The organism is Hymenobacter puniceus, assembly GCF_014333525.1.
Lineage (GTDB): Bacteria > Bacteroidota > Bacteroidia > Cytophagales > Hymenobacteraceae > Hymenobacter.
Genome location: NZ_JACSCX010000003.1, coordinates 230,687 through 346,029, shown reverse-complemented (window position 1 = coordinate 346,029; position 115,343 = coordinate 230,687). Strand labels below are relative to the sequence as shown.

The 115,343-nt window shown below is 60.8% G+C and carries 90 protein-coding genes, 2 tRNA genes and 1 riboswitch (1 of these 93 cut by a window edge); of the genes, 48 read left to right on the top strand and 44 right to left on the bottom strand.

The features are described from left to right. The first annotated feature begins 113 nt into the window (after positions 1–113). The 3 genes from H8B14_RS10175 to H8B14_RS10165 all read left to right on the top strand — a co-directional run bounded on the left by H8B14_RS10175 (position 114) and on the right by H8B14_RS10165 (position 2,435). Complete coding sequence (locus tag H8B14_RS10175; RefSeq protein WP_187315528.1) at positions 114–575, top strand: hypothetical protein; 462 nt, start codon at positions 114–116, stop codon at positions 573–575. Between the two features lie 33 nt (positions 576–608). Further along, positions 609–1,088, top strand: coding sequence for a hypothetical protein (locus tag H8B14_RS10170; RefSeq protein WP_187315527.1), 480 nt, complete (start codon positions 609–611; stop codon positions 1,086–1,088). Between the two features lie 159 nt (positions 1,089–1,247). Beyond that, positions 1,248–2,435 carry an aspartate aminotransferase family protein gene (locus H8B14_RS10165; protein ID WP_187315526.1) on the top strand — a complete coding sequence of 396 codons (1,188 nt, stop codon included), beginning with the start codon at positions 1,248–1,250 and terminating at the stop codon, positions 2,433–2,435. A gap of 196 nt (positions 2,436–2,631) precedes the next feature. Here H8B14_RS10165 and H8B14_RS10160 read toward each other — a convergent pair whose 3' ends face one another. Beyond that, entirely contained in the window at positions 2,632–3,057 is a 426-nt protein-coding gene (locus H8B14_RS10160) for a tellurite resistance TerB family protein (RefSeq protein ID WP_187315525.1), read from the bottom strand. Between the two features lie 257 nt (positions 3,058–3,314). Between H8B14_RS10160 and pfkA the strand changes: the two genes are divergently transcribed. Continuing rightward, positions 3,315–4,286, top strand: coding sequence for a 6-phosphofructokinase (gene pfkA, locus H8B14_RS10155; RefSeq protein ID WP_187315524.1), 972 nt, complete (start codon positions 3,315–3,317; stop codon positions 4,284–4,286). A gap of 172 nt (positions 4,287–4,458) precedes the next feature. On the opposite strand, the gene miaA is transcribed toward pfkA, so the two are convergent. Then, positions 4,459–5,379: a tRNA (adenosine(37)-N6)-dimethylallyltransferase MiaA gene (gene miaA, locus H8B14_RS10150; protein ID WP_187315523.1), complete on the bottom strand. Its 921-nt coding sequence runs from the start codon at positions 5,377–5,379 to the stop codon at positions 4,459–4,461. Then, positions 5,376–6,518 (bottom strand): glycosyltransferase, encoded by a 1,143-nt coding sequence (locus H8B14_RS10145; RefSeq protein WP_187315522.1) that lies wholly within the window; start codon positions 6,516–6,518, stop codon positions 5,376–5,378. The genes miaA and H8B14_RS10145 overlap by 4 nt, the downstream gene beginning before the upstream one ends. A 137-nt stretch (positions 6,519–6,655) precedes the next feature. Between H8B14_RS10145 and H8B14_RS10140 the strand changes: the two genes are divergently transcribed. The 4 genes from H8B14_RS10140 to H8B14_RS10125 all read left to right on the top strand — a co-directional run bounded on the left by H8B14_RS10140 (position 6,656) and on the right by H8B14_RS10125 (position 12,054). Beyond that, positions 6,656–10,528, top strand: coding sequence for a PAS domain S-box protein (locus tag H8B14_RS10140; RefSeq protein WP_187315521.1), 3,873 nt, complete (start codon positions 6,656–6,658; stop codon positions 10,526–10,528). After that, complete coding sequence (locus tag H8B14_RS10135) at positions 10,441–10,743, top strand: Hpt domain-containing protein (RefSeq protein WP_315984818.1); 303 nt, start codon at positions 10,441–10,443, stop codon at positions 10,741–10,743. Before H8B14_RS10140 ends, H8B14_RS10135 begins: the two co-directional genes overlap by 88 nt. A gap of 68 nt (positions 10,744–10,811) precedes the next feature. Then, positions 10,812–11,189, top strand: a complete 378-nt coding sequence (locus H8B14_RS10130) for a response regulator (RefSeq protein ID WP_187315519.1) — start codon at positions 10,812–10,814, stop codon at positions 11,187–11,189. A 94-nt stretch (positions 11,190–11,283) separates the two neighbouring features. Then, positions 11,284–12,054 carry an MBL fold metallo-hydrolase gene (locus tag H8B14_RS10125; protein ID WP_187315518.1) on the top strand — a complete coding sequence of 257 codons (771 nt, stop codon included), beginning with the start codon at positions 11,284–11,286 and terminating at the stop codon, positions 12,052–12,054. Positions 12,055–12,060: 6 nt separating this feature from the next. Here the strand turns inward: H8B14_RS10125 and H8B14_RS10120 are convergent, their stop codons facing one another. Next, a complete protein-coding gene (locus H8B14_RS10120) occupies positions 12,061–12,537 on the bottom strand; it encodes a hypothetical protein (protein ID WP_187315517.1) in 477 nt (158 codons plus the stop codon). Positions 12,538–12,697: 160 nt separating this feature from the next. On the opposite strand from H8B14_RS10120, the gene H8B14_RS10115 reads away from it, so the two are divergent. Next, positions 12,698–14,275 carry an NFACT RNA binding domain-containing protein gene (locus H8B14_RS10115; RefSeq protein WP_187315516.1) on the top strand — a complete coding sequence of 526 codons (1,578 nt, stop codon included), beginning with the start codon at positions 12,698–12,700 and terminating at the stop codon, positions 14,273–14,275. Between the two features lie 77 nt (positions 14,276–14,352). On the opposite strand, the gene H8B14_RS10110 is transcribed toward H8B14_RS10115, so the two are convergent. Next, positions 14,353–14,434, bottom strand: a tRNA-Leu gene (locus H8B14_RS10110). Between the two features lie 419 nt (positions 14,435–14,853). Beyond that, positions 14,854–15,531, bottom strand: a complete 678-nt coding sequence (locus H8B14_RS10105) for a Dps family protein (protein ID WP_187315515.1) — start codon at positions 15,529–15,531, stop codon at positions 14,854–14,856. A gap of 114 nt (positions 15,532–15,645) precedes the next feature. Here H8B14_RS10105 and H8B14_RS10100 point away from each other — a divergent pair, with 114 nt between their 5' ends. Then, positions 15,646–16,353, top strand: a complete 708-nt coding sequence (locus tag H8B14_RS10100) for a VIT1/CCC1 transporter family protein (RefSeq protein WP_187315514.1) — start codon at positions 15,646–15,648, stop codon at positions 16,351–16,353. Positions 16,354–16,496: 143 nt separating this feature from the next. Then, positions 16,497–17,033, top strand: a complete 537-nt coding sequence (locus H8B14_RS10095) for an MOSC domain-containing protein (protein ID WP_187315513.1) — start codon at positions 16,497–16,499, stop codon at positions 17,031–17,033. A gap of 10 nt (positions 17,034–17,043) precedes the next feature. On the opposite strand, the gene H8B14_RS10090 is transcribed toward H8B14_RS10095, so the two are convergent. Next, complete coding sequence (locus H8B14_RS10090; RefSeq protein WP_187315512.1) at positions 17,044–17,466, bottom strand: OsmC family peroxiredoxin; 423 nt, start codon at positions 17,464–17,466, stop codon at positions 17,044–17,046. A 597-nt stretch (positions 17,467–18,063) separates the two neighbouring features. Between H8B14_RS10090 and H8B14_RS10085 the strand changes: the two genes are divergently transcribed. Together H8B14_RS10085 and H8B14_RS10080 are read left to right on the top strand one after the other, a co-directional pair. Next, positions 18,064–22,428 carry a DUF4394 domain-containing protein gene (locus H8B14_RS10085; RefSeq protein WP_187315511.1) on the top strand — a complete coding sequence of 1,455 codons (4,365 nt, stop codon included), beginning with the start codon at positions 18,064–18,066 and terminating at the stop codon, positions 22,426–22,428. An 88-nt stretch (positions 22,429–22,516) separates the two neighbouring features. Next, a complete protein-coding gene (locus H8B14_RS10080; RefSeq protein ID WP_187315963.1) occupies positions 22,517–22,738 on the top strand; it encodes a PID-CTERM protein-sorting domain-containing protein in 222 nt (73 codons plus the stop codon). A gap of 588 nt (positions 22,739–23,326) precedes the next feature. Here H8B14_RS10080 and H8B14_RS10075 read toward each other — a convergent pair. Beyond that, on the bottom strand, positions 23,327–24,727 hold the full coding sequence (locus H8B14_RS10075) for an RtcB family protein (protein WP_187315510.1): 1,401 nt from the start codon (positions 24,725–24,727) through the stop codon (positions 23,327–23,329). Between the two features lie 1,058 nt (positions 24,728–25,785). Further along, complete coding sequence (locus H8B14_RS10070; protein WP_187315509.1) at positions 25,786–27,312, bottom strand: TROVE domain-containing protein; 1,527 nt, start codon at positions 27,310–27,312, stop codon at positions 25,786–25,788. A gap of 300 nt (positions 27,313–27,612) precedes the next feature. Here H8B14_RS10070 and H8B14_RS10065 point away from each other — a divergent pair, with 300 nt between their 5' ends. From H8B14_RS10065 to H8B14_RS10055, 3 genes are all read left to right on the top strand, one after another. After that, positions 27,613–27,855: a hypothetical protein gene (locus H8B14_RS10065; protein WP_187315508.1), complete on the top strand. Its 243-nt coding sequence runs from the start codon at positions 27,613–27,615 to the stop codon at positions 27,853–27,855. A 262-nt stretch (positions 27,856–28,117) separates the two neighbouring features. Further along, entirely contained in the window at positions 28,118–29,020 is a 903-nt protein-coding gene (locus H8B14_RS10060; protein ID WP_187315507.1) for a histone deacetylase family protein, read from the top strand. A 194-nt stretch (positions 29,021–29,214) separates the two neighbouring features. Then, positions 29,215–30,237 (top strand): J domain-containing protein, encoded by a 1,023-nt coding sequence (locus H8B14_RS10055; RefSeq protein WP_187315506.1) that lies wholly within the window; start codon positions 29,215–29,217, stop codon positions 30,235–30,237. Positions 30,238–30,397: 160 nt separating this feature from the next. Here H8B14_RS10055 and H8B14_RS10050 read toward each other — a convergent pair whose 3' ends face one another. Continuing rightward, entirely contained in the window at positions 30,398–31,279 is an 882-nt protein-coding gene (locus H8B14_RS10050; protein WP_187315505.1) for an alpha/beta hydrolase, read from the bottom strand. 269 nt (positions 31,280–31,548) lie between these two features. On the opposite strand from H8B14_RS10050, the gene purU reads away from it, so the two are divergent. Next, the gene (purU, locus tag H8B14_RS10045) at positions 31,549–32,382 is read left to right on the top strand and encodes a formyltetrahydrofolate deformylase (RefSeq protein ID WP_187315504.1); all 834 of its coding nucleotides are present in this window, start codon (positions 31,549–31,551) and stop codon (positions 32,380–32,382) included. 90 nt (positions 32,383–32,472) lie between these two features. Here purU and H8B14_RS10040 read toward each other — a convergent pair whose 3' ends face one another. Both H8B14_RS10040 and H8B14_RS10035 read right to left on the bottom strand, forming a co-directional pair. Beyond that, positions 32,473–32,814: a hypothetical protein gene (locus H8B14_RS10040; protein WP_187315503.1), complete on the bottom strand. Its 342-nt coding sequence runs from the start codon at positions 32,812–32,814 to the stop codon at positions 32,473–32,475. A gap of 41 nt (positions 32,815–32,855) precedes the next feature. Then, positions 32,856–33,113 carry a hypothetical protein gene (locus H8B14_RS10035; protein WP_187315502.1) on the bottom strand — a complete coding sequence of 86 codons (258 nt, stop codon included), beginning with the start codon at positions 33,111–33,113 and terminating at the stop codon, positions 32,856–32,858. Positions 33,114–33,422: 309 nt separating this feature from the next. Between H8B14_RS10035 and H8B14_RS10030 the strand changes: the two genes are divergently transcribed. After that, a complete protein-coding gene (locus H8B14_RS10030) occupies positions 33,423–35,507 on the top strand; it encodes an ExeM/NucH family extracellular endonuclease (RefSeq protein ID WP_187315501.1) in 2,085 nt (694 codons plus the stop codon). A 100-nt stretch (positions 35,508–35,607) separates the two neighbouring features. Here H8B14_RS10030 and H8B14_RS10025 read toward each other — a convergent pair whose 3' ends face one another. The 8 genes from H8B14_RS10025 to H8B14_RS09990 all read right to left on the bottom strand — a co-directional run bounded on the left by H8B14_RS10025 (position 35,608) and on the right by H8B14_RS09990 (position 43,309). After that, a complete protein-coding gene (locus H8B14_RS10025) occupies positions 35,608–35,994 on the bottom strand; it encodes a DUF3037 domain-containing protein (protein WP_187315941.1) in 387 nt (128 codons plus the stop codon). Beyond that, complete coding sequence (locus H8B14_RS10020) at positions 35,972–36,766, bottom strand: HipA family kinase (RefSeq protein ID WP_187315500.1); 795 nt, start codon at positions 36,764–36,766, stop codon at positions 35,972–35,974. The genes H8B14_RS10025 and H8B14_RS10020 overlap by 23 nt, the downstream gene beginning before the upstream one ends. 78 nt (positions 36,767–36,844) lie before the next feature. After that, on the bottom strand, positions 36,845–37,318 hold the full coding sequence (msrB, locus tag H8B14_RS10015) for a peptide-methionine (R)-S-oxide reductase MsrB (protein WP_187315499.1): 474 nt from the start codon (positions 37,316–37,318) through the stop codon (positions 36,845–36,847). A 162-nt stretch (positions 37,319–37,480) separates the two neighbouring features. Further along, the gene (locus tag H8B14_RS10010) at positions 37,481–38,803 is read right to left on the bottom strand and encodes a leucine-rich repeat-containing protein kinase family protein (RefSeq protein ID WP_187315498.1); all 1,323 of its coding nucleotides are present in this window, start codon (positions 38,801–38,803) and stop codon (positions 37,481–37,483) included. Between the two features lie 186 nt (positions 38,804–38,989). Beyond that, complete coding sequence (locus tag H8B14_RS10005) at positions 38,990–40,513, bottom strand: NCS1 family nucleobase:cation symporter-1 (RefSeq protein ID WP_187315497.1); 1,524 nt, start codon at positions 40,511–40,513, stop codon at positions 38,990–38,992. A 201-nt stretch (positions 40,514–40,714) separates the two neighbouring features. Next, complete coding sequence (locus H8B14_RS10000; RefSeq protein ID WP_187315496.1) at positions 40,715–42,310, bottom strand: protein adenylyltransferase SelO; 1,596 nt, start codon at positions 42,308–42,310, stop codon at positions 40,715–40,717. Positions 42,311–42,498: 188 nt separating this feature from the next. Beyond that, positions 42,499–42,840, bottom strand: a complete 342-nt coding sequence (locus H8B14_RS09995) for a DUF3140 domain-containing protein (protein WP_187315495.1) — start codon at positions 42,838–42,840, stop codon at positions 42,499–42,501. Between the two features lie 112 nt (positions 42,841–42,952). After that, positions 42,953–43,309, bottom strand: coding sequence for a cupin domain-containing protein (locus H8B14_RS09990; protein WP_222840580.1), 357 nt, complete (start codon positions 43,307–43,309; stop codon positions 42,953–42,955). 19 nt (positions 43,310–43,328) lie between these two features. On the opposite strand from H8B14_RS09990, the gene H8B14_RS09985 reads away from it, so the two are divergent. Further along, positions 43,329–43,547 carry a hypothetical protein gene (locus tag H8B14_RS09985; RefSeq protein ID WP_187315494.1) on the top strand — a complete coding sequence of 73 codons (219 nt, stop codon included), beginning with the start codon at positions 43,329–43,331 and terminating at the stop codon, positions 43,545–43,547. A gap of 141 nt (positions 43,548–43,688) precedes the next feature. On the opposite strand, the gene H8B14_RS09980 is transcribed toward H8B14_RS09985, so the two are convergent. The 6 genes from H8B14_RS09980 to H8B14_RS09955 all read right to left on the bottom strand — a co-directional run bounded on the left by H8B14_RS09980 (position 43,689) and on the right by H8B14_RS09955 (position 51,137). Next, positions 43,689–44,039, bottom strand: coding sequence for a hypothetical protein (locus H8B14_RS09980; protein ID WP_187315493.1), 351 nt, complete (start codon positions 44,037–44,039; stop codon positions 43,689–43,691). Between the two features lie 389 nt (positions 44,040–44,428). Then, positions 44,429–45,436: an aspartate--ammonia ligase gene (gene asnA, locus H8B14_RS09975; RefSeq protein WP_187315492.1), complete on the bottom strand. Its 1,008-nt coding sequence runs from the start codon at positions 45,434–45,436 to the stop codon at positions 44,429–44,431. Between the two features lie 446 nt (positions 45,437–45,882). Next, positions 45,883–46,593, bottom strand: coding sequence for a PD-(D/E)XK nuclease-like domain-containing protein (locus H8B14_RS21325; RefSeq protein ID WP_187315491.1), 711 nt, complete (start codon positions 46,591–46,593; stop codon positions 45,883–45,885). Positions 46,594–46,786: 193 nt separating this feature from the next. Beyond that, positions 46,787–47,404, bottom strand: a complete 618-nt coding sequence (locus H8B14_RS09965) for a cyclase family protein (protein ID WP_187315490.1) — start codon at positions 47,402–47,404, stop codon at positions 46,787–46,789. Positions 47,405–47,552: 148 nt separating this feature from the next. Then, the gene (locus H8B14_RS09960) at positions 47,553–50,195 is read right to left on the bottom strand and encodes an MGH1-like glycoside hydrolase domain-containing protein (protein WP_187315489.1); all 2,643 of its coding nucleotides are present in this window, start codon (positions 50,193–50,195) and stop codon (positions 47,553–47,555) included. A gap of 123 nt (positions 50,196–50,318) precedes the next feature. Continuing rightward, entirely contained in the window at positions 50,319–51,137 is an 819-nt protein-coding gene (locus tag H8B14_RS09955; RefSeq protein ID WP_187315488.1) for an SDR family oxidoreductase, read from the bottom strand. A gap of 482 nt (positions 51,138–51,619) precedes the next feature. Beyond that, positions 51,620–51,711, top strand: a riboswitch (SAM riboswitch). A 316-nt stretch (positions 51,712–52,027) separates the two neighbouring features. On the opposite strand from H8B14_RS09955, the gene H8B14_RS09950 reads away from it, so the two are divergent. The 9 genes from H8B14_RS09950 to H8B14_RS21320 all read left to right on the top strand — a co-directional run bounded on the left by H8B14_RS09950 (position 52,028) and on the right by H8B14_RS21320 (position 65,877). Then, positions 52,028–52,804, top strand: a complete 777-nt coding sequence (locus tag H8B14_RS09950; protein WP_187315487.1) for a phosphoadenylyl-sulfate reductase — start codon at positions 52,028–52,030, stop codon at positions 52,802–52,804. Positions 52,805–53,005: 201 nt separating this feature from the next. Continuing rightward, positions 53,006–53,914 (top strand): sulfate adenylyltransferase subunit CysD, encoded by a 909-nt coding sequence (gene cysD, locus H8B14_RS09945; protein WP_410054456.1) that lies wholly within the window; start codon positions 53,006–53,008, stop codon positions 53,912–53,914. 118 nt (positions 53,915–54,032) lie between these two features. After that, positions 54,033–55,322: a sulfate adenylyltransferase subunit 1 gene (locus tag H8B14_RS09940; RefSeq protein ID WP_187315485.1), complete on the top strand. Its 1,290-nt coding sequence runs from the start codon at positions 54,033–54,035 to the stop codon at positions 55,320–55,322. A gap of 214 nt (positions 55,323–55,536) precedes the next feature. Next, on the top strand, positions 55,537–56,304 hold the full coding sequence (cobA, locus tag H8B14_RS09935; protein ID WP_187315484.1) for a uroporphyrinogen-III C-methyltransferase: 768 nt from the start codon (positions 55,537–55,539) through the stop codon (positions 56,302–56,304). 247 nt (positions 56,305–56,551) lie between these two features. Continuing rightward, positions 56,552–58,405: an assimilatory sulfite reductase (NADPH) flavoprotein subunit gene (locus tag H8B14_RS09930; RefSeq protein WP_187315483.1), complete on the top strand. Its 1,854-nt coding sequence runs from the start codon at positions 56,552–56,554 to the stop codon at positions 58,403–58,405. A gap of 407 nt (positions 58,406–58,812) precedes the next feature. Further along, positions 58,813–61,716: a TonB-dependent receptor gene (locus tag H8B14_RS09925; RefSeq protein WP_187315482.1), complete on the top strand. Its 2,904-nt coding sequence runs from the start codon at positions 58,813–58,815 to the stop codon at positions 61,714–61,716. A gap of 32 nt (positions 61,717–61,748) precedes the next feature. Further along, complete coding sequence (locus tag H8B14_RS09920) at positions 61,749–62,489, top strand: DUF2490 domain-containing protein (RefSeq protein WP_187315481.1); 741 nt, start codon at positions 61,749–61,751, stop codon at positions 62,487–62,489. A gap of 5 nt (positions 62,490–62,494) precedes the next feature. Further along, positions 62,495–64,210 (top strand): NADPH-dependent assimilatory sulfite reductase hemoprotein subunit, encoded by a 1,716-nt coding sequence (locus H8B14_RS09915; protein WP_187315480.1) that lies wholly within the window; start codon positions 62,495–62,497, stop codon positions 64,208–64,210. Positions 64,211–64,353: 143 nt separating this feature from the next. Then, complete coding sequence (locus H8B14_RS21320; RefSeq protein ID WP_187315479.1) at positions 64,354–65,877, top strand: TSUP family transporter; 1,524 nt, start codon at positions 64,354–64,356, stop codon at positions 65,875–65,877. A gap of 97 nt (positions 65,878–65,974) precedes the next feature. Here the strand turns inward: H8B14_RS21320 and H8B14_RS09905 are convergent, their stop codons facing one another. Further along, entirely contained in the window at positions 65,975–66,613 is a 639-nt protein-coding gene (locus H8B14_RS09905; protein WP_187315478.1) for a DUF6134 family protein, read from the bottom strand. A gap of 33 nt (positions 66,614–66,646) precedes the next feature. Continuing rightward, the gene (locus tag H8B14_RS09900; protein ID WP_187315477.1) at positions 66,647–67,441 is read right to left on the bottom strand and encodes a DUF547 domain-containing protein; all 795 of its coding nucleotides are present in this window, start codon (positions 67,439–67,441) and stop codon (positions 66,647–66,649) included. A 114-nt stretch (positions 67,442–67,555) separates the two neighbouring features. Here H8B14_RS09900 and H8B14_RS09895 point away from each other — a divergent pair, with 114 nt between their 5' ends. The 4 genes from H8B14_RS09895 to H8B14_RS09880 all read left to right on the top strand — a co-directional run bounded on the left by H8B14_RS09895 (position 67,556) and on the right by H8B14_RS09880 (position 71,313). After that, positions 67,556–68,647: a BamA/TamA family outer membrane protein gene (locus tag H8B14_RS09895; RefSeq protein WP_187315476.1), complete on the top strand. Its 1,092-nt coding sequence runs from the start codon at positions 67,556–67,558 to the stop codon at positions 68,645–68,647. A gap of 86 nt (positions 68,648–68,733) precedes the next feature. Next, complete coding sequence (locus H8B14_RS09890) at positions 68,734–69,426, top strand: TIGR04283 family arsenosugar biosynthesis glycosyltransferase (protein ID WP_187315475.1); 693 nt, start codon at positions 68,734–68,736, stop codon at positions 69,424–69,426. After that, the gene (locus tag H8B14_RS09885; protein WP_187315474.1) at positions 69,426–70,415 is read left to right on the top strand and encodes an NAD-dependent epimerase/dehydratase family protein; all 990 of its coding nucleotides are present in this window, start codon (positions 69,426–69,428) and stop codon (positions 70,413–70,415) included. Before H8B14_RS09890 ends, H8B14_RS09885 begins: the two co-directional genes overlap by 1 nt. Further along, positions 70,408–71,313 carry an SDR family oxidoreductase gene (locus H8B14_RS09880; RefSeq protein WP_187315473.1) on the top strand — a complete coding sequence of 302 codons (906 nt, stop codon included), beginning with the start codon at positions 70,408–70,410 and terminating at the stop codon, positions 71,311–71,313. The genes H8B14_RS09885 and H8B14_RS09880 overlap by 8 nt, the downstream gene beginning before the upstream one ends. 60 nt (positions 71,314–71,373) lie before the next feature. Here H8B14_RS09880 and H8B14_RS09875 read toward each other — a convergent pair whose 3' ends face one another. The 4 genes from H8B14_RS09875 to H8B14_RS09860 all read right to left on the bottom strand — a co-directional run bounded on the left by H8B14_RS09875 (position 71,374) and on the right by H8B14_RS09860 (position 75,492). Next, positions 71,374–71,586: a hypothetical protein gene (locus tag H8B14_RS09875; protein ID WP_187315472.1), complete on the bottom strand. Its 213-nt coding sequence runs from the start codon at positions 71,584–71,586 to the stop codon at positions 71,374–71,376. Positions 71,587–71,822: 236 nt separating this feature from the next. After that, positions 71,823–72,251, bottom strand: a complete 429-nt coding sequence (locus H8B14_RS09870; protein ID WP_187315471.1) for a response regulator — start codon at positions 72,249–72,251, stop codon at positions 71,823–71,825. A 34-nt stretch (positions 72,252–72,285) separates the two neighbouring features. Beyond that, the gene (locus H8B14_RS09865) at positions 72,286–75,168 is read right to left on the bottom strand and encodes a PAS domain-containing sensor histidine kinase (RefSeq protein ID WP_187315470.1); all 2,883 of its coding nucleotides are present in this window, start codon (positions 75,166–75,168) and stop codon (positions 72,286–72,288) included. Positions 75,169–75,336: 168 nt separating this feature from the next. Beyond that, a complete protein-coding gene (locus tag H8B14_RS09860; RefSeq protein WP_187315469.1) occupies positions 75,337–75,492 on the bottom strand; it encodes a response regulator in 156 nt (51 codons plus the stop codon). A gap of 617 nt (positions 75,493–76,109) precedes the next feature. On the opposite strand from H8B14_RS09860, the gene H8B14_RS09855 reads away from it, so the two are divergent. From H8B14_RS09855 to H8B14_RS09845, 3 genes are all read left to right on the top strand, one after another. Then, complete coding sequence (locus tag H8B14_RS09855; protein ID WP_187315468.1) at positions 76,110–76,364, top strand: hypothetical protein; 255 nt, start codon at positions 76,110–76,112, stop codon at positions 76,362–76,364. Positions 76,365–76,416: 52 nt separating this feature from the next. Continuing rightward, positions 76,417–80,016, top strand: coding sequence for a PAS domain-containing protein (locus H8B14_RS09850; protein WP_187315467.1), 3,600 nt, complete (start codon positions 76,417–76,419; stop codon positions 80,014–80,016). Positions 80,017–80,565: 549 nt separating this feature from the next. Then, positions 80,566–83,793 carry a TonB-dependent receptor gene (locus tag H8B14_RS09845; RefSeq protein ID WP_187315466.1) on the top strand — a complete coding sequence of 1,076 codons (3,228 nt, stop codon included), beginning with the start codon at positions 80,566–80,568 and terminating at the stop codon, positions 83,791–83,793. Positions 83,794–83,896: 103 nt separating this feature from the next. Here H8B14_RS09845 and H8B14_RS09840 read toward each other — a convergent pair whose 3' ends face one another. The 6 genes from H8B14_RS09840 to H8B14_RS09815 all read right to left on the bottom strand — a co-directional run bounded on the left by H8B14_RS09840 (position 83,897) and on the right by H8B14_RS09815 (position 90,175). After that, positions 83,897–86,116 (bottom strand): choice-of-anchor I family protein, encoded by a 2,220-nt coding sequence (locus H8B14_RS09840; RefSeq protein ID WP_187315465.1) that lies wholly within the window; start codon positions 86,114–86,116, stop codon positions 83,897–83,899. Positions 86,117–86,203: 87 nt separating this feature from the next. Continuing rightward, positions 86,204–87,634: a GH1 family beta-glucosidase gene (locus H8B14_RS09835; RefSeq protein ID WP_187315464.1), complete on the bottom strand. Its 1,431-nt coding sequence runs from the start codon at positions 87,632–87,634 to the stop codon at positions 86,204–86,206. Between the two features lie 63 nt (positions 87,635–87,697). Next, positions 87,698–88,717, bottom strand: coding sequence for a glycosyltransferase family protein (locus H8B14_RS09830; protein ID WP_187315463.1), 1,020 nt, complete (start codon positions 88,715–88,717; stop codon positions 87,698–87,700). Between the two features lie 51 nt (positions 88,718–88,768). Further along, positions 88,769–89,635 carry a UDP-2,3-diacylglucosamine diphosphatase gene (locus tag H8B14_RS09825; protein ID WP_187315462.1) on the bottom strand — a complete coding sequence of 289 codons (867 nt, stop codon included), beginning with the start codon at positions 89,633–89,635 and terminating at the stop codon, positions 88,769–88,771. Further along, entirely contained in the window at positions 89,632–89,823 is a 192-nt protein-coding gene (locus H8B14_RS09820; RefSeq protein ID WP_187315461.1) for a hypothetical protein, read from the bottom strand. Before H8B14_RS09820 ends, H8B14_RS09825 begins: the two co-directional genes overlap by 4 nt. A 276-nt stretch (positions 89,824–90,099) precedes the next feature. After that, a tRNA-Lys gene (locus H8B14_RS09815) sits at positions 90,100–90,175 on the bottom strand. A gap of 246 nt (positions 90,176–90,421) precedes the next feature. On the opposite strand from H8B14_RS09815, the gene H8B14_RS09810 reads away from it, so the two are divergent. Beyond that, positions 90,422–90,973, top strand: a complete 552-nt coding sequence (locus tag H8B14_RS09810) for an SH3 domain-containing protein (protein ID WP_187315460.1) — start codon at positions 90,422–90,424, stop codon at positions 90,971–90,973. A 77-nt stretch (positions 90,974–91,050) separates the two neighbouring features. Here H8B14_RS09810 and H8B14_RS09805 read toward each other — a convergent pair whose 3' ends face one another. After that, entirely contained in the window at positions 91,051–91,857 is an 807-nt protein-coding gene (locus tag H8B14_RS09805) for an SDR family oxidoreductase (RefSeq protein ID WP_187315459.1), read from the bottom strand. A 215-nt stretch (positions 91,858–92,072) separates the two neighbouring features. Between H8B14_RS09805 and H8B14_RS09800 the strand changes: the two genes are divergently transcribed. From H8B14_RS09800 to H8B14_RS09775, 6 genes are all read left to right on the top strand, one after another. Next, a complete protein-coding gene (locus tag H8B14_RS09800; protein WP_187315458.1) occupies positions 92,073–94,304 on the top strand; it encodes a GEVED domain-containing protein in 2,232 nt (743 codons plus the stop codon). 204 nt (positions 94,305–94,508) lie between these two features. Further along, the gene (locus H8B14_RS09795) at positions 94,509–99,743 is read left to right on the top strand and encodes a T9SS type B sorting domain-containing protein (protein WP_187315457.1); all 5,235 of its coding nucleotides are present in this window, start codon (positions 94,509–94,511) and stop codon (positions 99,741–99,743) included. A 240-nt stretch (positions 99,744–99,983) separates the two neighbouring features. Next, entirely contained in the window at positions 99,984–101,393 is a 1,410-nt protein-coding gene (gene rlmD / locus H8B14_RS09790) for a 23S rRNA (uracil(1939)-C(5))-methyltransferase RlmD (protein WP_187315456.1), read from the top strand. 1 nt (position 101,394) lies between these two features. Then, positions 101,395–101,958: an Imm21 family immunity protein gene (locus H8B14_RS09785; protein WP_187315455.1), complete on the top strand. Its 564-nt coding sequence runs from the start codon at positions 101,395–101,397 to the stop codon at positions 101,956–101,958. 79 nt (positions 101,959–102,037) lie between these two features. Continuing rightward, positions 102,038–103,141, top strand: coding sequence for an acyltransferase family protein (locus H8B14_RS09780; protein WP_187315454.1), 1,104 nt, complete (start codon positions 102,038–102,040; stop codon positions 103,139–103,141). Positions 103,142–103,152: 11 nt separating this feature from the next. Then, the gene (locus tag H8B14_RS09775; protein WP_187315453.1) at positions 103,153–103,527 is read left to right on the top strand and encodes a hypothetical protein; all 375 of its coding nucleotides are present in this window, start codon (positions 103,153–103,155) and stop codon (positions 103,525–103,527) included. A 190-nt stretch (positions 103,528–103,717) separates the two neighbouring features. Here H8B14_RS09775 and thiL read toward each other — a convergent pair whose 3' ends face one another. Together thiL and H8B14_RS09765 are read right to left on the bottom strand one after the other, a co-directional pair. Then, on the bottom strand, positions 103,718–104,746 hold the full coding sequence (thiL, locus tag H8B14_RS09770; RefSeq protein WP_187315452.1) for a thiamine-phosphate kinase: 1,029 nt from the start codon (positions 104,744–104,746) through the stop codon (positions 103,718–103,720). A 271-nt stretch (positions 104,747–105,017) separates the two neighbouring features. Then, positions 105,018–106,118 carry a T9SS type A sorting domain-containing protein gene (locus H8B14_RS09765; RefSeq protein WP_187315451.1) on the bottom strand — a complete coding sequence of 367 codons (1,101 nt, stop codon included), beginning with the start codon at positions 106,116–106,118 and terminating at the stop codon, positions 105,018–105,020. A gap of 310 nt (positions 106,119–106,428) precedes the next feature. Here H8B14_RS09765 and H8B14_RS09760 point away from each other — a divergent pair, with 310 nt between their 5' ends. Together H8B14_RS09760 and H8B14_RS09755 are read left to right on the top strand one after the other, a co-directional pair. Beyond that, positions 106,429–106,989, top strand: coding sequence for a hypothetical protein (locus H8B14_RS09760; protein ID WP_187315450.1), 561 nt, complete (start codon positions 106,429–106,431; stop codon positions 106,987–106,989). Positions 106,990–107,339: 350 nt separating this feature from the next. Further along, positions 107,340–107,681 (top strand): hypothetical protein, encoded by a 342-nt coding sequence (locus H8B14_RS09755; RefSeq protein ID WP_187315449.1) that lies wholly within the window; start codon positions 107,340–107,342, stop codon positions 107,679–107,681. A 101-nt stretch (positions 107,682–107,782) separates the two neighbouring features. Here the strand turns inward: H8B14_RS09755 and H8B14_RS09750 are convergent, their stop codons facing one another. Together H8B14_RS09750 and H8B14_RS09745 are read right to left on the bottom strand one after the other, a co-directional pair. Continuing rightward, a complete protein-coding gene (locus tag H8B14_RS09750; protein WP_187315448.1) occupies positions 107,783–109,525 on the bottom strand; it encodes a M3 family oligoendopeptidase in 1,743 nt (580 codons plus the stop codon). A gap of 164 nt (positions 109,526–109,689) precedes the next feature. Continuing rightward, complete coding sequence (locus tag H8B14_RS09745; RefSeq protein WP_187315447.1) at positions 109,690–110,799, bottom strand: ferredoxin--NADP reductase; 1,110 nt, start codon at positions 110,797–110,799, stop codon at positions 109,690–109,692. A 261-nt stretch (positions 110,800–111,060) separates the two neighbouring features. On the opposite strand from H8B14_RS09745, the gene H8B14_RS09740 reads away from it, so the two are divergent. Then, a complete protein-coding gene (locus H8B14_RS09740) occupies positions 111,061–111,753 on the top strand; it encodes a peptidoglycan DD-metalloendopeptidase family protein (RefSeq protein ID WP_187315446.1) in 693 nt (230 codons plus the stop codon). 96 nt (positions 111,754–111,849) lie between these two features. Next, positions 111,850–112,236: a GxxExxY protein gene (locus tag H8B14_RS09735; protein WP_187315445.1), complete on the top strand. Its 387-nt coding sequence runs from the start codon at positions 111,850–111,852 to the stop codon at positions 112,234–112,236. Between the two features lie 80 nt (positions 112,237–112,316). Here the strand turns inward: H8B14_RS09735 and H8B14_RS21315 are convergent, their stop codons facing one another. Continuing rightward, complete coding sequence (locus tag H8B14_RS21315) at positions 112,317–113,465, bottom strand: ABC transporter permease (RefSeq protein WP_315984817.1); 1,149 nt, start codon at positions 113,463–113,465, stop codon at positions 112,317–112,319. Positions 113,466–113,579: 114 nt separating this feature from the next. Between H8B14_RS21315 and H8B14_RS09725 the strand changes: the two genes are divergently transcribed. Beyond that, positions 113,580–114,830, top strand: a complete 1,251-nt coding sequence (locus H8B14_RS09725; RefSeq protein WP_187315443.1) for an exo-beta-N-acetylmuramidase NamZ family protein — start codon at positions 113,580–113,582, stop codon at positions 114,828–114,830. Positions 114,831–114,947: 117 nt separating this feature from the next. After that, positions 114,948–115,343 carry the beginning of a methionyl-tRNA formyltransferase gene (gene fmt / locus H8B14_RS09720; protein WP_187315442.1) on the top strand. The gene runs 552 nt beyond the window's last position, so only the first 396 of its 948 coding nucleotides appear in the window; it begins with the start codon at positions 114,948–114,950; the stop codon falls past the right edge of the window.

Genomic DNA, 115,343 nt, shown 5'->3' with positions numbered 1-115,343 from the left:
TGGTTGCAGGAAAAACAAGTACAACATATCACCCAGCCCTCAACCAACAGCAATCAACAATCAGCATTCAACCAACAGATTAAACCTTACCGCCTGAGCTGCTTCTAAGTGCTATGAAAACTCCTTTTCGTCTGGACAACTACCCGCGCCGGCCGCAGCCGCTGGCTCCGCCGCCGGACGGCTATTTCAATAAGCTGCCGATGCGCGTGATGCAGCGCGTGGAGTTGCGCACTTCAACCACTGGAACAGCGGCAGTACCAGGCTGGCTGGCCGCCCTTTCCGCACCATTGCGCACGGCTTTGGCTTCGGCGGTGGTGCTAGGGGGCTTTGCGGCATCGTTTCTGCTAAGTAGCCCTGGCGCGGTGCCGGCCACTTCGGCCGCCGTGGCGCTGGCCCGCGTGCCACACACCGAGTTGGTAGCATACCTGCTGGCCAACGAGCAGCGCGTGACCCTCACCGACCTGGCCGAGTTGCCCGCCACGACGCAGGCCCTGCCCGAAACCTACCTGCGGGCTTCTTCTGCCGAATTGCAGGATGTGCTGGATGCCCAGCCCACCGACGAAACCTATCTGTAACTAGCCTTGCTTTCTCTCCCGACTCTCACTTCCATGAATTATTTCTTCCGCACGCTGCTGCTGTGCCTGCTGGCCACTGGGCCAGCCATAGCCCAGCAGGGCGCCCGCCCGGGTGGCCGCCTAAGCCAGCTCGAAAACGCCAAAATTGCTTACCTCACCGAAAAAATAGTGCTTACCCAGGACCAGGCCCAGCGCTTCTGGCCCGTCTACAACGAATTCACGCAGAAGCGCCGCGACCTGAACCGCCGCATGCGCCAGCTCCGCACCGATGAGCCTGATGGCCTGTCTGATGCACAGATCAAGGACAACCTGACTCAGGTTCTGGCACTGCGTCAGCAGGAAGTAAACCTGGAGAAGGAATACCTCGACAAGTTTCAGAAGGTGCTCACCATTCGGCAGGTAGGCAAGCTTTTCGTGGCCGAGCGGCAGTTCACCCGAGACGTACTTAAGCGCGTAGCCGACCGGCGCGGCGGCCTCCCACCCGGCCCCGGCGGCCCCGGCCTCGACGACTAATAAAAAGGCTGCTTCGGCAGCCTTTTTTGTTGTAGAACGGCGTGGCACTCCGTTCTGCCGCGCAGCGGCAATGACTGTGCGCGGTACCCTCCTAAATACCTTGGCGCAGTGCGGTGTGCCGAAACGGAGTGCCACGCCGTTCTACTTTACCTTTGCCGTATGCTTACCACCCGCCAGCTTTTTCTGCGCCACCAGGCCCAAACTTCCGATTTTCCGCTGCTGCTGGAAATTGAGCGGGCCGAGGGCGTGTATATGTACGGCCCCGACGGCCGCCGCTACCTCGACCTGATTTCCGGCATCGGCGTGAGCAACGTCGGCCACCGCCACCCACGCGTCATCGAGGCCATCAAAAACCAGCTCGACAAGTACTTGCACCTGATGGTGTACGGCGAACTGGTGCAGGCACCACCCGCCCTGCTCGCTGAGGCCCTGCACGCCACCCTGCCCGCTCACCTCGACGCGGTATATTTCACCAACTCCGGCACCGAGGCCATTGAGGGCGCCCTGAAGCTGGCCAAGCGCCACACCGGCCGCACCGGCTTCATTAGCTGCCTGAACGCCTACCATGGCTCCACGCACGGCGCGCTCAGCATCACCGGCTCCGAGGGCTTCAAGAACTCCTACCGCCCGCTGCTGCCTGATGTGCAGCACTTCCGCTACAACCACTTAGAAGACCTGGCCCTGATAACCGAGCACACGGCCGCCGTCATTGTGGAAACGGTACAGGGCGAGGCCGGCGTGCGCGTGCCGGAGCCCGGCTACCTGTCTGCTTTGCGCCAGCGCTGCACCGAGGTGGGCGCCCTGCTGATTCTCGACGAAATTCAGTGTGGCTTTGGGCGCACCGGTACGCTCTGGGCCTTCGAGCAGTTCGGCATCACGCCCGATATTCTGGTATGCGCCAAAGGCATGGGCGGCGGCATGCCTATTGGGGCGTTCATTTCGTCGCAGGAAATCATGGCGGGCTTCAAGACCAACCCAATTCTGGGCCATTGCACCACGTTCGGTGGGCATCCGGTGTCGTGCGCGGCCTCGTTGGCGACGCTGCAGGCCATTCAGGAAGAGAATATGCTGGCCGGCGTGGCGAAAAAAGCGGCTCGTTTCCGGCGGCAGCTGGTGCACCCGGCCATTCGGGCAGTGCGCGGCTGCGGCCTGCTGATGGCCGTAGAATTCGATTCGTTTGAAGTTCTCAAGCCCATCATCGACCACGCCCTGGAGCACGAAAGCATCCTCACCGACTGGTTTCTGTTCTGCGACAATTCCCTGCGCCTGGCCCCACCACTCATCATCACCGACGCGCAAATCGACGAAGCCTGCGCCGCCCTGCTCCGGGCTATTGATCAGGCCTGACTGCTATTGCGAGGCCGGAGGCCGTGGCACCCAAAGGACAGCGCAGCTAATCCTTCTTCTAAAAGATGTGGGCCTTAATTATGCGACAAGCCCTCCGGCAGTAGGTTAGTAATCTACTGCCGGAGGGCTTTCCACTTAGGGTCGTTGGTTTCAGGGAGAGGACAGATTGCTTCGTCGTGCCTCCTCGCAATGACAGTTAATTCAACAACGCCTGGGTACCAGATTTAATACTATCCCGGTCCATGCCGTCTTTCACGCCCTGCGAAATCTGCTTGATCAGCAGCCCCACCGTTTCTTTGCGAAAGCCGAGTTTTTCGGCCATGATGGTGCAGAAGTCCATTTCGTTGTCGTCCACGATGCCATCGGCCAGCATCATGTCCACCATATCAAAAATCTGGTCGAAGCGCTCCGAATCGTTGTCGGGCACTACCATGCGGCTGTTGGCACTGTTAGCTACCAGCGTCCGGATTTCATCGGCCCGGATGCCATTTTTCTTGCCTACGGCCACAATAAAGCTCATCTCCCGCTCATCGATGTGGCCATCCGCCTTTGCCAGTGCCGCCAGGTTCTGGATATGGCTTTTGACTTTCCGGGTTTGCTCGTTTTCAAAAAAACCAAACATAGGTGGGGCGGCTTAGGGAGGGCAGACGGATACAAAAAGGCAAAGCCGCCCGGCCGGGGCGGCGTGTGGAAGTTACTAGGCTCAACACAGGTTTCCAACTTGTGGGCATACGCAGAGCGAAAAAAAACAGCCAGCCCGGCTGCACTAAATTTGCCTGCCCTTGCTAAATCAGAGTGGCATTTCGCTATTGATTTGCCACCTTTGCCCGTTCCGCCCTCCCGGGCAAGGCAGAACGGACATTTTTGATCAGTAGGACGATGAAGCGTATTGCAGTTTTCACCAGCGGCGGCGACGCACCGGGCATGAATGCCTGCATTCGGGCCGTGGTGCGCACGGCCGTTTACCACGGCATTGAGGTATATGGTATTATGCGTGGCTACAGCGGCATGATCAAGGGCGAATTTGTACGCCTCGACTCGGCCTCAGTAGCCAATACCATCCAGAAAGGCGGCACCATCCTTAAGTCGGCCCGCAGCCAGAAGTTCATGACTAAAGAAGGCCGCCAACAGGCTTTTGATCAGTTGGTCAACCATGGCATTGAAGGCCTGGTGGCCATTGGCGGCAACGGTACCTTCACGGGCGCCACGCTGTTCGAGCAGGAGTTCGGCATCCCGACTGTGGGCGCCCCCGGCACCATCGACAACGACCTGTTCGGCACCGACTACACCATCGGCTACGATACTGCCGTGAACACGGCCCTGGAAGCCATCGACAAGATTCGGGACACCGCCGACTCGCACGACCGTTGTTTTTTTGTGGAAGTGATGGGCCGCGACTCCGGCTACATTGCTATTCCGTGCGCCATCGGCGGCGGCGCCGAAATTGTGATGATTCCGGAAACCCAGATGAGCACCGAAGCCGTCATTGACTCGTTGCAAAGCAGCTGGCGGCGTTCCAAAACCTCGTTCATTGTGGTGGTGGCCGAAGGCGAAGAAGAAGGCAGCGCCCACACGGTGGCGCAGCGCGTGAAAGAAGCCATTCCGGAGCTCGACACCCGCGTAACCATTATTGGGCACATCCAGCGGGGCGGCGCCCCCTCCGCCGCCGACCGTATGCTGGCTTCCCAGATTGGTATTGCAGCTGTTGAGGGCCTGCTCAACGGCATGCGCAACGTCATGGCCGGCATCGTGGACCGCAAGCTGGTGTACACGCCCTTCACCGACACCATCAATAAAAAGAAGCTCATCAACCAGAGCTTCATGCGGATGGTGGAGATTCTGAGCGTGTAGCTGTCATTGCGAGCAGAGAGAAGCAATCCTTCCTCTCAGTACGCTAAGCGACCCTAAGCAAAAAGCCCTCTGACAATAGGTTAATAACCTACTGCCGGAGGGCTTACTGCTTAATTGACGCTCACCTTTGCAAAGGAACTGCGTCGTCGTGCCTCTTCATAATGAAGGCCGTTTACTCTCCCAGTTCCACCCACTGATATTCCGCGTCGCGGCGGAGCCAGGTGAGCTGGCGCTTGGCATAGTGGCGGGTGTTGCGCTTGAGCAGGCGTATGGCCTCTTCCCAGTCGTAGAGACCATCGAGGTAGCCGAATATTTCCTGATAGCCCACGGTTTGCAGCGCGTTGTGGTGGCGGAAGGGCAGCAAGCTCTCTACCTCCGTTAGCAGGCCGGCCGCCAGCATGTCATCTACGCGCTGGTTGATACGCGCATACAGCATTTCCCGCTCGCGGGTAAGGGCCGTTTTGAGAATGTGAAACGGCCGACTGGCAGCCGTGCGGCCGGTTTGGAAGCTGCTGAATGGCTGGCCGGTAGCGCGGCACACTTCCACGGCCCGCAGCACCCGCTGGTGGTTTTGCTTATCGATGCGGGCGTAAGCCACAGGGTCGAGACGGGCCAGCTCTTCTACCAACGGAGCGAGGCCAGTGGTAGCCAGTTCCTGCTGCAGTTGAGCGCGCAAGTCCGGATTGGAAGTTGGCAGCTCGTCGAGCCCATCAGTAAGAGCCTGCAGGTAGAGCCCCGAGCCACCGGTAAGCACCACTACCTGATGCCGCCGGAATAGCTCCGCCAGCACCTGCAACCCCTCCACTTCGAAACGGCCGGCACTGTACTCCTCCGTGATGCTGTGCGAATCAATGAAATGGTGCGGTACGCCCTGCATTTCGGCAGGTGTGGGCTTGGCCGTACCGATGCTCATCTCCCGGAAAAACTGCCGCGAGTCGGCCGATACGATTTCGGTCTGGAAATGCTGGGCCAGCTGCACGCTGAGGGCCGTTTTGCCGACGGCGGTGGGGCCGGCTACCACTACCAGCGTGGGCCCGGGTGTGGCCGCCAGCTGCTCCTCCACGGTGGCTATCAGAGTAAGAAGTACGCTCATGCGGAAACAGGGTGTGGGGGGCCAACCAGCGCGGCATACAGCGCCAGCAGCCGGGTTTCTTCGCGCTGCCAGCTAAGCTGCGGGCGGGCCAGCCGGCAATTTTCGGCCAACTGCTGGTAGCGGATGGCCTCACCGCCCGGCAGCAAACGGTTGAGGGCCGCGGCCAAGGTGGCAGGCTGCAGATCAGGTACCAGCTCAGCCACGTCGTATTGGTCATTGAGGGCGCGGTATTCGGGGAAGTCGGTTACCACCTGCGGAATGCCGGCGTGCAGGTAATCGAAGAACTTATTGGCCAGCGAATAGTAATAGCTCAGGCCCCGGTTTTCAAGCAGGTTGAGGCCAACTGTAGCGTGACGCGTGATTTCCCGCAGCTCATCGGGCAGCACGAAGCCCCGAAACTCCACCTGCCCGCTTTGTGTGACACCCAACGCCGCAGCCTGCGCCCGCAACGCTGCTGACAGGTCGCCTTCGCCACAAATCACCAAACGGCCCGCCACGCTCGGCATAGCCGCCAGCAGCTGCTCCAGTCCGCGCCCGGCATTGAGGGCCCCTTGGTAGAGAATGTAGCCCCCCTCGGGCGCCGCAACCGGCGCGGGCGGCAGCGGCGTAGTTTCCAGCCGGCTGATGTTGCGAATCACCTCGAACGGGCGGCCGTAGCGGCTCTCAAACAGCCGCGCCAGCGCCGGCCCCACGGTGTAGGCCAACGCCGCACGCGGCACCACAAAACGCTCTACGGCGCGCCACAACCGTTGCACGCTAGGACGCGCCACCACTTCGGGCACTTCCGTGAATAATTCGTGGGCATCATATACCAGCGGCTGCCCCACCAGGCGCGCCCGCAGCCACACGGGCAGCGCCGTATCCAGGTCGATGGCGCACCAGGCGGCGGCGCGCTGGCTTAGCAGATACCAGAACAGCCGCAGGTTGAACTCTAAGTAAAACAGCTTGCCGCGCTGGTAGCAGCAGCGCAGCCGGTGCTGCTGGTAGGGCTGCGGCGTCAGGGGCCGCGAAGTGCTCCACTCCCGCCCTACCAGCAACACCTCGTAGCCGGCCTGCGCCAGCGAGCCACAGATACGCTGCATCCGCTGGTCGTAGTTCAAATCAGTCGTGACGGTGAAAATCAGGCGCGGTGCAGCCATAGAGCAAAGCGCAAAACCCGGCCGGTAAAGGCTGCGGGCAAAAAGCGCAGGGGTTTGGGATATTTTCGTCAAATTTAACGGTTAAACCTGGCCCCGGCGGTAGTTTCTCGTTGCCGCCGAAGTTCCTGCCTTCCCTCATGCCGCAATCCGCCATTCCGCTGGCTTCGTCTGCCGTGGCCTCGCCTTCTGATTTGTACCGGGCCCTGTTTGAAGAGGCCTACGACGCTCAGCTACTCTACAACGAGCAGGGCAAGCTGCTCGACTGCAACAAAACGGCGCAGCGCCTGCTGGGCACCACGCTGGCCAAGCTTCAGGAAACCGGCCTGATGGCACTGGCCACACCGGTAGCTACGCGCGTGCCTGACGCCCCCGTAGAGTGGCGCGACGAAAAACAGCTCTGCGAAGCCATCCAACACACGGCCCGCACCGGCGAGGATGCTTCAGTCCGCTGGTGTGGCCGTCGCGCCACCGACAACCTGCCTCTCACGGCCTGGGCTACTTTGCACCGTCTGGCGCTGCCCGAAGGCCAGATTCGGGTGCAATTGCTATTGCGCGACGTCACGCAGGAAGTGCTTCAGCTGGAGGCAACCGCTCAGCAGCGCCTTATTGACCACAGCCAGCTTCGGCTGCGCGACCTGCTTTCGCGCACCACCTTAAGCTACGTTCTGCTCGACCCGGCTGGCCTTGTGCTGGACGTCAACGACTTTTTCCTGGACTTCACGGAATATGCTCGGGAAGAAGTAATCGGCCAGCCGTATCACCAGCTGTTTGCGCCGGCAGCCGTGCGCGCAGCCAACGAAGACACATATTTCCACGCCCTGCAGACCGAGCAGCTTCAGGACTTCTACGAGCGCGCCTTGCTTACCAAGAGCGGCAAAACCCGCATGGTATACTGGCATGCCGAGTTTGCCCGCGACCTGCACGGCCAGATTACCGGTATATTCATGGTGGGGCGCGACTTCACCGAGCGGCACGTGGCCGCCCGCGCCCTCACCGACAACCGCAACCGCCTTCAGGATTTCCTCGATAACGCCCACGACCTGATTCAGAACCTCAGCATCGACAACCGGCTGCTGTTCGTGAACAAGGCCTGGAAGGAAAAGCTAGGTTATGACGATGAGGACCTGCCGCACCTGACGCTGTCCGATGTGGTGCACCCTTATTATAAGGCCAAGCTGCTCTATCAGCTGCGCAACCTGTACAAGGGCGAGAAAGTGAACAAGCTGGAAACCGTGTTTCTCACCAAAACCGGTAAGCCCGTTCACCTGATCGGCTCGATTTCCTGCTCCTGGCAAGACGACGAGCCGGTGAGCACCCGCGCCATTCTGCACGACATTACGGACCGCATCAAGGCCGAGCGCCTGCAGAAGGTGTACTACAGCATTGCCAATCTGGCCATCAGCTCCAAAGATCTGCACTCGCTCTATGGCGCCATTCACCGCGAGCTGAGCAAGATCATTGAAACCAACAACTTCTTCATTGCGCTCTGCGACGAAGCCCGCACGCAGCTGCAGTTTGCCTACTTCGTCGATCAGAACTCGCAGGGCGAGACGGGCGCGGTGTCGCGGCCTTTTTCGTCGGGCATGTCGGAATACATTATTCGCACGGGGCGGCCGCAGTACATGCTGCGCCACGAGCTAGAAGAGCTGATTTCCAACGGCACCATCACGGCCTATGGGCTGATGCCGGAGGTGATGCTCTGCTCGCCGCTGAGCATCGGCGAGCGGATTATCGGGGTGATTGCCGTGCAGGACTACTACAAAGCCGACGCCTACGCCCCCACCGACCTGGAAATCCTGCACTTCATCTCCAACCAGGTAGCACTAGCCATTGAGCGCAAGCGCAACGAAGTACAGATTCAGAAGCAGAATGCCCGCCTGAACGCCATTTTTGAGAGTGGCTCCCACCTGATGTGGAGCGTGGACACCCACTCGCGCCTTACCAGCTTCAACCGCAATTACGCCGCCTATTTCCTGCGCCGCAACGGGGTGTACCCGACGCCCAACGTCAACCTGTTCCAGGCCGACCTGGCCATGATGGAGAAGGACCCCCGGGAGCTGTTCCTGGACAACTACCGCAAAGCCTTCCAGGGCCACCCGCAACGCTTTGAAGTGCGCTTGCGCGACGCCCGGGGCGGCGACTCCTGGCGCGAAATCTTCCTCAATCCCATCTACCTCGATGATGGCTCGTTTGAGGAAATTTCGGGCATTGCCCACGACATCACAGAGAAAAAGCGGGGGCAGCTGGAGCTGGCAGCCCAGGAAGAGAAGTTCCGTGCCATCTTCGAGTCGTTCCAGGACGTGTACTACCGCACTGACGGCAAAGGCGTTCTGACGCTGGTGAGCCCCTCGGTGGAAGAAATGCTGGGCTACACGCCCGAAGAGGTAACGGGCACCCCGATTTCCAACTACTACCTCTACCCCACGGAGCGCGAGGCACTGCTACGCAGCGTGCAGGAACACGGCGAGGCCCGCAACTTCGAGCTGGCCATGCTGCACAAGGATGGCCACTCGGTGAGCGTGCTTGTGAATGCGCGCCGTGTGCTGGACGGCCCCGGCGGCACCGAAGGCATCGGGCGCGACATTACGGGCCTCAAGCAGATGCAGGACGACCTGCGCCGAGCCAAAGAAGCGGCTGAAACCGCGCTGGAAGCCAAGACGCTGTTCCTGGCCAACATGAGCCACGAATTGCGCACGCCCATGAACGGCATCATCGGCATGATTGATTTGCTGCACCAGACTGTGAGCAGCGAAGAGCAGGAGGAGTATGTGGACACGCTGCGCAAGTCCTCCGACGCGCTGCTGGCTATCCTCAACGACATTCTGGACCTGTCTAAAATTCAGGCCGGCAAGCTGCAGCTTAATGTAGAGGGCATGGATCTGCACTACACGCTGGAAAAGATTCATTCGCTTTTTTCGAACCGTGCCCAGCAAAAGCGCCTCAACTTTACCTACCATATTGCGCCTGGCACGCCGCGCTTTATCATCTCCGACGAAACCCGCCTGCTGCAGGTGCTGAGCAACCTCACCTCCAACGCCATTAAGTTTACGGCGCAGGGCACGGTCAGCATCATCGTCTCGACGGTATCGCGCACCGGCGACGAATATATGCTGCGCATTGCCGTACAAGATTCGGGCATCGGCATTTCCGAAGACAACGCCAAACTGCTCTTCACCAACTTCACCCAGCTCGACACGACGCCCACCAAATCGTTTGGGGGCACAGGCCTGGGGCTGGCCATCAGCAAGCAGCTGGCGGCGCTGCTGGGTGGCGAAATCGGGATGCTTTCCAACGAAGGCGACGGCAGCACATTCTGGTTTACGCTGGTCTGCCACGCAGCTCACAACGAAGAGGAAATTGTGCAGGAGCGCCTGGCGTCCCGCGAGCGAGGCCCCGATATTGCCCGCTTTGATACGCCGCCCCGCGTACTGCTTGTCGACGACAACCCCATCAACCAGAAGGTGGCTACCAGGCTGCTCGACAAGCTGGGTTGCGAAATTGAAATGGCCGATAATGGATTCGAAGCCATCAGCAAGGCTACCACAAGCAAATCACCTTTCGACCTGATATTCATGGACATCCAGATGCCGGAGATGGACGGCGTGACGGCCATGCACGAAATCCGGCGGCGGCTGGGTGCAGCCTGCCCACCCGTAGTAGCCATGACGGCTTATTCCATGAAGGAGGATGCTGAGCGCTTTGTGAATGAAGGCATGGACGACTACGTTTCGAAGCCGGTGAAAAGCCAGGACCTGCACGCTGTGCTGCGCCGCTGGGTGCTGGCGGGCCCGGCCCTGCTACCACCCAGCACCGAGGCTACTGCTGAGGCAGCTCAGTCATCACCTGCCACTCCGGCAGTTCCGCTTGCGGCCGCTCAGCCCCCCTATTCATCGACCCGGAAGTACTGGAGCAGCTGCGCCAGTTGGGCGGGGCCGAGTTTGCCGCACAGCTCTACCAAGACTTCGAAGAAGAAGCTGGTCAGTTGCTCAAAGAGGCCGAAACTTTGGTAGGTAGCGGGCAGTACGCCGGGATTTTACCACATTTGCACCAGCTAAAGGGCACTGGATTCACATTAGGGCTTACTGCCCTCGCCGAATGTGCCAAACACTTGGAGCATGAGCTAAAACTGAACCCCACTCAAAATATAGAGAAGGATTTCCAGAATTTGTTGCGTTATTTCGTTCAATTTAAAGCACAGTATCTCGCGCTAACCAGCGCAGAGTAAGTTGCTTTTGCCTGCGCAACGCCTGGCCATCCTCTTTGCCCTACCACCTCTCCTTTCTTCTTCCTCCCATGAGCGACACGAAAACAATACTGATTGCGGAAGACAGCTCCGTTATCCTGAACCTGACCAAAAAAATCCTCGAACTTCAGCAATACCGCATCGTGTCGGCCAAAAATGGTGGTGAGGTTATCAAGCAAGTGGAAAGCCAACCCATTGACTGCGTGCTGATGGACATCAATATTCCAGTAAAAGATGGCATGGAATGCACCCGCGAAATCCGGGCCCATCAGGACGCGCGCATCTCTAAAATCCCGATTATTGCCATCACCGGCAACGCCAACAACTACTCAATGGAGCAGTTCCGCGAAGCCGGTGTCACTGATTACCTGCCGAAGCCCCTCGACTTTGACGCGTTGGTGCGCGTGGTAAAGCAGTATGTAGGCTAATGTGATGATGAAATAATTTGCTGATGCGCTGATTGAAGAAGCTCACTGGATCAAATTCATCAGCACATCAGCATATTAAAAAATCAGCACATCAATGAACGTTACCTTCCTTGGCACGGGCACGTCGCAGGGCGTGCCCGTGATTGGGTGCCACTGCGACGTCTGCCGCTCCCTCGACTACCGCGACAAGCGGCTCCGGGTATCGGTACACCTGCAGGTGCAGGGCAAGAGTTTCATCATCGACTCCGGCCCCGACTTCCGCCAGCAGGTGCTGCGTGAGCACGTCGACCACCTTGATGCACTGGTGTTCACGCACGAGCACAAAGACCATACGGCCGGCATGGACGACATCCGGGCCTATAATTTCAAGCAGCAGCAGGACATGCCGGTGTACGCCGAGCCCCGCGTGCTGGACCAGCTGCGGCGCGAGTACGCCTATATTTTTTCCGAGCATAAGTACCCCGGTGTGCCGCAGGTGCAAACCATTCCCATCCTCAGCGATACAGCGGTGTTCGACGTGGAGGGCGTGGCATTCCAGCCTATCCGGGCCATGCACTACAAGCTGCCGGTGCTGGGCTTCCGCGTAGGAAATTTCACCTACGTCACGGATGCCAACCATCTGTCATCGGCGGCGCTGGACTTGATGCGCGGCTCCGACGTGATTGTGCTGAACGCGCTGCGGCAGGAAAAGCACATTTCGCACTTTTCGTTGCCGGAAGCCGTGGCGCTGCTGGAAGAGCTGGCACCGCGCCGCGCCTACCTCACGCACATCAGCCATCTACTGGGCCGCCACCGCGAAGTGGAAGCCACCCTGCCCGATTTCATCCGGCTGGCCTACGACGGCCTACGGCTGGAGGTGGAATAGTTCGGTTTACTCTCCAACGGGCTTGCTGATGCGCAGCGCAACGGACAGGTCTTTTTTCTCCGGCTGGTCACAGTCAGCTTTCACGCTCCACTCCGTGTACTGCAGCAGGTAGCGGCGGCCATTGGCCCGTATGCTGGTCGTGTCAACGAAAGGTCCGTAGCGCAAGCCAGTTGTGTGATTTGCCGGCATTTTTATCTGTTGGGTACTTCCCTGCGCGTCGGTTATGGCCAGAATAGGAAACACAAAGTTGGCGCCGAAACACCGGGCATTTTTAGGGCAGATAGAGTATTGCAAATCGGTTAGCTCTACCGTCAGTTCCGGCTGATTTGCTGCCGGCAGCAAAGCCTGTTGCCGATAGCCAAGCGTGAAATCCTGGCTGAATTTCGATTCGATGGCGGCCGGTGTCACCTGCTCGTCGTTTTCCGACTTCTGGCAGGCGCCGAGACTCACCACCAGTGCGGCAAAGAGTAGAGACTGTTTCATACAGGATGTTTGAGTGGGTGAATTTACTGTTGTCTGGAAGAGTCTGTAGCCCAGCCAGAAGTTGCATGGGTGTAGTGGCGGCAGTTCCGTTTCTATCTTCGCCAGGATCTTTCCTGTAAATAGGCTTGCGCTCCACATACTCGGTTCTTCTCCATAATCCATGCACACCAACTACTACTTTCTGCGCCAGCTGGCCCCCGCCCTCACCCAGCAGCTGGCCGGTTACCAAGTAGTGGCGTGCTTCTCGCAGGAAAAAGATGAGCTGGTGCTGGGCTTGACCAACGGCACGGCAGAGTTCTGGCTCAAGGCGCAACTGTCGGCCACCTTCACGGCGCTGGCGCTGCCCGAAACCTTCCACCGGGCCCGCGCCAATTCCGTGGATCTGCTACCCGATTTGCTGGGCCAGCAGCTGCTAGACGTGACAGCCGCGCCCCACGACCGGGTATTGCAGCTGCGCTTTGCCAGTGGCGCCACGCTGCTGCTGAAGCTCTACAGCTCCCGCCCCAACGCCGTTTTCCGTCTCCGACCAGAAGGCCCGGCCGAACTGTTTCACCAGCGGTATACCACCGACGCTGACCTGCAGCCCGTATTTGCCGCCCCGTATTCTACTGCTCCTGCGGCCTCGGCCCCACATCCGCTCAAGCGCTACCCTGCCCTCGCCGACCTGCCCGCGCGCTACCTGCGTGCCAGCGGCTACGACCAAGCACCGATAGCTCAGCAGGAGCAGCTGGTGCAGCAGGTGCTGGCGCAACTTGAGAACCCAGCCGCCTTCTACCTAACTACTCTGGAAGGCCGTACCCGCCTGAGCTTGCTGCTGATTGGTGAGGTGGAGCGGGAAATATCAGCTTCCGACCCTGTTGCTGCCTTACGTGCCTTCGTGCCGCTGGCGCTCAGCCGGCGCGCCCACGAGCTGGAATTGCGGCAGCTGCGCCAAACGCTGGAGCGCCGCGCCGAGGAAGCTACTACCAGTGCCAGCATGGCTCGCCGCCGACTTTATGCCTTGGAGCACACCGTTGGCTACCGCCAGACTGCCGACCTCATCATGGCGCACCTCAGCCAGATTCCGGCTGGCGCCAGCAGCGTGGATGTTGTGGATTTCTACCAAGACAACCAGCTGCGCACCATCAAGCTCAAGCCCACCGAAACGCCCCAGCGCACGGCCCAGAACCTCTACCGCAAAGCCAAAAACCAGCAGCTGGAAACGCGCCAGCTTTTGGAGCGAGCCGAGCGGCGCGAAGCCGAAGCCTTCTGGTGCCTGGAGCGCTTAGAGGAGCTGCCCCTGCTTCCGCCTGACCTGAAGGCTTTGCGTGCCTGGCGCAAACAGCACCAGCTAGAGCCTGAAACCAAGGCTAAAGCAGCCACCGAGCTACCATTCAAAGTATTCGAAGATTCCGGCTTTACCATTCTGGTGGGCCGCAACGCCCAGAACAACGACCTGCTCACGCAACGCTACGCCCACAAAGACGACCTCTGGCTGCATGCCAAGGATGTAAGCGGCTCGCACGTGGTGGTTCGGCACCGGGCAGGCCAAACCGTACCCGAGCCCGTGGTAGAGCGCGCCGCCCAGCTGGCTGCGTGGTACTCGCGCCGCCAAAACGACTCGCTGTGCCCGGTGACCGTGACGCCCAAAAAGTTTGTGCGCAAGCCCAAAGGCGCCTTGCCCGGCCAGGTATTGATAGAGCGCGAAAAAGTGCTACTGGTGATACCTCTCAACCCGTTTGAGAGGCAGCCTGGCTAGGCTTATGCTTCTATCGGGCAAGCAAACAAGCACGAAAAAGCCGCTTCAGCTAAGCTGAAGCGGCTTTTTTATTGGAGTGCGCGCGGGGAGATTCGAACTCCCACACCCGAAGGCACCACCCCCTCAAGATGGCGTGTCTACCAGTTTCACCACGTGCGCAGATTTGGCAAGCACTCCTCTGTTAAACTTGCTCAGCCTAATGACCAAGGCCTTACTGAGGTGGTAAAGCGAGAGCAAAAGTAGGTACTAGGGCTGGGTAGCGCAAGCCCATACACGTATTTTTTGCCGATTTGGTGGCCTCTGCGTCTAGCGTCAGAGCGTTGTGCACTCAGGATCAGCGAAAAGCCAGCTGATATAAATTTCGTCCGCTGGCCACCATCTTATGAAAATTGGGTTGCGCCGGCTTGTTTACCGTTCCTTATAGCACCCTCAGCGCGCAGAAGGCTAAAGAAAACGGCAGGAGCGCTACCAGTGTCAAACGCTGGCCTTGTCAAGGCTTGGTAGCTGGGTGGACTTAATGCATAAGGCCGGCCCGCTTTTCAAGCGAGCCGGCCTTTCATAGCATCCAAATGGTCTGTTTATTCAGCTCGGGCTAATGGCGTATCAACCACGTGCTCCGATACAAACCATACTTGCAACTCATTTAGACGCATCACGTCGCTAACGGCCAAGTCATTCGTACCATCGTCGCCGGCTTCGTCGGCTTCTTTTGCAAACTTATGGCAGTTCTTGAGAATGATCTGGTGTGCTTCCAACAAGCGGCCTACCTGAATAGGTGCCTCTTCCCGGTCGCGGGGCGGACGTGGAATACTGGTCAGTTCGGCAACATCATGTGCCATAGCTATTGCCACTCCTCCCAGTATCTGAATACGCTCGGCAATAGTGTCTACCAGGGCACTTTGCTCTTCGTAATGCTTGTCGAAAAGCAGGTGCAGCTGGTAGAAAGTAGGCCCTACCACCTGCCAATGATGCTTTTTGTATAGGTCGCGGAGGGTGATGGTATCGGCCAGCAGCTGGTTGAGATTGGTGACACTGTGCTGACGGGTTTTCTCATCGAGGCCGATGGGCAGGCGCTGTGACACGGTGCCGTATTTCTGCAGCGGCGTCGGAGCATGAAACTGCTGGTTGAGGATGGGCTGCACACTAGGGGCAGCTTGTGAAGAAGCAGAAGAAACGTCGGCTTTGCGAGCAGACGAAGCCTTGGAAGATGCTGGCGCGGCAGGCGCGGCAGATTTCTTGGCGGGAGCTTTGGCCATGGGTAGATAAATCGAAGTAAGATCAGGAAAAAGCTGCCCGGCAGTGCCCGGCAACGTGCATCTAATACGCTTAAAACCAAATTTGGGTTAGCTTAGGCTCTACATTTACTTGCCATGCAACACGCGCATACCCATCCTCACCCCGAGGACCACCTGACGAGTTCTGCTATGCTGCAGGACATCGTTATTGGTTTGTCTGATGGCCTGACAGTGCCTTTCGCGCTGGCGGCCGGTCTGAGCGGCGCAGTGCAATCGTCGGAACTGGTAATTACGGCGGGGCTGGCCGAAATTGTGGCGGGCGCTATTGCCATGGGCCTGGGCGGCTACCTGGCGGGCCGAACCGAGGTAGAGCATTATGCAGCCGAACTGGCACGTGAGCACCAGGAAGTGCAGGAAGTGCCGCAGGTAGAGCGGGCGGAAGTGGATGACTTATTAGCTGAAATGGGCCTCTCAGCGGAAACCCGTGCTTTAGCCGTGCAGGAACTTACCTCCGACCCCGAACAATGGGTACGCTTCATGATGAAATATGAACTGGGCCTGGAGCAGCCCGATCCACGCCAAGCTCCAAAAAGTGCCTTCACTATTAGCGCAGCGTATGCGCTGGGCGGGCTGATTCCGCTCAGTGCGTACTTTCTCACTGCTACTCCCACCGAAGGCCTCGTCTGGTCGGCGGTGATGACGCTGGTGTGCCTGCTGCTTTTTGGCTACCTGAAAAGCCGCATGACCGGCCAGCCGCCTGTTGTTGGGGCGTTGCGCATGGCTGGTATTGGCGCCCTGGCGGCTGGCGCTGCCTTCTTTGTTGCCCGTCTGATCAGCGTCTGAGGGTAGATAGGGTTACGCGGGTCCTTTCGGCCGGTGCCTCTTTTGGCCCTTGGCCTTTTGGCTGCTACCTGCTTGCTGCCGTAAGAGGGCACTACCAGCAAATATTCTTAGCGGCTCGCCTCTCAACCTTAGCCTTATTCCTAATGCCCTTTCCCTTTTTTGGAGACGACAAGTCTACCATTGCTCAACTCCTGTCTACCCTGCCACAAACCGGCCGCCTGGAGTGGATAGGCCTGCGCCCAGCCCGCCGCGAGCCACTGCTTTCTGTAGTTGAGGCAACTGTGGAAACCGACCGGCATCTGGCCGGCGACCATGCCCGCCCAAAAGCGGGAGGCAAGCGCCAGATTACGCTCATACAGCACGAGCACCTAGCGGCCGTGGCGGGCTACCTGGGCCTAGATGCACCAGTGGCTCCTGGCCGGCTACGCCGCAATCTGGTGGTTAGTGGGTTGAATCTGCTGGCCCTCAAAAACCGGCAGATATTTATTGGCGACGAAGTGGTGCTGGATATCACAGGCGAGTGCCACCCCTGCTCGCGTATGGAAGAAGAGTTGGGCCCCGGTGGCTACAACGCTATGCGCGGCCATGGCGGCATCACGGCCCGTATTGTGCAGGGCGGCCTTATCCGGGTTGGGGATGTGGTGCGAGTGGCGCCGGCAGCAACGCCGGCTATTAACTAACGCAGCACTATCAGGCCAATACAGCCTTATAGGTGATGGTGGCCTGCAGTACTTTCGACACGGGGCAATTCTGGCTGGCGTCATCCACGAACAGCTCAAACTGCTCGGATGACAGCCCAGGCACAGCGGCATCAACGGTCAGGTGCGAGCCAACAATACAGCCTTCGCGCATGGCCATTTCGCATTGCGCGTGAATGTGGTCGGCGGTGAAGCCTGCCGACTGCAGGTTAAAGGCCAGCTTCATGGCAAAGCAGCCAGCATGCGCAGCAGCTAATAGCTCCTCGGGGTTGGTGCCCACTCCTCCTTCTGCAAAGCGTGAGCGGTAGCCAAAGCGGGCTTCCTGTAGCACCGTGCTGCCAGTGCTGAGCTGGCCGTCGCCGTCGGTACCCCGGCCGTGCCATTGGGCCGCCGCAGATCGTTGGATGGTATGCATAGAAAACCAATAAAAAGCTGACGATTAATTCACTACCCAATGGCTGCCACTGCTAACCCATAAGTGCGCGCCATTATTCTGGCTGAAATTTACCGTTTCCGGACTACTCTGTACAATACTCGCCTGCTCCATTTCGGGAATGAACAGCCCAAAAGTGAGAAATATACTCTTTCAGCGGAATCAACGCACTGTGCAATTAGCCGATAAGGACAAAGCTCACTTAAGCAGCCTGCTTATACCAGCTACTGGGGCTGTGGAATGGCTAGAATTGGGTACATATAGCCCATCCAAAAAGTAAAGAACAAGTCCAAAGTGATGCTTCAAGCCTGATCTGTACTTTATAATCTTATTGAACTTATACCTGCTCATCTTTCACAGGATGACGCTAAACGCATCGTGCATAAATCTGTTATGAATTAGCCAAAGTCTTACACATCAGTATATTTTAATTGAAATTTAATCCTATTTATCAATCCGTTATGAAGTGGCTTTCGTAAGGTTTTTGTCTTCGGCCCGGATAGGGGTGCATAAATAAAGTACAACCCATCCTCTTGGACATCTGGCTGCTTTTTCCACTTCACTTTCTAATTCCCTGTGATGAAAACATCCTTACGCACGCCGTTTTCGCCTTTAAACCGCCGCATGCTGGGTCTCACCGTGGGCCTGGGGCTACTGGGCACTGTGGCAGCACAAGCCCAGACCGTGTACGGTATCAACCGCGCCAGCAACCAGCTGATTGTGTCTAGTTTCGCGGGTGGCGGCGTTCCTACCTTTCTGCCTATCACTGGGGTAACCGCTGGCCAGACCATCGTCGGGCTGGATTCGCGGCCGGCTACCGGGGAACTGTTTGCACTGGGCTACACGGGCAGTGGAACAGCACAGCTTTACAGCATCAGCAAAACAACTGGTGCGGCCACCGCCGTTGGTGGCCCGCAGCCTTTGGCCTTAGGTAGCGGCACTGAGGGTATCGGCTTCGACTTCAACCCGACCGTTGACCGGATCCGGGTTACGAGCCTGGCGGGTGGCAACTTCCGCCTCAACCCCAATAACGGGACAGTTGCCGCAACAGACGGTTCGCTGAACCTGCCTTCCGGGACGCCTGCTGTGGGCTCGGTAGCCTACACTAACAGCTTTATCGGAACGGCGACTACTACGCTGTACGATATAGATGAGAGCCGCTCGACCCTCTACACCCAAAACCCGCCCAACAATGGCGCGCTGGTTACCCCGACACCTATTACGCGCAACGCACTGCCCCTTTTGGCAGCCGGCGACCAGACCGACCTCGACATCTACACTGACCCCGCGAGCCGCACGCAGCTGGCGTTGCTGACGGTTACGCGGTTTACCAACAATATTCCGCAGACTATTTTTTATACCCTGGATCTGGCCTCCGGTAACGCCTCGTTGCTGATGACCGGCCAAGCTGGCTTGGCTGTAGATGATATAGCATTTAACATTGACCGGACAGCTCCGGCCCCAAGTGGGCAGCTGCTGTACGCGCTGAACACCAACAATACGCTGATTTCATTTTATTCCAACACGCCCGGCTATATTCTGGCTGCCACCCCTCTTTCTGGCCTGACAGCCGGCCAGACGCTGGTAGGCACTGACTTCCGTCCGAACAACGGCCAGTATATCGGCTTGGGCTATGATGCTACCACCACCGGGCCTAACACGCAGCTATACAGCATTGTGCCAGCCACCGGCGTGGCTACGCCCGTTGGCCCTGCTATCCGGCTGGAGCTGGGCGGCCCTTCCGACAATATTGGCTTTGACTTCAACCCGACTGTAGACCGCATCCGGGTGGTGAGCACCAACCGCGCTGATTTCCGCCTCAACCCCAACAACGGTGCGCTGGCAGCTACCGATGGGCCCCTCACCTACGCGGCCGGCGACCCCAACGCTGGCACGGCACCCCGCATCGGCACGGTAGGCTACACTAACAGCTACGTGGGCAGCACGGCCACTGTGCTGTATGATATTGATGAGGCACTCAATGTTCTGGCTACTCAGAACCCACCAAATGCCGGTACACTCAACACAATCGGCAACAACACCGGGCTGGCCCTGAACCCTGCCAATGCCCTGGCCGACCTTGACATCTTCTTCGACCAAAGCACCTCCACCAACCGTGCCTTCCTGACGGCTAACCCCAATGGGCAGGCTACCAGCAACCTCTATACGCTGGATTTGGGCACGGCCAACCCTACGCTGGTGGGCGCCATCGGGCTGGGTATTCCGGTGCGTGACGTGGCCGCGCTGATTGGCGGCGCTGATGCTTCGGCACCACTCTCCGGACGTTTGCTCTACGGCGTGGCAGGCGGCAACTTGGTATCCTTTGATTCCAGCAACCCTGGCGTTATCCGCACGGCCGTGAACATCACCGGATTGCCACCGGATGGCTCACAGGTGCTGGTAGGAACGGACTTCCGCCCTGCCAACGGCTTGCTGTACGCGCTGGGTTACAACGCCACTGCTCAGCAAGGCCAGCTTTACACGCTGAACCTGAGCTCTGGCGCCCTCACAACGGTAGGTGGCCTGCAACCCATGCTGCTGGGCAACGTGGCCTCTGGCATCGCCTTCGACTTCAACCCGGTTCCGGACCGGATTCGTATTACGTCGGCTTCCAACCAAGCCAACCTACGGATGAACCCAAACGACGGCACGTTCCTGACGGATGGCACGCTCACAAACCCTAACGGCGCGCCGGCACTGTCGGGGGTGGCCTATATCAACAACGACAACAACACCGCTACCGGCACAACCCTCTACGGCTACGACCAGACCCGCAACGTACTGCTGCGCTCCACTGACGCCAACGCCGGCACGTATGTAGACCAGGGCGCGACGGGCCTTACTATTGCCCCCGGCGCTGATTTTGATATTTTCGCTGACCTTACTGCCCCGGCTACGCCTGTCAATACGGCATATCTGGTGGCCGCCCCCACGGGTACTACCGCCGACAACCTGTACACCGTAAACCTGACCAGCGGCAGCGCTACAGTGGTCGGCCGGATTGGAACTGGCTCTAATATCACCGGGCTGGCCGCCTTCCTGACGCCAGTGCTCAACGGCATTACCTGGACGGGCGCTATCGACAGTAACTGGACCAATCCGGGCAACTGGAGCCCTATGCAGGTGCCCACTGCCACCGACGACGTAACGATTCCGAATGTGGCCAATGACCCGGTGGTGGGCACTGCCCAGCAGGTCAACAGCCTGCTGCTGGGCAACGGCGCCACTCTCACCACGGCCGATGGCAGCCAGCTAACACTGAACGGCAACTTCACGAACGGTGGTGGCACGGTGCTGGGCAACGGCACTGGCGAGTTTCGCTTTGCAGGCTCAACAGCGCAAACCATTGGCGGCACCAGCACCACGTTCAATAACCTGACCGCCGGGCCAGCCGGCGTTACGGCCAACGCACCGGTACTGGTGCAGCGGGTACTGCAGCTCAACGGTACGCTCACCTCCAACGGCAACCTGACCCTTCTTTCCAATGCTGCTGGCACGGCGCATGTGGTAAACAACGGTGCCGCTGTGGTAAGCGGCAATGCTACCGTGCAGCGCTATATTGATCCGAGCCGCAACGGTGGCAGTGGCTACCGCCACTACTCGGCGCCGGTGTCTGGCTCTACGGTAGCAGATCTGGCTACCAGTGGCTTCTCGCCGGTGGTGAACCCCGCCTACAATACGGCGGCGGTGCCGGCCGCCGTTACGCCGTTCCCTACCGTATTCGGCTACGATGAAACCCGGGTAAACACCAGCGGCAACCCCGCGCCGCAGGATTTCGACAAAGGATTCTTCTCGCCAAACGCCCCGACCGATGCGCTGACGGTAGGGCGGGGATATACGGTGAATATTCCGGCCTCGCAGACCGTGGATTTTGTGGGCACGCTTAACAACGGACCAGTCACGGTAGGCAGCCTCTCGCGGGGTGGCCAGACAGAATCGGGCTGGCAATTGCTGGGTAACCCGTATCCTTCGCCCATCAACTGGAATCTGGTGAGCCGCTCGAACGTAGATGCTACCGTGTATGTGAACCGCTCCACTGTGCAGTATGGTGGCAACAATTACTCGGCGTACAATGCCACTACCGGTATTGGCGTCAATGGCGGCACTGCGGAAATAGCTTCTTCACAAGGCTTTTTTGTTCGCGTAAGCGCTCCGAACAGCACCAACGGTCAGCTTGCCTTCAGCAATGCGGCCCGCCTGACCACCTACGCCAATCCGGTGTTTCAGCGTGGCACCAGTACGCTGCCACTTGTGCGCCTCGAAGTAAGCGGTGCCACCAACGCCCCGGATGAAGCCGTAGTATACTTCGAACCCCAGGCTACTACCGGTTTCGACGCAGCCTACGACGCCTATAAGCTTCAGAGCGCTACTTCGTTGCTGATGGCATCTGAGGCTAGCGCCGGCTTGCGCCTATCCATCAACGGCCTGCCTGCTCTCACAGCTGCCGACCGGGTGGTAGCGCTTCAGGTTGCAGCGCCGCTAACCGGGAGCTATACACTGCGGGCCACTGAGCTGCTCAACCTGCCGGCTGGCACATTTGCCTACCTGCGTGATGCCCAAACCGGTACCGTTACGGATCTGGCAGGCCAAACCGCCTATAGCTTCACACTGAATGCCGGCGCACCCGCAGCTGGGCGCTTCTCGTTGCTGCTCACCCAGCAGCGGGTGCTGGCCAACGCTTCTGCCTCACTCAGCCAGCAGGTAGCCATATTCCCGAACCCCGCTCGCGCACTGGTATCCGTAAGCTTGCCAACGTCCCTGGCTCGCCAGACTACGGATGTGCAGCTGATTAATGCACTGGGCCAGGTGGCACTGCGGGCTACGCTGCCAGCCGGCGGCACCGATGTGCGGACCGTGTCGCTTACGGGCATAGCCGCTGGGGTATACACCCTGCGTCTGCAAACCGCCCAAGGCACCATCAACAAGCGCCTGATTGTGGAATAGCCTACACGGTGCCACTGATTTTACGCTTGAAATCAGTGGCACCGTCGCTACCAGCTGTTAGTATCTTCGAACCGACTTTGCTTCTCTCATGAAAATTCTTGTCTCCTTTTTTCGCTTTACTGTCGTTACAGCCGGCACTTTCCTGCTGGCAGGTGGGCTCAACTTAGCGCAGGCCCAGGGCCCGGGTTCCGATGGCCCTACTCCTAACCCCGCCCCTACTGCGGTGCCCATTGATGGCGGCGCTTCGTTGCTACTGGCCGCTGGTGTCGGCTTCGGCCTCAAGAAACTGCGTGACCGGCGCAAGCGCTGATTCACGTTTTTAGCAAAATAAAAGCCCGTTCCTGCCTCAGGAACGGGCTTTTATTTTGCCATACTATCGCAACTGCCTGAGCACCAAACAGCCGAAAACTATAACCTTGCCACCACACTATAAATTCTGTCCTTCTGCTTCTTCTATCTTATTTTGGCTTTATTTGCACTGCCTACAATCCAGTACTTTCATACGGTGCGTATGTACCCATGCTATTCAGTTATACAGCGCTAGTTTCGCTGTCCGCGTGCCGCACTCTACTACGCTTACTCCTGCGCATTGCACCTTGCCAGGTTCCATTGGGTTTTTCTCTTCACGAATCCCTATTCGTATGGAACGTTGTGCACTTGCCTCGTCCTTGCCTACCACGGCGGTAGCTTTGTTATTAGTTGCCAGCGGAGTGCTCGTAGCCCCTTCTGCTACATCTGCATTTTTCTGGGCAGACGCCTCTGAACAGGCCGCGGATCTGACCGGCAAAACCCGGTTGAAGCATCGTATCAGCCGGCACCGCCGTTTGCTTGCCTAACCAGAAAATGCTCAGGCAGGTTGCCCGGGCATTTTCGGAATCAGCTTGCCACAATTTGTTTTTCAGGCACCTTCCATCCGCACGATGCGCGGCGTGAAGGAACCCAGCACGTCTACGAGTTCAGTCTGGCTTTGCATCACGGCCCGAATATCCTTGTAGGCCTGTGGGGCTTCATCAAGGCCGCCGCCAATCAGTTCGATGCCGTGTTGCTGCAGGTAGCGCCGCATGTCGGCTTCGCCTAGCTCCTGTTTGGCCCGGGTCCGGGACATAGCCCGCCCCGCCCCGTGCGACGCCGACGATAGCGAGGCCGCTTCGCCCCGTCCCCGCACAATAAAGCCCGGTGCCGTCATCGAGCCGGGAATGATGCCGAGCACGCCGGCCCCGGCCGGGGTAGCGCCTTTGCGGTGCACAATGGCGCTCCGGCCATCAGCCAGCTGCTCTTTCCAGGCGAAGTTGTGGTGGTTTTCCACTTTGGCCAAGGGCCTCTCACCCAGGGCCTTGGCCAGCCGCTGATGAATCTGGTGGTGGCAGGCCGAGGCATAGTCGCCGGCCAGGTTCATGGCGGCCCAGTATTCCTGCCCGGCCTCGCTGTCCAGAGAAAGCCAGGCTAAGTGCTGTGCTTCGGCAGGCAGTTGGCAGACGTCTTTGGCCAGCTTGGTATAGTGGTTGGCAACGCTGGCGCCCAGTCCCCGTGAGCCGCTATGAGAAAGCAGCCCCAGATACTGGCCCACCGGCACGCCCAGCTCATTGGCGGGGTCGAGGATATCTACCACGCCCCATTCCACGAAGTGGTTGCCGCCGCCGGAAGTGCCAATCTGCTCAGCGGCCGTCGACTGCTTGTTGCGCAGGAAGCCGATGTCGCGGAACTCGGGGCGCCCCAGCACTGCGTGGTCGAGCTTATGCCCCCGCACAAAGCCCTGCTTGTTGCCGAAGCGAGTGTATTCCATCAGCAGCTTGCGCAGCTCCTGCACCCGCTGCTCCAGAAACTTAGGCGGCAGCGCAAACACCGACAGCGCCATCCGGCACCCAATGTCCACGCCCACGGCGTAGGGAATCACGGCATTATCGGTGGCCAGCACGCCCCCGATGGGCAGGCCGTAGCCGTGGTGGGCATCAGGCATGAGGGCGCCGGCCATGGTTACGGGCAGCTTCATGGCCGTTTCCATCTGGTGGATGGCGCCCTGCTCGATGTGCTCGGCGCCGAACACGGCGTAGCTTTTTCGCTCGGTGAGGTCAATGTGACGGCTGGGTGCGGGCAGTAGCGCAGCGGCCGTATGACTCCAGTCGAGGTCGGTCAGGAAGTTTGTGGGATTCGCCAGCAGCGCCTTGAGTAGGGCCAGCTGGTCGGTTTGAGAGAGTTTTTTGAGGTGCTTGCGCTGCAGCTGGGCCAGCGCCAGGCCAATAGCCCGGCCCTCGGGAAATCCCAGCTGGCGCAAGTCGTTGCCACGTAGTTGTGAGGCCATGATGGAGGAATTCGTGAGTGGGAGGTAGTTAGTATTGAGTAGATGGTATTGAGTGTTAAGTATCAATCGTAGTTTATCAAGCAATTAACTATGAGCTGTGAATGATGGATAATGCGGATAACTGAGTAGGATTATATGTTGCACTTGCCGGATGAAAAAAGCTGGGCAACAAGCCGAACCGCCGCTTGGTAGTGACAGGACGAAGTATGGCGGCCCTACGGCACCAGCTTTTTTCCGCTAATCGGGCAACAGGGTGCAGGGCCCACATGCGTGCTCTAACCAACTGAGCTACTGCCTTGCGGCAGGTGGGACTTGAACCCACGACCCCACCGACCCCATCGAAGTAAGGCCCTGCTACGGCACCAATCAGCCGGCAATTTGTACGGGGCAACAGGCGCCCGGCCTCCAAAAACCTGCTCTCCCAACTGAGCTACAGCCGCCGCCGAAGCAACAGCCAGCGGGACTCGAACCCGCGACCTGGGCGTTAAAAGCGCGAAGTATGGCTGGGCTACGGCACCCGTACAAGGAGATTGATATCAAGTAAAGAATACCTATTGCCGGGGCAACAGGTGAGAAACAACGGCCAACGCCGCATCTGCTCTACCAACTGAGCTACCACCCACCCCAAGGTGGCGGACGGGCACGACTCGAACGTGCGACCCGAAGAACTGCTTCCCGACGACACCCGGCAGAATAATAACACTTAAAACCACGGAAATGGGGCAACAGACAGCCGGCGGATTGTACCGCGGCCAGGGCCACGGCGTGGGACTCGAACCCGGCAGCACCTCCGAAGAAGGCTGCTTCACCAGCGAAGTACCGCCAACTTACGGCACCCAAAAGCCATAGTTCAGGGGTTGGAACGGGCATCCGGAGCGCAGATGCTCCGGCGCCGCGCCGTTCCGGCCGACGGCTGCCGAATAGTGGTCAGCCGCCGTCCCAAAGAGTTTACGATGTACTGGACATGATTATTGCGTGAGGCTTGAAGAAAATCGGGCAGGGGCCCGGGAGCGGTGGCAGCTTTTTCTGGCGGAATGCCACTCCCGGGGTTGCAGGTATCAGAGTTCAATTGATTCAATTTCGGTAAGGGCGGAGCCACCGTTTTCCAGCGCCGCCAGCACGTCGAATACCTTATCGGACCAGCCGGCAATCAGGGCCACGCCGTCCTCGGCGCGAACATCAAGGGGCGCGGTGCCGTGGCCGGCCAGGTCGAAGAGGTACAGCCGGGCCTGGGGCGCCACCGTGCGGCGGTAGTCGGCCCACTCTTTGGCGATGCTAGTGCCAAAGGGGGCGGAGTTCCAAAGCTGGCAGTCGGTGAATATCAGCACCTTGTCCACCACCTCGCGGCGGCGCTTCAGGTCCTCGATGACGAGGTAGCCGTTGGTGCTGTAGCCGACCTCGCCTTCGCGCCGGTAGAACTCATCTACGTTGCGCAGCACGGGTCCGCGGGGCAAGCTCAGTTGCTTCCAGGTGTTGCCGAACATGCCGGCCGTGACGTGCTGGCAGCGGCTTTGCAGCAACATGCCCAGCACCAGACCCACATCGTAGAGCAGCACTTTGCTGCGCGGCGACACCGGCTGCTGCATCGAGCCCGATACGTCGCAGGCAATTACCACGCGGGTGTCGGGGCCGAAGCCGCGCAGGTTGGCGGCGCTGTGGCTGATGGCGTCTTCCAACGCCGCCAGCACCGCCGACACGTGGCCGCCCTGCAGGGCTTTCACCTCGCGGTAGGCCGCCAGAAACCGGAAGGGCAGCTGCTTGCTGCGCGCTACCGCAAACCGGTCGGCCAGGGCGGCGCACACCTCCACCACCATTTCAGCCGATACGTCGGCTTCAAGGATGTTGCGCAGGTTGCGCAGCAGGGCCATGTAGCCCAGCTTGCCGCTGCCAATCAGCTCGGTCCATTTCTGGCGGAAAGCGGCCGTGCGCTCCGCTGGTGTGGCGTAGGCCACCTGCCCTAGCGCCGACAACTCGGTTTCCCAAGTGTAGGGCGTGGGCAGTGTGCCCGCCACCAGCTGGTTGAACAGGGCTTGCTGCTCGGTGTTTTTGGCGGCTGGGTGCACCAGAAACAGCGCATCACGCAGGCGCACGGCCCCGGCCCGGTCGTACTTGGCCAGCTGGTAGCCGTCGAAGCGGTTGAAGCTCTGGGCCAGGCCTTTCTGCACCTGCTTGGAGAGACGGTTGAGGGTTTTGCGGCCGGTGCGCTGGTTGGCCTGCGTATAGAAGGCCAGCAGCTCGGTGATTTCGTCGGGGCGCTGCACGATGCGGGCCACCAGGCGGCTTACGAGGCTGTCGCCGCGGTGACGGCGGGCCAGCTCTACAGCCAGCACCAGCGGCACCGAGCGCAGGTGCATCCGCTCCCGGGCATACACCGCCAGCTGGGCCACAAAGCGAGGCTCACACTGCGCAATCAGTTCACGGAGCCGCGCCAGCCGCGTATCGGCTGTTTCATAGAACTGATCGGCGAGGGCCGTGGTGGCAACGGCAGCGTACAGCTCCAGCGCGGGTGTGAGAGTGAAAGCAGCGGCCCCGGCGTGGTTTACAGTATCGGGCCGGGCTTTGCGAAAGGGTAAATTAAAACGCATAAAAATGGCGGTAAAAAAAATGAAAACGACACGCATTTAATTGAGAAATAAGCCTGGCTTTTGCGCGCTATAATTTAGACATACTTTTCCTGTTTCGAATAAAAATTAATTTATTCGATTGAAAAATTAACATGAAAAAAGCCCGGCTTCTGGGGAGAGCCGGGCTTTTTCACGAAGGCATCAGACGGAAGTTATCCGCGTGAATATTTCGATAAAAAGTCCCGGCCGCACATATCCCACTCGCGGCGATTCTGCCGTTTACTCGGGAAGGATAGCGCAACGTAAGCAGCTGGCTGGTGCATGGCCGAAGGGGATAAGGGGTTGAAAAACAAACAACCCGAACCTTCTGGGTTCGGGTTGCGGAAGTGTCAGAGGGAATCTGCTACTGCTTCAGCTATACCGAACCACGGACGATGCACTTGGCTTCATCTGGTCTTGCTTAAAGGTGTAGTTGATGTGGCGCAGCATGAGGTTGTTGTTTTTGGTGTCACAAATATGAAAGGACTTTTTCTAGCCACCAAATTAATTGCTAAATTATTTTAATTATTTTTTCGATTCGTAATACTGCGGCTCAATACTTACCTACATATCATTAATAGACGCCGTGATTTTCCGACTACTGTAGAGACGAATATTTGCGTCTTGTTGTTGAATGACCGGTACTGCACCATTGTAACCGCATCATGTAAACAACATCAACGGCAAGACGCGAATACGCGTCTCTACACACGTTCTGGAGTTCTGAACAGCCGTCGGCCCAAGCCGCTATCATCCTCTGGCCTTGGGTTACGTACTTGGGCAGCATATGCCTCGTCTCGCCACTTCCGAACGCTACAGTATCACGCTGCCCCAGGGCCACCGCTTTCCGATTGCCAAATACGAACTGATTCGGGAGCAGCTGCTATGGCAGGGCATTGCGCCACCCACCGACTTCTACGACCCCGGCCTGGCCAGTGAAGAAGACATCCTGCGTGTGCACTCGGCCGACTATTGGCACCGTGTGCGCGACCTGCAACTAACACCCACCGAAGTGCGCCGCCTGGGCTTACCGCAAAGCCCGGAGTTGGTGCGGCGCTCGTTGAGCAGCGTGGCGGGCACTGTGCAGTCGGCCAGGGAGGCGCTGAGCACGGGCATTGGCATGAGCCTGGCCGGCGGTACCCACCACGCGTTCCGCGACCGGGGCGAAGGATTCTGCGTGCTCAACGACATTGCCGTGGCCGCCGCGCACTTGCTGCACCACGGCCTGGCACGGCAGGTGCTGGTGGTAGACCTCGACGTGCACCAGGGCGACGGCACGGCCAGTATTTTCCGGCACGAGCCGCGCGTGTTCACCTTTAGTATGCACGCCGGGGCCAACTATCCGCTGCGCAAGGAGCAGTCGGACCTGGATATTGCGCTGGACCTGGGCACCGACGACGCCACCTACTTACATCTGCTCCACGACACGCTGCCCGGCCTGCTGGCGCGCGTGCGGCCCGATTTTGTGTTTTTTCAGGCCGGAGTAGATGTGCTGGCCACCGATAAGCTGGGCAAGCTGGCCCTCACGCTCTCCGGCTGCCGCCAGCGCGACGAGTACGTGCTGGGCTTGTGCCAGCAGCACCGCTTGCCTGTGGCTGTGAGCATGGGCGGCGGTTACTCCGAGCGGCTTTCTGACATCGTGGACGCCCACTGCAACACGTTTCGGGTGGCGTATGAGGTATTTGGGTGATTTTGAGTGATGAGGTGAATGGTGACAAAGGGAACGTCATTCCGAGCGGAGCCGGGGAATCTCGCTAGTATGGTAAACAACAGCATGACAACGTCAGCGCGCGAGATTCCTCGGCTCCGCTCGGAATGACGTTCTTTCGTCACCTCATCAGGTCATTACCCCATCACCCCCATCACCTCCCCTACCTTTACACCATGAATCTGCACAACCCTGTTACTGATCTGCCTGCTGCTAATGCGTTGCCTGTACCCTCTTCCGGTGAGCCGATGGGCACACCGGCTCAGCAGGCGTTTCGGGCGGCGGTAGCGCAGGTGGAGGGGCTGCGGCAGCGCCTGCGGGAGCTGCAGGATGAGCAGAAAGAGGCCCGGCGGCGCTATTGGCAGCAGGTAGGCCCTGCAGCCCGGGCGGTAGTGGAAGCCCGGCAGGCACTGTTTGCACCACTGGAAGAAGCCTTGCTGCTGCGCTACTTCAGCCGCCTGGAAGAGCAGCAGATTACGGCATTGCTGATTGGCAATGCGCAGGCCCTGCAGAACCGCTTCGGTGAAGATGCCGCCGATATGCTGCGCAAATATGCACCCCGCCGCGCAGTTGATGCAGAGGACGACAGCCAACAACCCGAAGCCCCACCGGAGGCAACTTCTGAATCGGTAGATAGCCACCTGCCGCCGCACGAGCAGGCAGCAGCGCAGGCCCGCAACCGGCGCAGATCGAAGGCCGAGAAAGCGCAGGAAGCCATTGAAAAGGCAGCCCGCCAGGCGCAGCAGGAGTTGCTGTCGAACACCAAAACCTTGTACCGCCAGCTGGCCCGCACCCACCACCCTGACCTGCAGCGTGACCCGGCCGTGCAGCAACTCAAAACGGCCCTCATGCAGCGCATCACGGAGGCCTACGAAACCAATGACCTCTACACGCTGCTGCAGCTGCTCTCCGAAGCTACTCCCACCAACCCCACCGACGACACCTTGCTAGTGCAGTACACGCAGGCCCTGCAGCAGCAGCAACTGGAGCTTAAGCAGCAACTCAACGAGTTGAAATTCGGCGACAACGGCTTTATGGGCAGCACCGGCAAAAAGCGCGAGCAGGAAATTCGCCAACTCAAGCGCCAGCTGCGCGCCGAAACCGACTATCTGCACCACATCGGCCAGCTGATACGAGAGCCGGAGAGCCTGCGCGACGTTCTGCGCGAGCTGGCCGCCGCCGGCCACGATACGGTGTGAGGGCAATAATAGTGAAGCCATGATGGCACTGTCATCCTGAGCAGAGCGAAGGGCCTTCTCACGCCATAACGAGTCGTTGTTACGATGGTCGTTCAACTGCATAAGGTCCTTCGCCAGCGCAGGATGACACCTCCTCACCTGTCACCTCATCATCCCATCACTACCCCAGAAACGCCACTACCTGCTGCAGCACGGCCGGGTCGCGCATGATGCGGTTGTGGCCCAGGCCACTGGTTGGCTGGAATTCCAGCGCCGGCCAGCTGGCGGCAATGGCCTGGGCCTCGGCAAACGGGATACTGGCGTCGGCGTGGTCGTGGAGCAGCAGGGCGCGGCCGACGGGTAGCTGATGGCCCATGCGCAGCAAGCTGAAGCTCTCGGCGTCGCGGCCGTGCTGTTCGCGCACGTGGCGCCCGATGCGGGCCAGTACGGCCGGGCGCAACTGCAGCAACGCCGCGAAGCGCTGCGCTACCGCCGTCGTGCTGGCCGGCACCGCCAGCAGCACCAGCCGCGGCAGCTGCCCGCCCTGCGCCTCATTGAAGCGCACCGGAATGCCCGCCACGGCTGCCCCGCCGAAAGAGTGCGCCACCACCCCGTACACTGCGCCTACCGCATCGGCCACAGCCTGCACCGCCGCCCCAAATGCCGGCAGCGTAGTGCGCGTGCCCGGCGAAGCGCCGTGCGCCGGCCCATCCAGCGCCACCACCCGGAAGCCCGCTGCTACCAATGGCCTCACCATCGCGCCCCAGAAGCTGGCCCGGTGCTCCCAGCCATGCACCAGCAGCACCGTGCGCGCCCCGCCGGGGTTCCACTCATACGCCGCCACCCGGCTACCGCCGGCTGGCACCCAGAACTGCCGGGCCTGAGCCAGCGCCGCCGCTTCCCATTTTTTGGTTGGCAGCGGCCGGGGCGAAGTAAACAGAAGCCACGCCTGCCGAAACGCCCACTCCGTGGAAAGCGCCGACAGCAGCCGGAATTTCAAACGTATTAGCCCAATACCGGGCGGTAAGGGCGACGTAGTAGCCGCAGAAGTGGAAACAGGCATTACAGGAAATCAAGCAAACCGCCGGCAAGCTAGCGAACCGCCGCGCATTCGGAATCACGCAGCAAAGCCGAGCGACTGAACTCCACGACAAGCTGAGGCCCCACTGCAACCGGGCCGGGGCTTTTCTCATTCCCATAAAATCGTCAGGCTCCCCCTCTCCACGGGATACTGCGCATCGGGCAGTTGCGGGGCCGGGGGGTGAGGCCCCACCCGCGCAGTCTGCCAATCTATGCCTATCCTTGCGCCCGCCTTACCCCTGCCTGTCTGCTATGACCCACTACCTGCTCATCGACTGCCCCGACGCCCCCGGCCTGGTTTTCCGCATCACCGAAGTGCTCTACCGCCACGGCCTCAACATCCTGCGCAATGGCGAGTTCGTCGACCGCCACGACCAGCACTTCTTCATGCGCACCGAATTCGAGGGGCCCTGCGCCCCCGACGCCCTGCTCCCCGACCTGCGCGCTGTGCTGCCGCCCACCGCCCGCCTTCGCCTCCGCGACGACCAGCCCCGCCGCATTGTGCTGCTGGCCACCAAAGAGCACCACTGCCTCTCCGAGCTGCTGGTGCGCCACTTCTTCGGGCAGCTGCCAGCCCAGGTGCTGGGCGTCATCAGCAACCACAACAACCTGCGCGAGCTAACCGAGCGCCTTAACGTGCCCTACCACCACATCAGCGCCGAGGGCCTCTCCCGCGAAGCCCACGAAGCCGCCGTCCTCGCCCAGATTGAGCACTACCAGCCCGAGTTTGTGGTGCTGGCCCGCTACATGCGCATTCTGTCGCCGGAGTTTGTGGCGCACTTCCCCGAGCGGCTCATCAACATCCACCACAGCTTCCTGCCTGCCTTCATTGGGGCCAGCCCCTACGCGCAGGCCTACGCCCGCGGCGTGAAAAGCATCGGCGCCACCGCCCATTTCGTCACCGACCAGCTCGACCAGGGACCCATCATCACCCAAAGCGTCATCCCCACCGACCACACCCAAAGCGCCCTCGACATGGCCCAGGCCGGCCGCGACGTGGAAAAGCTGACGTTGGCCCGCGCCCTGTCCCTGGTTTTTCGCGAGCAGGTCTGCGTGCACCGCAACCGCACCATCGTCTTCGAGTAGCAGAGGCCGGCCACCCCGCCCCCACCCGCACACAGGTCCCCCGCCACCAGCCCGGAAGCAGCAGCGGGGGACCTGTGCGGTCAACGGATATTACCGCTGGCGGCGGTAGGGCAAAAACTGGTGCGGCTCGAACACCTCGGCCGTTGCGCCGATGCCCCCGTGGGCCACGTAGAACTCAGCTACCGCCGTTTCCAACCCCTGGGCATCATCCAGCGAAACGTCTTTAAACACGTCCTGCGCCGCCAGCGGAGCCGCCAGCGCACTCAGGCGGCAGCGGTTAACCCCCAACGGGTGCTCGATATAGAGCCGGCTGCCGTCCTGGGCCAGTTGGTCGTGCTGGTAGCGCCAGGCGTCGTTGAACAAGGGTCGGGTGGCACTGTGTGTCTGATCGAGGGGAGCAAAGCCCAGGCTTCGCAGGTAGATATCGTTCATGGCTCGTTGGGTATTGACGGATGATGGATGATTGTTGAGTACTACTCCTCTGCCGCCCAGTTCACCTGGCGCAGCAGCACACGAAACTCAGCTTCCGAGGCTAGCCGGCCCTGGAAGCTGTACAGCAGCTGGCCATTCACGTCTTCGAGCAGTGTTAGCTCGTCGTCATCGTAAAGCACAATGGTTTCGAGTCCGCAGGCGCTGGGCCGGCTGAACCGCGCCTGCCGGGGCGGCGAAGCAAAGCGCGTGAACCCCAGCGCGAGCAACAGCTCAGCCGAAGGCTGGTAGAAAGAAGACATGCGGGAGAAAGGAGATGGTCCGAAGCCGGAGCAATGGCTTGAAAGCCGTTGAGCGCAGGCCCGGCACCGATAGCTGCCACGCCTGAAACTGCCAGCGCCGAAGTATCCTTTGGCAGCAGTCCTGTAAGGTCGGCTTTTAAACTGACATTCTGTGAACTCCGTCAAATAAGACAAATAGCCACTGCCACCAAACTAGCCACGGCGTATGGAAGGCCGAAAGCTGGGAAGCGCAACTTTATGCAATTATTACGCGGCTAAATTATACTTTTAGTTTCTACTCACCATGTGCCACTCCCTGCTCTACGCTATATGCATTCTAGAATTTCTGGTTTTGCCGTCCTTGCTGTGCTCAGCGCGGCTACACTATTCAATCAGCCAGTGGCCGCACAGTCGGCTCCGGCTGCTACCCGTATCGGCACCATTCAGGGCGTGGGGCCGGCGGCTACGTCCGGCACCTACACTATCGAGGGCGTCGTGACGGGCGTGTATCCGGGCCTGAGCCCGGGCGGCTTCTACGTGCAGGAAGCCACTGCCGCCACCGACGGCAACCCCGCCACTTCCGACGCCCTCTACGTAGTGCAGCCCGACGCCCAGGTGAAAGTCGGCGACAATGTGCGCGTGACGGGCACCGTGCTGGAAAGCGCCGACGCGCCTTCCTACACCCAAGCCGTGCTGACGCAGCCCACCGTGGAAGTGCTGGCCGCCAACAGCCAGCTGCCCGACTTTGCTATGCTGCCTGCGGGCCAGTATTCTTCGGCCGACCTGGAGCGTTTCGAGGGCATGCGCGTGCAGTTTCCGGTGCCGCTCACGGTGGCCGACGTCTACAGCCTCAAGCAGCGCGGCGAGCTAATTCTCACCACCGGCGGCACGCTCTACCAGCCCACCCAGTTTATTGACCCCAACGACAACCCCGCCACCGGCACCACCAGCACCGGCACCAGCAACCTGGCCGCCGTCAATGCCTACCAGAAAGCAAACCTCGAACGGTCGTTGATTCTCGACGACGGTACCGCTGCCAAGCCCACCACTGCCCCCTTTCTTGCCCCCGCCCTGGGCACCGTGCGCGTGGGCAGCACCGTGGCGCGGCTGCGCGGCATCATGGGCTACAGCTACGGCAAATGGCGCATCCAGCCGCTGGCCGGAGTTGATGCGCCCGTGTTTGAGGTGCGCCGCCCGGCCGTGCCCACCTTCGGCCGCCTCGACCTGAAGATTGCCAGCTACAATGTGCTCAACTATTTCAACGGCGACGGCGCGGGCGGCGGCTACCCCACACCCCGCGGCGCCAAAACCGCCGAGGACTTTGCCCGGCAGCGCGCCAAAATCATTGCTGGCCTGGTGGCCATGAACGCCGACATCATCGGGCTGAGTGAGATGGAAAACGACGGTTTCGGACCGGAATCGGCAGTGCAGGACCTTGTGAACGGCCTCAACCAGGTGGCCGGCGCGGGCACCTATGCCTTTGTTAATGATGGCGGTGCCACCCAGCAGCCCAACAATACCGACGTTATCCGGTGCGCCATTCTCTACAAACCCGCCACCGTAGCGCCGCTGAAAGCCGCCATGGTGGCTACCGTGGCCGGCGTGTTCGAACGCCCGCCGCTGGCCCAGCTGTTCGTCACCCGCCGCGCCACCCGCCCCGACACGCTGGCACTGGTCGTCAACCACTTCAAGTCCAAGAGCAGCGGCAAGGGCATCGATGCCGACCAGAACGACGGCCAGGGCGGCTCCAATGACCGGCGCCGGGGCCAGGCCCGGGCTCTTGTGCAGTTTATCAATGGCACTGTGCGGCCCGCCGGCGCCCGCCGCGTTATCTGCATCGGCGACTACAACGCCAACTACGAAGAAGACCCCATTGACATTCTGCGGGCAGCCGGCCTGGTGGTCGTGACGCCGCCCACTAGCGCGTCCTACGTGTTCAAGGGCCTCACCGGCTCCCTCGACCACTGCATCGTAACGCCCAACCTGGTGGGTTTCATTGACGTGCACAAATGGAACATCAACTCCGGCGAGCCCAGCTTCCTGCAGTTCGACGTAGCCGGCGCCGACACCGATACCAAAAGCCCCTTCCGTTCCTCCGACCACGACCCGGTGCTGATTGGGGTGAATTTCCGGGGCCTCGCACCCGCCAATGCCAGCGCCTCACGCCTTTATATGTATCCCAATCCGGAAGGCGGCGCCCGCGCCTTTGCGCTACCACAGCTGCCTGCCAGCACTGGCCCGCTAGCCTTGGAAGTGGACCTGCCGCAGGGTGCACCCATGCTCCGCCTGCAGGGGCCGCAGGCGTTGCTGCAGGCGCAGCTTAACCGCGCCACCGCTCACCTGGCGCCCGGCCTCTATGTGCTGCGCATCAAAGGAAAAGGCGTAGATGCCACCCAGCGCGTGATGAAGCAATAAAGTCCACTGAAAACAGCTTCCGAAGCGGCGCTTCGTTTGCCCGGCATTCTCCTTATAGGTGTCGTCCGGCAAATAAAGCGCCGCTTCAGTCTGTTGGGTGCTAGCCTACCAACTGCCCGAAAAGATATTCCAGCGTAGCGGCGGGGTCGTGGCAGAGGCCGGGGTGCACGGCGGAGGTTTGCAGCACGGTGCTGCGCGTAGCCGTAAGCCAGCGGAACCGTTCAGCCACCCCAAACTGCCCGATAGGCCCGCCCTGGCGGCGGCCCTCACAGATCCGCGCAAAGGCCCCGAGGCGCGCCTGCAGCTCCTCCAAGTCGAGGTCGGGGCCGCCGAGGGCGCGCAGGCGGGCTTCGTCGAGGTGGAAGCGGCACTGCAGAAACCCCAGCGGGCGGCAGTACAGCACCACCCCGATGTTGCAGAATTCTTCCCGCTCTACGCGCGGTACCACGCGCAGCACGGCATACTCAAACAAGTGCTTCTCGGGCAGCATTGGCTTCCTGAACAAAGGTTTCTGATGCGGACAGCCGATTCTGGAGGAACTGCACATAGGCGTCCCGCTGCTGCCCGGCGGTGCGTTCCGGTTCCAGCAGCCACTCGTCGGGCACCAAGGCCACGATGGCGCGCAGCACCTCTGGCGTGAGGCGGGCACGGCCCTCGGCATCGACGGCGGCCAGTTCCGAAGCCTGGGGCAGCAGCACGTGGTCTTTCACCTGCGGAAAGGCGCGCGGCTTGGTTTGCTCGGCCCAGTTGGGGGCGGTGTGGTGCACGTAAAGGGCCGCGCCGTGGTCAATCAGCCACAGTTCTTTGTTCCAAAGCAGCAGGTTGGTGTTGCGGGCCGTGCGGTCCACGTTCAGCGTAAACGCATCAAGCCACACCACCTGCGAAGCCAGGCGCGAATCCACCGTCGTCACCAGCGGATCGAAGGTGCTGGCGCGGGCCAGGTAGTGCAGGGCCAAGTTGAGGCCGGTGCTGGCGCGCAGCAGATCCTGTATTTCCTCGTCGGGCTCGGTGCGGCCAAATGCTTCATCGAGGCGGATAAATACCAGCTCGGGCAGATTCAACCCCAGCGCGCGGGCCAGCTCACCCACAATTAGCTCGGCTACCAAAGCCTTGGGCCCCTGCCCCGCGCCGCGGAATTTCACCACGTACAGAAAGCCGTCGTCGGCTTCTACCAGTGCCGGCAAGGAGCCGCCTTCGCGGAGCGGGGTCACGTAGCGCGTCACGTCAACGGTTCTAAGCGAAAGGTCACTTGCCAGCATACAGCGTTGGGGGTCTAAGCGGGTTGGGGCGCAAAGGACGCACAAATGGCGCACAAAGTGGCGGGTTGAGGCAGCCTTTCAGTCGTCGGCTCCTGCAACAGGCGCTGCCGCCGGGGCCAGCACCAGGCTCACCGAGTTGATGCAGTAGCGCAAACCGGCCGGGGCCGGCCCATCGGGAAAGACGTGGCCGAGGTGGCCGCCGCACACGTTGCAGCGGACCTCAATGCGCTGCATGTGGTGGCTGTCGTCGGGGAGGTAGCGGATGGCGGCGGGCGTAGCGGGCTGCATGAAGCTGGGCCAGCCGGAAATAGCGTGGTACTTGGTGGCCGAGTCGAAGAGCAGGCTGTGGCAGCCGGCGCAGTGGTAGTGGCCGGGTTCGTAGGCGCGGCAGTAGGCGTTGCGGTAGGGCGGCTCAGTGGCGCGGCCCCGCAGCACGGCGTATTGGGCGGGCGTTAGGCGCTGCTGCCACTCGGTTTCAGTGTGCTCCACCCGCCGCGGCGGCTCGGGGTTGGCGTAGCGGGCAAAAATCAGCACATCTTTCCAGCGCAGCATGATATGGGGTGATGGTTGAGTGCTGAGTGTTGAACCTCCCGGTCCGACAGCGGTAGCTGTCCGACCGGTTGCCGCGGGCTGACGTTAGTACGACGTTGTTTGAGCGGCGCATACGGCAACCGGTCAGACGGCTACCGCCGTCGGATCGGAGTGTGCACTGCTTTACTGTAACTCACTCAGCGCCGCCGCTAGTTCAGCAAACAGCGGCCGGCGCGTTACTGCCGGCTGCAGGCACTGGTCGCGGAGCTGCTGCAGACGCTGCAGTGTGGCATCATCGGTAGGCGCGGTGCAGTGGGCCATCATTTCTTCCAGCAAACACCCGAAAGCCCGCGCCTCCAGCTGCTGCAGTTGCCGCGCCGCAGCCGCCTGGGGCGCGAAGAAACAGGCCGCGCCGAAGTCGCTGAGCAGAGCTGCGCCGGTGCTGGTATGCAGGATGTTGTGGGCGTATAGGTCGCCGTGCAGGATGCCGCGGCTGTGCAGGTGCGCCACGGCCGACGCAATGCCGTGCGTGAGGCGCAGCACGGCCGGCAGCGTGAACGTGGTGCCGGGCGCGTACACGTCGCGGGTGCAGGTGGCGAAGCTAGGCGGGCCGGCCAGGTTAGTAAACTCCGGCGGAATCAGCTCCAGCACCAGCCCTTCGGCGCCGGCCGGGTGGCCCGTGAGACGCCCATCCACGGGCACCAGATTAGCGTGGCGACCCGCGCTGATGCAGGCCACCATTTCGCTGTGCGTCAGGCCGTCACTCGTTACGGCACCTTTGAACACTTTCACGGCTACTTCCCGAGCCAACTGCGCGCCGCCCGGCTGCCAGCGGGCCTGCGAAATCACGCCGGAAGCGCCTTCGCCCAGCTGCCGGCCCAGCGTCAGGGTGTCCCAGGCAATGCTGCCGATGGGGTGCTGCGCCAAAGCCGCTGCTTCGGCAGCCTCGCTGAACGGATTGCCCGCATAAGCCAGCCACGACAAGCGCGGCAGCGCCAACAGCCACTCCGGCAACCCGGCAAGGCGGTTAGCGGCCAGCCGCAACAGCTCCAGATTGGTGCACCGGGCCAGAGTTTCAGGCAGCTCCATGAGGTGGTTGCCGGCCAGCATCAGCTTCTGCAGGTGCTGGCAGTTGCCGATTTCAAGCGGCAGGGCTTCCAGTTGATTGTCGGTGAGGATCAGCCACTGCAGCGCCGGCGGCAGCGCCGCGCCGGGCAGCGTACGAATTTGGTTGGCTTTGAACCCAATCATGCTCAGCTGCGGGCATTCGCCCAGCACTTCGGGTACGCTCGTGAATTGGTTGTCGGAGCAGAACAGGATGCGCAGATGGCGCAGGCGGCTGAAATCCGGAGGCAGCGCTGTTAGCGCGTTGCCCGACAGGTTGAGAACTTCCAGCGTTTCAGCCAGCGTGAAAATCTCGCGGGGAAACTCGGTCAGGTTCTCTGAGAGGTCGAGGCGCCGGACGCCGGCCAGTTGGCCGCGGCGCAGCTCTTCAAGGGTATGCATGCCCCAAAGGTCGGCAATGCGGCAGGAACAAATAGCCGAAATTCCCCCTGTCTAGCGCAGGTCCAACCGACAGCCCGTTGGATTTCGGCTGCCTGTCGTGCTACCAGTTCGGCGAATCGAAGACGAAACAACGTCAGCCAACAGCAAACGGTCGGAGGCCTACAGCGTCGGACCGGCGCTGGTGTTCTACCCAACAAGCTTCTCCCCGACCCCAACCGATACCAACGGCGCGGGGGTTGCAGGCTGTGCCTGCAGCCGCATCAGCAGCACATACAGCCCACCCGCCAGACCAAACCCTACAAACCAGGCGTAGCTATAGAGCCCTGATAGCCAGGGCCAAACAGTGCCGGGCGCCACCGCACCTACAGCCTGCAGAAAGCCCGGAATGTTGGGGGCAATGCCAACCGCCAGCGCCACCATAGCCGCGTAGTTGATGCCGTTGCGGTAGGTGTAGCGGCCCTGTCGGCGGTAGAGGTCGGGCACGTCCAGTTGCTGATGCCGAAGCAGGTAGTAGTCGGCAATCATGATGCCGCCGATGGGCCCCAGCAGCGCCGAATAGCCCACCAGCCACGTAAAAATGTAGCCGGAAGGGTCGGCAATCAGCTTCCATGGAAAAATCAGCAGGCCAATAACGCCCGTGATGTAGCCGCCGGTTTTGAAGCTGATACGGGCCGGTGAAAGGTTGGCGAAGTCGTTGGCGGGGCTGACGATGTTGGCGGCAATGTTGGTAGCCAGCGTGGAAAGCGCCACGGCCAGCATGGCCACGCTCACCAGCACCCGGCTTTCAAACCGCCCGGCCAGCACCACTGGGTCCCAGATGGTTTGGCCGTAGATAACGAGCGTGGCCGACGTAACTACCACGCCCACAAATGAAAACAGCGTCATGGACGTGGGCAGTCCGAGGGCCTGGCCCAGCACCTGGGCCCGCTGGCTCACGGCGTAGCGCGTGAAGTCGGGGATGTTGAGCGACAACGTGGCCCAGAAACCTACCATGCCGGTGAGTGAGGGGAAGAATAACGCCCAAAACTCGGCCGACGACGCAAACTTATCGGGCTGCGCCAGGATAGGACCCAGCCCGTTGCCGGCCGCAATGGCCCACCACAGCAGCGCCACGGCCGCCAGCGGCAGGAAAAACGCCTTGAACACCAGCAGCTTCCGGATGCTGTCTACGCCCAGATACACCACGTACATATTCAGCGCCCAGAACAGCACAAACGTAATGGCCGGGCCCGTAGCCAGCCCCCAGTTGGCCGGAAACACCGTGGGCAGCTGCCTTAGGCCCGGCAACCACAGCACCGCCATCTGATAGAGGGCATACCCACCAATCCAGGTCTGGATACCAAACCAGCCGCAGGCAATGATGGCTCGCAACAGGGCCGGCACGTTGGCCCCGCGCACCCCAAAGCTGGCGCGCGCAAACACCGGAAACGGAATGCCATACTTGGCCCCGGCGTGGCCGTTGAGCAGCATGGGCACCAGCACTACCGTATTGCCGAGAAAGATGGTCAGCAGGGCCTGCCACCAGTTCATGCCGCCCTCAATCAGGGAGCTGGCCAGCATGTATGTGGGAATGCACAAGCTCATGCTGATCCAGAGGGCCGCGTAGTTGGCGGTGGTCCAGGTGCGGCCGGCGGCCGGAGTTGGGGCCAGATCTTCGCTGATCAGTCCTTCGGCCTGGGCGTCGGATAGTGGTTGAGAGGCAGAGTGCATAGCAGTGGCGCGCTGGTTGACAAGACGCCAGGTAAGCTAGCAGTAAAAACCAGAAATTCAGCTTTCTACTCTCCGTGCTCTGCAGCCTTTCTATACTGCTACGGGGTAGCACCCGGCGCCTCTCTGGCTATCCGTGGTGCTACCCCGTGGCAGATTCATTCCGGTGGCGGCTTGGTGAGGCGACGCAGCAGGCATGTACGCTCAGGAACTGCACGACAGCGTGGCACTGCCGGGTTTGTCGCGGGCCCACTCGGGCCGTTTGGCCGCCAGGTCGTCGTGGCCGGGCTGCTCGGTGAAAGGGGTTTTAAGGACTTGCTGCAGCCGGTGCAATGGCACCAGGTCACCGGCTTCTGCTGCTTCGATAACCTGCTGGGCCAGGTAGTTGCGCAACACGTATTTGGGGTTGGCAGCCAGCATATTTTCCCGGATTGCGGCCGGCTCAGGAATTTCCTGGCGCAGGCGCTGCACATACTGCGCCAGCCACGCCCGCAGCAGTGCGTGCTCGGCGGTGTTGGGCGCGGTGTAGCAGGCATCCGTCAGCAGCGTATCGGTGGCTTCCTGCTCATTGCCTTGCAGCAAAGCTGGCACGGCCTCAGACAAGCCCCGGAAAAACAACGTCATGTCTGCCTCAGCAGCTTGCAGGGCGGCCGGCAGGGCTTCCAGCAGCGCGTAGTCTGGTTCGGAAAGTGTGGCCAGGCCGAGTTTGCGGGCCATCAGCTGGCGGTAGGTGGCGTTGAAGGTGGCGGCGTACTCATCCAGCAACGGGCGCAATACCTGCGGGTCGGGCAGCAGCGGCCCCAGGGCCTGGGCCAGCGCCATCAGGTTCCAGAGCCCTATCCGGGGCTGCTGCCCAAAGGCGTAGCGCCGGCCGCCGAAGTCGGTGGTGTTGGGCGTCCAGTCGGGGTCGTAGGGTTCCAGCCAGCCGTAGGGGCCGTAGTCGATAGTGAGGCCCAGGATGCTCATGTTGTCGGTGTTGAGCACGCCGTGCACGAAGCCCACCGACTGCCAGTGCGCCACCATTACGGCCGTGCGGCGGCACACCTCGACAAACCAGCGCACATACACCTCCGGCGAGGGCGCGCCCAGCTCCGGGAAATACCGCCGAAGTACGTAATCGGCCAGAGCCTGCAGGTTGTCGATTTCGCCGAGGGCAGCCAGCAGCTGAAAGCTACCGAAGCGCACAAACGTGGGCGCCACCCGCGCCACCACAGCGCCGGGCTCGGGTCGGGCGTTGCCATCGTAGAACATGTCGCGCACCACCTGGTCACCGGTGGCGGCTAGGCTGAGGGCGCGGGTGGTGGGCACGCCCAGGTGATGCATGGCTTCCGAGCACAGAAACTCCCGCACCGAGGAGCGCAGCACCGCCCGGCCATCGGCGCGGCGCGAGTAAGGCGTGGGGCCCGCTCCTTTCAGCTGCAATTCCCACGGCGTGCCATCGGTGGCGGTCAGCTCGCCCAAGCTCATGGCCCGGCCGTCGCCGAGCTGGCCGGCCCAGCTGCCAAACTGGTGTCCGCCGTAGCGCGCCGCGAAGGGCTTCATAGTTTCCGTGACGAGGTTGCCGGCCAGTATATCAGCCCCAGGGCCGCGCTCTGGAGGCCGCGCCACGCCCAGAAACGCCGCCATTTCCTCGGACCACGCCAGCAGGTGCGGATCAGGAACGACGGTAGGCGCCGTGCGCGAATAGTGGTAGCCGGGAACTTGGCGGGGGCTGTTATCGAGCAGCTTGTCGCCACGCAGCTCGTCTACAAAGGAATTATGGAAGGTGGCCTGGTGGAGTGGAACAGCGGAAATAGTCATAGCAAAATCAGAAAACAGAAGCGAAAACCAGAGAACAACGGCAGTTTATAGCAGCCCTCTGTGTACGGCTCCCGCCGGGATAGGCTGCCTCTCAGCGGGCACTTTACGCGGGCTACTCCTGCCAGCACAAAAAAAGCCGCCACCCAAAGGTGGCGGCTTTCCGGGCAGCAGTGCCTTTCGGCAACCAACTACTTCTTCAGTGGGTCGTGGCCCCAGTTCATCAGCGAATAGCGCCAGCGTGACGTTTCTACGTCTTTTTTGTCGTGGGGGCCTTGGGCCGAATGGCGGCTTATGTAGCTGTGCACTTTGTGCATGTGCTCTTCGTCGGCCTCGGTCAGCTCATCTTTCTTTTTGCGCAGAATTTTCACAATCTGCTCGCCGGAGTGGTGGCCGATGCTGCTACCATCGCCGCTGTCCTGGCCTACGGATTTCGACTCCTCAGTTTTCAGCCACTTTTCCAGTTCAGTGGCAGTCATGTTTACGTCTTTCTTGAAATCGGCGTGAATGTCGTTGGAGGCGGTGGCAGCCATAGGAATGCAGTAAAATAGGTGAAATGGTTGCTGATTGTACTATCCGGCCGGATATTGGTTGCCACACGATTTTGGCTTTGCCGCCACAGCCCACTACACCATGGCGCAGCGGCTACCGCCCCGCTAGCCCCAGACGTTGCACGGTTTCACCCTCAAAGTCGAACTCAATAAGTACAGCGGGCTCCTCACCTATCACCCAGCCGTCGTGGCCGGGCGCAATGGCCACCACCTGCGGGGCCACGAACTGCTCTACTTGCCCATCGGCGTACTGGATATGAAACTCGCCCCGGGCCAGAAACCCTACGTGCGCGTGCTGGCACAGCGCGGTGCCCACCACCGGCTGCATGTCCTTCGACCACCGGAAGCCCACCGGATATACCACCCGCTTCACCCGCGCGGCGCCGGTGCGCACCATGTCGATGGCAACGCTGCCCACCACCCGGTGGTCGGCGTCTTTTATAGGGCCCATAAGAGAATCTGGCTGTGACATGGCACGTTGGAAGTTAGAGGTGGTGGATAAAGCCAAAACAAGAAAAGAACAAAGCGCCTCTGGTGCACCCGGCAGCTTCTCTCCAGATGAAGATACTTACTTGCAAAGAGAACCAAGCAAAGCGGCCAACGGGCTGCGCCTCCGGCTTTCTTCTGGCCAGCTTATAGTGAAAGCGAAAAAGCACACCCTTCCAAGACTGCTGAAAAAGCTAGGCTAGCGGGAGAATACTCTTTTGGCCGGAAAAAGCCACTACGGTGCACCTGCCCCAACACCATAAGTCAGCTGGCACCAAAACACCAGCCCCCGTATCAGATTGATGCGGGGGCTGGTGTTTCATTATGCACTTCAGAAAAGGAATTTATTGTCCCAGTATTCCGCCGGGAAAACGCTTTAGCACAGGTGCCGGCTCTCGGCGGCGGTTTCCGTAGCCGTAGCCATCGTTACGGCGGTTTTGCTCGTCACGGGAGTAGCGGCCGTCGCGCTGGCACTTGTCGTCACGGCGGTTGTCGTAGTCGCGGCGGTCCTGGTACTTCTTGTCTTTGTCCTTCTTGCCGTAGCGCTTATCCTTTTTGGAGCCTTTGTCGTGGTCATGGTCACGCTCATACTTCCGTTCCCAACGGTCGTCATCGGAACGGGAGGCGAAAGGCGCGGCGGTGGCGGAAGTGGCCAGCAGTACCGCGGCAGCAAATGAGAGCAGCAGCGTTTTCATAGGGAATGGGCTAAGAGATGAATGCCGTTTGGACGACGCCTCCAGACAAAAGCCGCAGCCACTGCCAAGCGTCTGACGAGGCTTTGGCAAGCATGGTGCCAATGTGGTTTCCAGCAACTTGAAGCCGCTCGCCAGACAGACCGCCAAACGCTATTTGAAGCTGCTGTATGCGCATTGGATGCTGGTGGGCATCTGGTGTTCAAAAGGAAACCAAATAGCCGAAACAATGCTCCTGGCCATAAAAAAAAGCGGAGAAGCTCCGGCCGCCAAGCCCGCTTCTCCGCTTCGCTGTTGGAGGTAGCGAACCTATGCTAGTTTCCGGAACGATACACGTTTGGCTCCGGCAGGCGCCGCCCGCATACCGTCCCGAAAACCGTTTTCAGGGTGCCTTATAGCAGCCCTATCCCAGCCCCCGCCAGTTCGGTGCGCACAGCCTCCGGCCAGATGCTCACCTGCACTTCGCCGATGTGGCCTTTGCGCAGCATAAACATGCACACACGGCTCTGCCCAATGCCGCCGCCAATGCTCTGTGGTAGCTCATCTTTCAGCAGCCGCGCATGGAACGACAGTTCCTGCCGGTCTTCACAGCCGCGCAACGCCAGCTGGCGCACCAGCGCGTGCTTATCCACCCGAATACCCATCGACGATACCTCGAACGATGTTTGCAGAACGGGATGCCAGAGCAGAATATCGCCGTTGAGGCCGCGGTAGCCGTCGGCGGTTTCGGTGCTCCAGTCGTCGTAGTCGGGGGCGCGGCCGTCGTGGGCCTCCCCGTGGCTTAGCTCGCCGCCGATGCCCACCAGAAACACTGCGCCGTACTGCTTCACCACCTCATGCTCACGCTCCTTGGGCGTCAGGGTCGGATACTGGCGCAGCAGGTCTTCGGCGTGCACAAAGGTGATTTTGGCTGGCAGCACCGGCGAAATCTCCGGGTACGTTTCGGCCACGCGGGCTTCGGTGGTGCGTAGCGCCTCGTAGATGCGCTCCACGGTGGCGTGCAGAAATTCCGGTGTGCGCTGCTCCGCGCTGATGTGCTTTTCCCAGTCCCACTGATCTACATAGATGGAATGGATAGGCGAGTAATCCTCGTCGGGGCGCAGGGCGCGCATGTCGGTGAGCAGGCCACGGCCGGCCTCAATGCCAAGTTCCTGCAGGCGCACCCGTTTCCATTTGGCCAGCGAGTGCACCACTACGGCGCGGCGCTCGTCCAGCGCCTTGATGGGAAAGCCAACCGCCCGCTCAATCCCGTTCAGGTCGTCGTTGATGCCAGTGCCATCGAGCACGGCAATTGGCGAGGATACTTTCACCAGGTGCAGCTGCGACGACAATTCCTTGGCAAAGGCGTCTTTTACAAAGCTGATGGCTTCTTCGGTTTTGAGCATTTCGTGGGCAGTCATGACGTGTTTTTATTTAAATGGTGTGAGTGTTTTTTATTTAAAAAAGGCACGCAGTTTTCAGCCTCCCCGACGGGAGTTTTTAATTTTCAGAAATTAAGCGTGCCAGAAAATTATGACACCAGCTTGATCAGCTACATCAGGCAATCGGTACGGCAGGCACAAAAAAAAGCCTTCCGAGTGAGGGAAGGCTGCTTAAAAAATCAACTGCTGATTTTTATATCTCTAATGGAGCAATAGCCTTCCAGTCTCGAATCTGATTATTATTCGAGTTATTATTAGGAAGATTATTGCAGAAGAAGCGCATGACGGGGTGTCGTTTTTCGTTCGATGTATGCAAGTATAAAAATCAATATTATCAACTCCTACATTATTGATAATTAATTTTCATTTTCAGCGCAATTACTTCTTATAATACTATCTACCTTCTTAATTTTCTATTAATAGCCCTATTCATGGCCTAGAAGTGTGTCGCGCACTTCGCGCACGGCTCCGGCTACTGAGGCTGGCACCGCCGACTCGGGCTGTAGCAGCTTCAGCAGCCGCAGATACTTGGCACGGCCCTCCGAGAGCATAAAGCGCGGCACCTCATACACGAACAGATTGAAAGGCTCCACTTTCTGCACGCCTACCAGCACAAACCGGTCGGCGCGGAGGGCATCGGCGTAGAAGGCGGCCTGCCGGTCGTAGTCATAGCCGCTGCACTGCGCCACAAAATGCTGGTGGTCGTGGGCAAGTGTGGTTTTGAAGTCGATGACCGTATATGGCTCGCCTGGCTGATCTACCACAAGGTCGGCGCGGAGCTTACACAGCGTACCCGTAACGGGCTCTGTGAAGATGCAGCTGGGCTCGGCAATACCGGTTTCCAGCCATTTGCTGACCTGAGGATTCAGCTGAACGCCCTCCACCATCCACCACACCAGCGTATCGTTGATGCCGGGCAAGCCAGGCTCATAGAGGTCGGGCTCCAGCAGAGCCGTATGGAAAGCAGTTCCCAAACCCAGCGCGCCGCTGGCCGAAGCAGGCCGTGGCGACCGGCCGTTCAGGGCGTCGCGCAGGCGCGAGAGGTCGGAATTAGCAATGGCGGGCAGAGCGCGGTAGTCGTCGTAGGGAACACGCAGCAAATCAGGCCGCGGGGCAGTAGCAGAAGAATCAGTCACGGCAATAGAACAGCGAAACCTACAAAAAGGCTCCGGGTGGGGCAGGTTAGAAAGAAGCAGTATAGGGGTTTTTACGGTAGCGAACGACGGATGGGTTAAAGAAATTCGTGGCGAGCTTGCCTCTGAATACTGCTGCCCCGCTACCCTGGCACAAGCCCGGCATGATGGCTCATAGCGGGCTGCTATGCTGGCTTCACGCTATCCGACGGGCAATTACTCGGGCGGGAGCACCATCGGCCCCTTCGATTTTGAGGGGCAGGCAAATAAGGTCGTAGCGGCCGGCGGTGGCGTACTGCAAGGCCAAGCCTTCAATGATGCTAATGCCGGCATCGAGCAGCGCATGGTGCGTATCGGCGGACCCAACAGAAAGGTAATCAACCCCTACACACACAACGCCCTGGTCGCGAAGCCACTCGGCGGCATCGGCACGGAGGCGCACGAAACCGGGGTCGAAAGGCTGCGTGGCCCAGTTGTGGCGGGAGTTGCGGGTTTTGAACAGCACCCGGTCGTGGGGCTGCAGCGGCAGGCGCTCTACATCGGCCAGCGTGATAAATCGTTCGTCGTCGGTTTCTACCAGCAATGCCGGTCCTATAAGAGTGCTCAAGTCCAGCTCCGTCACGTCGGCGCCATCGGGCAGGAAGTGGCGCGGGGCATCCACGTGGGTGCCCGTGTGCACGCTAAGGCTCATTTCCGTGACGTTGGCCGCGGCGCCTTCGGCCATGCTCAGCGTTTTGCGGATGCGCACCGGAGCATTATCGGGCCAGTAGGCCATGCTGTCGGAAATGGTGGTCGTGAAGTCAAGCCAGGACATAGTTTTTAGGGATTATGAAGGAGGGCTTGGGGCTTAGAAAATAGGTATTCGGGCTTAGGAAATAGAGTTAAGCCTGAATAGAACTCGGCCTGGAAAGTGAAACCTTGAGTTTCTTCATTCCCAAGCCCTATTCCCGAGGCCCTAAAATCTATTCTTCCAACACGCGGGGCTGCAGCAGCTTCGCAATCAGGCCGGTCCAGCCGGTTTGGTGGCTGGCACCAAGGCCACGGCCGGTGTCGCCGTGGAAGTATTCGTGGAACAGCAGATAATCTCGGAAATGCGGGTCGGTCTGCAGCTGCCGGTCGTCGCCGAAGGCGGGGCGCTGGCCCTGCTCGTCGCGCAGAAACAGCTTGGTAAGGCGTTCGGTGAGGGCCTGGGCAATTTGCTGCAGCGTGTGCATGTGGCCTGAGTTGGTGGGGTACTCTACCTTGAACTCGGGGCCATAGTAGTGGTAAAAGCGCTGCAACGATTCAATAATCAGGAAATTCATGGGCAGCCAGATGGGGCCGCGCCAGTTGCTGTTGCCGCCGAACAAGGATGTGCTGGACTCGCCGGGCTCGTAGGACACTACGGCTGTCTCGCCACCGGCTTCCAGCCGAAATGGATGTTCCAAATGGAAGCGCGACAGGGCACGCACGCCGTAATCAGACAAAAACTCGGCCTCATCGAGCATGCGACGCAGCAGCAGCTTCATGCGGTGGCCGCGCAGCAACGACAGCAAGTGGCGCTGGCCTTTGCCGGGCTCCTGCCACCGACTCACCAAAGCCGCCAGGTGCGGGCGGTGGTCGAGAAACCAATTGAGGCGGCGCACAAACTGCGGAACTCCGCGCAAGGCGTCTTCGTCCAGCACTTCCACCGCAAACAGCGGAATCAAGCCCACTATGGACCGGATGCGTAAACTGAGGCGACCTTTATCGGGGGTATTGAGCACGTCGTAATAGAACTCGTCCTCTTCGTCCCACATGTCAATCTCGCCTTCTGAGAAGCTGCTCATGGCGTGGGCGATGTAGAGAAAGTGCTCGAAGAACTTGCTGGCCATATCTTGGTAGACCGGGTTGGTCTTGGCCAGCTCCAGTGCAATGCGCATCATGTTCAAGGCAAACATGGCCATCCAGCTGGTGCCGTCGGCCTGCTCGATGTAGCCGCCGGTGGGCAGCGGCGCACTCCTATCGAACACGCCAATATTGTCGAGGCCCAGGAAGCCACCTTCAAACACGTTACGGTTGTGGCGGTCCTTGCGGTTCACCCACCACGTGAAGTTCAGCAGCAGCCGGTGGAACATGCTTTCCAGAAAGGCTGTGTCGGGCTGGCCGCTGTGCTTGAGGCACATCTTATACACGCGCCAGGTGGCGTAGGCGTGCACCGGCGGGTTTACGTCTTCCAGCTTCCACTCATAGGCCGGCAGCTGGCCGCTGGGGTGCATGTACCAGTCCTGGCAAAGCAAGCGCAGCTGGTGCTTGGCGAAATCCACATCCACCAGCGCCAGCGGGATGCAATGGAAGGCCAAGTCCCAGGCCGCATACCACGGATACTCCCACTTGTCGGGCATCGAGATGATGTCGGCGTTGTTGAGGTGGGGCCAGGTGCTGTTGCGGCCGTGCTGGCGCTGGGGCGGCGGGGGCGGCATGGCCGGGTCGCCGGCCAGCCATTGCGGCACATCGTAGTAGTAGAACTGCTTGCTCCAAAGCATGCCCGCCAGGGCCTGGCGCTGCACGTTGCGGGCATCGGGGCTGGGCAAATCGTGCTGCAGGTCGGCGTAGAACTGGTCGGCTTCAGCATGGCGCTGGCTCATCAATTCATCGAACTCATCAAATGGATCCGGAAGGCCGGGCGCGGCCAAGCGCACACGCACCTTGCGGCTCTCACCGGCTGGCACACTGAAGGTATAGTGGGCGGCGGCCTTGGTGCCACACCGGGCTGGATTCACGGCTTTTTCTATGCCCTGCACTACGTATTCGTGGATGCCGTCTTTACAGTATGGCGCCGGATTGGGGGCGTCGTACAGCTTGGCTGTGTTGGTTTCGTTGTCGCAGAAAAGCAGTTCACACGGTAAGCCAGCAGGCTGGTCGCAGTACAGCTCCAGAGCGGGTAGTCTAGCATGGTCCACACAGATGCGGCCGTCACCAGAGGCCGCTAATTGGGGCCTATAGGAACTGGTGCCCCAGCTCCAGGTATTGCGAAACCACAACTGCGGCAGCACATGCAGCGGCGCTTCGTGAGAGCCCCGGTTGTGCACCGTTATCTGCATCAGCAGATCGGCAGGGCCGGCCTTGGCATAGTCGATGAAGACGTCGAAGTACCGGTCTTCGCGGAAAATGCAGGTATCGGTGAGCTCGAATTCGGGCTTGTGGCGGTTGCGGCGGGCATTTTCCTTCACCAGCCAGTCGTACGGAAAGGCATGCTGCGGATACTTGTAGAGCATCCGCATGTAGGAGTGCGTGGGCGTGTTGTCGAGGTAGTAATACAGCTCCTTTACGTCCTCGCCGTGGTTGCCTTCGGGCCCGCTGAGGCCAAACAGACGCTCTTTCAGGATGGCATCCTGCCCATTCCATAAACCCAACCCTAAACACAGTAGTTGCTGGTCGTCGGACACGCCGCCCAGCGCGTCTTCGCCCCAGCGGTAGGCCAGGCTGCGGGCCATGTCGTGGGTGGTGTAGGTCCAGGGCTGAGCGTCGGCGGAGTAGTCTTCGCGCACGGTGCCCCACTGCCGGTCACTTACGTAAGGCCCAAACTGGTGCCAGCGCTGCTGGCCCTCCCGCAATTCCCGTTGCCGGCGCTGCTCCTCATTCATGGGCACGTCGTTTAGTGGTTGGGTTGCTTTGAGTTGGCAGTTATTAATTGCTGGTTATCAGTTGTCAGTTATTAGCTCAAGATTAGCGACACTGACAACCAACAACTAAAAACTCCCCTGCCTTCAGCCGTTATCGGCGAAGCCGGGATACAAGGTCATGCCACCGTCGGCAAATAGCGTGATGCCCGTCACGTAGTCCGACTCGTCGGAGGCCAGCCACACGGCCACGCTACCGATGTCGGCCGGCTCGCCGATGCGGCCATAAGGAATCAGGGTGAGCAGACTTTTTTCCTCCTGAGGCGTGTCGCGGGCTGTCAGATTGATGGGCGTGGCAATGGCTCCGGGCCCAATGCTGTTCACCCGAATGCGGTGCGGCGCCAATTCCTGCGCCATCGTTTTCATCAGCTGCATGATGCCGCCCTTGCTGGTGGCGTAGTTGACGTGGCCGGCCCACGGAATGACCTCGTGCACCGAACTCATGCAGACAATTTTGCCGGTGGCTTTGGAAACCTCCGGCTGGGGGCCGCGCCGCACAAACTCGCGGGCGGCTTCGCGGGCGCACAGAAACTGGCCGGTCAGGTTCACGCCAATTACTTTCTGCCATTGCTCCAGCGTCATGTCCAGCAGCGGCGCGTCGTCCTGGATGCCGGAGTTGTTGATGAGAATGTGCAATGTGCCAGCCTCTTCCCGAATCTGCCGGAACATGCGCAGCACATCTTCTTCCTGGCTGACATCGGCCTGCACGGCCGTGGCTTGGCCGCCGGCCTGCTCGATTGCGCGCACCACTTCGGCCGCATCGTCGGCGCTGTGCGAGTAGTTGACGAACACCCGGGCGCCCTCGGCGGCCAGGGCTTTGGCCACCCCGGCCCCAATGCCGGAGCTGCCGCCCGTGACGAGGGCTATCTGATTTTTGAGGCGCACAAAAGAGTTGGATGCAGACATAGCTTGACAGGCAAAGTGTACCTGTAAGACTAGGTTGCACGCCTGCAGGTTACATGAAGTTGCGATAGGGCCGGCCAAAACTCGTTGGCGTGCGGCCTATTTCGGCACGGAAAACATCCGCAATTTTTCCACTAAAAAGGCTCAGCGGTAGCTGTTCTGGCACCACGCTATAAGCAGGTTGTGACTCAAGCAAAAGCCAGCACAAACTACCCGTTCAGGCGCTACCGGAACAATGCATTTTGCTTCAATGGAACTGTCGAAACACTTATTTTACAGGGGTAATCATAGTCGTGACACAACAATATCGAAAAGCTGATTCTCTACATTAATAATTCGTAAAATATTGACAATCAGAATACTAATAGCAATACACTCAACTCACCACGGCAACCATTTCACATGCGAGAGAAAATATAATTTGGAAGTGTAAAATTTCGGCTTCTACCTTTGCACTACCAATTCTTTACCCCCCGAAAGGATTGTTTTTATACAGAGGCGCGGAGAGACAGGCTCGACGAAACGCCGGCAACCAGCGGACCTTCCGAAACGGTGCCAAGTCCTGACCATATAAAAACAACAAGCCGTGAAATCCTTGTTCAACCCTGCCGCCGTTTCCGCTACCTTCTGTGCCGTACAGCATGGATGTTGTGGTATGCGAGGCATGGGCTGTTGTCAGGGCTAGGCACGCTCCCGTTTTCCTGGTTTGTGCGCCGCCCATCCCTGAGCTGATTTGCGCGTTTGCGCCATCGACCAGGGAAGTTGCACACCCGTTTCTGTTTCGCCGAAAACCGCGCTGCGCCGCTGCATAGCCCGTTTTTGCCGAAGCCATCTGCTGGCCGGAACGCCCTTGTCCCTTGCGGCGGGCCGCTTCCTCCTCTCCTCTTCCTGCTATGCCTGTAGCTGATGCTGCGCCGGCCGTCCACGTCCTGTTGGACCGCCTGCGCCCTCACCTGGTGGCTAGCTCCGCCCTGGAGCGCCTCCGTCTGGTAGCCGAAACCTTCCCCGGTCAGGCCGTTTTTTCCACCTCGTTCGGGCTGGAAGACCAAATAATCAGTCACCTGATTTTCGCCCACGACCTGCCCATTGAGGTTTTTACCCTCGATACCGGCCGCAACTTCCAGGAAACTTATTCCACCTGGAACAAGACGCTGCTCCGGTACCAGAAGCCCATTGCGGTGTACGCCCCGCAGCGCGAGGACCTGGAAAACCTGCTTCTGCAGAAAGGCCCGAACTCCTTCTACGAGAGCGTAGACAACCGCAAGGAGTGCTGCCACATCCGCAAGGTGGAGCCTCTGAACCGGGCCCTGGCCGGCCGCAGGGCCTGGGTGACCGGCATCCGGGCTGAACAGTCGCAGAACCGGCAGACGATGGACCCTGTGGAGTGGGACGCGGCGCACCAACTCGTGAAAATCCACCCGCTGTTCGACTGGACCTGGGAGCAGGCGCTGGCCTTTGTGCAGCAGGAGGGCATTCCGGTGAACCCGCTGCACCAGCAGGGCTTTGTAAGCATCGGCTGTGCCCCCTGCACCCGCGCCATCAAGTCCGGCGAGGATTTCCGGGCCGGCCGCTGGTGGTGGGAAGACCTCTCGGCCAAGGAGTGCGGCCTGCACGCCACCGCCCCCCACGACGGCCCCGACCCGGTGGTGGAGCCGGTACCGGCCGGATAGCACGGCAAAAAAGAACGTCATGCTGAGCGAAGCCGGAGGCGAAGTCGAAGCATCTCTACCGCTAGCTAATCAGATGGCAGCACCGATAATCGCTCCATAGCCCAGGGTTTAAACCCTGGGCTAGTGAACCACACGAAGCGGTAGAGATGCTTCGGCAAGCTCAGCATGACGGAAAACAACAGAACTGAAATCCAGACAACTATGAGTACCACTTTCGATTACCTCGACCGGCTGGAAGCCGAAGCCATCCACATCCTGCGGGAGGTGGCGGGGCAGTTTGAGCGGCCGGCTTTGCTGTTCTCGGGCGGCAAGGATTCCATTGTGCTGACGCGCCTGGCCGAAAAGGCCTTCCGTCCCGGCCGCTTCCCCTTCCCGCTGGTGCACGTGGATACCGGCCACAACTTCCCCGAGGTGCTGCATTACCGCGACGAGCTGGCCGAGCAACTGGGCGAAAAGCTGGTGGTGCGCAAGGTGGAGGACACCATCCGGCGGCAGCGCCTGCGTGAGCCGGGCGGCAAGTACCCCAGCCGCAACCCGCTGCAGACCTACACGCTGCTGGAGGTAATCGAGGAGTTCGAGTTTGACGCCTGCATTGGCGGGGCCCGCCGCGACGAGGAGAAGGCCCGGGCCAAGGAGCGCATCTTCTCGGTACGCGACGAGTTTGGCCAGTGGGACCCCAAGCGCCAGCGCCCTGAGCTCTGGAACATCTACAACGGCCGCATTCAGAAGGGCGAAAACGTGCGCGTGTTCCCCATTTCCAACTGGACGGAGCTGGACGTGTGGCGCTACATCCAGCGCGAAAACATTCCGCTGCCCGACATCTACTTCGGCCACGAGCGCCGCTGCGTGGTGCTGCCTTCGGGTCAGCTGTTGGGCCTCACCGAGCACCTGCAACTGGATGACGAAGACGAAATCGTGACCCGGCAGGTGCGCTTCCGCACCGTGGGCGACTCCACCTGCACCGCCGCCGTGGAAAGCGACGCCCGCACTGTGGAGGACATCATCCAGGACCTGCTGCTGGCCAAAGTAAGCGAGCGGGGCGCCACCCGCCTCGACGACAACATCTCCGAAGCCGGCATGGAAGACCGCAAGCGGAACGGATATTTCTAAGTGGGGTGATGAGGTGATGAAGTAATGAGGTGAAAGGAGCCGTCCGGTATCCGGTTCAACCTCATCACTCCATCACCACACACTTTTCACCTCATCACCTCATTACTTCATCACCAACATGGACTTACTTCGATTTATCACTTGCGGGAGCGTGGACGACGGCAAGAGCACCCTGATTGGGCGGCTGCTGTACGACTCTGAATCGGTGTCGCTGGACGTGCTGGCGGCGCTGGAGAAGCGGCAGGCTTCCAATGGCACTGTGGATCTGGCGTTGCTGACTGACGGGCTGCGCGCCGAGCGGGAACAGGGCATCACCATCGACGTGGCCTACAAGTACTTCACCACGCCCCGCCGCAAGTTCATCATCACCGATGCGCCCGGCCACGTGCAGTACACCCGCAACATGGTAACGGGTGCCAGTAACGCCGACCTGGCCATTGTGCTGGTGGATGCCCGCCAGGGCGTGATTGAGCAAACCCGCCGCCACACCCTCATTGCCGCGCTGCTGGGCATCCGGCACTTTGTGCTGGCCGTGAACAAGATGGACCTGGTAAACTACGACGAGGCCGTGTTTGCCCGCATTGCCACCGACTACGCCGAGCTGACCAACCACTTCAACCTGCCCGCCGCCACGGCCATTCCGCTGAGCGCCTTGCAGGGCGACAACGTGGTGAAGCCCAGCCAGCACCTGCCCTGGTACACCGGCCCGAGCCTGCTCCAGCACCTGGAAAGCGTGCCCGGTGCCCAGGAAACCGAGGCCGCGCCCCGCTTCCAGGTGCAGTACGTCATCCGGCCCCAGACGCCCGAGCTGCCCGACTACCGTGGCTACGCCGGTCAGATTCTGAGCGGCCAGTACCGCCGCGGCCAGCGCGTGCGGGTGCTGCCCTCGGGCCTGGAATCGGAAATTGAAGCCATTGAGGTAAACCAGCAGGAAGTGGAAACGGCCGTGGCCCCGCAGGCCGTGGTAATCCGCCTGCGCGACGACGTGGATGTGAGCCGCGGCGACGCCCTGGTGCCCGCCGGCCCCGAGGAGCCCACGCTCACCCGCGAACTGGAAGCCACCCTGTGCTGGATGAGCGAGCAGCCTTTGTGGCCCGGCCGCAAGCTACTGATCCAGCACCACTCAGCCCTCTCAAAAGCGGCCGTGCCCAGCATCCTCTACAAGGTGAACGTGCAGACTTTCGCCCGGGTGCACACCGAGCAGGCCCAGCTGAACGACATCGTGCGGGTGCGCCTCAAAACCGCCCTGCCCCTGGCCGTGGACCACTACACCGACAACCGCACCACCGGCTCCTTCATCCTGGTGGACGAGCTGACCGGCGACACCCTGGCCGCCGGCCTGGTAGAAGCCGCCAACTCCGAGTACTTCACCGCCCCGGTAGCGCCACCAGTAGCGTTTTCGATTTAGGCTGCTGACGAACAGAACGTCATGCTGAGCGAAGGCGCAGCCGCAGTCGAAGCATCTCTACCGCTGGCTAATCAGGTGGCAGCACCGATAACCGCTCCATAGCCCAGGGTTTAAACCCTGGGCTACTGAACCGCCCAAGCAAAGCGGTAGAGATGCTTCGGCTTCGCTCAGCATGACCGACAATTCACTCAATCACTCATTCTCTCATTCACCGATGCAAACGCCCCGCCTTACGGTACTGGGTGCCGGCCCCGGCGACCCGGAGCTGCTCACGCTCAAAGGGGCGCGGGTGCTGTCGGAAGCCGATGTGATTTTGTACGACGCGCTGGCTAACCGTGCTTTGCTCGGGCACGCCCGCCCCGAAGCCGTGCTGGTGCCCGTGGGCAAGCGGCGCGGCATGCGCAGCCACTCGCAGGACGACATCAACGCCCTGATTGTGGACTATGCCCGCCGCTACGGCCACGTGGTGCGCCTCAAAGGTGGCGACCCGTTTGTGTTCGGGCGCGGCCGGGAGGAAATGCTCTACGCCGAAGCCCACGGCCTGCTCACGGACTATGTGCCCGGCATCAGCAGCGCGGTGGCCGCGGCCGGGGCAGCAGGTATTCCCGTCACGCACCGGGGGCTGAGCGAAGGATTCCGAGTGATTACGGCCACCACCGCCACCGGCGAGCTGGCCGGCAGCATCCGGGAAGCCGCCCGCGACGCCCGCGGCACCACCGTCATTCTGATGGGCCTGGGCGAGTTGCCGCGCATCGTGCAGGCCTTCTGCGAGCAGGGCCACGCCGATACCCCCGCCGCTATCATCCAGAACGGTACCCTGCCCCACGCCCGGCTGGTAACCGGCCCGGTTGCCGAGCTGCCCGCCCGCGCCGCTGCCGCCGAAATCGGCGCGCCGGCAATCATCATCATTGGCGAAGTCACCCGCCTGGCCACGCCGGAGAAGCTGGCGCTGCTGCCGGAGCTGTACGCGGCGGTAGCCTGAACAGCAATTCACAAACAGCACGTCATGCTGAGTATGTGGCGCATCTAGCTAGTGTCCGGATGCGAAGTCGAAGCATCTCTACCACTGGCTAATCAACCTGATTATACCGATTACCGCTCCATAGCCCAGGGTTTACACCCTGGGCTACTGAACCGACCAAACGAAGCGGTAGAGATGCTTCGGCAAGCTCAGCATGACTTCTTCCTTCTCTGACGCGCCCAACCCACTGCCCCAACCACCACGTCCTATGTCACTTCTTTCAGCTTCCCCCACGCTTCCCATTGGCCTCGACGACCAGGCGCTGCAGCAGCTGGCGGCGGGCCTCACCTCCCAGCAGCTGGTGTGGCTGAGCGGCTACCTCTACGGCCGCGCCGGCGCGGCTGCTCCCGTTGCCGCCGTAGCCCCGGCTCCGGTGGCGACGGAAGCAGCCGCAGCCAGTCGGTTCACCATCCTGTTCGGCTCCCAGACCGGCAACAGCAAGAAAGCCGCCGGCATGGTGGCCGAGGCGGCCCGCCGCCGGGGCCTGCAGCCGCAGGTGCGCGACATGAACGACTACCCCACCAAGGACCTCAAAACCGAGCAGCAGTTGCTGGTGGTGGTGAGCACCCAGGGGGAAGGCGACCCGCCCATTGCGGCCGAGGAGCTGCACCAGTTCCTGCTCAGCAGCCGCGCCCCCAAGCTTCCCAACCTGCAGTACGCCGTGCTGGCCCTGGGCGACAAAAGCTACCTGCAGTTCTGCCAGACCGGCTTCGAGTTCGACCAGCGCCTGGCCGAGCTGGGTGGCCGCCGCCTGGCCGAACGGCTGGACTGCGACGTGACCTTCGAGGACGAAACCCGCCAGTGGGCCGAGCAGGTGCTCAGCCGCATTGCCGAGCTGCAGCCCGCCCCGGTCCCCGTAACGGCCGGCGCCACCGTGGCCGCGCCGGTGGTGGCCTCGGTAGGTGTGGGCTACGCGCCGGAAGTGGCCCCGCTACCCGCCGCCGTGGAGTACAACGCCCGCACCTCCTTTGGGGCGGAGCTGCTGGAGAAGATTCAGCTCAACGGCCGGGGCTCCACCAAGGAAACCTACCACCTGGAGTTCTCCCTGGCTGACTCGGGCCTGACCTACGAGCCCGGCGACGCCCTGATGGTGCAGCCCCGCAACCGCCCCGCGCTGGTGCAGGAAGTGCTGCTGGCAGCCCGCCTAGCCGAAGCCGCCCCAGTGCGCCTCGAAGCTGAGGAGCTGGACCTGACCACCGCCCTCACCGAGCGGCTGGAGCTGTCGGTCATCACCCGCGACGTGCTGGAGCGCTACGCCGCCGTGGCCCCGCAGCACCCGCGCCTCCGCGAAATTCTGGCCGATACGGCCGGGCTAGGCACCTACCTCTACGGCCGCGACATAGCCGATTTGCTCACCGAGTTTCCGGTGGAGCTGTCGGGGCAGCAGCTGGCGGCGGTGCTGCGGCCGTTGCCGGCCCGGGCCTACTCTATTGCCTCGTCGCTGCTGGCCCACCCCGAGGAAGTGCACCTGACGGTGGGGGCCGTGCGCTACGAAACCCACGGCCGCGCCAAGCACGGAGCCTGCTCCGGCTACCAAGCCGACCACCTCAGCCTCGGCGACACGGCCCGGGTGTGGGTGGACCGCAACGAGTACTTCAAGCTGCCGCAGGACGCCGCCACCGACATCATCATGGTAGGCCCCGGCACCGGGGTAGCGCCCTTCCGGGCCTTCGTGGAGGAGCGGGCCGAAACCGGCGCCACCGGTCGTAACTGGCTGGTGTTCGGCAACCCCCATTTCACCACCGACTTCCTCTACCAGACCGAGTGGCAGCAGCACCTCAAGCGCGGCACCCTCGACCGCCTCGACGTGGCCTTCTCCCGCGACCAGGCCCAGAAGCTCTACGTGCAGCACCGCCTGCTGGAACAGAGCCGCCGCGTGTACGAACAGCTAGAAAACGGTGCCTATTTCTACGTGTGCGGCGACAAATCCCGCATGGCCCACGACGTGCAGCACGCCCTGCGCCAAATCATCCAGCAGGAAAGCGGCCACGACGCTGACTACGCCGCCGAGTACCTGCGCCAGCTCAAAAAGTCGCGCCGGTTTTTGGAGGATGTGTATTAGGTGCCTCACCCCCCGGCCCCCTCTCCAGGGGGAGAGGGGGAGCCTGACGGACCGATGTAAAGACGCAACATTTTGCGTCTCCCACCAGAATGGTTGGCACCGCCAATTGTAGAGACGCGACACTTCGCGTCTCCCGCCAGAACGACTGATACTGAACCAGTCAAAATACCATCAGCAACGACGAGACGCGAAGTGTCGCGTCTCTACAACCGCCCAGCCCGTCTGGCTCCCCCTCTCCCCCTGGAGAGGGGGCCGGGGGGTGAGGCAAACCGCTAGAACGACCCATGCCTGCCGTTTTTCCAAGACGATGTTGTAGCCGGTAACGGCCGCTGCGCCCCGGGCGCGGGGGCTGCGCCGGCCTGCCTTCTACCCCGCCCTGGGTTCTTTCTCCCCTTGTAAAAACTCTGATGAAACATCTTCTTTCCTCTTCCTTACTAGTACCGGCGCTGGTGGCAGCCAGCGCCACCGGCCTGCACGCCCAGGAGGCCCTGATTTCGGTGAGCGGCACCGTGCGCGAAAAAACTACCGGCGAGCCGCTGCCGGGCGTGAGCGTTATTGTGAAGGGCGGCACTACCGGCACGCTCAGCGACGGTAACGGTCAGTTTGCCCTGAAAGCCAAGCTCCGGTTCCCGTTTACGCTGGTGTTCAACACGCTGGGCTACGAGTCGCGGGAGCTGGAAATTGCCAGCGGCAGCCAGCCCATCAGCGTGCAGCTGGAGTCGAAGGCCGTGTCGATGAACGAGGTGGTAGTGTCTGCGTCGCGGGTAGAGGAAAGCCGGCTGACCTCGCCGGTGGCCATTGAAAAGCTCGACATCCGGGCCATCAAGGAGACGCCCGCCCCCAGCTTTTATGACGCGCTGGAAAACGTGAAGGGCGTGCAGATGACCACCAGCTCGCTCACCTTCAAGGTGCCGAATACCCGCGGCTTCAACATCCCGAACAACTTCCGCTTTATGCAGCTGGTGGACGGGGTGGACATGCAGGCGGCCACCCTGGGTGTGCCGTTGGGCAACGCCATCGGGCCTACCGAGCTGGACGTGGCCTCGGTGGAAATCACGCCCGGCGCGGCCTCGGCCCTCTACGGCATGAACGCCATCAACGGCATGGCCAACCTCACCACCAAAAGCCCCTTCAACTACCAGGGCCTGAGCGTGTACCAGAAGGTGGGCGTCAACCACGTGGATGGCAAAGACCGGGACCCGAGCGTGCTGACGGAAACGGCCGTGCGTTGGGCCCAGAGCCTGGGCGCTTCGGGCCGCTGGGCCTACAAGGTGAACGGCAGCTTCCTGCGCGGCACCGACTGGCTCGCTAACACCCAGAACGACCAGAACCCGCAGAACCTGGCGTCGGCTAACCCGCGCTTCCCGGAGCTGAGTGGGGCCAACAACCCCGCCGCCGACCTCTGGAACCGCTACGGCGACGATAACGCCGGCAACGTGAGCATCACCATCCCCTACAACGGCCGCAACGAGACCTTCAACGTGCGCCGCACGGGCTACTACGAGCGGGACCTCACCAACCCCATCGTGCGCAACATCAAGGCCGATGCCAGCCTGCATTACAAGCTCACCGACAAGCTGGAGCTGAGCTACGGCTATCGGTTCGGGCTGATGGACGGCGTGTTTCAGCGCGGCAACAAGATTCAGCTGGATGGCGTGACGGTGCAGAACCACAAGGTGGAGCTGAAGGGCGAGAACTTCACGGCCCGGGCCTACATGCTGGTCGAAAACACCGGCAACTCCTACAACCTCAACCCGCTGGCGCTGAACCTCGACCTGCAAAACGACTCTAACGCCGCTTGGGGCACGAAGTTCCGGACGGAGCTACAAAGCCAGCTGAGCGGCGGGGCTACGTTGGCCCAGGCCATGCAGCAGGCCCGCACCGTGGCCGACGCCGGCCGCGCCGTGCCCGGTACGCCTGCCTTCGACGCACTAAAAGCCCAGATTGTGAAGACCAACAACTGGGACAGCGGCGTGAACGTGCCCGGCGCGCCCATCCCGGGCGGGGCCGCCCTCACCCAGCGCAGCCGCACTTACCACACCGACGCCATCTGGAACCTGGGCCCGCGGGTGAAATTTGCCGATGTGCTGCTGGGGGCCGATGCCCGCCTGTACGAGGTAATTCCGGACGGCAACAACTTCGTGGATTTCAGCCGCCCGCTCACCGAGCGCACCCAGCCCGGCGGCCAGAATCAGTACTACAAGAAAATCGGGGGCTTCGGGCAGGCCACCAAGCGCCTGCTGCAGGACCGCCTGAAGCTCACCGCCTCGCTGCGCCTGGACTACAACACCGAGTTCAACCCCAAGCTGAACCCGCGGGTGGCGGCGGTGTACACGGCCGGCGGCCTGCACAACTTCCGGGCTTCGTACCAGAACGGCTGGCGCTTTCCGTCCTTATTTGAGGCGCTGTCGTTCGTGAACAACGGCAACGTGCGCCGGGTGGGCGGGCTGGCCCGCGTGAACGAGGGCCTTAACTACCTCGACAACTCCTACACGCTGGCGTCTATTTCGCAGTTCAACGCCGCCGTGAATGCCTACGTGGCCGCCAACGCCGGCACCACCGCCAGCCAGGCCGCTCTGCGCCCCGAAATCCGGGGCGTGCTGCAAGTCGGCAACCTGCCCACCGAGCAGCCCGAGCAGATTAACGCCTACGAGGTGGGCTACCGCAGCGTGCTGCTGGATAACCGCCTCTCCATCGACGCCGACGCCTACGTGAACATCTACTCCGGCTTCCTGGGCCAGGTGGAGGTGAGCGTGCCCAAAAACGCCGCCGGCCAGCAGGTGCAGGTAGGCTCCGATGATGCCGTGCTGGCCGCCCTCAACAGCAACCGCGCCGCCCGCCAAGACCGGTACCGGGTGTACACCAACGCCCGCAACAACTACCGCAGCTACGGCTCCACGCTGGGCGTCACCTACAACTTCTACCAGAAGTATACCCTGGGCGGCAACGTGAACTACAACGCCCTGTCGGCCAACAACGCCCCCGACATCTTCGTGACGGGCTTCAACACCCCGCACTGGGTCACCAACGTGAGCTTCGGCAACCGCGAAATTGTGCGCAACGTGGGCTTCAACCTAGTGTGGCGCCACCAGAGCACCTTCTTCTGGGAAAGCCCCCTGGCCAACGGCCGCGTGCCCGCCTACCAAACCGTGGATGCCCAGGTGAACGTGCGCGTGCCCGCCCTCAAAACCACCATCAAAGCCGGCGGCGCTAACCTCCTCAACAACCGCTACTACCAGTACGCCGCCGGCCCCACCATCGGGGGCCTGTACTACGTGGCGTTGACTTTTGATAACACCGTATTGCGGTAAGTGTGATGAAACGGTTCCTTCTCTTTTGTGGCTTGCTGCTTCTGACCCGGCCTTTGCTGGCGCAGAAACAGTACGTGCGCGAGCAGCAGACGTGGCTGGGCATATTCAACCAAACCCGGTTTTCGCAACACTGGGGCAGCTGGACCGACCTGCAACTGCGCCTGCACGACCATTTCGTGCAGGCCAAATTCCAGACGGTAACCCGCGTGGGCCTGACGTACTACCTCACCGATGATGTGCGCCTGACCGGGGGCTATGCCTACGTGCACCATTACCCCGACGGGGCCCGCACCGTGGGTCAGCCCGAGCATCGCCCCTGGCAGCAGGTGCAGTGGTTCAGCAAGTTTCCGAAGGCCCGCCTGATGCAGTGGGTACGTCTGGAAGAACGATTCCGGCGCACTATCCGGCAGAATGAGCGCACCGACGACTTCGATTTCAACTACCGCACCCGCTACAACGCGGCGCTGTTTCTGCCGCTTACCAAGCGGGGTTTTGAGCCCGGCGGCTGGCAGTTTCTGCTCAACAACGAAGTGATGATGAATTTCGGAAAGGAAATTCGGCTGAATTACTTCGACCAGAATCGGCTGTTTGCCGGCGTGGTGTACCCGCTCAACAAGCACGCGCAACTGCATGCCGGCTACATGCACCTGTTTCAGCAGTTGCCGGCCGGTAGCACCTACCGCAACCAGCACACCATCCGGGTTTTCTACTTCCACAACTTCGATTTACGCCCTGCGGCTCCGGCTGCTCCGGCATCCTCCCCAGCTCCCTGATTCTCATGGCTGATACCCCCAAACTTTCCGAAGTCGAGCACGTCAAGGCAGCCAGCAACTACCTGCGCGGCACCCTGGCCGAAAGCCTCGTAAACCCGCTCACCGGCGCCCTCTACCCCGACGATACCCACCTGATCAAGTTCCACGGCTCCTACCAGCAGACGGACCGAGACCTGGACTCGGAGCGCAAGCGGCAGAAGCTGGAGCCGCTGTACTCGCTCATGATTCGGGTGCGGGTGCCGGGCGGCATTGCCTCGCCCGCGCAGTGGCTGCGCATGGATGAGCTGGCCGACGAGTATGGCAACCACACGCTCAAGCTCACCACCCGCCAGGCCTTCCAGCTGCACGGCGTGCTCAAGCGCGACCTAAAAAAAACCATCCAAGGCTTCAACGAGGCGTTGCTCGACAGCATTGCGGGCTGCGGCGACGTGAACCGCAACGTGATGTGCAACCCCAACCCGCACGAAAGCCCCCTGCAGGCGGCCGTGTACGAGGTGTCGAAGCAGATCAGCGCCCACCTCACGCCCCGCACCTCGGCCTACTGGGATTTGTGGCTGAACGGCGAGCCCCAGTTCACCAGCGCCCCCAACGAAGGCGAGGAGGACGCCGAGCCCATTTACGGCAAAACCTACCTGCCCCGCAAGTTCAAGATTGCCCTAGCCATTCCGCCCTACAACGACACCGACATCTTTGCCAACGACCTGGGCCTGATTGCCATTGAGGAACGGGGCCAGCTGGTGGGCTTCAACGTGGCCGTGGGCGGCGGCATGGGCATGACGTTCGGCATGCCGGAAACCTACCCCCGCCTGGCCGACATCATCGGCTTCGTGCCCACCGAGAAAGTGGTGGACGCCTGCGAGAAAATCGTGACGATTCAGCGCGACTGGGGCAACCGGGAAAACCGCAAGTTCTCCCGCCTCAAGTACACCGTGGACCGCGTGGGCCTCGACGTATTCAAAGCCGAGTTGGACCACCGCCTGGGCTTCACGGTGGAGCCCGCCCGCCCCTATCAGTTCCGCAGCTCCGGCGACGCCTACGGCTGGTCCATCCAGGCCGATGGCCGGGCCCACCTCACGCTGTTCGTGGAAGGCGGCCGCATCCTCGACCGGGACGGCTACACACTCAAAACCGCCCTGCGCGAAATTGCCGCCTTCCACACCGGCGACTTCCGCCTCACCGGCAACCAGAACCTCATTATCGCCAACATTGCCCCCGAGCACCGGCTGAGCGTGCAGGCCACCTTGCAGCAGCACGGCGTGGCGGTGGAAGCCGGCAAGGAATATACAGCCCTGCGGCGCGGGGCGCTGGCCTGCGTGGCCCTGCCCACCTGCACGCTGGCCTTCGCGGAGGCCGAGCGGTATCTTCCGGAATTATTGGATAGATTGGACCGGGTGATTCGCCAACAGGGTCTGGCTCAGGACGATATTCTGCTGCGGATGACGGGCTGCCCCAACGGCTGCGCCCGCCCCTACCTCGGCGAAATCGGGCTGGTGGGCCGGGCCGTGGGCCGCTACAATCTGTACCTCGGCGCCGCTTTCAACGGGGAGCGGATGAACAAACTCTACAAGGAAATGCTGGACGAAGACGGTATTGTGCGGGAGCTCACGCCCCTGCTCGCCGATTACGCCCAGCACCGCCAGCCGCAGGAACGGTTTGGTGATTTTGTCATCCGCCAGGGCTACGTGCAGCCCACCGAAAGCGGCCTCACGTTTCACGAGTAACCGATAGAACGTCATGCTGAGCTTGCCGAAGCATCTCTACCGCTTCGTTGAATTACCATTGCAACGAAGCGGTAGAGATGCTTCGGCAAGCTCAGCATGACGGCCAACTTCCTTCCTGTATCCGACCCCAACCATCACCAACCATGTCCCTTTCCACCAACGCCCTGCCCCAGCCTGAGCCGCCGCCCGCGGTGCCCGATGGCAACCGGCTGTTTCCGGTGTTTCTGAAGCTGGAGCAGCTGCACGTGCTGCTGGTAGGCGGCGGGGCCGTGGGCCATGAGAAGCTCTCGGCCATGCTGGCCAACAGCCCCAACGCGGCCATTACGGTGGTGGCCACCTGGTTCAGGCCCGAGCTGCGGGTGCTGGCCGGCCAGCACCCCGCCGTGCAGCTGCGCGAGCAGCCCTACGACCCCACCCACCTCGTCGGCCACGACCTGGTGATTGTGGCTACCGACGATAAGGCCCTCAACCTGCAGATCAAGGCCGACGCTACGCGCCAGCGCCTGCTCTGCAACGTAGCCGACACGCCCGCCGCCTGCGACTTTTACCTAGGCTCCATCGTGCAAAAGGGCGACCTGAAAATTGCCATCAGCACCAACGGCAAGTCGCCCACCATTGCCAAGCGCCTGCGCGAAATGCTCACCCACACCCTCCCCGACGAGCTGCACGATGTGCTCCAGCGCATGGCCCAGATCCGGGAGAAAGTCGGTGGCGACTTCGCCCACAAGGTAAAATCCCTGAACGCCGTGACGGCCGAGCTGACCGGCGGACCGGCCTACGAGTCGCCGGCGGCGGCGCGGTGGCGGCGCATTGCTACACTGGCGCTGGTGTCATTTGCAGGCATGTTGGTGTTTAATATCCTGAGCTACTACTTCACCTGGACGCAGGTCTGGACGGCGGCCTCCAACGCTGAGACGTTCTGGCTGTTCGTGGCCATCGGCTTCGGCGCGCAACTGATTGATGGGCTGCTGGGCATGGGCTACGGCGTAGTCACGGCCATTAGTTTGATGAGTCTGAACATTGCCCCGGCCGCCGTGAGTGCCAGCATTCACACCGCCGAAATGTTTGCCAGCGGCGCCTCCGGCTACCACCACTACCGTTTCGGCAACGTGAACAAGCGTCTGTTTAAGGTGCTGCTGATTCCGGGGGTGCTGGGGGCCATTACGGGGGCGTATCTGCTGTCCACCTTCGGCGAGAAATACGGCAGCTACGTCAAGCCGCTGCTGGCCGTGTATCTGCTGCTGCTGGGCGTGCGCATCATCAGCAAGGCGTTCAGCAAGCCTGGCCCGCGCAAAAAGCACAAGAAGCTGGGCGTGCTGGCCGCGGCTGGCGGCTTCCTCGATTCGTTCGGCGGGGGCGGCTGGGGGCCGCTGGTGACCAGCACGCTCATTGCCGGGGGCCGCACGCCACAGTACGTGATTGGCTCGGTGAGCGTCACCGAGTTTTTTGTCACATTTGCCAGCGCCGTCACGTTCTTCGCCACCATCGGCATTTCGCATTGGCAGATTATCCTGGGCCTCATTATCGGCGGGGTAGCGGCCTCGCCATTGGCTGCCCGCCTGGCTGGCCGCCTGCCCGTGCGCTGGATGTTCGTGGGCGTAGGTTTGATGGTCATCGTCTGGAGCCTCTGGGCATTGCGGAAGCTGCTTATGCCCTACCTACTGTAGGATGTATTGCTGCCAAAAAAGCCCGGCTGGAGCGTTTCAGTCGGGCTTTTTTTTGAGGATTCTGCCGAGCCACTATGCGTGGCCCCGCACTGCCGTATCACGGCAGCAGCCGGATGATGAAGTTCTTCAGCGGGTTCTTTTTGATGAGCATGACTAGCTCGCCATTCACGTATTGATATTCGTCTTCGCGGCCGTCACGTTCGGCTTTGTACCGGCCGCGGGCCGTGCGCTGCACTCCGAAAAAGTCACCGAAATACTCCGCGAAAGCACGGGTCTGGTTTTGTGGCTCCCCGAAAAACATGTCCGTGACGGTATAGGTAATCGGCTGCTTTTCAGTGGCGCGGTAGTGGTGCTTGTATTGGTCGGCCACGATGTCGTAATGGTCACCTTTCCACTCGGTGCGGGAGGCAAAGTCACCTTGGTTGGTGTGCGCTTCCACCGTGGAGAGCAGCAGCCGGCCGTTGCGTACGCGGTTCACCACTTGGTAATAGATCTTCAGGTTGTAGACCAGAAAATTCACTTTCACATCACTCGTCAGCGTATACACGGCATCGGCGCTTGCAGTTTGCGGCGTGCGTGTAGCCGTCATGGTGCCTACACGCACACCGGCTACCTCAATGGCATAACGGCGCGTTTCCAGCGGCGCGGGTCGGGCGGCGGGCACCTGCGCTAGCACTGGACCAGCCAGCAGCCACAGCACCCAGGTCAGCCCCAGCCAGTAGCTCCGCCCGTTCATGCGGCGCAGCTAAACCGCTGGCTGCACTTTGGCTTACTGCTCATTTAGGTTCCAGTTGTAGTCCAGGAAGTCGATTTTGGCGTTGGCATCGAGCTTGGTCGGGGCGTACTTGTTCACCCACTTCACCACCGACTGGCCATTCTCGTTCCAGTCGCCTTTATACCAGTCGAAGTACTTGGAAAGCTGGGCGCTGCTCTTGCTGATCTTGTTTTTGGCCGGGTTGCCGAGGAAGTCCCGGCCCTGGTCGTCGAGCTGGCTGTCGAGCTTAGCGGCGGTATAGGCCTCGTTGCGAAGGCTGGGGCACGAAACCGAGGCGCACACCAGCGCAAAGTGAATGCGCGGGTCGTTGTAGTTTTTGCGCAAGTTGCCGTGCTCGATTTCGTCGAGGCTCATCTTCTTGCCTCCGATGCTGAAAAACTTGGCCGCCCAAGGCGTGGTCACGAACGGAATCTTGATTTTCGAGCCGATGTCCTTGATGCTTTGCACCGGGTAGTGGTCCAAGATCAGGCGGATGGTGTAGGCGTTGTAGGCGTTGATCCAGTACGCCATCTGCTCCTGCTTGCTCCAGGCGGCCGTTGGGGCGTTCTTGCTTAGCAGCGTCAGATACTGGTTGAACTCTTTCTGGTCAGCTTTAAAGCCTTTGTAGTTCACCTGCCCTTTGCTGTTGACGTGCTTTTTGAGCAGCTTATCGAAGCCCGAATGATCTGGGGCAGCGGCGGCGGGCGCCAACAGCGGCGCGGCCACGGTAGCCAGCGGCGCAATAGTGGCCGCGCCCAGGGCCAGGCTGAATGCCAGCGTGACGCGGGCAGGTAAGGAAGATGGTTTCATGGAAAAGAAGCGGGTTGGGTGGCATATACGAGCTACTGGTCGGAAAAAGATTTGGCCAGGCGCAAACTCAACGCTTGGCGGCCTACGTACGGCTAGTTCATCTCTGCTTCACTCATGCTCCTGACCTCTGTGCTGCTGGGCGTGGCGGCGCTGGCGGCACCACCGCCCGACAGCATCCGCCGTTTGTCGGTGCTGCCGCTGCCGCTTGTGTACTACACGCCGGAAACCCGGCTGGCCTACGGCGCCGCGCTGGTGTTCACTGGGCGCTTCCGCCAGGATTCCGCCTTCGCCGATGCCCGGCCGTCGCAGTTTACGCTGGGCGCGGCCTACACCCAAAACCGGCAGCTGCTGCTGTACGTGCCGTTTCAGGTGTTCTACCAGCACAACACGTACTATGCCTACGGCGAGGCCGGCTACTACCGCTACAACTACTTTTTCTACGGTGTGGGCGAACAGGCCGTGCCGCGCGAGCTGTACGGCGTCAACTTTCCGCGGGTGCGGCTCAATGCATTTCGGCGCGTGATACCGGCCCTGACAGCCGGCAAGCTCTACGCCGGGCTGCGCTATCAGCTGGAAAATTACGACGTGACCACCACCGAAGCCGGTGGGCAGTTGGCCAGCGGCACGGTGCCGGGCGGCCTGGGCAGCCGCCTGCGCGGCGGCGGCCTAGGCGTATTCTTTGACTCGCGCGACAACCTGTTTTATCCCACCAAAGGCGTGGTAGCCGACCTGACCACCATGCTCCGCAACCGCGTCGACAACTCCGGCCCGCTAGGCACCACGCACTTCAGCCGCTACTCCGCCGATGTGTCGTCGTACCATAGCCTGAACCGGCGGGCCGTGCTGGCCCTGAACTACTTCGCCAGCTTCACGGCCGGCACGGCGCCGTTTAATGCGCTGTCGTTGCTGGGCGGCACGCGCCGGATGCGGGGCTACTACGAAGGCCGCTTTCGCGACCAGCACGCTGCCCTGCTGCAAACCGAGTTGCGCCTGGCCGTGTATCGGCGGCTGGGGGCCGTGGCGTTCGGGTCGGTGGGGGCGCTGGGCAACACCGACGACGGCCTGCGGCTGCGCCAGCCCAAGGGCGCGTACGGGGCCGGCCTGCGCTTCACCCTCAACCGCCGCGACCATCTCAACCTGCGCCTCGATTATGGCCTGGGAAAAGAGTCGAGCGGCTTCTATCTGACCGTTGGTGAGGCGTTTTAACTCCGATAGGGTATGCAGGTTGAAAATCACTTCATCCAACCCTAAAAAAAACGCACAACTTTACGCCTCCGGCCCGCCGCTTTCCCATGACCATCAGCATTATCATTCCCACTTATAACGAGGCCGCCAACATTGGCCGGCTCGTGCAGGAGCTGCGCCAGCATACCTCAGCCGAAGCCGTGGAAATCCTGGTAGCCGATGCGCACAGCTCCGATGGTACTGCCGAGCTGGCCCGGCAGGCTGGCGCTACGGTGCTGCTGGCACCCCGCCCCGGCCGCGCTGCCCAGATGAACCACGGCGCCGCTCACGCCACCGGCGACATCTTCTACTTTGTGCACGCCGACGTTCGGATTCACCCCGACTATGCAGCAACCATTAAGCGGGCTGTAGCCGAGGGCTACCCGGCCGGCTGCTACCGGTTTCGGTTCGACTCCAACCACCCGCTGCTGCGCTTCAACAGCTACGGCACCCGGTTCAAGGGCATCATGAGCCGGGGCGGCGACCAGACACTGTTTATTACCCGCTCGTTGTTCGAGCAGCTGGGCGGCTTCCGGGAGCATTTTGTGGTGATGGAGGACTTCGACATTATCCAGCGCATTCGGCGGGTGGCGCGCTTTCTGATTGTGCCGCAGGATGTGGTAGTGTCGGCCCGCAAGTATGAGCACAACAGCTGGCTGCGCGTACAGCTGGCCAATCTGGCGGCGTTTTCACTGTACTTTCTGAAGGTGTCACCCACTCGGATTGAACGCACGTACAAGGCCATGATCAACCACCGCTGATGCCGCGGCCTGTTCTTGTAACCGGGGCTAATGGGTTTTTGGGCCGTCATCTGGTAGCCGAGCTGCAGCGGCGTGGCGTGCCGGTGCGGGCGCTGGTGCGACCCGGCACGCCGCCGCCCTTCCCAGCCGCCTGGGCCGTGGACTACCGCTACGCCGACCTCACCCAGCCTGCTACCCTGGCCGGCGCCGCCGACGGCTGCGCGGCCATCGTACACGCCGCAGCGCTGGCCCAAGTAAACCCGGCCCGCAACCCCGCCGTGTGGGCCGTGAACGACGGTGGCACTGCTGCTATGCTGGAGCTGGCCCGACAGGCCGGCGTGGCGCGCTTCGTGTATGTGGGCACGGCCAATGTTTTCGGCTTCGGGACACTGGCCGACCCCGGCGACGAAACCCGCCCCTACGCTGGCACCCGCTACGGCCTCGACTACATGGACAGCAAGCGCGCCGCCACCGACCGAGTGCTGCGGGCCGTGGCCGAGTGGCAGCTGCCGGCAGTGCTGGTACACCCCACTTTTATGCTGGGGCCGCAAGACAGCCGGCCTACTTCCAACGCCCTGCTGCTGGAGCTGTACCGCGGCCGCGTGCCTGGCTACCCGCCGGGTGGCAAAAACTACGTACACGTGCAGGACGTGGCCGACGCCACCATTAATGCCCTCACGCAGGGCTGCGTGGGCGAATCCTATATTCTTGGCAACGAAAACCTAAGCTACCACGACGCCTTCGGCAGGCTGGCGGGCGTGCTGGGCGTGGCGCCACCGCGCTGGCCCATTCCGGGCGGGCTGACGCGCCTGTACGGGGCGTTTGCCGAAATGCAGGCTCGCATTACGCGCCGGCCAGGTCAACTCAATTCGGCTATGGCGGCCGTGGCCAACGATGGCCATTACTTCAGTGTATGGAAGGCTCGCCAGGAACTTGGCTTGCTGCAAACCCCCATCGAGCAGGCTGCTGCAGAGGCCTTCACGTGGTTTAAAGCCCATCAGTATGTTTGACCACCACCCTCCACCGGCCAACCTAAGCGCTGCTGATCTGCCGTCTGCTGCCGCGCTGCCGCAGCTGCCACGCCCATTGTCACGCACCGGGCAGTTTGCGGGCCGAGTGGCTATTGTCACGGGCTCGGAATCGGGAATTGGGCGCGAAACCGCGCGGGTACTGTGTGCGGCCGGCGCCGCCGTAGTGCTCAACGGCCGCCAGCCGGAGCGCCTGGAAAACACGCGCCAGCAGTTGGCCGCTGCTGGCTATTCGGTAGCTGCCTGCGTGGCCGACGTTACGGATTACGCTGCCTGCGAAGCCTTAGTGGCTACGGCCCTGCGTGAGTTTGGCAGGCTCGATATTCTGGTGGCCAACGCCAGCATCTCGCAGCGCGCCTACTTCGCCGACATGCAACCCGACGTGTTCCGGCAGGTGCTCGACAGCAACGTGTACGGCGCGGTGTTTCCGCTGAAAGCCGCTTTACCGCACCTGCTGGCGGCGCGGGGCAGCGTCACGTTTATTTCGTCTATTTCTGCGCTGAACGGCATGCCCAGTGGCTCGGCCTACTGTGCCGGCAAAGCTGCCCTCACCAACCTGGCCCACACGCTGCGCCTGGAGCTGGCCGATACCGGCGTGCATTTTGGGGTGGTGCACATCGGCTTCACCCAAAACGACAACGACAAGCGCGTGCTCGATGCGCAGGGCCAGCCAGTTGCTATTGCTCACCGGCCGCCCCGCTGGCAGAAAACCCAGGCCGAGGTGGCGGCTATCATCGTCCAGCATATTCGGAAGCGGCGGCAGCGCACCGTTATTTCAGCGCTGGGCTGGCTGATTGCCATTGTACACGCGTACTTGCCTCGCCTCGGCGATTGGGTGGTACTTACTTCCATGCGCCGCATGCGCAATTTCTACGAGTGACTGTGCAAACAAAAAAAAGCCCCGGTATAGGGCTTTCAGAAGGTGAAGACAGCGGTACGCTTAACGGATAAAGAAGCCCTTGGCTTGCCAGGCTGCAACGTTTTGTGGTCGTACAAAGCGGGTTTCCACGTGGCCCCACGCATCAATCTGATACATGACGGTTTTTCCGGTTTCGCGGGCCTGCAGCGCTTCCCGGTATTCGGCGGAGGACAACGGCTGCGTTAGTGGTTCGGCGGGTTTGCGCACCCGAGGGCGTTTGGGAGAGTCAGACATGCCGAAACAACAGAAAGCGCCTGAAAAGGTTCCTGTTTTGGTAGGCCGCCTTACTGCTTCTCACAAAGCAGGCTTTGCGCAGAGTGTGCTCTATCTGCCAGCCAGGTAGCCCAGGCAGGCCCGAAAGACAAGCACTTCTTTGGTGGCAGCAAAATTTCAGTGCTAAACACCGCGCCTTTTCTCAGGACGAAGCATCTTGCGGTGGTTCGCAGGGCCTGAATACTGAACAGCGGTGGCTAGCTGGCAGCTGGTGCAGGCATATTGAAATGCTCCTGTAGGATCTGCGCAATTTTTTCGGTGGTCAGGGGCTTGGTGAGGTAGCCGGCAATAGGTAGGCTTTGCATCCGGGCTACGTCATCGGGGTTAAGCGACGTGGTGAGCATGATGACTACTACCGGCAGGTTTGGGCGTGGAGGACGCCGGACAAACGCCTGCAGGAACTCGAAGCCATTCATCAGGGGCATTTTCATGTCCAGCAAAATCAGGCTCGGGCAGGTAGGCGAGGTATCTGCCTGGCAGTGCGTATTCAGCAAGTCCAGTGCCTCCTGGCCATTGCCGGCTACCAGCACCGTATCAGTGACGGCCATACGCTCGAACAGGCGCTGATTGAGGAAGTTGGTGGTATCATCGTCGTCGACGAGCAGAGTGCAGGGAATAACAGCCATCTATCGGGTACGTTATAAAGGGTGGATTACAGGCTTACGCAGCAGCAGGTGCTGCGTGAGGCAGATGCACGAAAAAAGTGGTGCCGGTTCCGAGCTGGCTACGGGCCTCGATGCGGCCGCCGGCATTTTCAACCATCCGCTTAATCATGTACAGGCCAATGCCAGTGCCCTCTACATGGTCGTGAAAGCGCTGAAACATGGTGAACAGGCGCGGCACTTGGTCGGGGGCAATGCCCAGGCCGTTGTCGTGCACTTCGAGTATGGTGTAACCGGCCTGCGTGCGGGCCCGCACCTCAATGTGGAGCGTGCGGTCGGGCGAGTGGTACTTGAGGGCGTTGCTGAGCAGGTTGTACACCACGGAACGCAGGTTTTTTTCGGCAAATAAAACAGGCGGCGTAGCGGCTACGTCGATTATCAACTGGGCGCCGGTTTCCAGTAGCAGAGGCCGCAGGTCCTGGCGGACGTCTTCCACTACGGCGGCCAAGTCAACCAGGTCGGCGGCAGGGGCGTGCTCCTTTTGTAGCTTAGACACCTCGGTTAAGTGGTCGATGGTGCGCTTGAACCGCTCCACCGAATCGAAAAGACGTGTGAACACAGGTGCCACATTAGCATCCTGGGCAGCCGGCGCGGGCAGTTCGGCGTGCAGCAGGTGCAGCAACCCCTCAAGGTTGGAAATGGGTGCCTTAAGGTCGTGCGAGGCAGTGTAGATGAAATTGTCCAGGTCCACGTTGGTACGTACCAGTTGCCGGTTGCTGGTTTGCAGTTCGGCGTTAAGGCTTTCGGCATGGTCGCGGGACACGCGCAGCTTTTTGGTCAGCTTTTGCAGGGCCAGTTCGGCCAGCTTTTGCTCGTGTACATCCACAACCGTGCCCACAATGCCCTCGAACTCCCCGTCAGGCCCAAAGCGTGGCAGGCCCCGGTCGATGGCCCAGCGGTAGTGGCCATCGTGGCGGCGCAGGCGAAAAAGAAAATCGAACGGGACGCGGCGGGCGTTGGCATCCAGAAACGCGGCCCCGGCGGCCGCCGCATCATGAGGATGTACAGCCAGTGTCCAGCCCATGCCCAGCGCTTCCGCCTCGGTCTGGCCAGTGAAGTCATACCACTGCTGATTGAGGTAGGTGCAGTAGCCGGCCGGGTCGGTTACCCAGAGCATGGCTGGGGCGTTGTCGGCCATCAGACGAAACGATTCTCCCCGGGCCTCCACCAGCCGCCGGGCCTCCACCTGCGCGCTTACATCGGTGGCCACGCACACAATGCCCGTCACCTGACCCTGTGGATCGAGTAGCGGCTGGTAGACAAAATTGTAGTAGCCGGGCTCGTTGGGGCGGTGGTGGGCCAGCTGAATTTCCTGTTCCTGGGCCACAAACGGCTTACCAGTGCGCCACACCTCCGCCAGCAGTTCGGGTAAGCCCTGGCTACGCAACTCGGGCAGCACCTCAAAAAAAGGCTGCCCTACCAAGGCTGAGAGGGCGTGGCCCAGCATCGTGGCCATGGGCGGGTTAACAACATCGAGCACCGAATTTTCGCCCCGGAACACGCACACTGCCACCGGTGCCTGCGCGAATACGGCCTGTAGCTGCTCGCGCTGGGCCTCGCGCTCCTGGCGGGCGCCCACCTGCGCAGTCACATCGTAGGCGAAGATGGAAATGCCGGCAATTTCGCCTTCTTCCTGGTAGGCTTGATAGGTGAAATTGTAGTAGTGAGGCTGAGCTTCCTGGCCCGCCGGCGCAAAGGGCACTTCCTCACCGAAATAGGTTTCGCCTGTGCGGTATACATGGTCCAGAATGGCCACGAAACCCAGCAGGCGCAGTTCAGGCACAGCTTCAGTTAATTCGCGGCCTACGAGCTGTCGGCCGGCAAATAGGTGTTGATAAGCCGGATTGACATACTCAAACCGGTGTTGAGGGGAGCGTAGCAAGGCAATCAGGGCCGGCGTCTGCTCGAATACGTCGCGGAAGGCCTGCCGCTCGCGCACTTGGCGCTGGGCAGCGGCCAGCACGTCGGCCTGGAAGGTGAGTGCAGCAGTGGTGCGCTCTTTCACTTGCCCTTCGAGGTCTTGGTTGAGGCGGTGCAGCTGCTGGCTGGCGAGAGTTTCCGGCGTCACGTCGAAGGCATAGACGAGCACACCGCGGGCTTGTCCGTCTGCGGCAAGGCTGGGCTGAAAAATGTAGTTAAAATAGTAGTCCGTCAGTGGGCCGCCGGTAGTGCGCGCCAGGGAAAAGTGCACGCCTTGGTCGACGTGGGTCTGGCCGCTTTGATACACTTGCTGCAGAATATCCCGCACAGCATGCTCCGCTAACTCGGGCAAAGCAGCAAGCAAGGGCAGGCCAAGCAGTTGCCGGCCAGGGAAAAGCTGTTGATACACCGGGTTGACCAACGCAAAAACCAACTCCGGACCATCGAGCCGGCACAAAGCAGCGGGGGCCTGCATAAATAGCCCTTCGAGCTGCGCCCGCTGCTGTTCGGTGCGGGCATGAGCCTCGCGTAGCGCCATTTCTACGGGGCCGCGGGGCTGGTCGGCTGTATCAGTAAGGCTCACCACCAACAGGTCGCCGTGGCGCTGGGCGCTAAGGCGGAAGTAGTTATCAAGGCCGTCGGACTGGTAATTGACCGCAAAGGTGTCTGCTGCACCGCTTGCGAAGGTGCGGCAGTAAAAATCGAATACCCCGTTGGTGGCAATGCTGGGAAAGGTAGTCAGGGCGTTGATGCCTGGCTGCTCGGGCAGGCCGGTAATGCGCTGGGCCGCCGGATTGAGGTAGTCGATACGAAAATCGACGATGGTGGCACCATCCGGATTATCAGGGCTGTACAGCGGGCGCAGCAGGTTAACGCCAGTGAGCGAAACGGCCAGGAGCGTTTGAAGGACGCCGTCGGGAAACGAGTACGCGGGGGAAGTAGGTGGTAGGCCAGAAACCATGAGCAGACGAAAGCAGGCCCGCACCATTGGAGCGCGGACGTTAGAGTCCTTGCTTCATACGGCGGGGTGGTAAGTTGTTTTCCGGGGATAGGGCCGGCATCAGATACTTGCGCTACCGCAACCGGGCCAACCGCCTACTTGCGGTTAGGAGCAAGCCCAGCAGCCGGATTATGCGGCGAGCTGTTTAAGGACGGCAAAGGCTTCCACACCGTCGATGGCAGAAAGGTACTGATCGGCTACGTCCAGCTGTTTGAGTAGAAGCTCGTTGAGGTGGTTGGTGGCGGGGTCGTCATCGACCAGCAGCACGCTGAAGAGTGTAAGCATGTAGAGAGGACTTGGTAGCAGCAGACAAGCTGTATACGCCAGGAAGGTTTAAGCAGGACAGGAAGTTCAGCAACGCAGAAGCAAGTCAATACCCTCAACCTTGCCCCGGCCGTAGCGGCAGCGTATGCTAGTGCTTGCATTGGCACCGGCAAGATTACGGTAAACGTGGTACCCACCTCGGGCGGGCTGCGCAGAGCAAATCCAAGGCTGGGGCAGCCAGCCGCATCTACCAGCCGCTGCCGCTTGGCAGTGCCCACCAGGGCGTTCAGGGAAACGGCTACCCGGTAAACTTACTACCGCACGCATCGCGCTGCCTCGCTATTAGCCTACAAGAACATACGGGCGCTATGAAACCAAGTGAGCTCCCACCCTGCCCCTGTGCTATGCGAGTGCTGCAGATTGGGCTGAGGTTTCCCGCCTGAGTGCGCCCCTCATCAGGAGAAGACCAATGAAGCCTCGTTTCTGGGTGCCGGCAACCGGCAACAAAAAAGATGGCGCTTTACTCTCACAACCAGAACAAAGCCAATGGCGGGCAACTGAGCCGGCTGCCGCAGAAAAGTGCAGTGTAAACTGCTTACATTAGGCACTTTATTTTGTGCTTTTTTGATTTTTTCGCAATGCTGAATGCGCGCACTTCTATCGTTGCCTTCACCAAGCCGCTGACCAGCCCGCCGCGGGTGCACCACCCTGGCACCCGCGGCGGGCTGCTGGAAGTGGCCGGCACGCGCAAGCGCAGGCCGGCCACCAGCACGGTGGGCGAGCTACCGCAGCTGGCGCGGGTGCCATACGTTTTCAAGGAAGTTTTCAAGAAAGAACTGTTTGCTGTGGTACGCGCCGAAGCTTCTGCTGTGCCGGCATTACCGGCCGCGTAACTATCAGCCCCTTGCACATGTAGAGCTTACTGCCTGCTATATCCCTTGCTACATGCCTGATACTTTAGGGCTGCTCACGGCCGTTGCCCCATCCGATACGCTGCTGCTGGACCTGCTGGCCGTCTCCCTCACCGGTGTTATTCTCTACACCCCCGTGTATGATCCGGGCGGCTCGGGCGACATTGTAGACTTCACGTTTGAATACCTGAATCCTACGGCCCAGCGCATGATGCACATGCCCGAAGTGCCCACCGTAACGCACAACCAGCAGTGGCCTCACAGCATCGCCCACGGCACGTTTCAGTTTCACGTGGAGGCCTATGTGAGTGGGGAGCCGCGCGAGTACAACGTCAACTACCAGGCCGACGGCTACGACAACTACTACCGCCTGGCCGCGCGCCGCTCCGGTGCCGGCCTGCTGGTGAGCTTCACTGACACCGCCGACCAACCCCGCTCGCCGGTGGAAGTGGCCCTACGCGAAAGTCAGGCGGCGGAAAAAATGGCCCGTGCCGAGGCCGACAAGCAGCGCCAGCGCTTCTACGACCTGCTTATGCAGCTGCCTGCCCACGTGGCCGTACATGAGGGCCCCGACCAAATCTTTACTCTGGTCAATCCCGATTACCAGCGGCTGGCCCCGGGGCGCGACCTTCTGGGCAAGCCCATTCGGGCAGTGTGGCCTGAGCTGGCCAGCCACGGCATCCTCGATGTGCTCGACCAGGTGTATCAGACCGGCGAGCCATTCAGCGCAACTGAGGTGCCTGTGCAGGCCGACTTTACCCGCACCGGCAAACTGGAGCAGGTGTACTACAACTTCTTCTTTCTGGCCCTGCGCGATGCCGAAGGCCGGATAAATGGTGTCCTGAATTTTTCCTACGACGTAACCGAGCAGGTACGGGCCCGCCAGCAGGTGCAGCAGCTCAACCAGGAGCTGGAAGCCCGGATACTGGAGCGCACGGCCGAGGCATTGGCGGCCCGTGCCGAGGCCGAGGCTCAGCGGGGCGACTTACAGCGCGTGTTCGAGCAGGCCCCTGTTTCCATTGCCATTTTCCGCGGCCCCAGCTTCGTGGTGGAGCTGGCCAATGCCGAGCAGGGCTTACTTTGGGGCCACCCCGTAGCTCCGGTGCTTGGCCGGCCGCTGTTTGAGGCCTTGCCCGACATTGCAGGCCAGGGGCTGGAGGAAATTTTCACCCAAGTACTGACTACCGGCGAGCCTTACCACGTCGAGGAAATACCCTGCACCATAGACCGGGCCACCAGCGGGCGGCCCGAGCAGGGGTATTTTACGTTCACCTACCAGCCCTTACGCGACCGGCAGGGCCACGTGACCGGCCTAATGCCGGTGGGCATAGAAGTAACCGAACAGGTGCTGGCCCGCCACCAGGCCCAGGCCCTGCAGACCCAGCTGCTGGATGCCGCCCGGCGCCAGGCCCAGCAACGTGAAGCGTTTTATCAGGTGTACGAGCAAACTGCGGCGGCAGTGGCGCTGCTGCGTGGGCCGGCCCACCGCTACGAGTACATCAACCCGGCTTACCAGGCCTTTTTCCCTGGTCGTCAGATGGTGGGCCTCGACTTGGCCGATGCGGCTCCCGAGCTTTCTGCCCAGGGCTTCGCAATCCTACTCGACCAGGTGTATCACACCGGCGAAACGTTTTTCGGCACCGAGCTGGCCTTCACGCCGCCCCCGGCCCCGGGCCAGCCGGCGCGCCCGTTGTACTTCAACTTCACCTATCAGGCTTACCGCGAAGCGGGCACCGTTGTGGGCGTGTCCATCTATGCCTACGACGTGACCGAGCAGGTGGAAGCGCGACGGCAGCGCGAGGCTGAGCGCGAGCAGCTGCAGCGCCTGTTTATGGAAGCTCCGGCGGCCATCTGCATCCTCTCGGGCCCTGAGCTGGTGTACGAACTGGTAAACCCCAGCTACCAGGCGCTGTTTCCCGACCGGCGCTTGCTGGGCCGGCCTATTGTGGAGGCGTTGCCGGAAATAGCAGACCATACAGTTGCCCGCACGTTTCGCCAGGTATTCGAAACGGGCGTCACCCATGAGGAAGCGGCGATTCTTATTCCGCTGGCCCGCCCTGGCGACGGGGTGCTGGAAAACCGCTACTTCAACTACATTCAGCAGGCCCGCCGCGACGAGCAGGGCTGCGTAGACGGGGTGCTTGTATTTGCCTTTGAAGTTACTGAGCAGGTGGTGGCCCGCCAGCGCGCCGAAGAAAGCCGCGAAGCCCTCAAGCGCTACCAGTTCATGGCCGACCAGGCCCGCGACGCGCTGATTCTTATGCGCGCCGACAGCAGCTTTGCCTACCTCAACGCCCGGGCACTGGAAGTCTGGGGCTACACCGCCGAAGAAGCCGCGCAGCTGCGCGTGCCGGATGTAGACGTCCTCTACCAGGCATCAGCCTTCGCCGAGCTCTTCGCCCAGGCGCAACATGAATCTGTTCCGCAGTTTGAAACCCTGCACCGGCGCCAAGACGGCTACGTGTACCCGGTGGAGGTGAGCGTGGGTGCGCTGCAGGTGGGCGAGGAACCGTACTTGCTGGCTGTAGCCCGCGACATCACCGAGCAGCAGCGCACACTGGCTGCACTGCGGGAAAGCGAAGCCCGGTTTCGTATCATGGCCGACGCGGCGCCCAACCACGTGTGGGCCGTCAACCCGGACACCACCATCCGCTACGTCAACCGGGCCTTCCTGGACTTTGTGGGGCTGAGCCAGGACGAATATCTGGACGCTGGCTGGTCGGCCTTCATGCACCCTGAGGAGCTGGATGCGGCCCAGCGCACACTGGAGCAAGCTATTCAGACCGGGGCGCTTTACGAACTCAAACACCGCTTTCTGCGCCACGACGGGCAATACCGCTGGCTGCTGGCCCAGGGTGCACCCAGCTACTACCCCAACGGGGAGCTGTACGGCTACGTGGGCTCGGCTATCGACATCACCGAACTCACGCAAACCAACGAGCAGCTCACGCGCATCAACGTGGATCTGGACACGTTCATTTATACGGCCTCCCACGACTTAAAAGCGCCAATTTCCAACATTGAGGGGTTGCTGCAGACGCTGCAGGAAGAGCTGCCGCCGCAGAGTCCGGCCGGGGAAGTAGCCTACATTCTGCACCTGATGCAGGACTCGGTGGAGCGCTTCAAAAAAACCATCGACCAACTGACCGACGTGTCCAAGCTGCAGAAAGAGCATGACCAGCCTGTGGGACAGGTGGCGCTGGCCGCCGTGCTTGAAGATGTGCGCCAGGATTTGGCGCCCCTGCTCCAGCAAACCGGTGGCCACCTCGACGTAGACGTGCAGGCCACGCCTACGCTCACCTTTTCCGAGAAAAACCTGCGGAGCGTGGTATATAACCTGCTCAGCAACGCCCTCAAGTTTGCGCACCCCAACCGTACTCCGCAGGTGCAGGTGCGGAGCCGCACGGAAGGCGCCTACGCAGTGCTGGAAGTACAGGACAATGGCTTAGGCATCGACCTGGAGCAGGGCGAAGGAAAACTGTTTGTCATGTTTCAGCGCCTGCATACTCATGTGGAAGGCACAGGAGTGGGGTTATATATGATAAAGCGCATGGTGGAAAACGCCGGGGGCCGAATTGCAGTTCAGAGCACTGTCGGTCAGGGGTCCACCTTCACCGTGTACTTCCCCCGCTAAGGCTTGGACCTGGCGTAAGCGGCTTCACAATCAGCTGAAAACACCCTTTTCAAACCCACCCGCCGGTGGTGAGTTTTCCACCGTGGAAAACTCACCACCGGCGGGTGGGTTTGCCTTGCTGCACAGAGTATAGGCGTAGCAGAACAGTAGCCAATGACTGCCAGAAGTTATTCGCTTTCCATCACTCAGTCAGCAACCACTGCCTTGAGGCTAATTGCCAACTCAGCTGGTTTTATACTGATAGTGCAGGCACAGTCAGCGGAAGAAGTGCCAACTTATTGAAATTATTTTATTTATTCTATGCATGACTTGTGACTTAGGCCAGCAAAAAAGCAGGGCAATTAGCTGCATTTATAATCATAGCACTAGCCGATGACTGTCAAACACATAGCTAATTACATATTTATTAATTATCTTAATATCAGCACCTTGAATATATGTTTCCTAATTGTTATCAAATTGTTATGCAAGCCTACTTCATGATTTGGTAACCTAGCTTTGTCGTGAAAGTCTGGGGACACGCTCCGGATAAATAAAAAAGCTCTACTTATGAAAAACAGAATTTTACTGTTTTTACTGCTCGGCTTTGTGCTTTTCACGAGCAGCATTTTCCTGAACGGCAGCCTCGCGCTGGCCCAGGGGGTTACCACCTCCGCCATGAAAGGGGTGGTGCAAGACAGCAAAGGCGAGCCGCTGCCGGGCGCTACTGTGGTAGCCACTCACCTGCCCTCGGGTACCACCTATGGCACCGCCACCCGCGACAATGGCCAGTACGACCTGCTCAACATGCGCATCGGCGGCCCCTACGAATTGAAAGTGTCGTTTGTGGGTTCCCAGACCTACACGGCTTCGGGGATTCAACTGGTGCTGGGCAAGACGTTTGAAAGCAATGTAAAGCTCACTGACGGCACGCAGGCCCTGGGTGAGGTGCTGGTGCAAGGCAACCGTGACGGCCAGATCAACAAGGACCGTACGGGCGCCTCCACTAACATCAACAACACCGCCATCCGCACGCTGCCCACCATCAGCCGCTCGCAGGAAGACTTCACGCGCCTCACGCCCCAAAGCAGCGGCCTGAGCTTTGGCGGGCGCAACACGCTCTACAACAACTTCTCGCTCGACGGCTCTATTTTCAACAACTCGTTCGGACTGGATGCGCCCACGCCAGGCGGCCAGACCAACTCGCAGCCAGTTTCGCTGGATGCCATCGAGCAATTGGAGGTAAGTCTGGCCCCGTACGATGTGCGCCAGGGCGGCTTTACGGGTGCTGGCGTGAATGCCGTAACCAAGAGTGGCACCAACTCCTTTAAGGGCACAGTGTACACGTTTTTGCGTAACGAGAAGCTGATTGGCGACAAAGTAGGCGACGTGACGGTGCGCAACCCCGAGCTGAAATTCAACCAGACTGGCTTTGCGCTGGGCGGCCCTATCATTCAGAACAAGCTGTTCTTTTTCACCAACGCCGAGATTACGCGCCGCGACGACCCAGGCCTCACGTTTCGGCCGGCGCGCGATGCTGCCGAGGCGCAGGCCGCCCTCAACGGCCAGGCCGATGGCGTGAGCCGCGTGCTGGAAAGCGACCTGCTAGCCATTCAGCAGCGCCTGCGGGACGTGTACGGCTACGACCCCGGCTCTTTCCAGGACTTCACCTACCGCACCTACAGCGACAAGCTGCTGGCCAAGCTGGACTGGAACATCAACGATAAAAACACCTTCTCGCTGCGCTACAACTACCTCAAGAGCTACCGCGAGCAGGGCCCCCACCCCATTGCCATTGCTCCGTCGTCGCGGGTGCAAGGCGTGAACACGCTGCAGTATTCCAACTCGGGCTACACCATCAACAACAACCTGAACTCGGTGGTGGGCGAGCTGAACTCGCGCTTCGGGGAGCGGCTCAGCAACAAGGCGCAGCTTAGCTTTTCGGCCTTCCGCGACTTCCGCGACCTGCCTGAGGCCAAGCTGTTTCCCCAGCTTGACATCACCAAGAACGGCACCACCTACGTGAGCGTGGGCACCGAGCAGTTTTCGGCCAACAACATACTCAACCAGAACATCACGCAGTTCACAGACAACCTGAGCTACTTTGCGGGAGCCCACGTGCTGACGGCCGGCCTCACCTACGAGCGGTTCGACTTCGTGAATGCCTTCAACCTGCAGCGCTACGGCTACCCGTTCTTCGGCGGGCTGGACATCAACCGGTTCTTCCAGGTGACGGACCGTTCGAACCCTGACTTTGTGGACCTGAACGCCATTGCGGCAGCGGGCGCCACCCGGCCAATCAAGTCCGTGGACGTGAACGTGGCGCAGCTGGGCCTGTATGCTCAGGACGAATGGAACGTGACGCCCAACTTCAAGCTGACGCTGGGCGTGCGCGCCGACATGCCGATTTACAACACCGATGTGCCGCAAAACAGCCAGATTCTGAACGCGCCGCTGCTTGACTCGGAGGGCCGGACCGCCAAAGTAGACGTCACTGAATTCCCAAAAGCTACGCCGCTCTGGTCGCCGCGGCTGGGCTTCAACTACTCGCTTGACAACGGCGAGCTGACCACGCAGCTACGTGGCGGCACGGGCATCTTCACGGGCCGCATCCCGTTCGTGTGGATCAGCAACCAGGCCTCCAACTCGCAGTTCGACCCCGGCTACACGTTCCAGATCAACGGCACGGCCCGCGACTTCAAGTTCCCGCAGGTGTGGCGCTCCAACCTGGCCATCGACCAGGAGCTGCCGCTGGGCATTGTGGCTACGCTGGAAGGCATCTACTCGAAAGACCGTAACGCGGCCATTCACCGCAACTACAACTTCGTGATGCCTACCGAGCGGCTGGCCGGCGCCGATTCGCGCCTGATTTACCCGGCGGCAGGTCCGCGCATCACGCCCGGCTTCACTGGCCCCGACGGGCAGTTCAGCTTTCTGGATGCGGGCGTGATTGTGCTGGAAAACACCAACCGCGGCTACCAGTACAGCCTCACCGGCCAACTGAAAAAAGACTTCACCAACGGCCTGTACGTAACGGCCGCCTACACCTACTCGCAGGCCAAAGACGTGACGTCGAACCCCGGCGAAATTGCGGCAGATGCCTACCAGCGGAACCCCGTAGTGGGCAACGCCAACGACCCACAGCTGGCCTTCAGCGACTTCGGCTTGCAGCACCGCGTGATTGGGGCCGCCGGCAAGCGGTTTGAATACGCCAACAAGCGCATGGCCACCACGCTGAGCTTCTTCTTTGAAGCCGCCCAAGGCAACCGCTTCTCCTACACCTACGCCGGCGACCTTAACCGCGACGGTATCCCCGGCAACGACCTGCTGTACGTACCGGCCACCCGTGAGCAAATCAACCTGACGGACATTCGGGATGCGCAGGGCAACGTGCTGGTGACGGCCGCACAGCAGTGGGAGCAGTTGGATGCCTACATCCGCCAGGACGAGTATCTCTCGGAGCGCCGGGGCAACTACACGGCTCGCAACGGGGCCATCAGCCCTTGGTACACGCAGCTGGACGCCAAGCTGCTGCAGGATTTCTCTTTGATGGCGGGTGACAATAAACACACCTTCCAGCTGAGCTTCGACATTCAGAACCTGGGCAACCTGATCAGCTCGGACTGGGGTGTGCGCCGCGTGTTTGCCAACAATCGTTTCATTGAAACCAGCTACCTGCCCACGGCGCCCAATACGCCGGTATACCAGTTCCGGGGCGGCCAGCAGACCTTCATCAACAACACCAACCTGGATAGCCGCTGGCGCGCCCAGATTGGCTTGCGCTACATCCTAGACTAAGCTTCCAACCAACAAAAAAAGCCCTCGGTTAACGATAACCGAGGGCTTTTTTGTTGGTATCTGGCGTAGCTACCACGCATGGCAGGCTGCGCGCAAACGTAGCCTACTCGACAGCAATGCGCGCGGTACCCCCGTCGGTAGCCCGGAGCAGGTACAGGCCAGGTGCCAGCCCGGCAGTAGGCAGCACATCGGTGCTACGCAGCTGCTGCACGGCTCGCCCGGCCAGGTCGAATAAAGTGCCCGTTATTGGCCGGCTGAGGTGCGTGGCGCTGCCGCGGCTGGGGTTTGGGTAGCTGTACAGCGCGGCTGCCGCCACTGCCCCACCCCTAGTGGACGCCGGCACAGAAGGCGCCAGCCGGTACACCGAAATACTGCTGCTGACTTCATTGGCCAGCAGCACCAACGGCTGTCCGCTGGGGCTGTCGGCGGCCGAAACAAACAGGATGCCTTCGGGGCCCAGGTCGCCGGTGCCCGCCGTCAGGCCGCGGTTGTTGGCGTAGGCTTCCAGGGCAGGGTTGGCAGGGTCGGTGAGGTTGACAACGGCCACTCCGCCAACCCGTTCCAGGGTCACAAACCCATAGAGCGTGTTGCCCACTCGGCCGGTCGTAACGCCTTCCGGCTCGGGCCCTTTGTCGTCTGAGCGGTTTTTGCGGGTAGGTGCCTCACCAAAGCTGTTGCTGGCATTGAAGATGGCGCCATAGGTGCCATCGGTGCTGGTCAGGCGTTCCAGCAGGTTGCCGCTGTCGTGCACCAGCGCGCCGGTGTTGGCTTGGTAGATGCTGAATGAGCGGCCACCATACGCGTAGATTTCGTCGAAATCACCGTCGCCGTCGGTGTCGCCGAGGCGGTTGGTGACGTTGAGGCGGCCGAGCACGGCGTTGTTTTTCAGCAAAGCTGCGTTGGGAAATACGGTTGGGTCGAGCACGTAGGGCGCGGTGGTGCTGGTAGTGCCCAGCCGAACCTGCTCACTGAAGCCGGTGTAGTCGCGGGCGTCGCCTTCGTTGGCCGTCAGCAGATAGGGCGTGCCGGCCGCTTCAAAGGAGGCAATGGCATCGGGCAACCGCAAACCTTTGATGGGCCAGTTGGCTACCAGCACTTCCGGCGTCTGGTCGGAGGCGTCCAGGCCCCGGCCCGCTTGCCGGTGGTCAGAAGTGCCGAGCGGACGGAGCGCCGTAATCTGCCGGGAAGGCAGGTCGAGCACCGCCAGGGCGTTGTTTTCCTGGAGCGTGATGTAGGCTGTGCGCGAGTCGGCGCTCAGGGCAATGTACTCGGGCTCCAGGTCCTGCGCTACGGTAGCGGGCGCGGCTGCCAGGCCGCCATAAATGCGGATTCCCTGCCCGCGCAGCTGCGCAGCCTGCCCATTGAAGGACGTAAAGCCCACCGTGGTTACCTGCGCCTGCGTCAGGCCGGGTATGCCGCCACTCACATCAATCAGCGAGACGCTGCCCTCCGGATCCACCGAATAGTCGGCTTTCGGCTCACCTTCATTGGCCGTGAGCACCGTGCGGCCATCCGGCGTGAAGGTTATCATGTCGGGCATGGCGCCTACGGCTACCTGCTGCAGCAAGACCCCGTCCTGGTTTAGAAACACCACTTTGCCATTCTGCTGCGGGTCGGTACCTTCTATGGCGCAGGCCACAATGCCATTGCGCACGGCCACGGAGTTGATGTTGCCATAGGTCCGGATATCGATGGAAGCCACCGAGCTTAGCACAGCCGAAGGCGACAAGCTCAGAATATCGAGACGCCCGCCGATGGAATTGGCCACATAGAGGCGGCGCGTAGAAGGGTCGTAGGCGGCAATTTCAGCAGAGTTGATTTGGGTGGTGCCGCTGAAAGGCGTGGCCGTCTGGAAGCTTTGGTTTAGCGTAAGCGAAAGGCTGCGGGCCAGCGCTGGCGCCGGGGTGTCGTTGTCGCGCACATACACCAGCAGATCGGTAGCACCGGCCGTGAGCGTGGCATTGGTGGGGTTTTGCAGGCGCAGCACGAAGTACTCGGTTTCTTCGGCCAGCTGGTCGTCGGTGAGGGGCACCGTGATGGTTTGGGAAGTGGTGCCGGCCGGAAACGTGAGGGTTTGCAAGGCCGGCAGCACGTAGTCGGTACCGGCGCTGGCCGTGCTCAGGGCCTGCACGGCCACTTCCACGCTGCTGCTGCTGGTGTTGGGGTTCTGCAGCGTGAAGGTCAAACTTACTGAGCCGGCATTTTCCGCTACCACGGTGGTGGCAGCCGGGCGGGTGATGGTGGGCAGCGTTTGCGCATGCGTGGCGTGAGGCGCGGCTGCTAGGCAAGCCAGCACAGGAAAAACGTAGAAGTGTAGGCGCATACCAATGGGCTAGAGGTGAAGGCCAAAACTAGAGGCCGCCTGTTAGGCAAGTATGACCAGACGATTACTGAATTGTGAACCAGCAACCTAGCAGGCCACCCCCACTGCCTGCGCGTGGCCCACCGGCACACCTGCCAGCAGCTGCTGATACCAGCGCCCCGAATCCTTGACCGTACGCTGCTGAGTGGCATAATCGACGTGTACCAGCCCGAAGCGCGGCTCGTAGCCCTCAGCCCACTCGAAGTTGTCGGTAAACGACCAAGTGAAGTAGCCTTCCACGGGTATTCCTTCGCGGCGCGCGCGCAGCACTTGCCCTACGCAGGCCTGCAGAAATGCCTGCCGGGCAGGGTCGGGCAGCTGGCCGGCCTGCGGCATTGCATCCGGAAACGCTGCCCCGTTTTCAGTGACCAGCAAAGGCGGCGCGTCGGGGTAGGCGGCAAACTGGCGCAGCATATGATACAGGCTTTCGGGGTATACTTCCCAGCCCATTGCCGTGTAGGGCACCCGGCGGCTGGCCGCCCCCACCAAACGGGCCCACACCAGCGGCACATAGGGCGCAAACCGTACCACCTCGCGGGTATAGTTCTGCACGCCCCAAAAGTCGAAAGCAAACGGCAGCCGGGCTTCGTCGCCGGGCTGGTGGTAGCGCTCCAGCCGCGCCAGAAAGGGCGCATCATGCACCGGATAGCCCAGCCCCAGCGTGGGCTCCACGAACAGCCGGTTGAGCAGCGCATCGGCGCGGCGGGTGGCCGCTTCGTCGCGGGGCAGGCCGGGCCGCGCGGGCGTCAGGTAGGAGCAGGAAAACGTGGTGCCGATTTGCGCTGCCGCGGGCAGGCAGGCCCGCAGGGCCCGCCCGCCATCTGCCTGTGCCAGCGCGGCATAATGCACAGCTGCCAGAAAAGCCCCCAGGTTGCGGCGGCCGGGCGCGTGCAGCCCCAGCAAATGGCCGGCCCCGGTAAATACCATGGGCTCGTTGAGCACCATCCAATGCCGGACCCGGTCGCCGAGGCGGGCCGCTACCAGTTGGGCATAGTCGGTGAACCAGCCGACCACTGAGCGGTTGGTCCAGCCGCCTCGCTGCTGCAGGGCCAGCGGCAAATCCCAGTGGTAGAGCGTCGGCCAGGGCGTGATGCCCCGCTCCAGGCAGCCATCCACCAGTCGGTCGTAGAAGTCCAGCCCTGCTTTGCTGGCGGCTCCTACCCCCTGCGGCAGTATCCGCGACCAGGCCACCGAAAACCGAAAGTTTGGGATTCCCAGCGCGCGCAATAGGTCAAGGTCGTCAGGCCAGCGGTGGTAGAAGTCGCAGGCTACATCGGCGGTGGCGCGGCCCCGCACCGACCGGGGCCGGCGGTGTACAAAGTCGTCCCAGATGCTGGGGCCTTTGCCGCCGACGTTCCAGGCGCCTTCCGTTTGGTAAGCCGCCGCCGCCACGCCCCACTGAAACGATGAGCCAAAATCGGTGCGGGTATAAGAAGCCGGACTGGTCGGCGGGAAAAAAGCGGATGGCAATTCGGGCATGCAGGCAGGGCTGGCGCTGGCTCGCCCACGGCGGGCAACCCAATGCGGTAAGTACAGCAAACGTCAGGAAACGAGCCGCGGAGAAGAAGTGGTTTGTTCGCGCAAAACCCGGTCCAGCAGCGCGGCTGTATCATCCGGGTAGTGCACCGGCACCAGCTGGCCATGCTGCAGCCAGTGGTCTAAAGCATCCAGCTGCCTGTCTTTCAGATTTTTGATAACCGGCACGCCCAACTGAGCCAGTGCGGCAGCATTGCACGCCTGCTCGTACTGGTTTTTCATGGGCACCACCAGCAGCTTTTTCCCCAGGTACAGCGCTTCGGCCGGTGTTTCGAAGCCGGCGCCGCACAGCACACCGGCACTGCGGGCCAGGCTGTGGGTGAAAGCCGCGCCACTCACGGGCAGAATGCGCACGTTGGCGTGCTCGGAAGCCTGCTGGCTGTGCTTGCTGAACACTTCCCAGCGCACGGTGCGGCTGAGGTAGCGCAGCCGCCGCACCAGCGTTTGCTCGTCGAAGGAAGGCAGATACACCGTGTAATGGCCGTCATTTTCCGGCGTCAGCTCCCGAACCTGGCGCCGAATGACGGGCGTATAGATGCCCGGCGCATAAGCCGCGAAGTGAAATCCGTATTGGGCCGTAGTGGGCGCATAATGGCGCAGCACCGTGCGCCCAAGCACATCCACCTGAGAGGGGGCCGGCGCAGCCGGATGCAACACGGCGCTCTGGTGGCTCAGGGCCACGCAGGGCTGCTCCCGCAGCCGGCACGCCCACGCCGACACCGGCTCGAAGTCACTGATAACCAGATCATATTCATTTACTGGCAGGCGCCGCGTTTCGCGCAGAAAAGAAGCGGAGTTCAGCTGCCAGAAGGTCTTCAGGAAGTCGACGCCCCCCTTTTTGCCGAACACGAACCCCATACCGTGGCACCAGTAGCGCACCGGAAACGGCAAATCGAAGGAAGGCGCGCGGCCACTCACCAGCACATCGAGCTGGGAGGCACGCTGCTGCAGAAGCGGCACAATATCGAGGGCACGGCTCAGGTGGCCGTTGCCGGTACCCTGGATGGCGTAGAGAATGCGAGGCAAAGGGGCAGCGTAAGTCGATGGATGAACGAAAGCAAACAGCGTTAAACGGCTTCAGGAGGCGGCGGGCTGCCGCATTTCGGCCAACAGATTGTCCAGCAGCTGCGCCGGGGTGGCCTCGGGCTCTTCGGCATCGGGCGTGGCCGGCTGCTGCATGCGCGGGTCATGGGCGTAGTGGTAGAGCTGCCAGCCGGTAGCGGAATCGTATTCGAGTGCCGTCAGGTTTTCCACCCAGTCCCCGGAATTCAGGTATGTCACCTCGCCATTCTCGGTGGCTATGGGCTTGAGGGCGGGCTGGTGAATGTGGCCGCAGGCCACGTAGCGGTAGCCGGCATCGGCGGCCAGCGTGGCGGCGGTTTGCTCGAAGCTGCCAATCAGGCTTACGGCGCCTTTTACCCGGTCTTTCACCGCTTTAGACAACGCCACGCGAGGACGGCCCAAACGGCTCAGCACGAAGTTTACGAGGCGGTTAAGCAAAATCAGCGCATCGTAGCCGTGGGCACCTAGGCGGGCCAGCCAGCGGGCATGGCGCATGGTCACGTCGAATACGTCGCCGTGAAACAGCCAGGTTTTGCCGTGCGGCAAATCGAGCACCAGCTTGTTGTCAAGGCGCAGGGCCCCGAGTCGGGTGCCGGCAAAGCGGCGCAACAGCTCGTCGTGGTTGCCGGTGAGGTAGTGAATGCGGGTGCCTTTGGCTAGTAGGCCAGCCAGGTGGCGCACCACCTGCATGTGGGCGGCGGGCCAGTAGTTTTTGCTGAACTGCCAGATATCGACGATGTCGCCGTTGAGCACCAGCACCCGCGGCTTCACACTTTTAAGGTAGCGCAGCAGTTCGGCAGCGTGGCAGCCGTAGGTACCCAGGTGCACGTCAGACACTACCACCACATCTACGCGGCGGCGCTTAGCAGGCGTGTTTCTCATCCGGGAAGCAAGTAGGGCCGCACCGGCGGCTGGGCCGTGATGGAAGGCCGGAAGCCCGCCCGAAACGGCGACCCCACGGCCCGGGTCAGGTGCAACAGATACAGTAGCACCAGCACCACCTGAAACAGGCCGTAGCCCAGGCCGCGCACCAGGCGGCGTACTAGCGAAGGGATACTTAAAGCGCCCATATCGACCAAGTGAAGTTATCCGCTGGCAAAGATGGGCCGATGCTATGACCTGCAGGTTATGCTCCGGTTACGCTTGCATCAACTATTCAGGCCGTGTAGGTAAACAGCCTGGTACCTTATCCGCTCGGGCGCTTACCTAATCACCTTGATGAGAAAGTAAAATTGGTTTTACCTGCGCTGCCAACCTGTTGTGCTTACGCAGCTACTAGCGCCAGATGTAGCCTTGTCAGAAAATGGCAACAAAAAAGCCTTCCTCACAAGTTGTGAAGAAGGCTTTGGTGATCCCGCTGGGATTCGAACCCAGGACCCATACATTAAAAGTGTATTGCTCTACCAGCTGAGCTACAGAATCAGTTACTTTGCACGCAAAACGCGTCTTATTTTGCTGATTGTGGCACAAAAGTAGTTGGTCGCGTTTTACTCTCCAAACGTTTTGCTGAAAAACCTCCTCCTTTTTTTTCTCTACTGGTTGCTTCTCACGCCCGGCGCCACTGCTCAGCCCGGTACCGTAGAAATACAAAAAGCTGATTCTGCTTTTGTTGCGGGGGCCTACGTTCCGGCTTTTCAGTTGTACCGGAAAGCACTGCGTGACCACAAAATGGCTTCCCCCCGCATGCTGCTGCGTATGGCTTACGTGCAGGATGGCCTGGGGCACTACCCCGCTGCGCTGTACTACCTGAGCATGGCCTACAAACGCCAGCCAAGCCTGACTACATGGCGCAAGATGGCTGCCCTCGCCCGTGACCGGCGCCTGACGGGCTACCCCGACACTTGGCGCCACGACCTGCTGCTGATTACGCAACGCTACTACTATCCCGGGCTGCAGGGCTTATTGATTGGTGCCGTGGCGGCAGGGATGCTGCTGCTAGCACGCCGCCGCCAACTCACGCGCGGCTGGTGGCTCTCATATGGCGTGTACCTGCTTTTGTCAGGTAGTTACCTGTTGTGGCTGGCTCCGGAGCGGGCGGCGCTCGTGGCCCGCCCCCGGGCCGCCCTGATGAGCGGCCCGAGTGCCGGAGCCTCCTGGCTTACCACGGCCGCCGCCGGCGACCGGCTGCTGGTGCAGGGCCGCCAGGATACCTGGTACCGTGTGCAGTGGCAGGGCCAGGATGCCTACATCCGCACTCAGGACCTGCTACTGGTGCAGTGAGGCGGTTTTTGGTGATGAGGTGATGGAGTGATGAAGTGCATGGTGATTATACTTGTCACCATGCACCGCGGTACTTTTCACTTCATACCGCCGGCTTCCTCTTTACGAAAGTGACTCAACACCAGCTTGTCGGTGAGGGATGGAAGCCACTTGTTCAGGAAAACCGTGAGCTTGCCCTGGCTGGTGAGCACCAGGTCGCGGCGGCGGTGCTGCACGGCGTGCAGGATGTGCTGTGCTACCTCTTCGCTGCTCATCATTTTCTGCTCGTCACGCGGCGACTCTCCCTGGGTTGAGCCGTCGGCGGCCAAGGCTACCTGACGGATATTGGAGGCAGTGAAGCCCGGGCAGGCCAGCAGCACATGCACGCCCTGAGGAAGCAGCTCCGTGCGCAGCGCCTCCAGAAATCCGTGCATAGCAAACTTGGAGGCTGAGTAGCCGGTCCGGCCCGGCAAGCCCCGGTAGCCCGCAATGCTGCTAATGCCTACCACCGAGCCTTTGCTGGCCAGCAGATGTGGCAAAGCGCCTTTGGTGGTGTATACAGTGCCAAAAAAGTTGGTTTGCATCAGCTGCTCTATCACCCCTAAGTCAACATCCTGAAACCGGGCGCGCATGCTGATGCCAGCGTTGTTGAGCAGCACATCAAGGCGCCCGAAAGCACCGATGGTTTCTTCCACGGCCCGCAACGCATCAGCTGCCACGCCTACATCGGCGCGCACAGTGTGGTGGCGGATGCCGAGGCGGGTTAACTCAAGGGCTGTTTCCTGAAGGCGGGCCTGGTTGCGGCCTGTTACAACCACCTGGGCTCCGGCTTGCCCGAAGGCCACGGCGCAGGCGCGCCCGATGCCGGAAGTACCGCCGGTAATCAATACTACTTTGTCTTTCATTCAAGTGTAGCCGCCGGAAATCTGCCGAGGCAGGCGGCCAGCAAAACTACCTAATTTCCGGCCTATTCATTGGCGTAAAGCGGGTTTTTGCCAGTTGCCAGCTGAAGCGTAATTAATCCCCCGCTATATTGGATTGTCGGTGTGATAAATTGTATTTTGCCTCCGCATTGTCACTACACCTACTTGTCTCTCTTTCAGCCCGCTGCTGCTTTTCTATGATTCCAACTCTACGTATTCGGCGCGGTGCGTCTGCTTTTTTTTGGGGTAGTTTGTTGCTGATGCTGCCGCTGGGCAGCGCAGCCTGGGCGCAGTGCCCGGCAGCGGCCAGTGCCTGCACGCCCGGCTCGGCGCCGGCCGCCAACTTCCCTTTCGGTATGGGGATTCTAAATGTTACGCTGGGCACTATCAACAGTACCACGGCTGGCATTCAGGATGGCTTCCGCGACTATTCCTGCACGGTAGGCACAACGCTTACGGTAGGTCAGAATTATCCCATCAGCATTCGTACCAATCCTAATGCCAACGAAAACGTACGGGTGTGGCTGGACCTCAACAACGACGGCACGCTGAACCCCACCACAGAGTTAATTTTCAGCTCTAATTCGGCGCGGGTGCATACCGGGTCTATTTCGCTGCCCACGAGCACGGTGCTGGGCACCCGCCTGCGTCTGCGCGTAGCGGCCGACTATGTGAATGTTCCGATTCCGGGGCCCTGCACCACCCCACAGTATTCGCAGACCGAGGACTATGCCGTGACGGTGCAGGCCAACGTGGCGGCGCCGATGGCCGAGTTTGTAGCCAACCAAACGCTTACCTGCACGGGCTGCGTGCAGTTCACCGACCAAAGCCAGAATGCGCCCACCAGCTGGCTCTGGAACTTCGGCGACAACACCACCAGCACCCAGCAAAGCCCCAGCCACTGCTACACCACGCCGGGCACCTACACCGTTACGCTGACGGCCACCAACGCGGCGGGCAGCAACGTGCGTACCCGCAGCAGCTACATCGTGTATGACAATGCCGTGCCGGTAGCCGCCGCCTGCACGCCGGCCACCACGGCATTCTGCTGCGGCTACGGCATCACGCAGTTCACGCTGGGTCCGCTCAGCAATACTTCCCAAAACGGGCAGGCCGGCTACGAGGACTTCACCTGCGGCAGCCGGGCGCAGTTCATTGAGGGAAACTCCTACCCCATCAGCCTTGTCACGGGCACCAATCCGCAGGATATCCGGGTGTGGCTGGACCTCAACAACGACGGCGTGTTCACTGCCAACGAGCTGCTGTATACGGCCCTGAACCGTATCAACCCCACCGGCATGGTGCAGCTTCCGGCTACGGCCCCCAAAAATGTGCCGCTACGCCTGCGCGTGCTGGCCGACTTTGTGGGCGGGGCCGCTACAGCCTGCGCTTCGCCGCAGCTGGGCCAGATTGAGGACTATACCGTGACGGTGCGCAACAACACCAACCCTCCGGTGGCGGCCTTCACCTCCAACCACGTGCCCGGCAACTGCCAGAACCCGGTGCAGTTCACCGACCAAAGCCAGAATGCGCCCACCAGCTGGCTCTGGAACTTCGGCGACAACACTACCAGCACTCAGCAGAATCCCAGCCACCAGTACGCCACCGGCGGCGCCTTTACGGTCACGCTCACCACCACCAACGCGTTTGGCGTCAATACCGTCAGCAAACCCAACGCGGTAGTGCTAATGGTGCCTTGTGTACGCTACTGCGAAGCTACGGGCACTACACCCAACATCTGGCTAACCAACGTGGCCGTCCGGCGCACCGGCGCCACCGACTTCACGAATCCCTCGGGCGCCAACGCCAGCGGCTACGGCAACTTCCTCGACAAGGTGATACCGCTCTACCAGGGCACCAATACCTTCCTGGATATGAGCGTGAATGCCAACTTCCAGCACCTGCTCTGGGCCTGGGTTGACTGGAACCGCAACGGCACATTTGAAGCCTCTGAGCTGATTACCAATACTGCCACTGCCGCCACCACCCTCACAACAGGTTTCACGGTGCCTACCAACCCTGCCTTCCGGGGCCTGACGCGCATGCGGGTGATGGTGCGCCTCAACACCCTACCGGCCCCCAACCCCTGCCAGGTCAACCAGAACAACTCAGAAACCGAGGACTACTCGGTGCTGGTGAATGGCCCCCTAAGCGCCGCCGAAGCTCGTACGCTGCCGGCGCTGAACGTATTTCCGAACCCGACCACCGATGGGCGCCTGCACCTGCGCCTGCCCGACCCGGCCGCTGCCGGCACCTATGCCGTGCGGGTGGAAAACCTGCTGGGCGCGCTGGTGCAGGAAACCAGCCTGCGCCTGAGCCCCAGCCAGGATGCCGAGCTGAACCTGGCCGGCCTGCCCCGCGGCCTGTATGTGCTGCGCCTGCAGAACGCCGACGGCCAGACCGCCGTGCGCCGCGTGCAAGTGCAATAAGCCACGTGATGAGATGATAGAGTGAGAACCTTCTTCCGAGCCTGCGAGGAATCTCGCGTGCTGATGTTGGGCGTGGCAGTATCTACCCCACTGGCGAGATTCCTCGCAGGCCCGGAATGACGTTTTCCTCATCACCTTTTTCCCTCATACCTCATTACGCCTCCCCCTGCATCCCCTCATCCCCTCATTACCTCACCACTCTATATGCGCCAACTTCTACTCCGCGTCATATGCTTTTTGCTGCTACTCATTGGCCTGAGCCCTGGCCGGGCCGTGGCGTCGCACTTGCTGGGCGGCGAAATGCGCTACCAGTATCTGGATGCTAACGGACCGGCCACGGCCCGCTACCGCTACCGCGTCACGGTGCTTGTGTATCTGAACTGGGAGTGCCCGCCAGCCGGCGGCTCGTCCAGCACCCAGTCCAATGTACCCGATGGGCGGTGCAATATTTTCCTCAATATCTACGACAAAGCCACCCGGCAACGCATTGTCAGCACCGAGGGCGCCAACACGTACCCCTGCACGCAGGTCAGCTGCTCGACGCTGCAGAACCCCATCCAGAACGACCAGCAGCAGGCCGGTACGTTCCGGCTGCCGCGCATTTCCAACCCCAGCATTACGCCGCCGCAGCCCGGCGGCTGCAGCATTCCGCCCGGCTCGGTGCCGCCGGTGCGTTTGGCCCGCTACGAGGCCGTTGTGAACCTGCCCCTGGCGTTTGATGGCTATTATGCCGTGTATACTGATGGTACGCGCAATTTCAACATCGACAACCTGCAGAACCCCAGCAACCAAAACCAGACGCTGTTTGTGGAAATGGCGCCGCCGCTGCTGCCCAACTCCTCCCCTACCTTTTCTGATACGGCCGTAGTCGTTATCTGCCAGGGCGACACCAGCATCCTCGTCAACAACGCCGTTGACCCCGACGGCGACCGGCTGATTTACTCGTTCAGCACGCCTTACAACGGCAACATGGGTGCGGCACCTACTTTCATTGCGCCGCCCAGTGTCACGTATGCCACGGCCGGCGGCTACTCGGCCACCACGCCGTTTGGTAGTGGGCCCGGCAACTACGCCTTTCTCAATGCCAGCAACGGCATCAGCCGCTACGCCACCTCCCGCGTGGGGCGCTACGTGGTGGCAGTGGAAGTAAAGGAATATCGAACCATCAACGGCGCCGAAGTGCTGATTGGTGCTACCAGGCGCGAAATCCAACTGGTGTCACGCACCTGTTCGCCCAACAACTCACCGCAGTTTACGGCCGCTACCACTTCGCAGCCGCGCCTGTTTACCGTGGAGGAAGGCCAGCCGGTCAGCTTCAACCTGGGGGCTACTGACCCCGATGGCAACCCCATTAATCTGCGCGTAAACAGCGTGCTGCTGGATGGCAGCGGCCCGTTCAACGCCACGTTTGCGGGCAGCCAGGGTACCGTGCTGCCGGGCGCCGTAACGGGCAGTGCCACCGTGCAGGGCACAGGCGCCGTCAATGGCCAGTTTGTGTTCAATACCCAGTGCGGCAACGGCCGCGCCACGCCCTACGACGTAGTGGTGACGGCCACTGATGTGGCCTGCGGAGCGAAAAGCGTGGCCGATGTTTTCCAGATTCAGGTGACAAAGGCAGTGGGCCCGACCAGCATCAGCGGCAACAGCGTTATCTGCGACCGGGCCGTCGCGCAGCAGTATACAGCGGGCGGCCCCACGGCCAGCTCCTACCGCTGGACCGCGCAGGGTGGTACCATTCAGGGGCCCGCCACCAACAATACCGTGCAGGTACTCTGGACCGGCACGGGCGCCGGCCGCCTGGTGTTGCGGGGTGTGTCGGCCTTCGGCTGCCCCACCGATTCGGTGGTGCGCATTATCGATGTGCGGCCTGCCGGCGCGCTGGCCGTCACGCCCACCAGTGCCGTTATCTGCGCGGGTGCTTCCACCACTCTCACAGCCACCGGCGGCACCACCTATACCTGGACGGCCAGCACCGGCCAGACGTTTGCCGGCAATACCATTACGGTAAGTCCTACCACTACCACCACCTATTCGGTATCGACTTCAGATGGTATCTGCACCACCACCCGCCAGGTTACCGTGACAGTAAATCCGGCGGCCGTGGCCAATGCCGGTCCTGATGCGGCCACCTGCTCCGGCACGGCCACCGTGCTCGGCTCGGCGGCGCTAACGGGCTACACGTATCAGTGGAGCCCCGCTAATGGGCTGAACAACTCCACTTCGGCCCAGCCTACGCTGGTGCTGGGCAATACTACCAATACCCCCCAAACCTACACCTACCTCGTGACGGCCACCACGGCGCAGGGCTGCGTGGCCCGCGACTCGGTGCGCGTGACCATCAACCCGGCCGCCGCCTTCACCCCGTCGCCGGACCAGGTGATTTGCTCGGGGGGCGTGGCGCTGCTGGGCTCCCCGGTAGTGCTGCCGGTTGTTGGCCCCCAGACGTATCAGTGGAGCCCGGCCACTGGGCTATCGGCCCCTACGGCTCCGGTCACGCAGGTCACGCTGACCAATTTTACCAGTGCGCCCATCATCAGCACTTACATTCTGACCGTGACTACGGCTAACGGCTGTGTGGGCCGCGACACAGTACGCGTGACGGTAAACCCAGCTGCTGTGGCCAACGCCGGCCCCGACCGGGCTACCTGCTCGGGTATATCCACTTCGATTGGCTCAGCTTCGCTCACAGGCTATAGCTACCAGTGGAGCCCGGCCGCCGGCCTGAGCAGTGCCACCGCCGCCAGCCCAACCCTCACGCTCACCAATACCACGGGCACGCCGCAGCAGCTGACCTATATCCTGACGGCCACTACGCCGCAGGGCTGTGTGGGCCGCGACACGGTACGCATTACACTCAATCCAGCCGCCGTAGCCAACGCCGGCCCCGACCGGGCCGTGTGTTCGGGCACACCTACTTCGATTGGCTCGGCTTCACTCTCCGGCTATAGTTACCAATGGAGTCCGGCTACCGGCCTGAGCAGCGCCACCGCTGCCAACCCAACGGTTACGCTCACTAATACCGGCAGCACTCCGCAGATTTTCACCTACATCGTCACGGCTACCACCGCCAACAGCTGCGTGAACCGGGACACAGTGCGCGTGACCATCAACCCGGCTGCCGTAGCCACGGCCGGCACCGACCGCGCCGTATGCTCTGGTGAAACCACCACGCTGGGCGCCGCCTCACTCGTGGGCTACACGTATCAGTGGAGCCCGGCCACCGGTTTGAGCAGCGCCACCGCGGCCAACCCAACCTTCACGCTCACCAACACCATCACCACGCCGCAGGTACTTACCTACACCGTCACGGCTACTACGGCTGAGGGCTGCGTAGCCCAGAGCACGGTGCGCGTCACGCTTAACCCGGCCGCTGTTGCCAACGCCGGCCCCGACGCCACGCTCTGTGACCGGCAAACTACCACGCTCGGCAGCGCGGCCCTCACCGGCTACCGCTACCAGTGGAGCCCGGCCGCCAACCTGAGCAGCGCCACCACGGCCCGGCCCGTTTTCACGGCCGTGAACACGACACAGGCTCCGCTCACGCTCACCTACATCGTTACGGCTACCACCGCCCAGAACTGCGTGGCCCGCGACACGGTGCGCATCCTCGTCAACCCGCGCCCGCTGCCCGACAGCATTCAAGGGTCAGCTTCGGTGTGCCCTACGGTACAAGGCGTGGCTTACAGCATCCGGGCGCCACGCTCCACGGCGTACCAGTGGCTCGTGACGGGCGGCACTATTGCCAGCGGCCAGGGCACGGCAGCCATCACCGTGAACTGGGGAGGCGCTTCCAACTCAGCCAGCGTGCAGGCCTTCCGCCGCAACGCCGAGGGTTGCTCGTCTGATACGGTGCGTTTCCCAGTGCGAATCAATCAGCAGCTCGTGACGCAGCGGCCCACCGGCCCGCTGCGCGTGTGCCTCGCCGACGGCCCGTTCACCTACCAAACCCAGCTCACCAACGGCTCCACCTACGGTTGGCAGATTGTGGGCGGTACGCAGCTCAGCACCAGCCAGAATACGGTGCAGGTGAACTTCACCCGACCCGGCATTGCCAAGCTGGTCGTGACGGAGTCCAGCAACCCGGCCGGCGGCCGCTGCCTGGGCCAGAGCGACACGCTCTACGTGACGGTGCTGCCGTCGCCGGCTTCCAATTTGGCTATTAGCGGTCCGGCCCGGGCCTGCGCCAGCCAGGGAGCAGTGCAGTTTACTTTGGCCGGCACCACCGGCTCCACCTACGCCTGGACCGTGAACGGCGCGCCGCAAACAGTTACAGCCGGCACCCTGAGCGTTCCGAGTGCCGTGGGCACTTACACCATTACGGCCCGCGAAACCAACAGCAGCTTGTGCGCCGGTCCGGTGTTCACCAAAACATTCGTAGTTGTGCCGCCGCTGGCTATTGCCGGCCCGGCCAGCTATTGCCCGGCCAGCCGCACCGGCTTGCGCTACAGTACCGCGGCTCTCAGCGGCGGCCAGTACCAGTGGACGATAACGGGCGGCACCATTACCAGCGGCCAGGGCACGCCCACCGTGACGGTGGATGTGCCGGCCGGCGCGGCCAACGCCACGCTCAGCGTTTCGGAAACCACCAGCACCGCCTGCGCCGCCACCTTCACCATTCGCCCCGACAATGCGACGGTGGCCCTGAACGTGGCTTCGGTGGACTTGCAGGATGACCGCAAAATCAACCTCGCGCTCAACGTACCCAACAACACCGGCAATGCCAACCGCGTGCAGATTCTGCGCCGCGTGGCGGGCAGCACCAGCGCCTTTGCCAACGTTGGTAATGTACCCAACACCGCCACCACCTTCGTTGATACCAGTGTAGATGCCGATGCCGCCGCCTATGAGTACCGCGTGGAGCTCACCAATGCCTGCGGCGACCTGCTGGCCAGCACTCAGCACACCACCATCCGGACCCAGGCCCTGGCCGCGGAAGGCGGCGCGGGCCGCGACGAAGGCAAGGTGACCGTAAGCTGGAACGCCTACCAGGGCTTTGCTGTGCAGCAGTACCGCCTCTATCGCCGCGCCGCCAATGGCACTGCCGAGCTGGTGCAGACCGTGGCCGGCACCGCCACCAGCGTGCAGTTGGCCACCAGCAGCGCCGGCTTCGACCAGTGCTTCCGGATTGAGGCCGTGGGGCCAGGCACGCTCACGTCCAGCTCCAACGAGGCCTGCGTGCAGTTCGCCAACGACCTGGTATTCTACAACGTGGTGACGCCCAACGGCGACAACCTCAACGACCAGTTCATCATCAAAAACGTGGAGCTCTACCCTGGCAACTCGCTGGCCATCTTCAACCGCTGGGGCAAGGAAGTCTACAAAACCAGCAGCTACCGCAACACTTTCGACGCCAGCTCCAGCCCGGCCGGCGTTTACTACTACCTGCTCACCCTGCCCGACGGCCGCTCCTTCAAAGGCTGGTTCGACGTGGTGAAATAGGAACGCGGATTTTGCTGATTAGGGCGGATTGGGCGGATTTTGAGGCCGATTAAAATTCACCTTCACGTGAATGCAAAGAGGCTTGCTGATTGGCAAGCCTCTTTTTTGTGGTCTGATTGAAGAAGCCAGGCGAGTATCGACCACAAAATCCGACCAATCCGCTAAATCCGCCTGAATCCGTGATCCACAAAATCCGATGAATCCGTCAAATCCGCTATAATCCGTGATTACCTTTGTCGGGTGAGAAAATCCGTTAAAAACATCCCGGCGGAGCTGCTCCGCGAAGTCGAAATTACCGACATGGTGGCCGAGGGCAAGTGCCTGGTGCGCCGCGAAAACCTGGTCATTTTTGTGACGCAAGTGGCCCCCGGCGACGTGGTGGACTTGCGCGTGACCAAGGCCAAAAAGAACTTCCTGGAAGCCGTGCCCACGCACTTCCACAAGTATTCGGAGCTGCGCGTGCAGCCGTTCTGCGAGCATTTCGGCACCTGCGGGGGCTGCAAGTGGCAGCACCTGGGCTATGAAACGCAACTTCGGTTCAAGCACCAGCAGGTGGCCGACACGCTGCAGCGCATCGGCAAGGTGGCCCTGCCCGAAATCCTACCGATTCAGGCCTCGCCCGACCAGACCTATTACCGCAACAAGCTGGAGTACACCTTCAGCCACAACGGCTGGCTCACCAACGAGCAAATTGCCAGCGGCCACAACTACGAGCGGCGCGTGCTGGGCTTCCATACCCCCGGCCGCTTCGATAAGATTCTCGACATCAACCACTGCTGGCTGCAGCCCGACCCCAGCAACCAGATCCGGCTGGCCGTGCGCGACTACGCCCTGGAGCACGACCTGCCCTTCAACAACCTCGTGACCCAGGAGGGCTTCCTGCGCAACCTCATCATCCGGACGGCCAACACCGGCGACCTGATGGTGATTCTGCAGTGCTACTACGCCCACGACGCGCTGATGCCGCTGCTGGACTTCCTGCACGAGCGGTTCCCGCACATCACCTCCCTCAACTACGTGCTCAACGACAAGGGCAACGAAACCTTCCACGACCTGGAGGTGGTGTGCTACAAGGGCGAGCCGCACATTCACGAGGAAATGGAAGGCCTGCGCTTCCGCGTCGGCCCGAAATCCTTCTACCAGACCAACTCCGACGGCGCCTTCAACCTCTACAAAATCACCCGCGACTTCGCCCAGCTCACCGGCTCGGAGCTGGTGTATGACCTCTACACCGGGGCCGGCACCATCGCCAACTTCGTGGCCCGGCAGGCCAAGCACGTAGTGGGCATGGAGTATGTGGAATCGGCCGTGAAGGACGCCTACATCAACTCCGAAATCAACGGCACCACCAATACCGAGTTCTACGCCGGCGACATGAAGGACGTGCTCAACGCCGAGTTCATCCAGAAGCACGGTCGCCCCGACGTAGTCATCACCGACCCGCCCCGCGCCGGCATGCACCCCGACGTAGTGGCCCGCCTCCTCGAAATGCGCGCCCCCCGCATCGTGTACGTCAGCTGCAACCCCGGCACCCAGGCCCGCGACCTGGAGCTGCTGGATGAAGCCTACCAAGTGGTGAAAGTGCAGCCGGTGGATATGTTCCCCCACACCCATCACGTGGAGAATGTGGTGCTGCTGGAGTTGCGGTAATGTGGCCGCAGAGTTGAATTGGATTACGGCGGTAAATAGCGGGGTTCCACTTCTGTTATGCCCAGCAGAACTAGCACCACTATGGGAGGAAATAGATCATCCCACTAATGGGCGAGTTGTAAAATCAACCTTTAGATTTTCGTCGGAATCTGGTGTTGCTACCGATTATGATCGAGCATGCGAAGTTGCCAAGGATTATGCGCAGACAATTAGCATAGGTGAAGGCCATGCGCTGTTGTTAGGTGATGAAATTCCTTTTGCAACTTGGATTGCATCGGAGAGTTTCATTGGCGGTTACATCGTAATTCCTTACACCTTTTCTGACGAAGAACCTGATTATTCTATTATAGCTAAAGAAATACCATCCACTGAATTTTCCGACACTTTCATACATATTACAGCCAGTGAATCCGGCTTAGTTCTTTTTCCCTCAACTGATAAAGTAAAAGGTGAAGATTCTCTTGAGATAGAATGTTTGCCTGGTTCTTATACTATATCAATTGCCTTCCACATAACGGATGATATTGAAATCAGAATTTTCAAAGTAGAACAGGTAGCAACATGATGAATTACATCAACGCTTCTGAACTGAATGGCAAATACCTCGGCCTCATCACCAATCAAGCAACTTTACTCTTCCGCGGATGAATAGACTTTACTACCTAGATAGTGTAAGAGGCCTAGCGGCCTTTGCGGTAATCGTCTATCATTTCGTGGGCTGGCGCTGGGCGGAAACACTTGGGTTCAAGCTCACCTCTATTGTGTTCAATGGCAGCGATGCTGTTTCGCTGTTCTTTGTGCTGAGCGGGCTAGTCCTTTCCTGGAAATACTTTGAGCCTGATACCTCCCTCACAATTGATGCGGCGCATTACCGGCATTTTGCCATCACTCGCACAATCCGGCTTTATATCCCATTTCTGGTGGCGCTGGCCGGCTACTATTTCTACGGGCACCGCCACGAGCCAGTGCGTCAACTGGTTAGCGAGTTTATTACCAACAAGCACCTCTGGTTTGAAGAGGCCCTACTTATCCGGGGCAAGCACGACCTGTACGGCCCATCGTGGACGCTGGAAGTGGAAATGGCCGCTTCGCTGTTTGTGCCGTTGCTGGCGCTGCTGCTACGCTACAGCCGTCAACTGTTCCGGTACGTTATCATCGGCATCCTGATTTTCGGTTCCTCAGTCATCTTCTGGGAACTGTTCCACTTCTGCCTGGGCATGCTGCTGACGTACTATTTCCGCCGTATTGCCACCTACGATACGCGGCAGGCCTGGTGGCACCCCTACCGATTTGGCATCTATCTGCTTGTGGCCGTGCTGTTTTCCTTGCGGCATATCACGCGCATCTATCCACTAGGCAGCAACACCACGTACTGGCTGGGGCTGCTGCGGATTGACATGTTCCAGTTTAGCGGGGTTGCCGCCGCGTTGCTGCTCGCCTATATCATCAACAGCCCCCGTTGCCAGCGGCTGCTGGAGAGTCGGCCGTTGTTGTTTCTGGGGCGCATTTCCTACAGCGTCTATCTGCTGCACTGGTTTTTCGTGGTGTACACCATGGACCATTGGGACAAGCTAACCGCGAGGATTCCGAATGGCAACGTGGCCTTCATAGTTCTGCTGCTGGCCGTAATTGGGGCTACCTTGCTGGCAGCGGCGGTTTTCCACAGGTTCGTGGAGCGCCCGTCTATCCGGCTGGGCAAGCGCCTCGCCGACCGGCTCGTTCCGCAGCCGATAGCCGTACCCAACTGACTACCTGACTTATGGATTACACCAACGACCCCGAACTGAACGGCAAATACCTCGGCACCATCACCAAGGACTTTGCTACCGTTTCCGATACGCTGAGCGAGGCTTCCTCACAGATCCGCAAGCGGGATATTTCCAAGTATCCCATCTTTGTGTTTGCCCGCCAGGAGGTGCCGCTGGGCGGCCTGCTCATCAACGCCGACGAGCTGAACCTGGAGTGGCACGTATTTGCCAGCTACCTGGAGCTGTTTGTGCAGCAAGGCATCGTCGGCCAGGATGGCATCGAAGCCTTCCAAAGCACCTACCGCGACGCCGACGAGTACTGCTGCCTGTTCGTCCTCGATAAGGAGTTCACCAACTTCGTCTACATCCCCTACCCGGAGGACTAATCACGGATTGCCGCGGATTTTTCACGGATTGCACGGATTTTGTGGACAATTCAAATTTGTGGACGATTCAAAATAGAAAGAGGCTTGCCGAGTGGCAAGCCTCTTTCTATTTGTGGTCGGGTTGAAACGAGCGGAATAGCGCCGTCCACGAAATCCGTGCAATCCGCGAGAAATCCGCGGCAATCCGTGATCAGAAATGGTTGAACCCCTGCGCCCGCAGCGGAATGGGCTGGCCGGCTTTGGTGATGAGGTTTGCGCCCTCGCTCTTGTCCACCATATGTCCGATGATGGTGATGTCGGGATGGTTCTTGATTTTGTCGTGGGTGGAGAGCGGTACCGTGAAAAGCAGCTCGTAGTCTTCGCCGCCGTTGAGCATGCACATGATGGGGTCAAGGCCGAACTCCTCGGCCACTTCCAGCGTGGGGTTGGCAATAGGCAGGTTTTCGGAGAAGATGCGGGCCCCCGTTCCACTGGCCTGGCACAAGTGCAGCACCTCGGAGGCCAGCCCGTCGGAAATGTCAATCATGCTGGTAGGCACCACGCCCAAGTCGCGCAGCTCATGTACCACGTCCATACGGGCTTCGGGGCGCAGTTGGCGCTGGAGCACGTAAGGGTATTTCTCTAACTCGGGCTGGGTTTCGGGGTCGGCCTGCCAAGCTTGCTTTTCGCGCTCCAGCACCTGTAAGCCCAGATAGGCCCCGCCCAGGTCGCCGGTGACGCAGAGCAGGTCGTTGGGGCCGGCCCCGCTGCGGCGTACGGCTTTGCCGGCTTCAGCCAGGCCCAGGGCCGTAATGCCAATGGTGAGCCCGCTGCGGCTGCCGGTCGTATCACCTCCTACCAGGTCCACATTGTAGGCTTCGCAGGCCAGCCGGATACCTTCGTACAGTTCCTCTACAGCTTCTACCGAGAAGCGTGCGGGCACGCTCAGCGCCACCACAATTTGAGTAGGCAGGGCATTCATAGCCGCCACGTCCGATACGTTTACGGCCACAGCTTTGTAGCCCAGGTGCTTGAGCGGGCAGAACGTGAGGTCGAAGTGCACACCTTCCACCAGCAGATCGGTGCTGACAACCAGTTCCTGCCCAGTTGGGGGCGCCAGAATGGCTGCATCGTCGCCGATGCCGAGGATAGTGCTGGGCTGCTGCAGCTGTACGGTTTCCTGAATCCGGCGAATCAACCCGAATTCGCCTAGTGTATCAAGGGGAGTTATGTCGCTCATAGAATCGCAGATGGTGCGGATTAAAAGGATTTCACAGGTTCGGGCACAGGCGCGCTTCGCCACCTGAACCTGCTGCTTCTGTTGTCAGCAAAGGTACGAAACAACCACGCAGGCCACCCGGCGCGCCAAGCTACCCCAATAGCCAATGCCAGCTGCCTGGGCCTGAAGGCAAAAAGGCCGCCTCACATGGGGGCGGCCTCCTGGCTGGCAGATGCAGATAGACAACGCCACCTAACCAGCGTAATCCATATACATCTGCAACATCTGTGGTTTACTTCACCATCAGCTCTTTGTAGAGCTTGGTCTGGCCGTCTTTCGAGATAAACTGCACGAAGTACAGGCCTGCTTTCAGGTTGGAAATATCCAGCGTGATTTTTTCCGACGACAAACCCTGCGGCTGTGCCGTAATAGACTGGCCGAGGTTGTTCATTACCACGATCGAGCCCACTTTCACGTCCTTCAGCTCAACAATAGCCGTGCCGCTGGCGGGATTCGGGTATACGCTGATGCCGTTGTTGAACTTCTCCAACACCTTCAGCGGGCCGTAGGTACCGAATGGGCCAGTGTAGTCGTTGTGCTCGCCAAGACGGGAATAGCTCTGCGCGCCAGCATCAGCCGTGCCTCCGGGAGGAAAAGCAAAGCTGTAAGCCCGCCACTGATCGGCAATGTTGTAGGTGGCCGAAGCTGGATTTACACGCGTACCGCTCGAAACAGAAGTGCGGCGAATCAGCGACTGGTTGGCCGAAGCTACCAGCGGCGGAGTTGTCTGGCCGTTCACGGGTGGGTCGGCGGCATTGGTACCGCTCCATTGGCCTGTGCCCGTGCCACCACCAGCCGGCAGTGGCTGGAAACCGATTACGCCAAAAATATCCACCAAAACGGGTGTGCCGGTGCCGGCCGTAGCGCCTGTCCAGCGCACAAGCGCCAGGGCGTCGTCGCCGTTGTGGTAGGCTACCCCGCCACGAACCAGCGTGTTAGGGCCCACAGTAGCTACCGGCGAAGCCGCCAGCTGGTTGGCTTTGCTCAGGATGGCTGTAATGGTGGCTTCGCCGTTGGCGTATACGAAGGCCGCACCCGAGTTAAGGGTGTTGGCGCCGGTGGTGCGCTGCAGCTTCTCTTCTTCCGTTACGATAGCGCTGCCGTTGGAGTAGCGACGGATGGAATACGTGTTCAGGCTAACCGACGACGACGTAGGATTGTAAATCTCCAGGGCCCGCTCGTTGCCGGTGGAATTGGAAACACCTCCGTTGTAGCTGATGCCCGACTGGTGGGCGCCTTCGGTGTACTCAGACAGGAACAGTTCGTTGCCCTGGCCGTAGGAAGTAGCGGCCGCCAGCAGCAGCGCCGACACTAATACGTAATGTTTTTTCATGAAGAAGGTTGGTGAAAGGTCCACTAAACTGTCATCAAAGATAGGCACTTTGTGTGGGGTTTATACGTTATCAGCGCCTAAAACAGATATTGCGCATCCAGCCAAACAACTTGACTATCAGCCATAACTATTATTTTAGCGCGTGATGCTGCCTCCCATTTTTGCGTATTCCAGCCAGATTCTGCCTGTAGTGGATGTCTCGTAATGCCAGTCATCTGCGCCGGATTGCTTGGCTACCTTTGCCGCACAGCCAGCATTTTGCCACTACCGCGTGCTTTCTTCGCTTTCCCGAACCTGCCCTTTCTGCTTTATGAAAAACACCGTTTGGCTGGCTTTGCTGCTAGCCGCTTTCACAGCGTGCAACCGCACTCCCAAGGCCATTGATCCGGCATCGGCAGCCGCCGCTACGGCGCAGCTAACTGTATTACGGGACTCCGTAGATGCACGCTGGACGCAAATGATGACCAGCGACGATGCCAAAATTGTTGCGCAGGCCCAGATTCTGAATGAGCTGGAGCGCAGCCCTGCAGCTAACCAACAGCAGTTGCAGCAGCTGAACCACGCCAACAACCGTCTGAAGGCGTTGCGCTACCAGCAGACTACGATGCAATCAACCCAGATTGACCGCTACGACTCCGCCCAGGATTCGCTGCTGACGGCCTTGCGCGGCCTCGTAACGGCGCCGGGTGCCGCCAGCAGCACCGTACAGAACACGCTGGAAACCATCGGCGAATACGACGGGCAGGTGGTCGGCTACCGCGTGAAATACGACCGCGCCGCCAAGCAGTTCAATAACTATCTGCAGCTCCACCAAACTCAGTTGCCAACCGAAGCGCAAACTCCGCTCCCGCTGTTCGAGCTGCAGAATTAGCGGCGGGTTTCCGTAGCAACCCTTTTTTCGCGGCCCGGCTCCGGCATTCCGGGGCCGGGCCGCTTGCATCAGGCGCAGGTGGCGCCGCCACAATAAATCGGGGGTCATGCAACCTATCCGGCCAAACACGACTCCTTATATCAAACCGATAGCGAAGGCGCTTAGCGCCTTAACCTGTCTGGTTGAGTTGGTTGTGGAAAAGGCGACCGGTACTTACCGGCCGCTTTTTTACGTTTTAGCGACTTGCTGATCAACTGTATTTAGTGCGCTTTGCAACCTTTAGCTGGCGCTTAGGAATCTTGGTCTTGCCGCTGACAGCATAGGCTTTCCTCTTATTCCTGCGACCCGCCATGACGCACCATTACTTCCGTTTCGCACTACTTCTGACAGGCCTGCTCGTGGGCGCTTGCACCAAGGAAACCAACGAGCCGCACCCCGACAGTTGCGCAACTTCCGCTACCCTTCAATACCCGATGTGCAACGTGCTCAACTGCGCGCAGCATCATATTCTGCTGGTGTTGGCCGACGGCCGGCAACTCAAACCATCGGGGGCAGTATGGGACGGTTTTTGGAGCAATGCCAGCGGCCTGGCCCCACAGCGTGTCCGGATATCCTACCAACTTCTCCCAACCGAAGCAATATACACTTGGAGCAACGCTGAAATCAACTGTATCAGCGCGGCTCAGGAATAGGCAAATAGTTCTAATCAGTTGACACACAAACGCCCGGCTAACAGTAGCCGGGGTTTGTGTGTCAACTGGTTTGGTTGGATTATCAGCGAGTTCTCATCCTGCTACAGCTTCGCCATTTCGTCGCGCACAAAATCGGCAAGGGTACGCAGATACTCGGTGCTGAAGTCGAAGCGGATGCCAGCGGCGGCGTAAATGTCGCCGATGGGCGCAGTGTAGCCTAGCGCTAGCGCCCTTTTGTAGGCGGCCAGTCCCTGCTGCGTGTTCTGGCGGAAGTTGCGCCACACGGCAATGGCCCCGAGCTGCGCCATGGCGTACTCGATATAGTAAAACGGCACTTCGTAGAGGTGCAGCTGCTTCTGCCACAGATACGGCTTGATGCCTTCCAGGCCCTGCCAGCTCACGGTGCGCTGGTTGAACTCGTCGAACACCTGCTGCCACTGCTGGTGGCGCTGCTCTTCGGTGTGCGCCGGGTTTTCGTAGATCCAGTGCTGGAACTTGTCAATAGTAGCCACCCATGGGAAGGTTTCGAGTACGCCTTCCAAATGCGTTTTTTTGGCCCGACGCAACTCGTCGGGGTCAGTGAAGAACACGTCCCAGTGGTCCATGCTCATCAGCTCCATGCTCATGGAGGCCAGCTCTGCTACTTCGGACGGCGGGTGCTTGTCGGCGCCCAGCGGCAGATTGCGGGTCAGGAATGAGTGCACGGCGTGGCCGCCTTCGTGCAGCATGGTCACCACGTCGCGCAAGGAGCTGGTGGCGTTCATAAAGATGAACGGCACACCAGTTTCATCGAGCGGATAGTTGTAGCCACCGGGCGCCTTGCCCTTGCGGCTTTCCAGGTCGAGGTGGCCCATTTGGCGCATGGTGCGCAAACAGTCGCCTAGGTAGGGGTCGAGGCGCTGAAAAACGTCGATGGTCTTTTCCAGCAGCTCCGCGCCCGTCTCGAAGGGCCGCAACGGAGCTTTGCCGCTCACGTCCACGTCCAGGTCCCAGGGCCGCAACTCCGCTAAGTTAAGGTCCTGGCGACGCTCCAAGTCGAGGTCGTCGATAAGCGGCACCACGGTTTCGCGGATGGCCCGGTGGAAGTTGAAGCAGTCTTGCGGGGTGTAGTCGAAGCGGCCCAACGCAGCAAACATATAGTCGCGGAAGTTGGCGAAACCGGCATTTAGTGCCACCTGATGGCGTAGCCCAATTAACTCCGTAAACAGCGCATCCAGCGGCTCGGAGTCGCGGAGGCGGCGCGCCTGAATGGCCCGGAAAGCTTCTTCGCGCACGGTGCGGTCGGTATTTTTCAGGCGGTCGGCGGCGCGGGGCAGCGTCATTTCCTCACCGTCAAGCGTCACGGTCATTGCCCCGGCAATGGCGGCGTACTGCTGCTGTTTGGTGCTGATGTCGGTTTTGAGCGGAATGTTCTCGGCGCGGTAGATATCCAGTGCCTGCCGCACCGAACGCAAGAACACGCGGTATTTCTGCTGGTCCAGTTCGGGTAAATACTCCGAGGCCAGCATCTTCTCGTTGAGGGCGTGGTCGTAGGGTGCCACATTGGGCTCAATCTCGCTCACAAAGAACTGAAAGGCCGTGCTGCGGTCCTCATCCTGCGTGTCGCAGGTCATGCGGATGTAGCGCCAGGCCAGGTCCTCACTCAGTGCCGATTCCAGCTCTGAGCGGTCGAGCAGCCAGCGCTCCAACCCTGCTCCGGACGTAATCGTCCGGTCGCGCAGTTCCACAAAGAACGGCTCCAGCGCCGCCCAGTCCGTCACGATGTAGTCTTCGGGCAGGTAGTGGCGAGGTGGGCGCTGGGTATCAGTGGCAGAGGCCACCGGCATTTCGGGGGAAGTTTGCATAGAAGCTCGGATACGGGGGAAAGGGGCGGCGGGGTGTGATACCACAGCTTTTTCCAGTTGTGGTACCACTATCGTGGCTGCTGACTGCACGATGGCCGTTCAACGATGGTGGTACCACAAGGCCCTGCGGACTACTTGTGGCACCACGCCGGTTGCTACAGGCACTAATCGATTTCGATAACGACGTCGCGGGTGAGCGGGTGCGCCACGCACACCAGCACGTAGCCCTGCTTCATCTCCGAATCAGAAAGGCCTTCGCGCTCATCTAAGTGCACTTTGCCTGAGAGGCACTTGCCCCGGCAGGCCGTGCACAACCCGGCCTGGCACGAATACGGCAGGTCGATGTCCAGGTCGAGGGCCGCTTCCAGAATCGTCTGGCTGGGCTTCACCTCAAACTGGTACTCGGTGCCTTCGTAGTTCACGGTCACGTTGCGGGTCACAGCCTGGCCGTCGTCGTCGCTGTCCGACACGTCGCCGTGGCCGCTGGGCTGGGCGGCGGCCGTTTCCTGCGTTTCGGCCGCAGCCACGAAACTCTCGCGCCGGATCTGCGCCGCCGGCACGCCCAGCAGCTCCAGCGCCGATTTGGCTTCGGCCATCATGCCGTCGGGGCCGCAGAGGTAGTAGTCGGCCTGCGCGGTCGGGGCCTGGTGGCGCTGCTCGAGAATGCGCAGCAGCATGGTGCGGTTGAGGCGGCCGGTGTGCTGGTGCGCCGCCACCGGGCCAGTGGGCTGGCTGTACACGTGCTCGATCTGCAGGCGGCCACCGCTCTGGGCTTCCAGCTGCCGCAGCTGCGCCCCGAATATCACGGAGGCTTCGTTGCGGTTGCCATACACCAGCAGCACCTGGCTGCGAGGCTCGTCGCGCAGCACGGCCTTCAGCATGCTCATCAGCGGAGTGATACCCGAGCCGGCGCCCACCAGCACCAGGGAGCGGGCGGCGGCAGGATTAGGGATGAGCGTGAAATTGCCGAGCGGCGCCATGGCCTCCAACTGCTGACCCACGCGCACTGTATCAAGCAGATAGTTGCTCACGAGGCCACCCGTTACGCGCTTCACCGTCACGGACAGGCGGGGTGCTTCGCTGGGCGTGCTGCTGAGCGAGTAGGCGCGGCGCTCCTTTTTGCCGCCCGGGCCACAGGGCAGTATCAAGGTGAGAAACTGGCCGGGGGCGCTGGCAATGAGCTGGCGGCCGGGGGCTTCAAGGTGAATGGTAACGGCGTCGTTGGTTTCCTGGGTAAGCTCAACAACGGTAAGCGTGAGGTACGGACTGCTCATTAGTAACTTAGGGGCTTGGGTACTTAATAACTTGGAGGTTGACCTAGAAGCTTGCGCACTCAGGCAGAGGCAGCCTGAAGATTTGGAAAGAGGGCTGCAAAGTACGGGATTCTATAGCGGATGCTTTAGCTTGCAACCCCACTGCCGGGCGTATAAAATATTGCGCTATGCAGATACTCCGGCACGTACCAGCGGCCTGTTCGCCTAGTTAGCGGGCTGTGCCCTCTTGCTAACCTCTTCTTTTTCCTCTTGTTCAGAAGTATGCTTGCTGATCTGCTCGAACGCCACCAACACGAATTCCACGCCATTCTGCCCGTCGACCTGAACGCGCCCGATGTGACCCGCCTCGACTTCACCGCCAACAACCCCGTAGTGCGCGACGCCGACCTGCGCGACACAGCCGCATTTGAGGAGCTGGTAGCTCAACTACTGGCCGATAAAGATGCGCATATCGGCGTGGGCGGCTACCTCGAGAACCGTGTCATCTACCGCCGCAGCCCCGGCCTGTTCGGAGACCCGGCCGTACCTGCCCGCTCGTTGCATTTGGGCGTGGATGTGTGGCTGCGCGCCGGTACGCCCGTATTAGCGCCGCTGGATGCCACCGTACACAGCGTGCAGGACAACGACAACTTCGGTGACTACGGCCCTACCGTCATTCTGCAGCACAGCCTCGAAGGCACCACCTTCTACACGCTCTACGGCCACCTGAGCCGCCGCGAAACGGCGCTGCTGCGCCCCGGCATGGTTATCGAAAAAGGCGAGACGTTCACTGAAGTCGGCCCTGCCCCCGAAAACGGCGACTGGCCGCCGCACCTGCACTTCCAGGTAATAGCCGATCTGCAGGGCCGCTCCGGCGACTTCCCCGGCGTGGCGTTGCCTGAGGAGCGCGGGCAGTGGGCCACCCTCTGCCCCAACCCAAACCTGATCCTCCAATCACGGATTTTAGCGGATTAGACGGATTAATCGGATTTTGTAGACGATTACATCGGCTCTTCGCCCATCGTTTTCTTGCTGCTGATTGCCAGTTAAAAAGCGACTTACTTATTGCTTATGCTACTCGATATTCGCCATAACGAGCTGACCAAAAGCATTATTGGGTGTGCGATGAGTGTGCACCGTGAGTTAGGGCCCGGCTTTCCAGAGGGAATTTACCAGCGGAGCCTGGCAGTGGAGTTGACGATGGCGGGCATTGCTTTCAGCCGCGAAATACACATGCCAGTGTACTACAAAGGGCATGACGTCGGGTCCAGACGCGCTGATTTTCTGATTGACGGCTCGGTATTAGTCGAACTCAAGGCCTTGCCAACGCTGGAGCCCTCCAGTTTCGCTCAAGTCATCAACTACCTCACAGCCTACCGCTTGGAGGTTGGCTTGCTCCTTAACTTCGGAGAGCCCAGCCTGAAGTTTAAGCGTTTCCTAAAAAATCACGCCTCCTGAAAAGAAAAAGGCGGGGCAATGCCCCGCCTCAAGTCGTCCACAAAATCCGATTAATCCGTCTAATCCGCTAAAATCCGTGATTAGTCGAACTTGATGGCTGTAACGGGCTTGATACGCGAGATGAGGTAGGTTGGCACCAGCACGGCCAGCAACGAGGTGGCAAACACGGCCGCGTTAAGAATAACGATGATTTTGGGGTCCCAGAAAATCGGAACCCGGTCCATGTAGTAGTTCTCGGGGTCGAGCGGGATGAGGTGGGTGTAGTACTGCAGGGCGCAGAAGCCCAGCCCCACCAGGTTGCCGTAGAGCATGCCGCGCAGCGTGAGGCTTAACCCCCGGAAGAAGAACATGCTGCGAATCTGGCGGTCTGTGGCACCCACGGCCTTCAGCACCCCAATCATATTCGTGCGCTCCAGAATCATGATGAAAATGGTGGCCACCATGTTGAATGTAGCCACGAAGATGATCAGGATCAGGAAGATGATGACGTTGCGGTTGAGCAGCTGCAGCCAGTCGAAGAGCTGCGCGTACTGATCCGTGATTTTGTCCAGCTTGAGGTCGTAGCGCAGGTTTTCGTAGAGGTTTTCAGCTACCGGATCGAGGCGGTTGAAGTCCTTGAGCACCACTTCCACGCCGCCTACCAGCGAATCGGGCCAGGCGTTCAGGTCCCGGATCTGGCGAATGTCGCCGATGACGTACACGTCGTCGAACTCGTCGAGGCCGGTCTGGTAGATGCCTTTCACGGTGAACTTGCGCACCCGCGGCGGATTCTGTATGAAGTAGAACAGGGCGTCGTCGCCGACCTTGAGGCGCAGCTTGTCGGCCACTTTGCGCGAGAGCAGAATGTCGTTGGAAGCCGTGGAGTCGGGGAAGCTCAGGAACTTGCCGGTCTGCAGGTTTTCGCGCATCGGCGAGTTGCCATCTTCCTCCGAAATGCCTTTCAGCACTACGCCCAGCACCTCATCCTTGGTTTTGATGATGGCCGTTTTGCGGGCAAACGGCTGAATGGTTTGCACCTGCGGGAAGCGGTGCAGGTCTTGCACCAGCCGCGGGCCGCCGATGGGCTCCACTTCCAGCGAGTTATTGGTGTCGTACTTGCTGATTTGCAAGTGCGCGCCAAACGAGAAGATCTTGCTCTGTATTTCGTTGCGAAATCCTTCGAGGATAGCAAAGGACACAATCATCACCGCAACGCCCATGGCAATGCTGATGATGGCTATCTTTGTCACCGAGGAGGTAAAAGACCCCGAGTCGGCTCCGTCAATCTTGTGGGATATGTACCGCGAGACGTTCACTGCCGTAAAGCTACGCGTCTACGGTCAGTTTCCTAGCTTCGTTTCCTGATGCCGATATCCAATTTTCCCAGCCTGCTGAGCGCCACGCTCCTGCTTGCCAACTGCAGCGCTACCGCGCCCACCCAGCCCACGGCCACTGCTCCCGCCGCTGCTCCCTCAGTTACAGTGGTTTCGCCGCCACAAGTAATAGTGGAGCCGGCCGCCAGCCTGCGGATGGGCGCCGCTCAATTTGAGCGGTACCTACCGTTGCTGAAGGGCAAGCGTGTGGGGCTGGTGGTGAACCAAACGGCGCTGGTGGGCCGCGCCTTCCTGCTCGATACGCTGCTCACGCAGGGTGTGGCCGTAAAAGCCGTTTTCGGACCGGAACACGGCTTCCGGGGCGAAGCGGCCGACGGCGCTACCATCAAAGACGGTAAAGATGCCCGCACGGGCCTGCCGGTGCGCAGCCTCTACGGCGCCACTAAAAAGCCCACGGCCGCCATGCTCGCCGACGTAGACGTGCTGGTATTCGATATTCAGGATGTCGGCGTGCGGTTCTACACCTTCATCAGCACCATGCATTATGTGATGGAGGCCGCCGCCGAGCAGGGCAAGGAGGTGATTGTGCTGGACCGCCCCAACCCCAACGGCTGGTACGTGGACGGGCCCGTGCTGGAGCCCCAGCACAAGTCGTTTGTGGGCATGCACCCCATTCCGGTGGTGCACGGCCTCACCGTAGGCGAGCTGGCCAAGATGATCAACGGAGAAAAGTGGCTGGCCGGCGGCAAGCAATGCCGCCTGACGGTGGTGCCGGTGCAGGGCTACACCCACGCCACCCGCTACGAGCTGCCGGTGCGCCCCTCCCCCAACCTGCCCAACGCTCATTCCGTGAGCCTTTACCCGACCATCTGTCTGTTTGAAGGCACCGATGTGAGCGTGGGCCGGGGCACCGATATGCCGTTTGAGGTGATTGGGGCGCCCACGCAGCCTGCCACGCGGCCGTTTCGCTTCACGCCCAAGCCCAACACCGGCTCACCTACGCCACCTCAGAACGGGAAGCTATGCTACGGCCTCGACCTGCGCAGCTCCGGCAACGAGGTGGGCTTCACGGTGAAGTACTTGCTCGACTTCTACCAGCAAAGCACCGCCAAAGACAAGTTTTTCGGCAAATACTTCGAGCAGCTGACCGGCACTTCCACGGTGCGCCAGATGATTGTGGCCGGGAATACGGAGCCGGAAATCCGGGCTTCGTGGGAGCCGGCACTGGGGCAGTACAAGGCCATGCGGCAGAAGTATTTGCTGTATCCGGACTTTAAGTAAGATGTAGCCCGCAGAGGGCGCCGTGTTTTTCGCAGAGGACGCAGAGTCGTTCTGGAATAACGCTGCGTCCTCTGCGAAAACACGGCGCCCTCTGCAGGCTAAAAAACACCCGAACAAATGCTGAATATCATCTTCATGGGCACGCCGGAATTTGCCGTTCCGACGCTGGAAAGCCTGCTTGGCTGGGACGGCTGCCGCGTGGTGGCTGTGGTAACGGCGCCCGACAAGCCGGCCGGCCGCGGGCGGCAGCTGCAAGGCTCGGCCGTGAAGCAGGCAGCCGAAGCGCATGGCGTGCCGGTGCTGCAGCCAACCAATCTCAAGTCGCCGGAGTTTCAGGCGGAGCTGGAGGGCTACGCGGCCGACTTGCAGGTGGTGGTGGCTTTCCGTATGCTGCCCGAGGCCGTCTGGAACATGCCACCGCGGGGCAGCATCAACATTCACGCCTCGCTGCTGCCGCAGTACCGCGGGGCGGCGCCTATCAACTGGGCTCTTATCTACGGCGAAACCCAAACC

What these genes read in the sequence shown, in the direction of transcription:
- H8B14_RS10175 (WP_187315528.1), top strand. Translation starts at nt 114, where the DNA reads ATGAAAACTCCTTTTCGTCTGGACAACTACCCGCGCCGGCCGCAGCCG.
- H8B14_RS10170 (WP_187315527.1), top strand. Translation starts at nt 609, where the DNA reads ATGAATTATTTCTTCCGCACGCTGCTGCTGTGCCTGCTGGCCACTGGG.
- H8B14_RS10165 (WP_187315526.1), top strand. Translation starts at nt 1,248, where the DNA reads ATGCTTACCACCCGCCAGCTTTTTCTGCGCCACCAGGCCCAAACTTCC.
- H8B14_RS10160 (WP_187315525.1), bottom strand. Translation starts at nt 3,057, where the DNA reads ATGTTTGGTTTTTTTGAAAACGAGCAAACCCGGAAAGTCAAAAGCCAT.
- pfkA (WP_187315524.1), top strand. Translation starts at nt 3,315, where the DNA reads ATGAAGCGTATTGCAGTTTTCACCAGCGGCGGCGACGCACCGGGCATG.
- miaA (WP_187315523.1), bottom strand. Translation starts at nt 5,379, where the DNA reads ATGAGCGTACTTCTTACTCTGATAGCCACCGTGGAGGAGCAGCTGGCG.
- H8B14_RS10145 (WP_187315522.1), bottom strand. Translation starts at nt 6,518, where the DNA reads ATGGCTGCACCGCGCCTGATTTTCACCGTCACGACTGATTTGAACTAC.
- H8B14_RS10140 (WP_187315521.1), top strand. Translation starts at nt 6,656, where the DNA reads ATGCCGCAATCCGCCATTCCGCTGGCTTCGTCTGCCGTGGCCTCGCCT.
- H8B14_RS10130 (WP_187315519.1), top strand. Translation starts at nt 10,812, where the DNA reads ATGAGCGACACGAAAACAATACTGATTGCGGAAGACAGCTCCGTTATC.
- H8B14_RS10125 (WP_187315518.1), top strand. Translation starts at nt 11,284, where the DNA reads ATGAACGTTACCTTCCTTGGCACGGGCACGTCGCAGGGCGTGCCCGTG.
- H8B14_RS10120 (WP_187315517.1), bottom strand. Translation starts at nt 12,537, where the DNA reads ATGAAACAGTCTCTACTCTTTGCCGCACTGGTGGTGAGTCTCGGCGCC.
- H8B14_RS10115 (WP_187315516.1), top strand. Translation starts at nt 12,698, where the DNA reads ATGCACACCAACTACTACTTTCTGCGCCAGCTGGCCCCCGCCCTCACC.
- H8B14_RS10105 (WP_187315515.1), bottom strand. Translation starts at nt 15,531, where the DNA reads ATGGCCAAAGCTCCCGCCAAGAAATCTGCCGCGCCTGCCGCGCCAGCA.
- H8B14_RS10100 (WP_187315514.1), top strand. Translation starts at nt 15,646, where the DNA reads ATGCAACACGCGCATACCCATCCTCACCCCGAGGACCACCTGACGAGT.
- H8B14_RS10095 (WP_187315513.1), top strand. Translation starts at nt 16,497, where the DNA reads ATGCCCTTTCCCTTTTTTGGAGACGACAAGTCTACCATTGCTCAACTC.
- H8B14_RS10090 (WP_187315512.1), bottom strand. Translation starts at nt 17,466, where the DNA reads ATGCATACCATCCAACGATCTGCGGCGGCCCAATGGCACGGCCGGGGT.
- H8B14_RS10085 (WP_187315511.1), top strand. Translation starts at nt 18,064, where the DNA reads ATGAAAACATCCTTACGCACGCCGTTTTCGCCTTTAAACCGCCGCATG.
- H8B14_RS10080 (WP_187315963.1), top strand. Translation starts at nt 22,517, where the DNA reads ATGAAAATTCTTGTCTCCTTTTTTCGCTTTACTGTCGTTACAGCCGGC.
- H8B14_RS10075 (WP_187315510.1), bottom strand. Translation starts at nt 24,727, where the DNA reads ATGGCCTCACAACTACGTGGCAACGACTTGCGCCAGCTGGGATTTCCC.
- H8B14_RS10070 (WP_187315509.1), bottom strand. Translation starts at nt 27,312, where the DNA reads ATGCGTTTTAATTTACCCTTTCGCAAAGCCCGGCCCGATACTGTAAAC.
- H8B14_RS10065 (WP_187315508.1), top strand. Translation starts at nt 27,613, where the DNA reads ATGGCCGAAGGGGATAAGGGGTTGAAAAACAAACAACCCGAACCTTCT.
- H8B14_RS10060 (WP_187315507.1), top strand. Translation starts at nt 28,118, where the DNA reads ATGCCTCGTCTCGCCACTTCCGAACGCTACAGTATCACGCTGCCCCAG.
- H8B14_RS10055 (WP_187315506.1), top strand. Translation starts at nt 29,215, where the DNA reads ATGAATCTGCACAACCCTGTTACTGATCTGCCTGCTGCTAATGCGTTG.
- H8B14_RS10050 (WP_187315505.1), bottom strand. Translation starts at nt 31,279, where the DNA reads ATGCCTGTTTCCACTTCTGCGGCTACTACGTCGCCCTTACCGCCCGGT.
- purU (WP_187315504.1), top strand. Translation starts at nt 31,549, where the DNA reads ATGACCCACTACCTGCTCATCGACTGCCCCGACGCCCCCGGCCTGGTT.
- H8B14_RS10040 (WP_187315503.1), bottom strand. Translation starts at nt 32,814, where the DNA reads ATGAACGATATCTACCTGCGAAGCCTGGGCTTTGCTCCCCTCGATCAG.
- H8B14_RS10035 (WP_187315502.1), bottom strand. Translation starts at nt 33,113, where the DNA reads ATGTCTTCTTTCTACCAGCCTTCGGCTGAGCTGTTGCTCGCGCTGGGG.
- H8B14_RS10030 (WP_187315501.1), top strand. Translation starts at nt 33,423, where the DNA reads ATGCATTCTAGAATTTCTGGTTTTGCCGTCCTTGCTGTGCTCAGCGCG.
- H8B14_RS10020 (WP_187315500.1), bottom strand. Translation starts at nt 36,766, where the DNA reads ATGCTGGCAAGTGACCTTTCGCTTAGAACCGTTGACGTGACGCGCTAC.
- msrB (WP_187315499.1), bottom strand. Translation starts at nt 37,318, where the DNA reads ATGCTGCGCTGGAAAGATGTGCTGATTTTTGCCCGCTACGCCAACCCC.
- H8B14_RS10010 (WP_187315498.1), bottom strand. Translation starts at nt 38,803, where the DNA reads ATGCATACCCTTGAAGAGCTGCGCCGCGGCCAACTGGCCGGCGTCCGG.
- H8B14_RS10005 (WP_187315497.1), bottom strand. Translation starts at nt 40,513, where the DNA reads ATGCACTCTGCCTCTCAACCACTATCCGACGCCCAGGCCGAAGGACTG.
- H8B14_RS10000 (WP_187315496.1), bottom strand. Translation starts at nt 42,310, where the DNA reads ATGACTATTTCCGCTGTTCCACTCCACCAGGCCACCTTCCATAATTCC.
- H8B14_RS09995 (WP_187315495.1), bottom strand. Translation starts at nt 42,840, where the DNA reads ATGGCTGCCACCGCCTCCAACGACATTCACGCCGATTTCAAGAAAGAC.
- H8B14_RS09990 (WP_222840580.1), bottom strand. Translation starts at nt 43,309, where the DNA reads ATGGGCCCTATAAAAGACGCCGACCACCGGGTGGTGGGCAGCGTTGCC.
- H8B14_RS09985 (WP_187315494.1), top strand. Translation starts at nt 43,329, where the DNA reads ATGGCACGTTGGAAGTTAGAGGTGGTGGATAAAGCCAAAACAAGAAAA.
- H8B14_RS09980 (WP_187315493.1), bottom strand. Translation starts at nt 44,039, where the DNA reads ATGAAAACGCTGCTGCTCTCATTTGCTGCCGCGGTACTGCTGGCCACT.
- asnA (WP_187315492.1), bottom strand. Translation starts at nt 45,436, where the DNA reads ATGACTGCCCACGAAATGCTCAAAACCGAAGAAGCCATCAGCTTTGTA.
- H8B14_RS09965 (WP_187315490.1), bottom strand. Translation starts at nt 47,404, where the DNA reads ATGTCCTGGCTTGACTTCACGACCACCATTTCCGACAGCATGGCCTAC.
- H8B14_RS09960 (WP_187315489.1), bottom strand. Translation starts at nt 50,195, where the DNA reads ATGAATGAGGAGCAGCGCCGGCAACGGGAATTGCGGGAGGGCCAGCAG.
- H8B14_RS09955 (WP_187315488.1), bottom strand. Translation starts at nt 51,137, where the DNA reads ATGTCTGCATCCAACTCTTTTGTGCGCCTCAAAAATCAGATAGCCCTC.
- H8B14_RS09950 (WP_187315487.1), top strand. Translation starts at nt 52,028, where the DNA reads ATGCCTGTAGCTGATGCTGCGCCGGCCGTCCACGTCCTGTTGGACCGC.
- cysD (WP_410054456.1), top strand. Translation starts at nt 53,006, where the DNA reads ATGAGTACCACTTTCGATTACCTCGACCGGCTGGAAGCCGAAGCCATC.
- H8B14_RS09940 (WP_187315485.1), top strand. Translation starts at nt 54,033, where the DNA reads ATGGACTTACTTCGATTTATCACTTGCGGGAGCGTGGACGACGGCAAG.
- cobA (WP_187315484.1), top strand. Translation starts at nt 55,537, where the DNA reads ATGCAAACGCCCCGCCTTACGGTACTGGGTGCCGGCCCCGGCGACCCG.
- H8B14_RS09930 (WP_187315483.1), top strand. Translation starts at nt 56,552, where the DNA reads ATGTCACTTCTTTCAGCTTCCCCCACGCTTCCCATTGGCCTCGACGAC.
- H8B14_RS09925 (WP_187315482.1), top strand. Translation starts at nt 58,813, where the DNA reads ATGAAACATCTTCTTTCCTCTTCCTTACTAGTACCGGCGCTGGTGGCA.
- H8B14_RS09915 (WP_187315480.1), top strand. Translation starts at nt 62,495, where the DNA reads ATGGCTGATACCCCCAAACTTTCCGAAGTCGAGCACGTCAAGGCAGCC.
- H8B14_RS21320 (WP_187315479.1), top strand. Translation starts at nt 64,354, where the DNA reads ATGTCCCTTTCCACCAACGCCCTGCCCCAGCCTGAGCCGCCGCCCGCG.
- H8B14_RS09905 (WP_187315478.1), bottom strand. Translation starts at nt 66,613, where the DNA reads ATGAACGGGCGGAGCTACTGGCTGGGGCTGACCTGGGTGCTGTGGCTG.
- H8B14_RS09900 (WP_187315477.1), bottom strand. Translation starts at nt 67,441, where the DNA reads ATGAAACCATCTTCCTTACCTGCCCGCGTCACGCTGGCATTCAGCCTG.
- H8B14_RS09895 (WP_187315476.1), top strand. Translation starts at nt 67,556, where the DNA reads ATGCTCCTGACCTCTGTGCTGCTGGGCGTGGCGGCGCTGGCGGCACCA.
- H8B14_RS09890 (WP_187315475.1), top strand. Translation starts at nt 68,734, where the DNA reads ATGACCATCAGCATTATCATTCCCACTTATAACGAGGCCGCCAACATT.
- H8B14_RS09885 (WP_187315474.1), top strand. Translation starts at nt 69,426, where the DNA reads ATGCCGCGGCCTGTTCTTGTAACCGGGGCTAATGGGTTTTTGGGCCGT.
- H8B14_RS09880 (WP_187315473.1), top strand. Translation starts at nt 70,408, where the DNA reads ATGTTTGACCACCACCCTCCACCGGCCAACCTAAGCGCTGCTGATCTG.
- H8B14_RS09875 (WP_187315472.1), bottom strand. Translation starts at nt 71,586, where the DNA reads ATGTCTGACTCTCCCAAACGCCCTCGGGTGCGCAAACCCGCCGAACCA.
- H8B14_RS09870 (WP_187315471.1), bottom strand. Translation starts at nt 72,251, where the DNA reads ATGGCTGTTATTCCCTGCACTCTGCTCGTCGACGACGATGATACCACC.
- H8B14_RS09865 (WP_187315470.1), bottom strand. Translation starts at nt 75,168, where the DNA reads ATGGTTTCTGGCCTACCACCTACTTCCCCCGCGTACTCGTTTCCCGAC.
- H8B14_RS09860 (WP_187315469.1), bottom strand. Translation starts at nt 75,492, where the DNA reads ATGCTTACACTCTTCAGCGTGCTGCTGGTCGATGACGACCCCGCCACC.
- H8B14_RS09855 (WP_187315468.1), top strand. Translation starts at nt 76,110, where the DNA reads ATGCTGAATGCGCGCACTTCTATCGTTGCCTTCACCAAGCCGCTGACC.
- H8B14_RS09850 (WP_187315467.1), top strand. Translation starts at nt 76,417, where the DNA reads ATGCCTGATACTTTAGGGCTGCTCACGGCCGTTGCCCCATCCGATACG.
- H8B14_RS09845 (WP_187315466.1), top strand. Translation starts at nt 80,566, where the DNA reads ATGAAAAACAGAATTTTACTGTTTTTACTGCTCGGCTTTGTGCTTTTC.
- H8B14_RS09840 (WP_187315465.1), bottom strand. Translation starts at nt 86,116, where the DNA reads ATGCGCCTACACTTCTACGTTTTTCCTGTGCTGGCTTGCCTAGCAGCC.
- H8B14_RS09835 (WP_187315464.1), bottom strand. Translation starts at nt 87,634, where the DNA reads ATGCCCGAATTGCCATCCGCTTTTTTCCCGCCGACCAGTCCGGCTTCT.
- H8B14_RS09825 (WP_187315462.1), bottom strand. Translation starts at nt 89,635, where the DNA reads ATGAGAAACACGCCTGCTAAGCGCCGCCGCGTAGATGTGGTGGTAGTG.
- H8B14_RS09820 (WP_187315461.1), bottom strand. Translation starts at nt 89,823, where the DNA reads ATGGGCGCTTTAAGTATCCCTTCGCTAGTACGCCGCCTGGTGCGCGGC.
- H8B14_RS09810 (WP_187315460.1), top strand. Translation starts at nt 90,422, where the DNA reads ATGGCTTCCCCCCGCATGCTGCTGCGTATGGCTTACGTGCAGGATGGC.
- H8B14_RS09805 (WP_187315459.1), bottom strand. Translation starts at nt 91,857, where the DNA reads ATGAAAGACAAAGTAGTATTGATTACCGGCGGTACTTCCGGCATCGGG.
- H8B14_RS09800 (WP_187315458.1), top strand. Translation starts at nt 92,073, where the DNA reads ATGATTCCAACTCTACGTATTCGGCGCGGTGCGTCTGCTTTTTTTTGG.
- H8B14_RS09795 (WP_187315457.1), top strand. Translation starts at nt 94,509, where the DNA reads ATGCGCCAACTTCTACTCCGCGTCATATGCTTTTTGCTGCTACTCATT.
- H8B14_RS09780 (WP_187315454.1), top strand. Translation starts at nt 102,038, where the DNA reads ATGAATAGACTTTACTACCTAGATAGTGTAAGAGGCCTAGCGGCCTTT.
- H8B14_RS09775 (WP_187315453.1), top strand. Translation starts at nt 103,153, where the DNA reads ATGGATTACACCAACGACCCCGAACTGAACGGCAAATACCTCGGCACC.
- thiL (WP_187315452.1), bottom strand. Translation starts at nt 104,746, where the DNA reads ATGAGCGACATAACTCCCCTTGATACACTAGGCGAATTCGGGTTGATT.
- H8B14_RS09765 (WP_187315451.1), bottom strand. Translation starts at nt 106,118, where the DNA reads ATGAAAAAACATTACGTATTAGTGTCGGCGCTGCTGCTGGCGGCCGCT.
- H8B14_RS09760 (WP_187315450.1), top strand. Translation starts at nt 106,429, where the DNA reads ATGAAAAACACCGTTTGGCTGGCTTTGCTGCTAGCCGCTTTCACAGCG.
- H8B14_RS09755 (WP_187315449.1), top strand. Translation starts at nt 107,340, where the DNA reads ATGACGCACCATTACTTCCGTTTCGCACTACTTCTGACAGGCCTGCTC.
- H8B14_RS09750 (WP_187315448.1), bottom strand. Translation starts at nt 109,525, where the DNA reads ATGCAAACTTCCCCCGAAATGCCGGTGGCCTCTGCCACTGATACCCAG.
- H8B14_RS09745 (WP_187315447.1), bottom strand. Translation starts at nt 110,799, where the DNA reads ATGAGCAGTCCGTACCTCACGCTTACCGTTGTTGAGCTTACCCAGGAA.
- H8B14_RS09740 (WP_187315446.1), top strand. Translation starts at nt 111,061, where the DNA reads ATGCTTGCTGATCTGCTCGAACGCCACCAACACGAATTCCACGCCATT.
- H8B14_RS09735 (WP_187315445.1), top strand. Translation starts at nt 111,850, where the DNA reads ATGCTACTCGATATTCGCCATAACGAGCTGACCAAAAGCATTATTGGG.
- H8B14_RS09725 (WP_187315443.1), top strand. Translation starts at nt 113,580, where the DNA reads ATGCCGATATCCAATTTTCCCAGCCTGCTGAGCGCCACGCTCCTGCTT.